Source organism: Paenibacillus sp. FSL K6-1096 (assembly GCF_037977055.1).
In the GTDB taxonomy this organism is placed as follows: Bacteria; Bacillota; Bacilli; order Paenibacillales; family Paenibacillaceae; genus Paenibacillus_AQ.
In genome coordinates, this window is the sequence record NZ_CP150274.1 from 5,477,785 (window position 1) to 5,593,127 (window position 115,343).

The 115,343-nt window shown below is 56.3% G+C and carries 87 protein-coding genes and 1 tRNA gene (2 of these 88 only partly in view); 70 read left to right on the plus strand and 18 right to left on the minus strand.

Annotation, left to right across the window (positions count from 1 at the left end; genetic code table 11):
• From MHI24_RS24310 to MHI24_RS24370, 13 genes are all read left to right on the plus strand, one after another.
• Nucleotides 1-612 carry the end of a hypothetical protein gene (locus MHI24_RS24310; protein ID WP_340022091.1) on the plus strand. 612 nt of this gene lie to the left of the window's left edge, so the window shows 612 of its 1,224 coding nt (coding positions 613-1,224); its start codon lies beyond the left edge, outside the window; the stop codon is at nt 610-612.
• Nucleotides 613-763: 151 nt separating this feature from the next.
• Complete coding sequence (locus MHI24_RS24315; protein ID WP_340022092.1) at nt 764-2,176, plus strand: extracellular solute-binding protein; 1,413 nt, start codon at nt 764-766, stop codon at nt 2,174-2,176.
• 68 nt (nt 2,177-2,244) lie between these two features.
• The gene (locus tag MHI24_RS24320; RefSeq protein ID WP_340022093.1) at nt 2,245-3,144 is read left to right on the plus strand and encodes a sugar ABC transporter permease; all 900 of its coding nucleotides are present in this window, start codon (nt 2,245-2,247) and stop codon (nt 3,142-3,144) included.
• A gap of 12 nt (nt 3,145-3,156) precedes the next feature.
• Nucleotides 3,157-4,056 (plus strand): carbohydrate ABC transporter permease, encoded by a 900-nt coding sequence (locus tag MHI24_RS24325; protein WP_340022094.1) that lies wholly within the window; start codon nt 3,157-3,159, stop codon nt 4,054-4,056.
• Nucleotides 4,057-4,147: 91 nt separating this feature from the next.
• Nucleotides 4,148-5,530: an FAD-dependent oxidoreductase gene (locus MHI24_RS24330; protein ID WP_340022096.1), complete on the plus strand. Its 1,383-nt coding sequence runs from the start codon at nt 4,148-4,150 to the stop codon at nt 5,528-5,530.
• On the plus strand, nt 5,527-6,627 hold the full coding sequence (locus tag MHI24_RS24335; protein ID WP_340022098.1) for an SGNH/GDSL hydrolase family protein: 1,101 nt from the start codon (nt 5,527-5,529) through the stop codon (nt 6,625-6,627). The genes MHI24_RS24330 and MHI24_RS24335 overlap by 4 nt, the downstream gene beginning before the upstream one ends.
• 631 nt (nt 6,628-7,258) lie before the next feature.
• Entirely contained in the window at nt 7,259-8,266 is a 1,008-nt protein-coding gene (locus MHI24_RS24340; RefSeq protein WP_340022099.1) for a glycoside hydrolase family 130 protein, read from the plus strand.
• 465 nt (nt 8,267-8,731) lie between these two features.
• Nucleotides 8,732-10,540 (plus strand): sensor histidine kinase, encoded by a 1,809-nt coding sequence (locus MHI24_RS24345; protein WP_340022100.1) that lies wholly within the window; start codon nt 8,732-8,734, stop codon nt 10,538-10,540.
• A gap of 3 nt (nt 10,541-10,543) precedes the next feature.
• Nucleotides 10,544-12,172: a response regulator gene (locus tag MHI24_RS24350; protein ID WP_340022101.1), complete on the plus strand. Its 1,629-nt coding sequence runs from the start codon at nt 10,544-10,546 to the stop codon at nt 12,170-12,172.
• Between the two features lie 173 nt (nt 12,173-12,345).
• Nucleotides 12,346-13,734, plus strand: a complete 1,389-nt coding sequence (locus tag MHI24_RS24355; protein WP_340022102.1) for a sugar ABC transporter substrate-binding protein — start codon at nt 12,346-12,348, stop codon at nt 13,732-13,734.
• Nucleotides 13,735-13,840: 106 nt separating this feature from the next.
• A complete protein-coding gene (locus MHI24_RS24360; protein ID WP_036725649.1) occupies nt 13,841-14,743 on the plus strand; it encodes a sugar ABC transporter permease in 903 nt (300 codons plus the stop codon).
• 14 nt (nt 14,744-14,757) lie between these two features.
• Nucleotides 14,758-15,594 (plus strand): carbohydrate ABC transporter permease, encoded by an 837-nt coding sequence (locus MHI24_RS24365; protein WP_340022103.1) that lies wholly within the window; start codon nt 14,758-14,760, stop codon nt 15,592-15,594.
• A gap of 70 nt (nt 15,595-15,664) precedes the next feature.
• Entirely contained in the window at nt 15,665-16,675 is a 1,011-nt protein-coding gene (locus MHI24_RS24370; RefSeq protein WP_340022104.1) for a glycoside hydrolase family 130 protein, read from the plus strand.
• A 544-nt stretch (nt 16,676-17,219) separates the two neighbouring features.
• Here MHI24_RS24370 and MHI24_RS24375 read toward each other — a convergent pair.
• From MHI24_RS24375 to MHI24_RS24385, 3 genes are all read right to left on the minus strand, one after another.
• A complete protein-coding gene (locus MHI24_RS24375; protein ID WP_340022106.1) occupies nt 17,220-18,419 on the minus strand; it encodes an ROK family protein in 1,200 nt (399 codons plus the stop codon).
• A 126-nt stretch (nt 18,420-18,545) separates the two neighbouring features.
• Nucleotides 18,546-19,358 (minus strand): ABC transporter permease subunit, encoded by an 813-nt coding sequence (locus tag MHI24_RS24380; RefSeq protein WP_340022108.1) that lies wholly within the window; start codon nt 19,356-19,358, stop codon nt 18,546-18,548.
• Complete coding sequence (locus MHI24_RS24385) at nt 19,355-20,242, minus strand: ABC transporter ATP-binding protein (protein ID WP_340022109.1); 888 nt, start codon at nt 20,240-20,242, stop codon at nt 19,355-19,357. The genes MHI24_RS24380 and MHI24_RS24385 overlap by 4 nt, the downstream gene beginning before the upstream one ends.
• Nucleotides 20,243-20,429: 187 nt before the next feature.
• On the opposite strand from MHI24_RS24385, the gene MHI24_RS24390 reads away from it, so the two are divergent.
• The gene (locus tag MHI24_RS24390; RefSeq protein ID WP_340022110.1) at nt 20,430-20,984 is read left to right on the plus strand and encodes a TetR/AcrR family transcriptional regulator; all 555 of its coding nucleotides are present in this window, start codon (nt 20,430-20,432) and stop codon (nt 20,982-20,984) included.
• Between the two features lie 55 nt (nt 20,985-21,039).
• Here MHI24_RS24390 and MHI24_RS24395 read toward each other — a convergent pair whose 3' ends face one another.
• On the minus strand, nt 21,040-21,495 hold the full coding sequence (locus tag MHI24_RS24395; RefSeq protein WP_238654112.1) for a CBS domain-containing protein: 456 nt from the start codon (nt 21,493-21,495) through the stop codon (nt 21,040-21,042).
• A 121-nt stretch (nt 21,496-21,616) separates the two neighbouring features.
• Between MHI24_RS24395 and MHI24_RS24400 the strand changes: the two genes are divergently transcribed.
• On the plus strand, nt 21,617-22,051 hold the full coding sequence (locus tag MHI24_RS24400; RefSeq protein WP_340022111.1) for a MarR family transcriptional regulator: 435 nt from the start codon (nt 21,617-21,619) through the stop codon (nt 22,049-22,051).
• A gap of 323 nt (nt 22,052-22,374) precedes the next feature.
• Here MHI24_RS24400 and MHI24_RS24405 read toward each other — a convergent pair whose 3' ends face one another.
• A complete protein-coding gene (locus tag MHI24_RS24405; protein WP_340022112.1) occupies nt 22,375-23,880 on the minus strand; it encodes an amidase in 1,506 nt (501 codons plus the stop codon).
• Between the two features lie 111 nt (nt 23,881-23,991).
• Complete coding sequence (locus tag MHI24_RS24410) at nt 23,992-24,573, minus strand: TIGR00730 family Rossman fold protein (RefSeq protein WP_340022113.1); 582 nt, start codon at nt 24,571-24,573, stop codon at nt 23,992-23,994.
• Between the two features lie 110 nt (nt 24,574-24,683).
• Here MHI24_RS24410 and MHI24_RS24415 point away from each other — a divergent pair, with 110 nt between their 5' ends.
• Nucleotides 24,684-25,349, plus strand: coding sequence for a YukJ family protein (locus tag MHI24_RS24415; protein ID WP_340022114.1), 666 nt, complete (start codon nt 24,684-24,686; stop codon nt 25,347-25,349).
• Nucleotides 25,350-25,771: 422 nt separating this feature from the next.
• Complete coding sequence (gene tyrS, locus MHI24_RS24420; RefSeq protein ID WP_340026772.1) at nt 25,772-27,031, plus strand: tyrosine--tRNA ligase; 1,260 nt, start codon at nt 25,772-25,774, stop codon at nt 27,029-27,031.
• A 319-nt stretch (nt 27,032-27,350) separates the two neighbouring features.
• Here the strand turns inward: tyrS and MHI24_RS24425 are convergent, their stop codons facing one another.
• On the minus strand, nt 27,351-27,839 hold the full coding sequence (locus tag MHI24_RS24425) for a YfbM family protein (RefSeq protein WP_340022115.1): 489 nt from the start codon (nt 27,837-27,839) through the stop codon (nt 27,351-27,353).
• 42 nt (nt 27,840-27,881) lie between these two features.
• Nucleotides 27,882-28,067, minus strand: a complete 186-nt coding sequence (locus MHI24_RS24430) for a hypothetical protein (RefSeq protein WP_340022116.1) — start codon at nt 28,065-28,067, stop codon at nt 27,882-27,884.
• A 225-nt stretch (nt 28,068-28,292) separates the two neighbouring features.
• Here MHI24_RS24430 and MHI24_RS24435 point away from each other — a divergent pair, with 225 nt between their 5' ends.
• Together MHI24_RS24435 and MHI24_RS24440 are read left to right on the plus strand one after the other, a co-directional pair.
• Nucleotides 28,293-29,324: an FIST N-terminal domain-containing protein gene (locus MHI24_RS24435; RefSeq protein WP_340022118.1), complete on the plus strand. Its 1,032-nt coding sequence runs from the start codon at nt 28,293-28,295 to the stop codon at nt 29,322-29,324.
• A 17-nt stretch (nt 29,325-29,341) separates the two neighbouring features.
• On the plus strand, nt 29,342-30,439 hold the full coding sequence (locus tag MHI24_RS24440; protein WP_340022119.1) for a methyl-accepting chemotaxis protein: 1,098 nt from the start codon (nt 29,342-29,344) through the stop codon (nt 30,437-30,439).
• Nucleotides 30,440-30,701: 262 nt separating this feature from the next.
• Here MHI24_RS24440 and MHI24_RS24445 read toward each other — a convergent pair whose 3' ends face one another.
• Nucleotides 30,702-32,690: a beta-galactosidase gene (locus MHI24_RS24445; RefSeq protein ID WP_340026773.1), complete on the minus strand. Its 1,989-nt coding sequence runs from the start codon at nt 32,688-32,690 to the stop codon at nt 30,702-30,704.
• 263 nt (nt 32,691-32,953) lie between these two features.
• Here MHI24_RS24445 and MHI24_RS24450 point away from each other — a divergent pair, with 263 nt between their 5' ends.
• The 10 genes from MHI24_RS24450 to MHI24_RS24495 all read left to right on the plus strand — a co-directional run bounded on the left by MHI24_RS24450 (nt 32,954) and on the right by MHI24_RS24495 (nt 47,117).
• A complete protein-coding gene (locus MHI24_RS24450; protein ID WP_340022122.1) occupies nt 32,954-33,925 on the plus strand; it encodes a sugar ABC transporter permease in 972 nt (323 codons plus the stop codon).
• Nucleotides 33,926-33,941: 16 nt separating this feature from the next.
• Nucleotides 33,942-34,826 carry a carbohydrate ABC transporter permease gene (locus tag MHI24_RS24455; protein WP_340022123.1) on the plus strand — a complete coding sequence of 295 codons (885 nt, stop codon included), beginning with the start codon at nt 33,942-33,944 and terminating at the stop codon, nt 34,824-34,826.
• A 43-nt stretch (nt 34,827-34,869) separates the two neighbouring features.
• Nucleotides 34,870-36,477, plus strand: a complete 1,608-nt coding sequence (locus tag MHI24_RS24460) for an extracellular solute-binding protein (RefSeq protein WP_340026774.1) — start codon at nt 34,870-34,872, stop codon at nt 36,475-36,477.
• 66 nt (nt 36,478-36,543) lie between these two features.
• Nucleotides 36,544-38,937, plus strand: coding sequence for an AraC family transcriptional regulator (locus MHI24_RS24465; protein WP_340026775.1), 2,394 nt, complete (start codon nt 36,544-36,546; stop codon nt 38,935-38,937).
• A gap of 58 nt (nt 38,938-38,995) precedes the next feature.
• The gene (locus MHI24_RS24470; protein WP_340026776.1) at nt 38,996-41,689 is read left to right on the plus strand and encodes a hypothetical protein; all 2,694 of its coding nucleotides are present in this window, start codon (nt 38,996-38,998) and stop codon (nt 41,687-41,689) included.
• A 326-nt stretch (nt 41,690-42,015) separates the two neighbouring features.
• Entirely contained in the window at nt 42,016-42,153 is a 138-nt protein-coding gene (locus MHI24_RS24475) for a hypothetical protein (protein WP_340022124.1), read from the plus strand.
• Nucleotides 42,134-42,829: a DUF1961 family protein gene (locus tag MHI24_RS24480; RefSeq protein ID WP_340022125.1), complete on the plus strand. Its 696-nt coding sequence runs from the start codon at nt 42,134-42,136 to the stop codon at nt 42,827-42,829. Before MHI24_RS24475 ends, MHI24_RS24480 begins: the two co-directional genes overlap by 20 nt.
• Entirely contained in the window at nt 42,813-43,568 is a 756-nt protein-coding gene (locus MHI24_RS24485; RefSeq protein WP_340022126.1) for a polysaccharide deacetylase family protein, read from the plus strand. The genes MHI24_RS24480 and MHI24_RS24485 overlap by 17 nt, the downstream gene beginning before the upstream one ends.
• A gap of 112 nt (nt 43,569-43,680) precedes the next feature.
• Entirely contained in the window at nt 43,681-44,877 is a 1,197-nt protein-coding gene (locus tag MHI24_RS24490; RefSeq protein WP_340026777.1) for an FG-GAP-like repeat-containing protein, read from the plus strand.
• Nucleotides 44,877-47,117 (plus strand): glycoside hydrolase family 88 protein, encoded by a 2,241-nt coding sequence (locus MHI24_RS24495; protein WP_340022127.1) that lies wholly within the window; start codon nt 44,877-44,879, stop codon nt 47,115-47,117. Before MHI24_RS24490 ends, MHI24_RS24495 begins: the two co-directional genes overlap by 1 nt.
• A 220-nt stretch (nt 47,118-47,337) precedes the next feature.
• On the opposite strand, the gene MHI24_RS24500 is transcribed toward MHI24_RS24495, so the two are convergent.
• On the minus strand, nt 47,338-47,517 hold the full coding sequence (locus tag MHI24_RS24500; protein ID WP_340022129.1) for a hypothetical protein: 180 nt from the start codon (nt 47,515-47,517) through the stop codon (nt 47,338-47,340).
• A gap of 202 nt (nt 47,518-47,719) precedes the next feature.
• On the opposite strand from MHI24_RS24500, the gene MHI24_RS24505 reads away from it, so the two are divergent.
• The 4 genes from MHI24_RS24505 (at nt 47,720) to MHI24_RS24520 (ending at nt 61,084) form a co-directional block, all read left to right on the plus strand.
• Nucleotides 47,720-49,105, plus strand: coding sequence for an MATE family efflux transporter (locus tag MHI24_RS24505; protein WP_340022130.1), 1,386 nt, complete (start codon nt 47,720-47,722; stop codon nt 49,103-49,105).
• 212 nt (nt 49,106-49,317) lie between these two features.
• Nucleotides 49,318-53,280: an endo-1,4-beta-xylanase gene (locus MHI24_RS24510; protein ID WP_340022131.1), complete on the plus strand. Its 3,963-nt coding sequence runs from the start codon at nt 49,318-49,320 to the stop codon at nt 53,278-53,280.
• A gap of 200 nt (nt 53,281-53,480) precedes the next feature.
• Nucleotides 53,481-54,359: a response regulator gene (locus MHI24_RS24515; protein WP_340022132.1), complete on the plus strand. Its 879-nt coding sequence runs from the start codon at nt 53,481-53,483 to the stop codon at nt 54,357-54,359.
• Nucleotides 54,360-54,520: 161 nt separating this feature from the next.
• Nucleotides 54,521-61,084, plus strand: coding sequence for an S-layer homology domain-containing protein (locus tag MHI24_RS24520; protein ID WP_340022133.1), 6,564 nt, complete (start codon nt 54,521-54,523; stop codon nt 61,082-61,084).
• 88 nt (nt 61,085-61,172) lie between these two features.
• Here MHI24_RS24520 and MHI24_RS24525 read toward each other — a convergent pair whose 3' ends face one another.
• Nucleotides 61,173-61,448, minus strand: coding sequence for a TetR-like C-terminal domain-containing protein (locus MHI24_RS24525; RefSeq protein WP_340022134.1), 276 nt, complete (start codon nt 61,446-61,448; stop codon nt 61,173-61,175).
• 17 nt (nt 61,449-61,465) lie between these two features.
• Between MHI24_RS24525 and MHI24_RS24530 the strand changes: the two genes are divergently transcribed.
• From MHI24_RS24530 to MHI24_RS24540, 3 genes are all read left to right on the plus strand, one after another.
• Nucleotides 61,466-61,765 carry a hypothetical protein gene (locus MHI24_RS24530; protein ID WP_340022135.1) on the plus strand — a complete coding sequence of 100 codons (300 nt, stop codon included), beginning with the start codon at nt 61,466-61,468 and terminating at the stop codon, nt 61,763-61,765.
• A 478-nt stretch (nt 61,766-62,243) separates the two neighbouring features.
• Nucleotides 62,244-62,798 carry an STM3941 family protein gene (locus MHI24_RS24535; protein WP_340022136.1) on the plus strand — a complete coding sequence of 185 codons (555 nt, stop codon included), beginning with the start codon at nt 62,244-62,246 and terminating at the stop codon, nt 62,796-62,798.
• 129 nt (nt 62,799-62,927) lie between these two features.
• Entirely contained in the window at nt 62,928-63,092 is a 165-nt protein-coding gene (locus tag MHI24_RS24540; protein WP_340022137.1) for a hypothetical protein, read from the plus strand.
• Between the two features lie 211 nt (nt 63,093-63,303).
• Here the strand turns inward: MHI24_RS24540 and MHI24_RS24545 are convergent.
• Nucleotides 63,304-63,380, minus strand: a tRNA-Pro gene (locus MHI24_RS24545).
• Between the two features lie 504 nt (nt 63,381-63,884).
• Between MHI24_RS24545 and alaS the strand changes: the two genes are divergently transcribed.
• The 9 genes from alaS to MHI24_RS24590 all read left to right on the plus strand — a co-directional run bounded on the left by alaS (nt 63,885) and on the right by MHI24_RS24590 (nt 74,380).
• Nucleotides 63,885-66,518 (plus strand): alanine--tRNA ligase, encoded by a 2,634-nt coding sequence (alaS, locus tag MHI24_RS24550; protein ID WP_340026778.1) that lies wholly within the window; start codon nt 63,885-63,887, stop codon nt 66,516-66,518.
• Between the two features lie 335 nt (nt 66,519-66,853).
• On the plus strand, nt 66,854-67,129 hold the full coding sequence (locus MHI24_RS24555; protein ID WP_036696603.1) for an IreB family regulatory phosphoprotein: 276 nt from the start codon (nt 66,854-66,856) through the stop codon (nt 67,127-67,129).
• Nucleotides 67,126-67,545, plus strand: a complete 420-nt coding sequence (gene ruvX / locus MHI24_RS24560; protein ID WP_238654161.1) for a Holliday junction resolvase RuvX — start codon at nt 67,126-67,128, stop codon at nt 67,543-67,545. The genes MHI24_RS24555 and ruvX overlap by 4 nt, the downstream gene beginning before the upstream one ends.
• 13 nt (nt 67,546-67,558) lie before the next feature.
• Nucleotides 67,559-67,867 carry a DUF1292 domain-containing protein gene (locus tag MHI24_RS24565; protein WP_340022139.1) on the plus strand — a complete coding sequence of 103 codons (309 nt, stop codon included), beginning with the start codon at nt 67,559-67,561 and terminating at the stop codon, nt 67,865-67,867.
• Nucleotides 67,860-68,168 carry a DUF1292 domain-containing protein gene (locus tag MHI24_RS24570; RefSeq protein ID WP_340022140.1) on the plus strand — a complete coding sequence of 103 codons (309 nt, stop codon included), beginning with the start codon at nt 67,860-67,862 and terminating at the stop codon, nt 68,166-68,168. The genes MHI24_RS24565 and MHI24_RS24570 overlap by 8 nt, the downstream gene beginning before the upstream one ends.
• Before the next feature lie 159 nt (nt 68,169-68,327).
• Nucleotides 68,328-69,374 (plus strand): endolytic transglycosylase MltG, encoded by a 1,047-nt coding sequence (gene mltG / locus MHI24_RS24575; RefSeq protein WP_340022142.1) that lies wholly within the window; start codon nt 68,328-68,330, stop codon nt 69,372-69,374.
• A gap of 48 nt (nt 69,375-69,422) precedes the next feature.
• Nucleotides 69,423-70,355, plus strand: coding sequence for a peptidase U32 family protein (locus tag MHI24_RS24580; protein ID WP_340022143.1), 933 nt, complete (start codon nt 69,423-69,425; stop codon nt 70,353-70,355).
• Nucleotides 70,356-70,602: 247 nt separating this feature from the next.
• Nucleotides 70,603-71,925 carry a U32 family peptidase gene (locus tag MHI24_RS24585; RefSeq protein ID WP_340022145.1) on the plus strand — a complete coding sequence of 441 codons (1,323 nt, stop codon included), beginning with the start codon at nt 70,603-70,605 and terminating at the stop codon, nt 71,923-71,925.
• Between the two features lie 358 nt (nt 71,926-72,283).
• The gene (locus MHI24_RS24590; protein WP_340022146.1) at nt 72,284-74,380 is read left to right on the plus strand and encodes a methyl-accepting chemotaxis protein; all 2,097 of its coding nucleotides are present in this window, start codon (nt 72,284-72,286) and stop codon (nt 74,378-74,380) included.
• Between the two features lie 424 nt (nt 74,381-74,804).
• Here the strand turns inward: MHI24_RS24590 and MHI24_RS24595 are convergent, their stop codons facing one another.
• Nucleotides 74,805-75,173, minus strand: a complete 369-nt coding sequence (locus MHI24_RS24595; RefSeq protein ID WP_340022148.1) for a hypothetical protein — start codon at nt 75,171-75,173, stop codon at nt 74,805-74,807.
• A gap of 188 nt (nt 75,174-75,361) precedes the next feature.
• Between MHI24_RS24595 and MHI24_RS24600 the strand changes: the two genes are divergently transcribed.
• The 3 genes from MHI24_RS24600 to MHI24_RS24610 are packed head-to-tail and all read left to right on the plus strand — an operon-like array spanning nt 75,362 to nt 79,676.
• Nucleotides 75,362-77,230: a sensor histidine kinase gene (locus MHI24_RS24600; RefSeq protein ID WP_340022149.1), complete on the plus strand. Its 1,869-nt coding sequence runs from the start codon at nt 75,362-75,364 to the stop codon at nt 77,228-77,230.
• A 41-nt stretch (nt 77,231-77,271) separates the two neighbouring features.
• Complete coding sequence (locus tag MHI24_RS24605; protein ID WP_340026779.1) at nt 77,272-78,567, plus strand: ABC transporter substrate-binding protein; 1,296 nt, start codon at nt 77,272-77,274, stop codon at nt 78,565-78,567.
• A gap of 47 nt (nt 78,568-78,614) precedes the next feature.
• Nucleotides 78,615-79,676 carry a LacI family DNA-binding transcriptional regulator gene (locus MHI24_RS24610; protein ID WP_340022151.1) on the plus strand — a complete coding sequence of 354 codons (1,062 nt, stop codon included), beginning with the start codon at nt 78,615-78,617 and terminating at the stop codon, nt 79,674-79,676.
• A 63-nt stretch (nt 79,677-79,739) separates the two neighbouring features.
• Here the strand turns inward: MHI24_RS24610 and MHI24_RS24615 are convergent, their stop codons facing one another.
• The gene (locus MHI24_RS24615) at nt 79,740-80,954 is read right to left on the minus strand and encodes an AGE family epimerase/isomerase (protein ID WP_340026780.1); all 1,215 of its coding nucleotides are present in this window, start codon (nt 80,952-80,954) and stop codon (nt 79,740-79,742) included.
• Nucleotides 80,955-81,224: 270 nt separating this feature from the next.
• Here MHI24_RS24615 and MHI24_RS24620 point away from each other — a divergent pair, with 270 nt between their 5' ends.
• From MHI24_RS24620 to MHI24_RS24645, 6 genes are all read left to right on the plus strand, one after another.
• The gene (locus tag MHI24_RS24620; RefSeq protein WP_340022152.1) at nt 81,225-81,989 is read left to right on the plus strand and encodes a response regulator; all 765 of its coding nucleotides are present in this window, start codon (nt 81,225-81,227) and stop codon (nt 81,987-81,989) included.
• A gap of 347 nt (nt 81,990-82,336) precedes the next feature.
• Nucleotides 82,337-83,713, plus strand: a complete 1,377-nt coding sequence (locus MHI24_RS24625) for an extracellular solute-binding protein (RefSeq protein WP_340022153.1) — start codon at nt 82,337-82,339, stop codon at nt 83,711-83,713.
• 31 nt (nt 83,714-83,744) lie between these two features.
• On the plus strand, nt 83,745-84,626 hold the full coding sequence (locus tag MHI24_RS24630; RefSeq protein ID WP_340022154.1) for a sugar ABC transporter permease: 882 nt from the start codon (nt 83,745-83,747) through the stop codon (nt 84,624-84,626).
• A 4-nt stretch (nt 84,627-84,630) separates the two neighbouring features.
• Nucleotides 84,631-85,464 (plus strand): carbohydrate ABC transporter permease, encoded by an 834-nt coding sequence (locus MHI24_RS24635; protein ID WP_340022156.1) that lies wholly within the window; start codon nt 84,631-84,633, stop codon nt 85,462-85,464.
• An 89-nt stretch (nt 85,465-85,553) separates the two neighbouring features.
• Complete coding sequence (locus tag MHI24_RS24640) at nt 85,554-87,623, plus strand: methyl-accepting chemotaxis protein (protein ID WP_340022157.1); 2,070 nt, start codon at nt 85,554-85,556, stop codon at nt 87,621-87,623.
• A gap of 108 nt (nt 87,624-87,731) precedes the next feature.
• Entirely contained in the window at nt 87,732-89,549 is a 1,818-nt protein-coding gene (locus MHI24_RS24645) for a penicillin-binding transpeptidase domain-containing protein (protein ID WP_340022158.1), read from the plus strand.
• Here MHI24_RS24645 and MHI24_RS24650 read toward each other — a convergent pair.
• Nucleotides 89,498-90,739 (minus strand): AI-2E family transporter, encoded by a 1,242-nt coding sequence (locus tag MHI24_RS24650; RefSeq protein WP_340022159.1) that lies wholly within the window; start codon nt 90,737-90,739, stop codon nt 89,498-89,500. The genes MHI24_RS24645 and MHI24_RS24650 overlap by 52 nt on opposite strands.
• Nucleotides 90,740-90,932: 193 nt before the next feature.
• Here MHI24_RS24650 and MHI24_RS24655 point away from each other — a divergent pair, with 193 nt between their 5' ends.
• The 8 genes from MHI24_RS24655 to MHI24_RS24690 all read left to right on the plus strand — a co-directional run bounded on the left by MHI24_RS24655 (nt 90,933) and on the right by MHI24_RS24690 (nt 102,769).
• Nucleotides 90,933-92,309, plus strand: coding sequence for a polysaccharide deacetylase family protein (locus tag MHI24_RS24655; protein ID WP_340022161.1), 1,377 nt, complete (start codon nt 90,933-90,935; stop codon nt 92,307-92,309).
• Nucleotides 92,310-92,495: 186 nt separating this feature from the next.
• Nucleotides 92,496-93,530: a glycosidase gene (locus MHI24_RS24660; protein ID WP_340022162.1), complete on the plus strand. Its 1,035-nt coding sequence runs from the start codon at nt 92,496-92,498 to the stop codon at nt 93,528-93,530.
• A 306-nt stretch (nt 93,531-93,836) separates the two neighbouring features.
• Nucleotides 93,837-95,156 (plus strand): extracellular solute-binding protein, encoded by a 1,320-nt coding sequence (locus tag MHI24_RS24665; RefSeq protein ID WP_340022163.1) that lies wholly within the window; start codon nt 93,837-93,839, stop codon nt 95,154-95,156.
• Between the two features lie 100 nt (nt 95,157-95,256).
• Complete coding sequence (locus MHI24_RS24670) at nt 95,257-96,132, plus strand: sugar ABC transporter permease (protein ID WP_340022164.1); 876 nt, start codon at nt 95,257-95,259, stop codon at nt 96,130-96,132.
• 30 nt (nt 96,133-96,162) lie between these two features.
• Nucleotides 96,163-96,993 carry a carbohydrate ABC transporter permease gene (locus MHI24_RS24675; protein ID WP_340022165.1) on the plus strand — a complete coding sequence of 277 codons (831 nt, stop codon included), beginning with the start codon at nt 96,163-96,165 and terminating at the stop codon, nt 96,991-96,993.
• A gap of 56 nt (nt 96,994-97,049) precedes the next feature.
• Nucleotides 97,050-98,858: a sensor histidine kinase gene (locus MHI24_RS24680; RefSeq protein ID WP_340022166.1), complete on the plus strand. Its 1,809-nt coding sequence runs from the start codon at nt 97,050-97,052 to the stop codon at nt 98,856-98,858.
• Complete coding sequence (locus tag MHI24_RS24685; protein WP_340022167.1) at nt 98,848-100,425, plus strand: response regulator; 1,578 nt, start codon at nt 98,848-98,850, stop codon at nt 100,423-100,425. Before MHI24_RS24680 ends, MHI24_RS24685 begins: the two co-directional genes overlap by 11 nt.
• Nucleotides 100,426-100,450: 25 nt before the next feature.
• Nucleotides 100,451-102,769, plus strand: a complete 2,319-nt coding sequence (locus MHI24_RS24690) for a glycoside hydrolase family 3 N-terminal domain-containing protein (protein ID WP_340022168.1) — start codon at nt 100,451-100,453, stop codon at nt 102,767-102,769.
• A 107-nt stretch (nt 102,770-102,876) separates the two neighbouring features.
• Here MHI24_RS24690 and ilvD read toward each other — a convergent pair whose 3' ends face one another.
• Together ilvD and MHI24_RS24700 are read right to left on the minus strand one after the other, a co-directional pair.
• A complete protein-coding gene (gene ilvD / locus MHI24_RS24695) occupies nt 102,877-104,562 on the minus strand; it encodes a dihydroxy-acid dehydratase (RefSeq protein ID WP_340022169.1) in 1,686 nt (561 codons plus the stop codon).
• 336 nt (nt 104,563-104,898) lie between these two features.
• Nucleotides 104,899-105,939, minus strand: coding sequence for a fucose 4-O-acetylase (locus MHI24_RS24700; protein ID WP_340022170.1), 1,041 nt, complete (start codon nt 105,937-105,939; stop codon nt 104,899-104,901).
• Nucleotides 105,940-106,186: 247 nt separating this feature from the next.
• Here MHI24_RS24700 and MHI24_RS24705 point away from each other — a divergent pair, with 247 nt between their 5' ends.
• From MHI24_RS24705 to mgrA, 4 genes are all read left to right on the plus strand, one after another.
• On the plus strand, nt 106,187-106,936 hold the full coding sequence (locus tag MHI24_RS24705; RefSeq protein WP_340022172.1) for an alpha/beta hydrolase: 750 nt from the start codon (nt 106,187-106,189) through the stop codon (nt 106,934-106,936).
• Nucleotides 106,937-106,978: 42 nt separating this feature from the next.
• Complete coding sequence (locus MHI24_RS24710; protein ID WP_340022173.1) at nt 106,979-107,749, plus strand: HAD family hydrolase; 771 nt, start codon at nt 106,979-106,981, stop codon at nt 107,747-107,749.
• 35 nt (nt 107,750-107,784) lie between these two features.
• Nucleotides 107,785-108,525, plus strand: a complete 741-nt coding sequence (locus MHI24_RS24715) for an NAD-dependent protein deacylase (RefSeq protein WP_340026781.1) — start codon at nt 107,785-107,787, stop codon at nt 108,523-108,525.
• Nucleotides 108,526-108,619: 94 nt separating this feature from the next.
• Nucleotides 108,620-109,624, plus strand: a complete 1,005-nt coding sequence (mgrA, locus tag MHI24_RS24720) for an L-glyceraldehyde 3-phosphate reductase (RefSeq protein WP_340022175.1) — start codon at nt 108,620-108,622, stop codon at nt 109,622-109,624.
• A 61-nt stretch (nt 109,625-109,685) separates the two neighbouring features.
• On the opposite strand, the gene MHI24_RS24725 is transcribed toward mgrA, so the two are convergent.
• Nucleotides 109,686-110,543, minus strand: coding sequence for an AraC family transcriptional regulator (locus tag MHI24_RS24725; RefSeq protein WP_340022176.1), 858 nt, complete (start codon nt 110,541-110,543; stop codon nt 109,686-109,688).
• A 223-nt stretch (nt 110,544-110,766) separates the two neighbouring features.
• Here MHI24_RS24725 and MHI24_RS24730 point away from each other — a divergent pair, with 223 nt between their 5' ends.
• The 4 genes from MHI24_RS24730 to MHI24_RS24745 all read left to right on the plus strand — a co-directional run.
• The gene (locus MHI24_RS24730) at nt 110,767-111,945 is read left to right on the plus strand and encodes a galactokinase (RefSeq protein WP_340022178.1); all 1,179 of its coding nucleotides are present in this window, start codon (nt 110,767-110,769) and stop codon (nt 111,943-111,945) included.
• A 1-nt stretch (nt 111,946) separates the two neighbouring features.
• A complete protein-coding gene (gene galE, locus MHI24_RS24735; protein WP_340022179.1) occupies nt 111,947-112,933 on the plus strand; it encodes a UDP-glucose 4-epimerase GalE in 987 nt (328 codons plus the stop codon).
• A gap of 79 nt (nt 112,934-113,012) precedes the next feature.
• The gene (locus MHI24_RS24740; RefSeq protein ID WP_340022180.1) at nt 113,013-114,593 is read left to right on the plus strand and encodes a UDP-glucose--hexose-1-phosphate uridylyltransferase; all 1,581 of its coding nucleotides are present in this window, start codon (nt 113,013-113,015) and stop codon (nt 114,591-114,593) included.
• Between the two features lie 368 nt (nt 114,594-114,961).
• Nucleotides 114,962-115,343: the 5' portion of an iron-containing alcohol dehydrogenase gene (locus tag MHI24_RS24745; protein WP_340022181.1), read on the plus strand. The gene runs 782 nt beyond the window's last position; 382 of the gene's 1,164 nt are visible here — the first part of the coding sequence; the start codon lies at nt 114,962-114,964; its stop codon lies beyond the right edge, outside the window.

Here is a 115,343-nt window from a genome sequence, read left to right on the forward strand (position 1 = left end):
GGCCCGCTCACCGAGGGGCATGTCAGCGATAACCGTGATGTGTTCCTGTTTCCTGAGCAGATGAGGATTGCAGGTAAACGGCAATATGTGATGCTGCACCGGCCGATGAATGTCCTTCCCTTTGCAGGCGGGGACCAGGCGGGCAAGCCATCCATTTATCTGGCGGCGGCGGAATCCATCGCGGATTTCGCTTCACCAGCAGCAGTCCACCGCTTGCTGGCCAGTCCGCTGTTCGATTGGGAGGAGAACCGTGTGGGGGCAAGCTGGCCGCCGGTCGCCCTGGGGAATCAGGAGTGGCTGGTGGCTTATCACGGGAAGAAGAATGTGCAGTTTGGCTATACGCAGTCCTTCATGATCCTTAAGGAGCAGGAGGATGATTTTCCGGTCATCATCCACCGCTGCTCTGACCGCCTGATGTACGCCGAGCGGGATTGGGAGATGCCGGAGGATTACCCTACACCCTGCCTGTTTACAACGGGAGGTATTGTCGTGGGGGAGGATCTGATCATGTCTTATGGCGCTGCGGATCAGAAGGCGGGGATCGCCTGGGTCCGTTTTGCCGAATTATTGGAGTACATCCGGAAGTTTGATGAGAACGGCATCCAGCGATAATGGGGGAGCCAAGCCGCTGCCGCTGCCGCCTGCCGCAAAGAATAGAATTCTGTCCCTCAAGAGTGAGTCTGCCGCACTCCTTTTGCCGGAGGGGTAGCCTATAATAGAGAACGAGCTCACAATACAAATGTCAATCAAAGGGGTAGAACGTATGCAGAAAAAATGGTTGGGCCTCAGCCTGAGCCTCATGCTGGCCGCCGGAATCGCCGGCTGCGGCGGGAACAATAACGGTAACGGTGCTACGGCGGAGGGAACACCCGGAGCGGCAACCGCAAGTCCCGCAGCTTCGGCCGCAGCTGAGACAGGCGAGCCGGTACAGCTTAAATACTGGACGGATGACCGTCATGACCAGGAATATATTAAGGAACTGGTCAACAAGTTCAATGAGACGAACGGCGAGAATATCCAGGTGGAATTGACGGTCATGTCCGAGAATTACGCGCAGAGCGTAGACATTGCCTTCACCAGCAACCAGGCACCGGATATCCTGCGTCTGAAGAGCGGCAACACCCCCGAATTTGTCAAAAAAGGCTATCTGGCTCCGATTGACAGTTACTTGACCGATGAATTCAAAACGAAATTCGGCAGTCTGCTGATCGATGGCGTCAACCGTTTTGACGGCAAGGTGTATTCTTTGGCCAATACCGGCCTCACCCTGCGTCTGATCTACAACAAGGATCTCTTTGACAAAGCAGGCATCGCGAATCCTCCGGCATCGCTGCAGGAAATGGTCGATGATGCCAAGAAAATTACTGAAGCCGGCAAATCGGAGGGCGTCTACGGCTTCGCACTGAACTTCAAAAGTCCGAAGTCGGCCTTTGACCGTTCGATCCGCGAGATTCTCTCCTTGAGCGGCTATCAGGGCCTTGGCTTTGACCTGAAGACAGGCCAGTTTGACTTCGCACCTTATTCCCAGGTTATCGAGTACTTCAAGCAGATGTACGAAGACGGAAGCTTTCTGCCGGGTGCCGAAACGCTGGATATCGACCCGCTCCGGGCCCAATTTGCCGCAGGCAAAATAGGCATGTATCTCAGCTTCTCGACAGAGCCGGGCGTGTACCAGGACCAGTTCCCGACAGAGATTAACTGGGCAGGTACGCTGGCCCCTACGCTGGACGGGCAGATTAAGGGAACCTCAGAGATCGTATCCGCAGGTACCTGGCTTGGGATCAGCGCGAAATCCGCGCATCAGGAGGCCGCCTGGAAATTCATGCAGTACATGTACGGCGATGATATTTTGAAGACATATCACGAGAAGGGCTTCGGAATTGCCGTAGTGCCGGGCATTGTGGAGCAGGCCAAGAACCCGGAGATTGGCGGTATGGAAGGCTTCCTGGTCGGCGAGCATGACTCGCTCTGGCCGGCTGTGCCGAACGTTACCCCGGAAGGTGCTACCTATGCGGATGCATTCTTCAAATATATGCTCTCGGGCGGGGATGCCAAGGCCATTGCTGCCGATCTGAATACAAGATACAATGACGCATTGTCCAAAGCGGTCGAGAAGGGCGAGGTTGCCGTTACGCCGGACCCGGCATTTGATCCAATGAAGCCGCAGGGAGAATAACGGGTGACAAAGGGGCTTGTACGGGATTCCCGGATCAGCCCCTTTGCTTTCCCTGAAGGAGACCAATCATGATCTATAAATGGAAAAGACTTGGGGAGAATTCCCTGTTCCTTGCACCGAGCATCATTCTGACGCTTGCCCTGGGCATCTATCCGCTCATCTGGATGCTGCGCTATATGTTCTACGATTATGCCGGTTACGGCGAGGCGCTGTTCGTCGGGCTGGACAATTTCAGCCGGCTGCTGAGGGATAGCCTGTTCTGGGAATCGGTCGGCAATACCTTCATCTATGCCGGAGGGAAGCTGCTGCTGACCCTGCCGCTGTCGCTGCTGCTGGCTGTTATTCTAAATGGCAGATTGCGCGGGTCCAATTTGCTCCGGGGCATTTATTTCATGCCGACGGTTATTAGTACCGCGGTGATCTCGGTTGTTTTTTATAACATCTTCAATTCCTATAACGGCATGGTTAACACAGTTCTGATGAAGCTGCATCTGGTCTCCCAGCCGGTCGACTGGCTCGGTCCGAAGCACGCGATGCTGACAGTCATTATTGTGGCGGTGTGGGGTGCAGTCGGGAACTATATGCTGCTCTTTCTCGCCGGGCTGCAGAGCATTCCGCAGGACCTGTACGAGAGCGCGTCCATCGACGGAGCGAACGCCGGAAGACGCTTCTGGAATATTACGCTTCCGATGCTGGCTCCGGTAGCCCAGATGGTCATTATGCTGGCGATTATCGCTTCCCTGAAGGGCTATGAGAGCATCATGGTCATCACCGAAGGCGGACCGATCGGCAAAACGGAAGTCATGTATCTCTATCTCTACAAGCTGCTATTCCCGGTATCCACCGGTTCACCGGTAACACAGCAGCTCGGTTACGGCAGCGCCGTGGGCTTCGCCACCGCTGTGATTGTCGGAGCGGTAACCGGCCTGTATTTCTTCTTCAGCCGCAAAATGAACAAGGTGTATTAGGAGGCTTATCCAATGAACGAATCTGTGATATCCAAGCAGCCCGCAGGGCGGCCGCAGACGGCTGGCCGGACGCCCGGTTCTGCCGGGAGAATCGTGACCCGGACCGTGATGTGGCTCTTCCTGCTGGCAACGGCGGTCCTGACCTTGTTTCCGCTGCTGATGACCCTGACCGGTTCCTTGAAGACCGGGGCAGAGATGATGACGGGCGGAACTCTTTTTCCTGCCAAGCTGCAATTCAATAATTATGCTGAAGCCTGGAAACAGGCCAATTTCGCCCGCTATACCTGGAACAGTGCTTTTATGAGCGTGATGGTGACGATAGGGACGCTGCTGGTAGCTTCCATGGCTGCTTATGTGGTGGACCGGCGTGATTTTCCGGGGAAAAGAATCTATGTCACGGTGCAGGCGTCCATGATGTTCATCTCCGTCGGGGCCATCGTCCTGCGCCCGCAGTTCGATCTGATGGTTGCACTGCATCTGAATACTACGCTGTGGGGGGTTATTCTGATTCTGGTCAGCGCCCATTCCAGCACCTTCTTCATGCTGCAGGGCTTCTTCAAGGCGATTCCCCGCGAGCTGGATGAGGCGGCGATGGTGGACGGCTCGGGCTTCATCCGCACCTTCTTCCGTATCATTCTGCCGCTGTTGACCCCGGGACTTGGGGTGGCCGGACTCTTCGCCTTCCGCCATGCCTGGAATGAATACATTCTGCCGCTGGTCTTCACGATGACCAATCCGAAGCTGCAGACGCTGACGGTCGGGCTGGCGAATCTCCGTTATGGCTCTTCGGCCGCGATGCAGATTCACCTGATGATGGCCGGGGCCTGCCTGTCCATCCTGCCGATGCTGCTGGCGTATATTCTGGCAAATAAAACCTTCATTCAGGTGACGGCAGGTTCGGTGAAGGGGTAATAAATCTTAAGATAAGCCTATGCTTCCGAAGCGAGTTTTGCGAGGTGGATTCAGGTGAAGCTACGCTATCAAAACTTTTAGGAGGATAACAATGAATTACGGACATATTACAGTACCGCAGGCAGAGGTGCCGGTCTCCTGCGAGGTGGATGTGCTGGTTATTGGCGGCGGGGCGGCAGGGATTGCCGCCGCGATCTCCGCAGCCGAAGGCGGGGCAAGCACCATGATCGTGGAGCAGCGGGGGTATCTGGGCGGAATGGGCACGGTGGCGCTGGTGCCAGCGTTCTGTCCCTATACGGACAAGGTCAAGCCGATTATCCGCGGCCTTGGGCTGAAGCTGATGGAGCGGATGAAGCAGGCCTGTGATCCGGAGTATCAGGAGGAATACCGCGAGCAGCTGGACTGGGTGCCGATTGATCCTGAAGTGCTGAAGCGCGTCTATGACAATGCAATTCTGGAGAGCGGTGTGACGCCGTTGTTCCACACCTTTGTCTATGATGTGGTGCGGTCGCCGGACGGCCAGACGATAGAGGGCGTAATGATTGTCAACAAATCCGGGCGGTCCTTCATCCGCTGCCGTTATATCATTGACTGCACTGGCGACGGCGATATTGCTGCCCTGTCGGGGGTGCCGTTCCAGAAGGGAGGCGATGAAGGCGAGCTTCAGCCGGGCAGCATGTGTTATCTGCTGGCGAATGTTGACCGGCCAAGCTTCAGCCGCTTCCTGGCGGAGACGGGAGATTCAGGTCAATTGCACCGGACGGTGGAGCAGGCGATTCTGGAAGGAGCGCTGCCGGAAGGCCGCAAATCGATCTCCGGTCTGGCCTGGGTGAGTGATCAGCTGGTCGGCGTTAACTTCGGCCATGTGTTCGGGGTGGACGGAACGAAGGCCGAGGACCTGACACGCGGAGCGATTGAAGGCCGCCGGACGGTGCTGCGGCAGCTTGAATTTTTCCGCAAGTATGTGCCCGGCTTCGAACAGGCGCATCTGGTGGCCAGCGGCGAGCAGCTTGGCATCCGGGAGACGCGGCGCATTAAGGGCGATTATACGCTGACTGTGGACGACTTCGTGGCCGCGCGTTCTTTCCCTGACGATATCGCCCGCAATGCTTACTATATTGACATTCATCTGGCGACCAGCAAAAGTGATATGACCTTCAATCATCTGCCGCCGGGCGTCTCCCACGGGGTGCCTTACCGGGTGATGCTGCCGGTGGGCATCCGCAATCTGTGGGTGGCGGGACGGTCCGTGTCCTCGGACCGGGCGGTGCAAGGCTCCCTGCGGGTCATGCCGAACTGCTTCTCGATGGGCCAGGCCTGCGGCACGGCAGCAACGCTTGCGCTCCGGGACGGCAAGGACTCCCGCAGCATCTCGGTTGCTGAGCTTCAGCAGCGCCTGCTGGAGCAGGATGTGTGGCTCGGGGAGAATTTCGTTCCCGGGGCAGCGGAGCAGGATGCGGGGCAGGCGCAGTGAGCGGCGCGGAGAATTTGAAGAGCGCTGAGAGTGGGGAGAGCGCGGAGATCGGGAAGAGTGTGGAGAGCGTGGAGAACATGGAGATCGGGAAAAACGTGAGGCCCCTTCCCTTGCAGGAGGAGTGGTTTCACGGGGCGGTCTCGCTGGAGCACCGGCAGGAGGGCATCAAGCCCTGGCGCATTCCCTTCCGGGACTATGACCTGTATCCGCCGGAGGGGATCGGCGGCAAGGCGGAGATCTGCTCCGGGATACGGCTGCGGCTGGCCACAGATTCTGGGACTCTCCTCCTCTCGTTTGAACCGCTTGCCGAGGACGCTTCGCTGGATTGCATTGCTGACGGACGGCTGGTCCAGACGCTGCGGCTTGCTGCGGGAGCTGGGGAGGCTCATTTCACCGGGCTTCCCCCTGGTGTGAAGGAGCTGGAAATCTATCTGCCGCAGAATACCGGCATGACGATCAGCGGACTTGCCATTGATGATGATGCTGTTGCCGAACCGCTGGCGGACCATCGTCCCCGCTGGGTGACGTATGGAAGCTCGATTACCCAGTGCGTGGCGGCTCGGGGCCCGTCGCGCACCTGGCCGGTAATCGCCGCCGGAGAGATTGGCTGTCACTTGACCAATCTCGGCTTCTCCGGCAACTGCCTGATGGAGCCGATGGCGGGCCGGCTTATCCGTGATCTGCCGGCTGACCTGATTACCTTGTGCGTCGGTGTGAACATCTATGGCGCAGTGTCCTCCAGCCCGCGGATGTTCAAGCCGCTGCTGATCGGTCTGCTGGAGACCATCCGGGAGAAGCATACAGAGACACCTCTGGTTGTCATCTCGCCTATTTACGGCACGGAGCGGGAGACAGAGGAGAATCCGCTCGGCTTCACCCTGCCTCTAATGCGCCGGGAGATCGTGGATACAGTGAAGCTGCTGCAGGCGCGGGGAGACCGTCATCTGCATTACCTGGATGGGCTGGAGTGGTTCGGTCCGGCGGACGGGGACCTGCTGACCGATGGCCTGCACCCCGGTCCCGAAGGCTATGAGCTGCTGGGCAGCCGCTTCAGCGGCAGACTGGCGGCAGCGCTTCAGGGCGGAATGCTGCATTAGTTGCGAAAAAGCGAATACAATGTGCCTGCACGAAGGTACCGGGCCGAATGTATGTGAAAAAGCGAATACAATGTGCCTGCACGAAGGTACCGGGCCGAATGTATGCGAAAAAGCGAATACAATGTGCCTGCACGAAGGTACCGGGCCGAATGTATGCGAAAAAGCGAATACAATGTGCTTGCGCGAAGGTGCCGGGCCGAATGTATGCGAAAAAGCGAATACAATGTGCTTGCGCGAAGGTGCAGGGCCGAATGTATGCGAAAAAGCGAATACAATGTGCCTGCGTGAAGATGTCGGGCCGAATGTATGTGAAAAAGCGAATACAATGTGCCTGCACGAAGGTATCGGGCCGAATGTATGTGAAAAACCGAATACAATGTGCCTACACGAAGGTAATCAGACCCAATGTATGCGAAAAAGCGAATACAATGTGCCTGCGCGAAGGTATCGGGCCGAATGTATGTGAAAAAGCGAATACAATGTGCCTGCACGAAGGTATCGGGCCCAAAGCTGAAAATAGAAGATTTCACCTGAACATTTTATAGATTAACCATGGAAGATGATGCATAATAGGGATGCAAAGGCACTGATTGCGCTTTCATCTATTAAACTACAGAGGGGATTCTGCACAATGAACGATCTGATTACAGGCACGCTGACTTCAAGTCCGGTGATGGTCCGGCATCCGCTTAACCCGATTCTGAAGCCTTCGGATGTACCCTATGGACCGGCCATGGTTTTCAACGCCGGGGTGACGAAATTCAAGGGCAGATATGTCATGGTGTTCCGCAACGATTACGGGGATGAGAGCAAGGGAATTGTGGCTCCCCATCATACGACCAATCTGGGGCTGGCCTTCAGCGATGACGGCGTAAGCTGGGAGGTACAGCCGGAGCCTTGCTGGTCCTGGCATGATGAAGAGGTGGTCAGAGTGTATGATCCGCGCCTGAGCGTGATCGGTGACCGCTGTTATATGTGCTTTGCTGTCGATACGCGTCACGGGCTGCGCGGCGGGATCGCTGTCACTGACGATTTCCGCTCGTTTGAGGTGCTTAGCCTGTCGCTGCCGGATAACCGTAACATGGTGTTGTTACCGGAGATGATCGGAGGCAAGTATGTAAGGCTGGAGCGTCCGCTTCCGGTGTACAGCCGGGGCGGCCGCGACCGCTTCGATATGTGGATGAGCGATTCCCCCGATCTGAAGTATTGGGGGAACCATAAGCTGCTGCTGGCTGTGGAGCAGGTGGCTTATGCCAATGACAAGGTGGGTCCCGGTGCGCCGCCGGTGAAGACGGATAAGGGCTGGCTGACCACCTTCCATGCGGTAGACCTTGACCCTGCCCGGGGCAAGAACGGCTGGGAAGATACCTGGAAGAAGCGTTATACCGCCGGAATTATGCTGCTGGACCTCGAAGATCCCAGCAAGATTATCGGCCGGGCGGAAGCTCCGCTGCTGGTGCCGGAGGCGGTGTATGAAACTTCAGGCGGCTTCCGCAACGATGTCATTTTCCCCGGCGGGATGATCCTGGAGGACTCGGGCGAGGTCAAGATCTATTACGGTGCAGCCGATACGGTGGAATGCCTGGCCACGGCTCATGTGGATGATCTGCTCCGGCTCTGTCTGGAGCCGAAGAGATAATTAGACCGGTTATATAGGCAGGGGGCCTTCCGTTATGCGGGGGGCTCCAGCCTTTTTTTGTTGAGAAAATTATAATGTATAGAAGAATGCTGCAAGAAGTGCAACAATACTGCCCCATAGAAGCGGTCCTATGCCGGAATCCTGCACAAACTGCAACAAATCCAGCGATAACTTGCTCTAACTATCGAAATTTGTGCAAAAAATGCAACATTGTACTTCGACCCCGTAACATTTATAGAAGAATCCTGCAAAAAGTGCAACAATGCTGCCTCAACCAAGCAGCAGGTGAGAGAAGTCGCCAGCATTCCTTACCCAGAGGATGATTTTATTATAAATAAGTGGAGAAATCCGCCAAAAAATAATCATGCCCTGTCTTGACGCCGGGCCGGAGCAGCCGTATGGTACAAGTGACAAGAACCGACAACCAAAGGGAGGTACAAGGTACATGCTTCAGAAGGAAAAGCTATGAATACATTCGCAGCCTATGGCCGGCAGCTCCGGCGGCAGATCGCCGACAGGTATTACCGGATATCCATCAAACAAAGGATTCTGTTCTCGTTCATCGTGCTGATCACGCTGTCCATCGGTGCAATGGGCACCTTCTCGTATTGGATTGCCGCACAGGAGATCGAGGATAATGCCTATGCCGGGAGCCGGGAGACCGTAAGCAAAACGGCCCAGCTGCTGGATTCCCGCCTGAATGATGTGGCGCTGTCCGTGCAGTCCCTGATGCTGAGCGATGCGTACCGCAAGATGATGCTCGATGTGTTCAGCCATGAGGTGTCGAATTACTATGTGCATCTGTCGGATCTGCAATATGTGCTCTCGCAGGCAACGTTCAATCAGCCGATCATTGAGAATGTGCTGATCGTTACCCCGATTGGCGATTTCTATTCCACCACGCAGATCCGGGCGCAGGACAACTCGTTCTATGGCTCGGAATTATATGATCTGAGCAAGGAGCAGCCCGGCGGCTACTGGGCCAAAGGACATTATGACCGGTTGTTCACAGGCAGCCAGCGGGTGGTCTCCTTCGTAGTCCGGGGGATTTATGAATACCCTTACACGCCGATCAGCAATGTATATATTGTGGTCAATATCAGGGAGAGCCGGGTCGATGAGCTGCTGAATACAGGCGGAGAACAAGCGGGGAGGAATTATTATCTGGTGAGCGGGGAAGGAGAGGCGGTGGTGGAGTCCCGCTGGCCGTTCCGGGGCAGGTTCCCCTGGAAGCCGGTGCTTGCCGAAGCAGGGAAAGCGGCCAATCCGCAGGATCACTACTACAGCTATGGCGGCAAGGAATATCTGGTGAATTATACAAAATCAGCGGTATCACCCGACTGGATCATCTCCGGCATGCAGTCGCGGGACCAGCTGCTGGGCAAGCTGCAGCGGGTGCAGCGCATCACCATCTATGTCATCGCTGTTTTCCTGCTGGCCACGTGGCTGATCTCCAATCAGCTGACCTCAGTGCTGCTGAAGCCCCTGTTCAAGCTGCGGCGGCTGATGCGCAGAGTCGAAGAGAACCAGCTCAGTGTGGTGTATGAGAGCCGTTATGAGGACGAGATTGCCCAGGTCGGCTTTCAGTTCAACCGGATGATGTCGGAGATTAAGACGCTGATCGCGGATGTGAAGACCAAGGAGGAGGGCAAGCGGCATGCGGAGATCCGTGCCCTTACGGCGCAGATGGAGCCGCACTTTCTGTACAATACGCTGAATACCATCTATTGCAAGTCGGTCATGGGCGAGAATGACGATGTGAACGAGATGATCCTGTCGTTGTCGCAGATGTTCCAAATCGGGCTCAGCGGCGGCAAGGATCTGATTACGCTTGCGGATGAGCTGTCCCATATGCGGCAGTATTTCGCCATTCAGCAGAAATGCTATGAAGGATTGTTTGAATACACGGTGACGGTAGAGGACGAGGCCCTGCTGTCTTGCCTGCTGCCGAAGATTGTTCTGCAGCCGGTGGTGGAGAACAGCATTCAGCATGGATTCAGCGACCGGACTATAGGAGGCAGGATAGATATCATGGTCAGCCGGGAGCAGGGGCTGCTGCATATTTGCATTACCGACAATGGACGGGGGCTTGATACTGCACGGGTTAAGGAGGGGATGGACAGGGCCCCGCAGTCGAAGAAAGGCTATGCCCTGTTCAACATCAGGCACCGGCTGGCGCTGTATTACGGAGACGAAGCCCGTATGGATGTAGACGGTGAGCCGGGTAAGGGATCACGGACGGATATGTGGATTCCCTCAGTGGAGGAGAGATGAAGGATGGACCAAAGGCTGGAGCCGGAAAGATTCAAATTATGTGTAATCGACGATATCAAAAGTGTGGTGGAGATGGTCTCGCGCAAGCCGCCGTGGCAGGAGCACGGTATTGAGGTCGCCGGTACGGCACTTGACGGTGAAGCGGGTCTGCAGATCATCCGCGGGACCCGGCCGGATATTGTGCTGACGGATATCCGGATGCCAAGAATGGACGGCCTGCAGATGACCCGGGCGATTCTGGAGGAGCTTCCGGACTGCAAGATTATAATCCTCAGCGCCTACTCGGAGTTCTCTTATGCCCAGGAAGCCATCCGGCTGGGGGCGCTCGATTTCGTGAAGAAGCCCTTTTCCCTGGAGGAGATTGTGAATGCAGTGCTGAAGGCCAGGGAGCTGTGCCGGGAGGAGCGTCAGGAGAGCGCCAGACTTGCTGTGATGGAGGCGAGAATCAGGGAAAGTATGCCTATCCTCCGCCAGGAATATCTCACCTTCCTGCTGCACCACCAGACGACAGAGGCGGATGCCCGTTCCCGCTGGGCCTATCTCGATATCCCGCTGGATCAGCATGATTTCTTCGTGTTTGTCGCCGAGATCGATCATTTCGCGGAGAAGCTGGGCGGCCAGCCTGTGCAGGAGGTCGAACTATTAAGGTTCAGTCTGCACAATATTCTCGAAGAGACGATTTCCGCCCGGACCCGTGGCGTTATTATCCGGGAGGCGACAGACCGGTATGTCTGCATCATGAACGGCTCGGACCCGGAGACTGCCGCGCTGATAACGGAGGCCTGCTGCACGAATGTAAGCCGCTTCTCGCGTCATACCCTTTCAATTGGCGTGGGACTGGGCACGGCGGCGATTCAGGGGCTGGGCACGGCGTATAGGCAGGCGCTTAGCGCGCTGGGGTATCATTTCTATACCGGGGGGGGCGGGGTATATCATTACAGCAATATCGAGAATAAACCTCTCTCGCTCCACAGCTATTCCGCCGCCGCCGAGCAGGAGCTGCTGTTCGCGCTGCGTTCCGGCAATGCCGCCAAAAGCCTGCAGGTGCTGGATCAGCTGTTCGCGGAGCTGCTGGACAGCGGGCTGTGGCCTGAGCCGCGTTATGTGGAAAGTGTCGGCTATGAGCTGAGCTCCAGGATCTGCCGGGTCCTGCTGGAGCAGTTCCCTTACGGGCAGGTGGAGCCGCTGGAGCTCCGAATTGCCGCCATGAAGAACCAGATGCATCCTTCCCTTCAAGATATCCGCGACCTGCTGTCCTGGCTGTGCCGGGAGGCCTGTGCGCTGGTTACGGAGGCCCGTTCTCTAGAGTCCACACGGATTATCCGCCAAGCCGTCGAATACATCCATAGTCATCTGGACACGGGGCTGTCGCTGGAGCAGATGGCGAAGCAGATTAACCTTAGCCAAGGGTATTTCTCCAATCTGTTCAAGAAGGTGCAGGGGATTTCGTTTCAGCAGTATGTGATGCATGAGAAGATGGAGAAGGCGAAGGCGATGCTGATCGGCGGCCGGCAGGTTCAGGAGATTGCCCAGGATCTCGGGTATGAGCACAGGCGCTATTTCAGCGAGGTGTTCAAGAAATATACCGGCATGACCCCGTCCGAGTTCAAATTGGATTATATTGGAAAATAATAGAAATCAGCAGGGGAGGGATTTCCGCAGGGCGGAGATTCCTCCTTTGTCTGTATAGAACTCCATCAGAAATCTGCCCTTAATGTGGGCTTACCCGCCTTATCTGAATCCGCCTATAGAACTATAATCAGGTTGTAAGCGAATACAGCAGGGTATATAAGGGGGCACTACCAATGATGAAGCGTACGCTAATGACATCTCTGAGCCTGGTCCTGGCACTCGGCTTGGCAGCCTGCGGCAATGGTAACAGCGGGGGCGGCAATGCAGCTGAAGGCAAGGGAGAAGGGGCGAAGGCCGGTTCGGGGGAAAAAACTAAAATCAGCTATTGGACAGGCGACCGCCACGATGCGGATTTTATAAAGGAGAAAGTAGCCGAGTTCAACGCATCCAATCCTGACGGGATTGAAGTGGAGCTGGTCGTCAAGGGCGATGACTTTGATACCGCACTCGATCTGTCCTTTCAGACCTCGGACGCGCCGGATGTGATCCGGGCGAAGGAGAATACGATCCAGACCTTCTACAAAAAAGGCTTTCTCGCTCCGATTGACGAGTTCCTGAGCGATGAGATGAAGACGAAATTCCCGGCCATGCCGGATCTGAATGAGTTCGACGGCAAGCGTTACAGTCTGCCGAACTATGGAACGACCATGCGTCTGGTGTACAACAAGGATCTGTTCGCCAAAGCGGGCATTGAGCATCCGCCGACTACCCTGCAGGAGCTGGTGGATACCGCCAAGAAACTGACCGAAGCCGGCAAAGCGGACGGCGCTTACGGCTTCGCCCTGAACTTCAAGAACCCCGGCAGTGCGTTCGCACGTTCGGCGCGGGTGGTTGCGGAGATGAGCGGCTATGGCGGCTTCGGGTATGATTTCAAGACGGCCCGCTATGACTTCAGCGGCTTCGAGCCGATCATCAATGCCTTTAAGCAGATCAGGGACGACGGCAGCATGCTGCCGGGCGTAGAATCGCTGGATATTGATCCGCTGCGGGCGCAGTTTGCGGAAGGCAAGATCGGAATGTACATGTCCTACTCCTCGGAGCCGGGCGTCTACAAGAATCAGTTCCCGGCCAAGATTGACTGGGCGGCCGCTCCGGTTCCTACCATCGACGGCAATGTGAAGGGGGCTTCCGGCTTCCTCGGGGGCCAATGGCTGGCGCTGAGCTCGAAATCAGAGCATAAAGAAGCCGCCTGGAAGTTCATGGAGTTCATGTACGGCGATCAGGTGCTGACGGATTATCAGGAAAAAGGCTTCGGCATCTCCATGGTTCCGGCCATCAGCGCAGCAGCCAAGACTCCGGATGTGAACGGCATTGAAGGCTTCCTGCCGAACAAGTATGACGGAGTGTGGCCGGTCTATCCGTCCGTAGCACCGGAAGGAATGAAATCGGATGACGCCTTCTTCAAATATATGCTGAACGGCGGCGACCTGAAGGCGGTTATCGCTGATCTGAACAAACGTTATAACGCTGCGCTGGACAGTGCGATTGCGAATGACGGCATAAAGGCTGAGCCGGATGCCGGCTTTGATCCCGCCGCTCTGGGCGGCAAGTTCGCCAAATAGACAGAAGGTCAGGAATAGAGATACAGGCCGGGATAACGGGGGATGAGGGAGCAGCTCCCTCATCCCTCTGCTCTGGCCGTAAAGGAAAGGAGCCGGAAGAAACCAGATGAACAAAACGAAACATGCCTTATTTTCATACAGCTTTATCTTTCCAAGTGCCTTGCTCACGTTGGTCCTCGGAATTTACCCGATTGCCTGGGCGTTCCGCTATATGTTCTATGATTACAAAGGGTTCGGAACGGCCCGGTTTACCGGTCTGGCCAATTTCAGCCGCATTCTGAAGGACACCCAGTTCTGGGATTCGGTGGTGAATACGTTTGTCTATGCCGGCGGCAAGCTGCTGATCACCATTCCGCTGGCCCTGCTGCTGGCCGCCATATTGAACCGGGGGCTGCGGGGCAGACAGCTGCTGCGGGGGATTTTCTTCATGCCTACCGTCATCAGTACCGCTGTAATGGCCGTAGTCTTTTTCACCATTTTCAACTCGTATAACGGAATTCTCAACCAGTTCCTGATCCGCTCGGGCCTCTCCGATTCAGGTGTGGACTGGCTGGGGCCGAAGTATGCCATGCTCACCGTCATCCTGGTTGCGGCCTGGGGGGCGGTCGGCAATTATATGCTGCTCTTCCTCGCCGGTCTGCAGAATATTCCTGAGGATGTGTATGAGGCCTCTTCCCTGGACGGGGCAGGCAAAATCCAGCAGTTCCGCTATGTCACCCTGCCGATGCTCGGGCCTGTCATGCAGATGGTTATTATGCTGGCGATCATCACAGCCCTGAAGGGCTACGAGAGCATCATGGTACTGACTGAAGGCGGTCCTGTAGGCAAGACGGAGGTCATGTTCCTGTATTTGTACAAATTATTTTTCCCTGTCGGCGGGGGCAGCGCGGCGGTTCAGGTGCAGGAGTTCGGTTACGGCAGTGCGGTCGCCTTTGTGTCTGCGGTCATTGTAGGGATGATATCACTCATTTATTTCTACGCATCCAGACGCATGAATCAGACCGATTGAGGAGAGAGGCTATTATGAGACTAAGAACCATACTGGGCAAAATCATCCTGTGGATTTTTTTGCTGGCTGTTGCTTTTATTACCGTGATTCCGGTCGTGATCACCATCCTGGGTTCCTTCAAGACCAATGCTGAGCTGACTGCGGGAGCAACCTTCCTGCCGGAGAGCTGGCACTTCTCGAACTATGCCGAAGCCTGGTCGCAGGCCAATTTCTCCAGGTATACCCTGAACAGCCTGATTGTCTCCCTGGCGACAGTGGCCGGCACGCTGCTGGTTTCATCCATGGCGGCTTATGTGGTGGACCGGATGGATTTTGCCGGCAAAAAATTGTATATCGGACTGCAGTCCTTCACCATGTTCGTGGCTGTAGGGGCGGTCGTGCTGCGTCCGCAGTTCGATCTGATGGTTAAGCTTCATCTGCACAACAGCCTGTGGGGCGTGATATTGATTCTGATCTCTGCCCATGCTTCGATCTTCTTCATTCTGTTCAGCTTCATGAAGGGGATTCCCCGCGAGCTGGACGAGGCGGCGCTAATCGACGGCTGCTCCCCGGGCCGGACCTTCTGGCGGATTATTCTGCCGCTGCTCGGACCCGGACTTGGCGTAGGTGCCCTGTTCACCTTCCGCGGCGCGTGGAATGAATATCTGCTGCCGCTTGTGTTCACGATGACAAAACCGGAGCTGCAGACACTGACCGTCGGGCTGGCGAACCTGAAATACGGGATTTCGGCCGCCTCCCAGACTCACTACATGATGGCAGGCGCCTGCTTATCCATTCTGCCGATTCTCGTCGCCTATCTGTTTGCCAACAAATCCTTCATGCAGATGACGGCCGGTTCCCTGAAGGGGTAGCTGTCCTGCCTTGTGCAGACTATATACAACATGAAACACGCAACATTCAACATTTTAGGAGGTACACCCCATGACACTACATATTCCGGCGGTTCTGCAATCCGCCCCGTGCATCCGGCGGTATCCGGGCAACCCGGTGCTGGATGCTGCGAAGGTTCCTTATCCCACTGCACTGGTATTCAATGCCGGTGTAACGAAATTTAACGGCAAATATGTGATGATCTTCCGCAATGATTACGGCTCACTAACCGATCAGACGCTTGAGCCACACCACACTACGGATCTCGGCATTGCCTACAGCGATGACGGGCTGAGCTGGACCGCCGGCCCGAAGCCGGTGTTCAAAATGTACGATGAGGAAATTATCCGCGCCTATGACCCGCGCCTGACCGTGCTCGGCGGCCGCTGTTATATGTGTTTTGCCGTGGATACGCGCCATGGCATCCGCGGCGGGATTGCCGTCACCGATGATCTGGAGCACTTCGAGGTACTCAGCCTGTCCACACCGGACCTGCGCAATATGGTGCTGTTTCCCGAGCTGATCGGCGGAAAGTATGTCCGGCTGGAGCGCCCCTTCACGGTGTACAGCCGCGGCGGCCGGGACCGCTTCGACGCCTGGATCTCCGAGTCGCCGGACCTCAAGCATTGGGGCAACTCCAGCCTGCTGCTTGCCGTCGAGCAGGTGCCGTTTGCCAATGACAAGGTCGGTCCGGCCGCGCCTCCCGTCCGGACGGACAAGGGCTGGCTGACCACCTTCCATGCAGTGGATGTGGATCCGTCCAGAGGCAAGCACGGCTGGGAGGACACCTGGAAGAAGCGTTATACCGCCGGAATTATGCTGCTGGATCTCGAAGATCCCCGCAAGGTGATCGGCATGAGCAGCCAGCCGCTGCTGGCGCCGGAGGCGGATTATGAGATTAGCGGGGGCTTCCGCAATCATGTGATTTTTCCCGGCGGGATGATTCTGGAGGATGACGGTGAGGTCAAGATCTATTACGGTGCAGCTGATACGGTGGAATGTCTGGCGACTGCGCATGTGGATGATTTGCTCCGGCTCTGTCTGGAGCCGGGGAGTAAATAAGGATGGAAGCTGGTTGAGGGCGGGGATGTGGAGCGATAGTGGTGGGATGGTGCGTTAAGTGCAACAATGTTAGCTTAAAGGGAACGCCCGTGTGGATATTGTGCATAAAGTGCAACAATACTAGCACGATAGCAGCGACCGTGGGCAGAATGTGCATAAAGTGCAACAATGCAGCTCAATAGAAGCAGCCAGCGCAGAAATCCTGCACAAATTGCAACAATACAGCTCCAACTAGCACCGGTTCGCCGAAATTCCTGCAAAAGTTGCAACAATAGCTCCACAGCCAGTAACCAATGTAAAGAAATCCTGCAAAATGTGCAACATTGCCGGAACCCAGCCAAACCCGCTAACTGAAAGCGGGAATTGGGGCGGGAATGAGGTGTAAAAGTACACTTGAATTGGCCGAAAGTTGGCATTCGGCGGGAATGAGGTGCAGAAGTGCACCTGAATAAGCCAAAAGTTGGCGTTGGGCGGGAATGAGATGCAGAAGTGCACCTTATCCCGGCCTAAAGCGGGCGCAGGGCGGGAATGCCGGTACGCTCCGTCAACTCGTCAACTGGTGCAGCACCAGCGCACATGCGCCTGTTGCGACTGCGCGCTCGCCCAGGCTGCTCCGGGTGAAGCGGACGTTATACTGTCCGCGGTAATAAGTCCGCTCCAGGGCGATCCGGGTAGCGGTCTCGTAGAAATCTGCGGCCAGGAACAGCGGGCCGCCCAGAATGACCTCCTCCGGGTGGAGGATGTTGATCAGATTCGCCAGCCCGATGCCGCAGGCCACCGCCATCTCATCGAATAACCGGACCATCACCGGATCGCGCCCCTCGAGCGCTTCCAGCAGATGGGCGAATTCCAAAGCCTCCGCTTGCTCTGCCAGAGCACGGAGGCTTGTGCTGCTGCCCAGCCGCCAGGCTTCGCGGGCCTGCCCCTCCAGCGTCTGCACCGACACGTAGCTCTCCCAGGCCCCGGCGTTGCCGCCGGGAATCTGCGGCGGCACTCCCGGGCGGTCAATGATCATCTGCCCGACCGCCCCTTCAGTATCGGTCATGCCATAGAGCAGCCGCCCGTCGTTCATGATCGCTGAGCGCAAGCCGATTCCGGCATGGAGATAGAGCAGATGATGCTGCATCCGGCTGCGGCTGGCCCAGTATTCGCCGAGGAGTGCCGTGTTGGCCCCGTTATCCAGGTACACCGGCAGCTGAAGCTGCTGCTCAAGCTGCTCCTTAATGCGTACCTGCGACCAGCCCGGCGCAGGGAACCGCGCCGGATTCAGAATGACTCCGGCGGTACGGTCTAGCGGACCAACAGCGCCGATGCCTAGTCCGGCTACCCGGCTGAAGCTGAGCGAGGCGGCTTCAAGCAGCCGCAGAGCCTGCTCCTCAAGAGAAGCCATCAGATACTCCGGGGTAAGTCCGGCATCCATGCTCCAGGTATATTCGCCAAGCAATTGCAGATGGAAGTCTGTCAGCACCAGCTTGGTACGGGTGCGGGAGATCTCCAGGCCCAGCAGATAGGCGTAGTCGGGATTCGTCTTATATAAAATGGGCCTGCGGCCCCCCGTGGAATCGCCGAAGCCAGCCTCCAGCAGCAGCCCCGGAGCCAGCAGCTCCTCCAGGATGCGGGTCAGAGTGCTGATCGTCAGACCGCTCTCCTCCAGAAGCGTCTGCTTGGAGACGGTGCCGTGTCTGCTCACGGTTGTATAGATGTCCCTGGCTTTGGGACTCGCGATGATTGGCTGAAGCTGCACAGACAGTCCTCTCCTTATCTATGTACTCAATCTGCTTTTACAATGACATAAATAGAAGAGGGCTGCAACTGGCGACAGAAGAGCATGAGCTTACAGGACTTACTGCGCCTACAGGGCATTATTCGTCTATAGCGGCAAATCACGCCGTCTGAAGAGCAGAATGCCCAGAAGGAAGCAAGCCAGTCCGGTCAGCAGCAGGATGAAGGAGACTTCTGTCCATGCTGCCGTTCCCTGGACAATCTCGCCGGGACGGTAGAAGCTGAAGAGGGTGAAGAAGCGCAGCGCCTGAAGCTTATCACTGATTTTGCCAAGGATATCAAGCGTGAACATCCCGAAAGTAATGGTCCCGGAGATTCCCAGCGCCTTCTTCTCGTCATTGCAGGCACAGGAGACCAGGAAGCAGAGACCACCAATGGCGAAGAAGAGCAGGAACGCGACAAGGTTGAGCTGGTTGAAGCGGGCCATTCCGAACTCATAGCCGCTGCCGAGGAACCAGGCTTTGCCTGCGAAGCCGGATAGTGTAGTCACAGCCATGATGATGAACAAGGAGGTAATCAGCACCATCGCCTGGGTGAAGGACACCTTGCTGCGTGTTGTCGGTGTTGCCAGCAGGTAAGCCATGGAGCCTCGGTCTACAAGTTTGGCTACGAGTTGGGTAGACATCTGCACACATACTATAGCCAGAATCAGGACAAGAATCAGCCCGTAGTATTCGCCCGAGATGAACCCCTCCGCACTGGAAAAGCCGTTATTCAGCCTGAACGCATTGCCTACGCCTTCGGGCATCGCCTGTACCAGATCGTTCAGCGCCTTCGTGTTGTCTGCCAGTCCGGGATAGAGCCAGATCATGAACAGAATGTAAAAAGCCGATCCCCCCGCGTAATTCATAATCCCCCGCAGGTTGACGCGCATCATTTCTTTATATAAGGCCAGATTCATTGCAGCTTCGCCTCCCGGTCATAATAGTTCATGAAGATATCCTCAAGATTCTGGGTAGAGATATCCATGCTGCGGACCGGATATTTCGCAAGCTCAGCATTGAGCTGATTGTAATTGCCCTGAACGGCAATTCTCACCCGGCTCCCTGTTATAGAATCTATGACCAGGCCGGAGTCGGCGAACCGCTGCGCATCTTCCGGTGTCTCGAATAGTACCTCAAACAGCTTACGCTGCATGGATTGCAGCTCATGTATGTTCTTCACGGCCACGATGCGGCCGTCCCTGATAATCGCTGCACGGTCGCAGGTCCGTTCAATCTCCTGAAAGCTATGCGAGGACATGAGGAAGGTGGTTCCGGCGGATTTCTCCTCCAGTACCAGTTCGATGAAGACCTTCTGCATCAGCGGGTCCAGACCGGAGGTGGGCTCATCAAGTATGATCACTTCGGGGCTGTGCATGAAGGCTGCGACAATGCCGACCTTCTGTTTCATGCCCTTGGACATTTTGCGGATCGGGGTGGCTGCATCGAACTGCAGGCGCCGGATCAGCTGTTCTCGCTTGGCAGTGTCCTTCACTCCCTGCATGGAGGCCATGAACTGCAGGAAGCCTGAGCCGGTCATGCCGTCGATAAAGCTGATCTCGCCCGGCAGATATCCGATGTGGCGTTGCACGTTCCCCTGACCCTTCCAGGTATCCAGACCGCCTATGGTTACTGAGCCGTGGTCCGGGCGCATGAAGCCCATAATATGCCGGATGGTTGTTGTTTTGCCGGCGCCATTGGGACCGAGGAAGCCGAATACTTCACCTTTATGCACAGTGAATGAGACATCGCGAATCCCCTTGCCGTTTGAAAATTGTTTCGTTAAGCCTTCTACTTGCAGCATGATGCCACCTCCGGCAGATAATAATGAAATATTATAGTATCCATATTTCATATGTTATAATAGTCCCGGGTTATGCCCAAGTCAATATAATTATGAAATATTATCACTAATATATTTCATTATTTTTTCTGGGGAGGAAGATATGAACGGCTTTGAGAAACGAAAGGCTCTGATCAGGAGCAAAATCATGAAAACAACCTTCTCCATGCTGGGCACCTGGGAGCCTAAGCGGCTGAAGATTGCGGATATTGCCCGGGAAGCCGGAGTGTCTCAGGTGACGATTTATAATTATTTCGGCAGTAAAGAGGCGCTGATCAGCGAGTCTTTCAAGGATTTTATCCAGCAGGGCATTCATGAGTTCCGGGAGGAAATGAGACAGCAGAAATCTCTGAAGGAACTGATTGCCTATTGTATCCATAAGGAGAAAGAGACCTATTCGCACCTGCCGCCGGCGGTGATCAAGGAGATTGTGGTCGATAATCAGGAGATGTATCAGTATATTCAGCAGCAGTACGAAGCTCATATTAGGCCGTTAATGGTGCAGATGGTGGAAGAAGGACAAGCACGCGGGGAGATTACCGGTAAAGTATCGGTGCGGGCGGTGCTGCTGGCTATTCAGATCTATATGAAAAGCACGGGAGAGATGCTGGACAGTCAGGCAGCGCATGAGGACAGTGAGGCGTTCGTGGAGGAGCTGATCCATATCTTCTTCTATGGCTTATGCGGCCGGGAGCCGCAATAGATACGGCGCCGGCAGCCGCCTGTTAAGACAGCTGCTTGCATAGCAGAACCGCAGGCTAGAGCATAGCCTTGAAGGAATGGCGGATCACATCGCCGCGGCTGATGATGCCGACCAGCACGTGGTTGCGTTCGACGGGGACTTTTTTGATCTGTTTTTTGCCGAGGATGGTGGCGATCCGTTCAATGTCTTCTTCCGCGTGCACCGTGATGACTTTCTTCTTCGCAATGGCCATGACGTTCAGGTTCAGCAGCTTCCGCGCCCGCTCCTCAAACAGATCATTGTCTCCAACGAACACATTAATCTGAAAAAAAGAATCCACAATCAGATCCTCATGCCTGCCAATATAGCGCATAATATCCCCGTCGCTGAGGTAGGCAACAATCTCGTTCCGGTCATTCACGACAGGCATTCCGCTGATCCGGTGAGCGATACACTTCTCGATAAAAGTCCGCACAGTGTCTTCCTGCTTGACCTTGTAGACCTGGCGGATCATAAATTCATGGGCCTTCATGGACGTTCCCCCTGGCATAAATCTCTTGCACAAAAATAAGTTGTATCATGAAAGTATATACTTGTATTATACAAGTGGAAAGAGTAAAGTCAATGAATAAAAGAGAAGAGGGGCAACCGGCATGGACAAACATTCAATCGAGACAATAGAGCTGGAAATGGCGGTTCTGTTTCGCCGTCTCACTTCGATTACCACGTTCAAAAAAATCGGCAATCTGGACCGTGCGGCCTACCTGCTGCTGCATCACATTGCATATCGTGAGGGAACTGCCGGGATTAAGGCAATCTCCGATGAGTTTCAGCTGGATATTTCTACGGTCAGCCGGCAGGCTGCCTCACTGGAGAGTAAGGGATTCATCACCCGGGTACCGGACCCTGTTGACGGGCGGGCTTATTCGCTGCAGATTACGGAGACGGGCCAAGCGAGTCTTGAGGAGAACCAGCAGGTCCGGCAGGAGATGATCTCTCAATTGCTCAGCGGCTGGTCGGAGGAAGAGGGGCATCTGTTCGGCGAGCTGCTGCGGAAGTTCAATGCAGCTTTTCTGGAAGAGGGCTGATAGGGTAGCCTAATGTATCAGAAAGTGCTTACGTAACTGAGGGGCCGGGAGGGGAAAAGAACCGGGCCAGGAGAGTTGTGAAGGTTACCCGGCCCGGAAGTGTTCTATTGTATTTTGTACAGTCAGATGAGCCGGAAAGGCTCCATTTCAGCCCGCGATTGAACTTCGTACATTAGATTTTTGTGATACAGCCTGAACCGGACGAATTTGCAGAATTCTATTGCAGCAAATACAGCAGAATGTGTTTTTAGAGGCTTTTACACAGATTCTGCTGTATAAAATACAACCACCTGCTTCATTCCCGCTCCAGGCTCGAACAAGCATCAGGCAAATCCCGGATTCCCCGTCATCCCCACCCACAGCGGGGACTGCTCCAGAGCGGCGGCGAGCTGCAGCAGCAGGTCCTCGCGCCCCTTGGCGGCCATGACCTGGACCCCGATCGGCATGCCCTCCGGCGTAAGATGCAGCGGAACGCTCATGGCCGGCTGGCCGGTCAGGTTGGCAAGCTGGGTGAACGGTGTGTACGTCAGGCTTGGCTCGAACATCTCGTAGATCATCCGCCGCTGCGCATCCTTCGGAAGTCCGCTCACCTGCATCAGCTCGCTAATTTCCTCCGCGTTCTGGGTCAGCTCCCCGACCTTCGGCGCGGAGTCGGCATTGGCCGGGGTAATGTACAGATCGAAGCGGTCCATCAGCGCGGCCATCTGGGCAGCAGCTACGTCCCATTCGTGCAGACTGTGCACGAATTCTGCCGCCGACACCTGCTTCCCGGCCTCGGCCAGCACCCAGGTGACAATATCCACTTCCTCTGCCCGTATCGTCCGGCCCATCGCGCTCTCCAGCGAGAGGAACATCGCGGACACCTCTCCGGCATTCATCGTATAGTAGTTATCCATCAGCCGCACCCCGTTGACCGGGCTTAGCTTCTCCTCTACCTCACAGCCTTCGGCCTCCAGCCACTTGACCGTCTTCAGCACGGCCTTCACCGCCTCGGCGGATACCGGTGTTCCCACCGGCGAAGCGGTGGTGAAGGCAATCCGCAGCTTCCGCCGGGCCGGCTTCCGCAGATCATCCAGGTAGACCCCCGGATACAGCGGGGTCTGAAAAGCCGCTTCCGGCTGCACCACCTGCAGCAGATCCAGCATTGCCGCGCTGTCCCGCACCGTCCGTGTCAGCGCGAAATCGATGGACGCCCCCTGCCACTGGCGTCCCACCCCCGGGCCGACCGGCGTGCGCCCGCGCGTCGGCTTCAGCCCGAACAGGCCGGTGAACGAGGCCGGTATGCGGATGGAGCCGCCGCCGTCACTGGCTCCGGCGGCGGGAACGATCCCGGCGGCCACTGCGGCCGCCGCCCCCCCGCTGGAGCCGCCGGGCGAATAAGCGGGATTCCACGGGTTGCGCGCCGGGCCGTGAAGCAGGGGCTCGGTGATATTTTTGAGGCCGAATTCAGGCGTGTTCGTGTGACCGAGCGGAATGAAGCCGCCGCGCCGGATGCGGGCTACATAATTGGAGTCCCGCTTGGCCATATTGTCCTTCATCAGCAGCGCGCCGGAGGTCAGCGGTTCGCCGCCGAGCGCCTGCGAGATATCCTTCAGCAGAAAGGGGACGCCGGCGAACGGGCGGGACGTATCCCCGGGATCAAGGGGCATCTCCGCAGCCTCCTTCAGCGCGGCCTCCCGGCGGGTGCGCACCACCGCATTCAGCAGCGGATTCACTTCATCCAGCCGGGCGAAGGCGGCTTCGACAAGCTCCCGGGGAGACACCTCCCGCGCCTTCACCAGGGCGGCCAGCCCCAGGGCATCATAACCCGAATAAGCAGAGAACGGCATAGAAATAACCTCTTTCCGGCAGGAACAGGCAGGCGAATTAGCGGTTAAGCTATTGCTGCAGTCTCGCGTATAATAATTAGTTAGTTGTGTTTACAGGATGGCAGAGGCTTTTCAAGTACGGTCTTCCGTCAAATATTGTTTGACCGGAGGAGGCGTGTAACCGGCCAGCTGGCGCAGAATGCCCTCCGGCGTGACATCGTTCAGCATGATGGAGTGATGCTTCTCCTGCAAGAATTTTTCCCGGACCATGTTATCAAAAAGCGCAATCAGCGGATCATAATAATGATTCACATTAAGCAGTCCGCAGGGCTTCTGATGCAGGCCGAGCTGCGCCCAGGTGAAGATCTCGAAATACTCCTCCATCGTGCCCGGCCCGCCCGGCAGGGCGATGAACCCGTCTGCCAGCTCAGACATCTTAAGCTTCCGTTCGTGCATAGAGTCAACCATAATCAGCTCCGTCAGTCGGGTATGCTCGATCTCCCGCTGCTTCAGGAAATGCGGCAGCACCCCGATCACCCGCCCTCCGGCCTGCATCACACTATCTGCCACCGCGCCCATCAGGCCGACCGTAGCCCCGCCGTAGATCAGCGTAAGATTGCGGGCAGCCAGTTTCTTGCCGAGCTGAATGGCGCATTCCTTGTACACGGGCGAAGCCCCTTCACTGGAGCCGCAGAATACAGCTATACTTTTCATAAAGATGCTGACACTCCTTTGCCAAAGTTTATGTAACTATATCCAAGATACCACACGAGGCCGTGAGGTTGAAACTTTCACTGCAACAGCTACAGAAGGAGATGATCAATATGCCGCTTAATCCATACGGAGTGTTGAAAGGAACCATCATCAAAGGTACACCTGCACCCCCCTCGGGGAACCGTACCGCGCATTATCAGGCAGTGGTCCGGGCTGCCGGTACATACTACACATTAGCGATCAACGTTCTGTCCAGAGAAAAGCCTTCGGAACTGCTATATCTGGTTGGTGATCAGTTCAGAGCGGAGCAGCTTACCCATCTGCAGAGTCTGGAGAACGGAGTCACTATCATTGACGAATCCAACCGGGAGGATATTGCCTTGGACTACATCCGCGGAGGATTGTTTGACCCTGCCAAGATGGTTGCCCTTCCCTACCACGCAGACGGTCCGGATAATGATCTGAATGAGAAGGTCGATACCTACCTTGGACGCGCCATCCGAGATAAGACAGCCACTATCTACGCATTCGGCGAAATGTTTCCGGGCGGTGTACACGACATTCATATGAATCAAGGTAACGTTGAAAAATACAGAGCAGACGACGGCATCTGGCAGGATGGCGGAATCGTGATTCATTTCGGGCGGGAGAACAAATGGCAGGGCCTGTTCCTCGCCTTCCAGTCACAATCCTGGTGTACCGACAACCGAGGGCATAAGTTACGTCCGGTCAGTGAATGCAATCACCTGACTCCGAACCTTGGCGAGACGCATTGACAACCATTTCTGAAGCGGCTATACTTTCTGTAATCTTATAGTTGGTATACGTTGAACGAGCCAGTAGCAGCCTTGTCCCTGTTCCCAGAGAGCCGGGGGTCGATGGAACCCGGTACACACAAGCGGACTGCGAATTACGCCTCGGGAGTATCTTGGGTAATGCCAAGCGGAGCTAAGCGAACGATAACTCGCCTGAGAGTGGTACGGACCTGCGTGCATATGGTCTGTGCAATTTGGGTGGTAACACGGTTAATACTAATCGTCCCTGTGTCTGAATAGACAAGGGGCGATTTTTTTGTTGCTGTGTAGCTGTGTTATCGGCTTGGCGCGTGCTCGGGCTTCTGTGGCTGATTGCGGTATAGCTGTTGTTTTTTTGACGGATACCAAGGGATATAGAACTAACACCAAAGGGGCTGTACATGTTGAACATTATCGATGAGCTATTGTGGCGCGAGGCCATCAACCAGCAGACGGATGCAGACGGGCTGCGTGAATTGACAGAGAGTAAATCGGTATCGCTGTATTGCGGCGTAGACCCTACGGGCAACAGTATGCATATCGGCCACCTGATTCCGTTCATGGTGCTGCGGCGCTTCCAGCTGGCCGGCCACCGTCCGGTCATTCTGATCGGGGGAGCGACGGGAACAATCGGCGATCCGAGCGGACGCCAGAGCGAGCGCTCTTTGCAGACGTTGGAGCAGGTGCAGGAGAATGTGGACGCGCTGACGGCGCAGATGAAGAAGCTGTTCCTCACTGACAACGACAACCAGGTCCGGCTGGTCAACAACTACGACTGGACGAAGGATATGAATGTCATTGAATTCCTGCGCGATTTCGGCAAAAACTTCAGCATCAACACGATGCTGGCCAAGGATGTAGTCGCCAGCCGTCTGGACAGCGGGATCTCGTTCACCGAGTTCTCGTACCAGATTCTGCAGTCCATTGACTACCTGCATCTGTACCAGCATGAGGATGTGCAGCTCCAGGTTGGCGGTTCGGACCAATGGGGCAACATCACCAGCGGCCTGGATCTGATCCGCAAGAAGGAAGGCAATGAGGCCAAAGCCTTCGGCCTGACCATCCCGCTGATGCTGAAGGCGGACGGCACGAAGTTCGGCAAAACCGCCGGCGGCGCCATCTGGCTCGATCCGAAGCAGACCACGCCTTACGAGTTCTACCAGTTCTGGGCGAACACCGATGACCGCGATGTGGTCAAATACCTGAAGTACTTCACCTTCCTGAGCAAAGAGGAGATAGAAGCGCTGGAGGAGAAGGTAGCGACCGAGCCGCATAAACGTGAGGCGCAAAAAGCACTGGCCGAGGAAATGACCCGCTTCGTGCACGGCGAAGAGCTGCTGGAGCAGGCCAAGCGCATCAGCGCGGCGCTGTTCAGCGGCGATATCCGTTCCCTGACTGCGGATGAGATCGAGGAAGGCTTTAAGGAAATGCCGACCTTCACAGCAGGCAAAGAGACGAAGAACATTGTAGACTGGCTGGTGGAACTCGGCATTGAGCCGTCCAAACGCCAGGCGCGTGAGGATATCACCAAAGGCGCAATCTCGATCAACGGCGAGCGCGTAAATGAGCTGGAGACAGAGATTACAGCCGGGGACGCCATCGGCGGCAAGTTCATCATCGTCCGCAAGGGCAAGAAGAACTACAGCCTGGTGAAGCTGGTTTAGGCGCAAGCTGACGGGGAAATTCCCGGAAGGGTTCGTACAATTCGCCGGATGTCGAGCCAGAACTAGAGTGGTATTAGACTGGAACGAGGCTGAGGGTGAACTGGAACGAGGTTGATGGTGGCTAGAGTGAAATGGATGAGTTAGAGTGAGCAGATGAGTGAGATTTGGCTAGTTGAGCTAGGGTGAGAATGGTGTTAACTAACTAATGTGATTGGGCTATCCCGCTGTCAGCAGTGACGGGGATAGCCTTTTTTGGTGGTCGCGGGATGTAGGCTGCCGGGTGGTAGGGCGGCTCCCTATCAGTCGGGCGAGCCAAGCTTCAAGCCAGATAGAATATAACGCCTTTGCCGGAAGCAGCAGCCGTGCTGTAGAATTGCCGGATGTCTGTGAAGAACTGGAGCAGGTAGGCGAAGAATTCGTCCGCGTCATCGTCAGACACCGAATCAGGGTCCAGCGGGTAGACCTCCTCCTCAGCCATGGTCTGGAAATCGTACCGCTGGCGCAACTCTGCCTCATCCAGCCCGGAGATCGCCGCAAGCGCTTCAGCCACTTGTTCGGCGCGCAGGGCGAAGGCTCCGTAGCTGCCGAACTCAAGGCCCTGATCCGAGTGCAGCGGAACCACATAACCCAGCGGGGCCGGCCCGTCCGATATATCTCCGCAGAGCAGGTAGTGAATCGCTTCCCAGGACCGGTCGATGTCCAGCCCGGGGTATGCGTTCACATCCAGGCTCTCCAACTTGATACTGCCTGCCGCAATCTGCTCAACAAGCTCATCCTCCGCTGCAAAATAATGTCCGCGTATCGCCATAGTGTCGCCATCCTTCCATTATTGTGTTGTGAGTTCAGCCGCTTAATCCTCCAGCAGCGCAAGCTGGTCTTCCAGTTCAGCAATCTGCGCCCGCAGGGCTGCTGCCCGGGGTTCATCCTGAGCCTCCACCGCCATTGCCAGTTCGTCCGAAGCCTGGCCGAGCTGATATTCCAGATACGTGTAATCCGATGCGGCGGCAGGGTGGCTGGAGCGCTGGGAATAAGTCATAATGAGGCTCATCCTTTCGGGGTTCTATGTTATATTCATAATACAGGCTTCACAGGAGCGGCTCAACCCCGCTTCAGAAAGGGGGCGGTGACACGCAGGCTGCGACATTGTTCACAGACAATGAGCCGGGTTCTGGTTTTACCATAGGAAGTATTGAAAATGATAGTTTATTTTTCAGTAACAGGAGGCGGGGCCAATCCCCGCAAAGGAAGGTTGATATACATAATGTTTGCTGTATCATTTAACACACTGGACGAAGCCGGACGCCATCTGCAAGAGCTGGACAGCAGCCGGGGACTGGTGCTGTTCGCTTCGGCGGCGGCTGTCCGGGAATTGTCTCAACATGCCCCCTCCAGGGCGGTCTTATGCTCCACCAAAGGCGAGTATACTCCGCAGGGCTACCGTAATGGAGTGATCACGGGGTTTGAATACGACGCAGGTCTGGCGGATATTGTGGAAATTCTCCATCCGCCCGTGCTCAGCACCGCCCGCATGGAGGCAGCTTACCGCAAGGTGCAAGACAATACGAATGCCTTCCTGCTGCTCCTGTGTGACGGCACAGGCGGAATGGAAGAGATGCTGCTGTCCTCGCTGTACTTCATCGCCCCGCAGTTCAAAGTCGCCGGGGGCAGTGCCGCAGATGATGCGGACGGTGAGACTTATATTTATATCGGGGACCGCCGGGTACGGAATGTGGGGATCTTTTACGATATGCCGGCCCGTACCGCCCTGATCAAGGAGAATATCTATATTCCCGCCGGGAAGACGCTGCTGGTGACTGAAGCGGATGTATCCGGCAGAACGGTCTATTCCTTCAACGGACGTCCGGCAGCCGGGGAGTATGCCCGCGTGCTTGGCGTGCCGGAGAAGGAGCTGGTCGCGCATTTCCTGAGCAGCCCGCTGGGCAGGAGATATGAGGATGATCTGATTATCGCCTCCCCGAAGGAGGTTCGCCCGGACGGCTCGGTTACTTTTTACAGCCAGGTCATGTCCAGTACGTACGTAGAGGTGCTGAATGCGGCCGATCCGCTCGCCGTGCTGGAGGAGACACTGGGCGGCAGCCCGTTCAAGCCCTCCTTCGTCCTCAATATTAATTGTACGCTGCGGGACGAGTTATTTAGGCGGGAAGGCCTATGGGCGGATTTCGACCAGGCTATGCTCGGCTTCTGCAGCAACACGACAGGCTTCATCAGCTACGGAGAGCAGTATTATACCAAGCACGCCAACCAGACGATGATTCTGCTGCTGGTTGAATAAGGGAGAGTTGAACAAGAATGCAGTGGTTAAGCAAACTGCGCACAGCCTGGGGGAGAACTCCCTCTGCCGCTGGCGTTGAGAGTCACAGCAGCAGCCAGAGTACGATGAGCGGAACCGAAGAACGGGCAGCGGAAAGAAGGATGACCGTGCCGGAGGGGACAGCCGCCAATCCGCCTGTATCTCAACCGTCCGCCCGCGATTCAGGCATCGTATCCTACGGCGAACATGCCTATGCTCTGGCCGAGCAGATCCGCCTTGAGACCGAAGCGGTCCTGAAGGAGGAGGCCCGGATGGTGGAGGAGTTCGAAGCTCTGCGGGCAGGCGGCGGGGAGCTGATCAGCCAGATCGGCGGGACGCAGCAGCTGTTGGAGCACCTGAAGGCCAACAGCGGGCAGACGGAGGAACTGATTAACGAGATGTATGGCAGCTTGTCCTATTCCTCCAACAAAATCGAATTCGCCAAGGAAGCCAATCTCCAGATCTCCGCAGAAATGCAGAAGGCCTCGGCGGTATTCACTGAATTCGTCACCTTGAATGAGGAGCTGCGGCAGCATTTCCATAGCATCGAACAGCTGGCGAAGATTATTACAGAGATTGCTGAGCAGACGAATCTGCTGTCGCTGAATGCAGCGATTGAGGCTGCGCGGGCCGGGGATCAGGGGCTGGGCTTCGCCGTGGTTGCCACAGAAATCCGCAAGCTTGCCGACAGCACCCGCAGCCATGTGAAGGAAATTATGGGGTCGCTCTCGGGCATGACCTCTGTAATGGAGCAGCTTCACAGTAAATCCGGGGACGGGACAGCAGCGATGAATGAGACCACCGCGAAGATCAGCGAATCCACGGTATATATGAATGAGATTGTAGAGGCGGAGGAGCAGGTCTTCGAGCATCTGGAGAAAATCCAGGAGTCCCAGGACAGCAGCATGGAGGATGTCGGGCAGATCAACAGCGACCTGCTGCGCATTCTGGAGAAATCGGGGCAGGATACGGAGCAGTTCCAGCTGCTGGTGCTCACCGTCCAGAAGAAGGCCGACCACTACCAGCGGCTGCTGAACCATCTGCATCAGATCGGCCTGCTGCGGGAGCTGGAGGAGACGGAGAAGACCGGCGCATAAGCTGATATGGTAAAATGAAAACCCCCGGCGGCGGGAGATACTGCCGGGGGTTTTGGTGTTGCGCCCGGCATGGGCACAGGTAACCAACTCGCGTATGATGCGGGAGGGAAAGAGTTGGATAAACTCCACCTGCTGACCGGCAAACGCCCTCTGCCAAAACCGCAATTGGATAAACAGCACATAAATGCACTCAATTCCCCCAAACTGGCCTAAACGGGTATGAATAGTTGTTGTCAGCCATCAGTAGGAGCATGCTCCGCTACTACATCGCAATCAGCCTGTATTCATAAGCGCCAATCGGCAGCGGACCGGCAGGCACAGGGGTGTCGGTCAGCACATCCTGCCCGCTGCGCGGCAGGGTGACGCTGCCGCCAAGCCCGTTCATGTTGACGAGCGTCCACAGCTCTCCGGCAGCGCCGCGTCTCGGGCAGAGAATGGTGCCCGGTGTGACATCGCTGCGCAGGGTGACTCCGGCGCGCGCGGCATAATGCTCAATCAGCGCGCACAGCTGCTTGTCGCCCTCACTGCCCGAGGGCAGGGAGCCGAGCATGACAATGGCTCCCCGGCCATAGGGCTGCTCGGTCAGGTAGGCCAGGCCCGGCGTCCGGCCCTCCGTAATGACGCCGGTCACGGAGGCTCCGCCCGGCAGCGGCTCGAACACCGCGCTCCACAGCGACAGCGGCGCGGAGCAGCCGAAGGCCTTCCCGATGCTGCCCGTCCCCTCCATCGGGTAAACGAATTTAGCGCAGACGCCGGCCAGGCGTTCCAGAACCCCCAGCGCAGCATCCGTATGCAGCGTATGCTCCGCCGTGCGCCCTCCGCTAAGCGGGCCAACGATCCAGATGCCGCCGGCTTCAGTGAAGGCGAGCGCCTTGTGCATGTATTCCGGCGATAGATAATGGATGAAAGGCGTGAACAGCAGCTTATAGCCGCTTAAATTGCCGCCTTCTGGCAGCAGGTCACGGTGAATGCCCAGCTCGAGAATCCGCCGGTAGAAGTCGCCGAACAAGGAACGGTAGTTCAGCTGCCGGTGCGGTTCCGTAGCCAGGAACGCCTTGGCCCGGTCCGAATAAGTAATCGCCACCTCGGCCTGCACCGGCCGGGTATTCAGCATGTGCGGCTCGATCTGCAGCCTGGCGGCGGAAGCTGCGCGCACATTGTCATACCCGAGCGCAGGCTGGCCCCAGGCACTGATGATTGAGCTGTGCGTCTGCTCGCTGCCCGTGCGCTGCTGCCGCCACAGCCAATAGCAGAAGGCGCCTGCCCCCAGCGCGTAGGCGGCTACAGCTTCGGCGGTGAGATAGCCGTCCGGGTGCGGCTCGCCGTAGCTGGTAAGCGAAGCGGCATAGGCCGGGCCGGTCTCCATCAGCCAGAAATCCCGCCCGGGCTTCAGCCCGCGCCACAGGTCACAGTTCAGCAGATAAGCGTGCCTGTTGACCTGAGAGGCATAGGTATCGAACGATGCGAAATCAAGCTCCCGGAACAGCTGCTCATTGTCCAGATGAAAAGGGACGTTGCTGTTGTGCGTGACCGGAGCCGCCGAATAGCGGCGGATGATCGCTGCCTGTTCCCCCGCGAACTCTGCGACCTTCTCCATCTGGAACAGCCGGTACTGGGTGACGAGTGATGAATTATGCAGAAAAGGCGTAGCTACCGGCTGCGGCACCTGGTCAAACCGCTGGTAGGTCTGGCTCCACACACCGGTTCCCCAGGCATCATTCAGCTCTCCGATGCTGCCGTAGCGGCGCTCCAGCCACTCATGCCACAGGGAGCGGCAGGACCCGCACATGCATTCCGCCACATGCGCCTTCAGCTCATTGTCGAGCTGCCAGGCGGCAAGGCCCGGGAGCTGCCCCAGCACCCGGGCCAGCTCTTCCGTGATCAGCGCCGCCCGCTGCCGGAAATAAGGGTTATTCGTGCAGACATGCTGCCTGGACCCGTGGCTCATCACCGCCCCATCCGCCCGGATATGCAGGCGTTCCGGGTGCCCGTGGGTCAGCCAGACCGGTGGAGTCGCGGTCGGCGTGCACATGACCGTATTGATGCCGTGCTCGTGCAGCTGCCGGATATGCTCAGCGAACGGCCGGACATCGATAACGTCCTCCTCCGGTTCCAGCAGCGACCAGATGAATTCGCCCATGCGGACCAGATTAATCCCGGTCTCCTGCATGAGCCGGAGATCCTGCCGCCGCTCAGCCTCCCCCCACAGCTCCGGGTACCATGCGGCACCGTAATATAGCTTTTGCTGCATCATTTTAACCTCCTGGACAAAGCCCCGCACAGGCTCTGTATTTTTTCTATTCCCCATATCCAAGCAATATAGCCGCCCCCTGCCTCCGCAGGCAATAGTAAAGTTTTGCCGGTTTTGGACTTTATTGCGGAAGCGGCGCTGAGGGCGTGCAAAGCACTGTCCAAAAAGTCCGATTGCCGGAAAAACACCCGCCAACCATAATAGAAAGCGCAACCAAAGCAGTGCAGTGCTAAGGCTGCTTATCCATACGGAGGTGAATGTACATGAAGCAAGGAGCGGCAATGGGGGCAGCAGAGATCAGCGCGGGTACAGGCTTCCGCCGCAGCAGGCGCGAGCAGCGCTTCAGACGTCTCAAGCGGGACAAATGGCTCTACATTCTGCTCAGCCCCGGACTCCTGTATTTCCTGCTGTTCAAATATGTGCCGATGTGGGGAGTGCTGCTCGCCTTCAAAGACTTTCAGCCGTTTCTCGGCTTCTGGAAGAGCAGCTGGGTCGGCTTCGAGCATTTCCGCACGTTTTTTCAGAATCCTGATTTCTTCATGCTGCTGCGCAATACACTGGTGCTGTCGCTGTATAATCTGGTGTTCTTTTTCCCGGCGCCGATTATCCTGGCCCTGCTGCTGAATGAGATCCGGCTATCTTTTTACAAAAGAACGATTCAGACGCTGATCTACGTGCCCCACTTCATCTCCATGGTCATCGTCGCCAGTATCTCCTATGTGTTCCTTACGACACAGGGCGGTGCGGTCAACGAATTCCTCTTCACGGTTACCGGGCGCAAAATCGATTTCCTCGCCAGTCCCGACTGGTTCCGCCCGATGATTATTCTGCAGACCATCTGGAAGGAATGCGGCTGGGGGACGATTATTTTCCTCGCTGCCCTGGCCGGAGTCGATGTGGAGCAATATGAAGCAGCCGTGGTGGACGGGGCCAGCCGCTGGCGCCAGACCTGGCATATTACATTGCCCGCGATCCGCAGCACGATTGTCATTCTGCTGATTCTGCGGATGGGCACAATTCTGGATAACGGCTTCGAGCAGATCTATCTGATGATGAATGCGCTGAACCGTGAGGTGGCCGAGGTCTTCGATACCTATGTGTATGCGCTGGGGATTACCCAGGGGGCGTTCAGCTACAGCACCGCCGTCGGCTTGTTCAAATCGGTCATCGGGGTCGTGCTGGTGCTCGGCACCAACTGGCTCGCCAAGAAGTCGGGCGAATCCGGATTATATTGAAAAGGAGGCCAAAAGTGTGGCTAAACGTTACCGCAGCGCCAGAGAGATCACCTTTGACGTTTTTAATTACGTGGTGCTGGGCATTATCGGGATTGCGGCCATCCTGCCGTTCCTGTTTGTCGTCGCCGGTTCCTTCGCCACCGAGGCGGAAATTACGAAGCGCGCTGTGTTTCTGGTTCCGACGACCATCTCGCTGGACGCGTACCGGTTTATTTTCTCCACGGATACCATTGTCCGCAGCATCGGGGTGTCGCTGTATGTGACGGTGATCGGGACGGCAGTCAATCTGTTCTTCACGGTCACCATGGCGTATCCGATGGCGAAGCGGTACCTGATGGGCCGCAATCTGATCCTCAATCTGGTCATCTTCACCATGCTGTTCGGGGGCGGAATGATTCCCACCTATCTGGTGATCCGCGAGCTGCATCTGCTCGATACGCTGAATGCCTTGATTCTTCCGGGGGCGATCAGCGCCTTCAACCTGATTATCGTCAAAAACTTCTTCCAGGAGCTTCCCGCCGAGATGGAGGAGGCGGCCCGTATCGACGGCTGCACGGAGCTGGGGCTGCTGTGGCGGATTGTGCTGCCGCTGTCGAAGCCGGTGCTGGCGACGTTCACGCTCTTTTATGCGGTCGGACACTGGAATAACTTCTTCTCGGCGCTGCTCTACATCAATGATCCGTCCAAGTGGCCGCTGCAGGTGATGCTGCGCCAGATCGTTATGCTGTCCCAGTCGGCAGCGGGGGATCTCAGCTCCATGGACCCGAATTTCGTGCAGCCGCCTGAGCAGTCCGTCAAAATGGCTGTCATCGTGGTCGGCACCCTGCCGATTATGTGCGTCTATCCGTTTCTGCAAAAGCATTTTGCCAAAGGGGTGATGCTGGGTTCAGTCAAAGGGTAACCGGTTAGTCAACATACAACAGATCAAGGGAGGCCAAGTGATGATGAAGATGATGCGGAGTGAAGGTTCATGGTCTGCGAGAAAAGGGTTGTTCATGCTGCTGGCTATGCTTATGATTCTAAGTGTATTGTCCGGCTGCGGCGGGAATGGCGAGAATGCGGGTGCGGGACAGAAGGAGCCTGCCGGGGACAGCGGGAAGGCGGACAGCACCGCCAAGGCCGAGCAGCCGCTTGCGCTGACACTGATGCTGCCGATTTTCAAAACCAATTATCCAAAGGACGGCAGTCCGGTCGCCGCCAAGCTGGAGGAGCTGACCAATACCAAAATCCATTTCGAATGGGTGCCGAATGCGTCCTATGCCGACAAATTCAACATTACGCTGGCTTCCGGCAAGCTGCCTGATATTATGTATGTAGGTGATGTGAAGGCGTCGAGCTTCGTCAATGCGGCCAGATCAGGCGCTTTTTGGGAGGTGGGTCCGTATCTGAAGGATTATCCGAATCTCAGCGGGGCGAAGGAGGTCATTCTGAATAACTCGGCCATCGACGGCAAGAATTACGGCATCTACAGAGGGCGGGCGCTGGGACGCAACGGCGTGGTCTTCCGCAAGGACTGGATGGAGAAGCTGGGGCTTGAGACCCCGCAGACCGTGGACGATTTCTATAATATGCTGCGGGCGTTCAAGGAGCAGGACCCCGACGGCAACGGCCAGGCGGATACGTACGGCATGGTGCTGGTCAAGTGGACCGGCCAGTGGGCCAGCGGCTTCGATACGATGAAGCTGTGGTTCGGAGCTCCGAACAAGTGGGGCGTGCAGGACGGGAAGCTGGTGCCGGAGCATGAATACCCCGAGTATTTGGAAGCGCTTAAATTTATGAAAAAGCTGTACGACGAGCAGCTGATCAACGCCGACTTCGCGGTGATGGACAGCTCCAAATGGAATGATCCCGTTGTCAACAACAAGGCCGGCGTCATCGTCGATGTGGTCGATAATGCGGCCCGACTGGATGACAAGATTCATGCCGCTCTGCAAAAGGAAGGCAAAGACGAGCCGGAACGCCACTATATGGATGTCATCGGCGGTGTGACCGGAGCGGACGGCGCGCTGCACACCCTACCGACCTCCGGCTTCTCCGGGATGCTGGCGATTCCGAAGTCCTCGGTCAAAACCGAGGAGGAGCTGAAGCGGGTGCTCGCCTTCCTGGGCCGGCTGAATGATGAGGATCTGCAGACGATGCTGAACTATGGAATTGAAGGTGTTCATTACAAGCTGGTGGATGGATATATTGAACGCTCCAGCGATACGGTTCTGCTGGAATCGGAAGTGGAAGGCCTGAACCAGATGCTGCCGTTCATCCCGGAGGACAAGGCGAAGCAGGTGAAGCAGACGCCGCTGCGGCTGAAGCAGACCGAGGTACAGAAGACGAATGAAGCGACGATTGTGACCAATCCGGCGGAAGCGCTGATCTCGGCGGTCTATACGCAGAAGGGCTCGCAGCTCGATAACGTGATCAACGATGCGCGCATCAAATTCATAGTCGGCCAGATGGATGAGGCCGGGTTGAAGGCTGCTTTTGAGGTATGGCGGAAGACTGGCGGGGATGAGCTGGTGAAGGAAATGAATGAATTGTACGCCTCAGGCGGCAAGTAAAGTCCGGCCCTGCTCCAGTCTCCGGCCGGCAGCAACTCTAAACTAAGGATTCGGCTGGTGAAACGAATGGAGAATGAAGCGGCAGGAGCACGGAACAGGTATACCGGAGGCCGGGCGGGACGCAAGGGCCGTTATTACCGCAATAATCTCATTATTGTGCTGATCGTCTCGTCCATTCCCGGGCTGATCATCGGGCTGCTGGTCTATTTTATGGCCGGGGGGAGTCTTGAGAAGGAGCTGCTGCGGATGCATAACCGGCAGATTGAGCAGCGGGCGGACAACATTAATGATCAATTATCCAATCTGGAGCAGATGCTGGCCCACTGGGCCTTCGATCCGAAGTTCGACTACGGATTAAGCCATATGGATTTCATCAAGAATCATGAACGGGCCTGGGATATTACCAAGACGCTGGTTGTGATGCAGGGCTCGAATTCCATGGTGCGGCAGGTCGAGCTGTATCTGGACGGCAATCAGCCGGTGCGCTTCGGTCCGGAATACGGGACGTTGTCTGCGGAGGAGGATGCGCTGTACGGGCAGCTGCTGAAGCAGGAGCGGAGCACGTACTGGACGCAGTGGAGCATTGATCCGGAGAAGCCGGAGCAGAAGGAGCTGACGCTGGTGCACCATATCCCCGGCGGCAGTCTGGAGCCCTTCGGGGCGCTGCTGCTGCGGATGGATACAGAGAAGGTGTCCGGCATGCTGCGGACCATGACCCCGTACAGCACGGGGGAGGTGTTCATGGAGCAGACCACCGGCGGGCTGTTCATCTCGGGCAGCGGGACGGATGCGCCCACGCCGCTGATTGCGGCGCTGCAGGCTGCTATCAAAGCCAGGGGCAGCCGGGCCAGCGGATCATTTCTGTACGACTGGAACGGGGTTACTTATGCGGTGACCTACGGTGATTTCTCGCGGATTGCCAGTGAATGGCGGTATGTGTCGGCTTCGCCGATCTCCAGCGTCACCGCTCCGGTGGTTCGGCTGTCCCGGATGATTATTTTGGTCAGCCTGTGCGCCTTGCTGCTGGCGGCGGTCCTGTCCTGGATTGCTTCCCGCCGAATCTATTCGCCGGTCCGCCGCCTGCTGCAGACGCTGCTCCCGGAGCATGCGGCCGCAGGCGGCCGGGTGGATGAGCTGACACTGATCGAGCGGCACTGGCAGAATCTGCACGGGCAGCAGCATGCCCTCCAGTACACGCTCTCGGAGCAGCTGCCGCATGTGCAGCAGAGCTTCCTGCATCAGTTGTTCCAGGGGTATCTGTATGCCTATTCCGAGCAGGATCTGCAGAGCCGGATGAAGCAGTATAAATGGGAAGTGGAGAACTGTACATTCGTAGTGCTGTATATCCAGCTGACCGGCATCTCCAGCCTGGAGGCCAAATTCCGCAGCGGTGACGAGAGTCTCGTATCGTTCGCGGCTGTAAATATTACCTTGGAGCTTGCCCGGGAGCATTTCGGGCGGGCGGAGACGGTCAATCTGCATGACCTGACCTCCGGCATGCTGCTGATGGAGCCGGGCAGCGGCCCCGACCCGGCCCGCGTGGCCGCCTTCGGTGAAGAGCTGGCGGCTACCCTGAGCCGGATGCTTAAGCTTCAGGCTACGGTGGCGTACAGTGCAAGGATCGGGAGCATCTCCGCGATTCCGCGGGCGTTCGAGGCGGCGAAGCAAGCGGCCAGCCACAGCAGGTACGGCGGCGGGAACCAGATCATCAGCCTGGAGCAGCTGGAGCGGGAGGGGCAGGGCGCCCCATTGCCGCAGTATTCCTTCGCGCTGGAGCGCGGGCTGATTCAGGCGTTGCGGACCGGCGAGGCGGAGGAGGCGGACCGGCTGCTGGAGGAATTCCTGGAGACGCTCTCCGCAGGCGGCGCGAAGGTGATCGACGTACAGCAGGGCATGCTGCATCTGCTCGGCGCGATCCTTCATGCGGTGATGGAGGCCGGGATAACCCAGAGCGAGCTGCTGCGCGGCAGGAATCTGTATGCCAGCCTCTCACAGATTCATGAGCCGGGCCTGATTCTCTCCTGGTTCCGCACGCAGGTGACCGCTCCCTTCCTGAAGGAGCTGTGTGAACGGTCTGACGCCGGTATAAGACGGACGATTGATCAGGCGATGCTGTACATTCAGCACCATTATATGGACAATATCTCGCTGGACAGCTGTGCGGATCATACAGGTACCAGCCCTTTTCTGCTCAGCAAGTCGTTCAAGCGGGTCACCGGGCAGAACTTCATTGATTATCTAACGGAATTACGGATTACCAAGGCGAAGGAGCTGCTGCGGGACACGGACCTGAAGATGAACGATGTCGCCTTGCAGGTCGGCTATCAGCAGAGCTATTTCAACCGGATTTTCAAAAAACAGGAGGACATCACGCCGACACGTTACCGTGAGCTAAGCCGGCAGGAGGGGGAGAAGGCGAACGGGACCCGGGTGCGGAGAGGGCAAGGGGAGAACGGCTGAGCCTGCTCTCTGCCCAAGTGATGTCACCATAATAAGGAGATGACCGAAAATGACCGCTATGTCCTCGGCCCCGCCGGTTCCATTACGGTGGCTGAACCCGCCTGCTGCGGCTGCGGGGGTGACCTGGGGTGTCCCCTGGTCTAAGGGCGATCTGAAGCGCGGCGAACTGGCTGCGCTATGTCTTAGCAGAGCAGACGATGGCTCCTGTCTGCCGCTGCAGAGCCGCCCGGCCGCGTATTGGCCGGACGGCAGCATCAAATGGTCCCTGCATTCTGCCGTATGCCCTGAAGGGAATCCGGCAGGATATACGCTGGAACGCTCTGCCGGGCAGAGTGTTGTGCCCGCAGCCTTCCGGGTATCCGTTGAAGAAACGGAGGAGGCTTATATTGTTGATACCGGCAGCATTGTATGCACCGTGGTCAAGCACGGCCCGGGCGTGATCTCGCGGATCATCCGCCGGGAGACGGCGGAATCCGGGGGAGCCGAGGGCGATCGCGGATATTACAGAGCTACGGGGGCTGGGTTAGGATCTGGTGCGGGTAAGCTGGTGTGCAGCGGAAGCGAGCTGGTCTGTCTCCGTGAGCAGCGGGACATCCTCAGCGGGGAGCTGACGCTGCGGCAGGAGCGGTTCACCGGAGTGACGCTGAAGGCCAGGCTGGAGGAGCGGGGACCGGTGCGTGCCGTGATCCGGCTGGACGGGCGGCACCGAAGCACAAGGGGAGCCAGGGAATGGCTTCCTTATACGTTGCGGCTCTATTTCTATGCCGGGCTTGCGTCCATCCGTCTGGTGCATACCTTTCATTATGACGGCAACCCGCAGCAGGATTTCATTAAGGGGCTGGGCCTGCTGTTCAAGGTGCCGCTCAGCGGTCCGCTGTATAACCGCCATGTCCGGCTGGCGGGCAGCGGGGGATTCTTCAGCGAATCCCCCAAGACGCTCCAGACCCGCAGAACCCGGGGCAAATATGCCGAGATGTTCGCCGGTCAGCTTGAGGGGCAGAGCCAGCAGTTCGATCCTGTTGAGGATGCATACTTCATGGGATTGCTTCAGGATTCTGCGGTATGGGATGATTTCCGGCTGGTACAGGATTCGTCCGAGCATTATGTTGTGCATAAGCGTACCGGACCGGAGTGCACCTGGATTAAAGGAGCGGAAGGCCGGAGGGCAGGAGGACTGGGCTATGTCGGCTGTGACGGCGGAGGACTGGCGGCCGGAGTGAAGGATTTCTGGCAAAAGCACCCGTCCGGGCTGGAGATCAGCGGTACCTCCGGCGCGGAAGCGGCGTTAACCGTCTGGTTCTGGACGCCGGAGGCTCCGGCGATGGACCTGCGCCACTACGATACGAAGACGCATGTCGAGTCTTCCTACGAAGGAGCGGAGGAGCTGCGGGCAACCCCTTACGGTATCGCCAATACGAATGAGCTGACCTTGTGGTGTACTGCGCGGACTCCGGATTCCGGGCAGCTTCGGGTGATGCAGCAGCAGGCGGATGAACCGCCGCTGCTGGTCTGCAAGCCGGAGTATTACCACCGCAGCCGGGCGTTTGGACTGTGGAGCCTGCCGGACCGGAGCACCCCGGTCAAGGCGTATCTTGAGGAGCGGCTGGACGGGATTATCGGCTTTTACCAGAAGGAGATTGAGCAGCGCAAGTGGTACGGCCTGTGGGATTACGGCGACTTCATGCACAGCTATGATCCGGTCCGCCATGTCTGGAATTATGATCTGGGCGGCTGTGCCTGGCAGAATGCCGAGCTGGTGCCGAATATGTGGCTGTGGGTGAGCTTCCTGCGGACCGGGCGCGCGGATATCTACCGGATGGCCGAGGCGATGACCCGGCATACCAGCGAGGTGGATGTGTATCATTTCGGGGAATATGCAGGCCTCGGCTCGCGGCATAATGTCGTGCATTGGGGCTGCGGCTGCAAGGAGGCACGGATTGCCATGGCCGGACTGCACCGCTATTACTATTATCTTACCGGGGATGAGCGGACGGGCGACATCATGGACAGTGTGAAGGATGCCGATTATTCCACGGTGAATCTGGACCCGATGCGGGCTTATTTTGCGAAGGATGAATTCAAGACCCATGTGCGGGTGGGACCGGACTGGGCTGCGTTCAGCTCCAATTGGATGACCCGCTGGGAACGTTATGAGGATACGGCCTACCGTGACAAAATCCTAACCGGCATCGGCTGCATCAAAGCAGCCAATCTGCGGCTGATCTCCGGTCCAACCTATGGTTATGATCCGGCCACGGGAATTCTCAGTCCGATGGGCGATGACAACTGGGGACGGCACCTGGCAATCTGCATGGGCGGGCCGCAGGTGTGGTTCGAGCTGGCGATGATGCTGGAGGACCCGGAGTGGGAAGACATGCTCGCTGAGTTCGGCGTCTTCTATAACTTGCCTGAGGAAGAGCAGCGGCTTAGATCCGGGGGAGCGATTACAGGCAAGCAGCGCTTCGAGCATCCGGTGCTGAGTGTGGCTATTGCCGCCTATGGCGCATGGGTCAAGGATGACCGGGCTACGGCGGAGCTTTGCTGGAGCATCTTGCTTGAGAATCCGTTCGGGAAGCTCCGGCTGGAGGAGGAACTGAAGCGGGTTATGTATACGGAAGCGCTCGATGAGATTGACTGGATGAATACGAATGAAGCCTCGCAGTGGTCGCTCAACACAATCATTGCACTGGAGCTGATTGCTGAGGCCCTGCCTGCACGGGAAGCAGGATCGGGTTTAACTCACCCTGATTAGGCTGCAAGGGGTAGCCTTAGTTGTAATTTGTACAACTAAATTGCCGGATGTGCGGCCGAATCTCCGCTTAGTTGTATTTCCTGCACTTAAAATGCCACTAGTTCTGGATTTTCGCCCATCCGGGCAAATTTAGTTGCACAGACTACAATTAGATGGGGAAGTCCACCTGTTTCACTGTTTTTAGTTGTACAGAAGACACTTATCCCTGTTGCTTCGCTACGAACGCAGCTTCATCCCTTACCCCATTTATGGAATGAAATCACTTGTTATATTCGGATGGTCTACTAGTAGCTTAGCTAATGTGAAAGATGGAGGAAGTGCTGGGAATGGTGCGTGAATTGCTGATAAGGCTGGTTCATGAACTGGTGCAGAAGCTGGGATTAGCGCTAGGGCCGCTGTCAGAGCTGACAATAATACCGGTGCTGGGAAAGGTGAGGTGGTTCAATGACTACGCTACAGGATAGAACCGGAATTCCTGAGGGCTGGCGGGAGATCTACCGCAATACGCTGGAGGGTCCCGCGCAGGTGGAAGGCTTCCGGATGGAAGGCGATGGTGCAGTTTCGTTTCCGCAGGGGCGGCTGCGGCTGGAGAGCACCCGGGGGGCTGAGGAAGGTCAGAAGGCGAACGTGGTTTACTGGTGTCCTGAGATTTTTCCGGCGGAGCTGGCTGTATCCTGGCGTTTCCGTCCGCTGCGGGAGCCGGGGCTGGCCATTCTGTTCTTCGCGGCTGCCGGTGCCGGGGGCAAGGATCTGTTCGACCCGTCCCTGCTGATCCGCACGGGCGAATATGACCAGTACCATCATGGGGAGATGGATGCCTATCATATCTCGTATTTTCGCCGGATGTGGGAGGTGGAGCGGGCTTTTCACACCTGTAATCTGCGCAAAAGCTACGGCTTCCACCTTGTCGCTCAAGGCGCTGATCCGCTCCCGGATACCGCCGATATGACGGAGGCCTACCGGATGCTGTTGGTGAAGCGGGGGGCTGCGGTGACCTTTAGCATCAATGAATTGCCGGTGCTGCACTGGGTGGATGACGGCTCGTCCTTCGGTCCGCTGCTCGGCGCAGGCAGACTTGGCTTCCGGCAAATGGCTCCGCTGATAGCGGAATATAGCGACCTGATTGTCTTTGCTCCATGAGGATGCTGGCTGGGCGGATGAACGGCTGGTCGGCCTGTTCAATCAATATGGAATCAAGGGCAACTTCCATCTGAATTCCGGGCTGCTTGGCGAAGGGGACCGCATCAGGGCGGATGAGGTTGCAGGACTCTACCACGGACATGAGGTCAGCGTGCATACGCGGAGTCATCCGACGCTGGCGCGCTGCCCGCAGGAGCTGGCCGTGGAGGAGATTATGGAGGACCGCAGGGTGCTGGAAGGGCTGGTCCGCCAGCCTGTGCGCGGGATGTCTTACCCTAACGGCTCCTATACGCAGGAGATCAAGGCGCTGCTGCCGCATCTGGGCATTGAATATGCCCGCACAGTGCAGTCTGCCGGCGGGTTCGCTCTCCCGGAGGACTGGCTGGAATGGCAGGCGACCTGTCATCATAACCGGGAGCTGCTGGCTCACGGGGAGGCTTTTGTGGGGCTTCATAAGCGGCAGTATCTGTACCTGATGGTTGTATGGGGACATAGCTACGAGTTCGACAATGACAACAACTGGGACCTGATGGAGTGCTTCTGCGCCATGGCGGGCGGACGCGGCGACATCTGGTATGCGACCAATCTGGAGCTGGTGCATTACATGAAGGCCTGCCGGGGGCTGCTGTTCTCGGCGGCAAGGGACTTTGTCTATAATCCGGGAGCGGCTGCTGTCTGGCTGGAGGTTGACGGTACGGTAGTCGAGGTGCCCGGGGGACAGACTGTCGATCTGGGCTGATACAGAACAGGAATAGAGTGAAGGAGGAAATACTGTGAATCATACGGATCATAGTCAAAAGCTGCACCGGCTGGCCGGGCTGGATATCTCCGCCGCCGGTCCAAGATGCAAAATGCTGCTCGGCGATCTGGACGGTGACGGCCGGGCTGAGCTGCTGCTGGTGCAGCCGGATAACCGCCAGGATGTCCGTTATATTCCGCATCAGGTGCAATGCCTGACGGCCTATAATCTGGACGGCCGTCTGCTGTGGCAGACGGGGAAGCCGGACCCGGGTGCGGGCAGCCAAGGCTCGGATTATCCGGCGCAGATTGCCGATATCGATGGGGACGGGGCGCTGGAGGTGCTGTGTGTGATGGAGGATCAGCTGCATATTCTGGAGGGGGCGACGGGCAAAGTCAAAGCGGTTCATCCGCTGCCGGCGAAGGAGGCTCATGACTGCATCATTATTGCCAACCTGTCAGGCGGGGACTATCCTTCCGACATCATTCTCAAAGACCGCTACCATCAGCTGTGGGCGCTGGACCGGGACCTCCGGCTGCTCTGGACCCGTCAGGGCAATGTAGGGCATTATCCCTGGGTGTACGATCTGGACGGTGACGGGCGCGACGAGGTGATGGCCGGATATGATCTGCTGAGCGCGGAGGGCAAGCTGCTATGGAGCTGCAAGGATCTGGAGGATCACGCGGATTGCCTGTGGGTGGGCGATGTCAACGGAGACGGACTGCCGGAGCTGGTCATCGGCGGCAGTGTGACGGTGATGTACGACCGCAACGGGCGTGAGCTGTGGCGGTACGAAGGCTCTGTCGAGTCGCAGCATCTGGCACTCGGGCGGTTCCGCCCCGACCTGCCTGGCCTGCAGATTGCGGGCCTTGACCGTCTGGTCCGCGAGGATGACGGCAAGGGTCTGCGGGGCAAGGACGCCATGTTCCTGCTGGACCAATCCGGCCGGGAGCTATGGAAGGAAGAGCGTACCACCGACGGCTGGCTGACCATTGTCGAAGCCGTCAGCCGGTTCTCGCCGGAGGCACCGGACTATATTCTGGCCTACCGCCGGGGAGAGTCTGTGCTTCCTGCCCTCTATGACGGCCATATGAATATCGTAGCCGAATTCGCCGAGCAGGGCTACGCCGTGCACGGGGATCTGCTGGGCAGCGGAACGGAGCAGGTCATTGTATACACAGATGAACTTGCCGCCGTCTACGCCGGTGAACCGCTCCCGCTGCAAGCCGTCCGCCCCGGACAGCCGCTGCCCCAGCCTAAACGGCTGTACAGCTCCACCCTGTACCCTGGCGGTGAGGTGGTGTTGTGATGGGGGGCGGTGAAGTTCCCTCCTACTTTCATCCGCGTCTTTCTATCGTCCGTACAGCCGGAGACCATACGGAAGCAATACTTGCCATCATTGCGAACCGCTATATTGGTGCGAATCCGCCGCAGCCTCCGGTCTACCGTGTGCATCTGGAGGATAGCTTCCCGCGTCTGGCGGATTGCCGGTACGAGATGAACCTGAAGCAGCGGCTGCCCGATTTGCAGGACGGGGAATTTGTCTATGCCTGGGGGAAGCTGTGGAGCGATGCAGACAGCGAAATCCCGCTCGCGCTCAGCTGCTTCGGCCCGGTGACGGTCTATGTGGGCGGCGTTGCCGTGTTCGCGTCCAATCTGAACGATGATGTGTTCCCGGACCGCAAGGCGTTCTTTCGTACCGGGCTGAAGGCAGGCTGGAATCACTTCCTGCTGGAATGCACCGCCGTAGGCACCGGCTGCGGCGGGATCTTCGGCACCGGGAGTGTGAAGGGTGCGCCGCTGCATTTCCTGGCCCCGACTGCGGAGCGGAGCGGCTGTGAGGGCTGGATCTACAGCGAACCGCAGCAGCGCAGGTGGGCGGTGCTGCCGGAGGCTGGGGAGGCCGCCGAAGCCAGGGAGGGCGGTGAAGCCGCAGAGGCCGCCGAAGCTGCGCTGGCGGCCCGCTGTACCTGGTATCCGGCGGCCGGATGGCCGGATACCCAGGCGCAGAGCGGGAACCTCGCGCGCACACTCGGCGCGGCGGTGCCCGGCGCGGCGGCGTTGGCCTGGAGCCGGCTGGCGGTGAGTGCGCCGGGCGGAGCTGACGTCCGGCTGATTCTCCGCAGCCGGGAGGTAGCGGCACTCAAGGTCTATGTGGATGGCAGGCTTGCCGCCATCCAGCCCGAAGAGAGTGCCGAGTGTGTGCTGCCGCTGAGCTTCGGCAGCCATGAGCTGCTGGTCGAGGCCGTGTGCGGCGGCCCCGGCTGGGGCTTCCGCCTGGAAGCGGCGGGGGCAGCTCTGGTGAGTCCCTATCCGGTGGAAGGGCAGACCGGACCGTGGCTATACCTGGGCCCGTTCCTGCAATCGGCGGCACCACTGCCTATGGATGCAGCTTCTATGGATATTCCCTTTGGGGAAGGGGCGGAGGAATGCTTTTGGCGGGTGGACCGCCCTGGCGGCGCAGTCAGGCCATATCTGGAGAGTACACTGTACGGACGCTGGAACTATCCGCTGGGTGTGACCCTCTATGGCCTGCTGCGTACCGGTCAGGCTCTGGGCGAGATCCACTATTCCGCTTATGCCAGGGGACATATTGAACAGTGTACCCGGCTTCATGCGTATGCGCTCTGGGACTGCAGCCGCTACGGTGCTCCGGGGATTAACCAGCAGCTGGCGCTTATGGATTCACTGGATGACTGCGGCTCCTTCGGTGCGGCGATGCTGGCCGCTCATGCCGGACAGCCATTGCAAGGAGCGCCCGAAGCAGCGGCGTACATCGCCCGGTATATTCATGAGACGCAGTCCCGCGATGCGGAGGGGGCGCTCTACCGTACACGGGGCACCACCGACTTCATGCAGGGCACGATGTGGTGCGATGATCTCTATATGAGCACTCCGTTCCTGAGCCGGTATTATCTGCTGACGGGAGATACCGCTTATCTGGATGATGCAATATCTCAATTCCGGTATTACCGTAACCGCCTGTTCCAGCCGGAGCTTGGCATTATGCATCATGTGTATGACTACAAATTCGGTAAACCTAATGGTGTAGCCTGGGGCCGAGGCAACGGCTGGGTACTGTTCTCGCTGACTGAGCTGCTGGAGGTACTGCCGGAGCAGCATCCGCAGCGGGAAGAGCTGCTGGATTATTACCGGCTGCTGTGCGAAGGATATCTACGGCTGCAGGACGCCGCAGGCTTATGGCATCAGGTTCTGACTGATCCTGAATCCTATGCGGAGGCATCCTGCTCGTCGATGTTTGTGTATGCTTTGGCCCGCGGCGTGCGCAGAGGTTGGCTGCCGGAGCCTTATCCATATGCCGATGCAGCACTGCGCGGCTGGACGGCGCTGGCCGAGTACTGCATCGACCATCAGGGGAACGTCTATGGCGTCTGCCGGGGATCGGGCTATTCGTTCAATCCGCTATATTACAAGGAACAGCTCACCTGGCAGCTCAACGATACCCACGGAATCGGCATTGTGCTGCTGGCCGGTATTGAAGCGCTTGAGCTTAGGCGGGAGCTGGAGGCGGGCAGTGAGCGGAAATGAAAGGGATAATTCCCTCTGAGCCGCCAGAACGAGGTGCATTAGTGCACCAGAATTCGTGAATAGTTGGCGAAACGAGCGAATGAGGTGCATTAGTGCACCTGAATTCCATACCATAGTGCCATAGCCGCGCCAAAACCCCGCAGGAGAGAACTCTCTTCCTGCGGGGTTTTGGCGATCGATGTGTGCCCTACGGGTATGTAGCATAAGCCAGGCTGTGCGGTTAATCCTTATCGATCAGCTCCAGCTTTTCGAGGATTTTGATGGTGGTGACGGCGGATAGCTGTACAGCTAATTGGATGCTGGCCTGGTTGTTCCCATTCTGCTCTAAGGCAGCCTGGTTCTCGGATAAGACTTCTTCCGTAACCTGCTGGATCAGACTTTTGACGATCTCGTTATTCATAAGCGGGCTCCTCCTTCCGATAGTAAATAGTCTCATCCTATATGTCGGCCGGACCTGGGATTTTACTTAGGAGCAAGAACTTCTAAACAGTGATATGGACGAATTTCACTCTTTGCACAGACTTTAAACCGATTCTGTAGTAAACTGGAAGGAATGTATAGTAAGCCTGCAATTATTCTACAGAAAAGAATGTGATCCGTGTATGCAGCTTCAAGCGCCTCAACCGGCCAGGAAATGGCTGGAGAAATATCTGTCCGGGCAAAGTATGGATTATCGGCAAATTATCGCTTTGTTTATCCCGATTCTGATTGACCAGGCCTTCATTATCGGGCTGAATCTGGTCAACACCGCCATGATCAGCTCGTCCGGGATGGCGGCGGTCAGTGCGGTGAATATGGTGGATTCACTGAATATTTTCCTCGTTAATGTGTTCGTGGCGATTGCGACCGGGGGGACGGTGGTGGTAGCGCAGTATAAGGGCAGCGGCAACGACCGGATGGTCTCCCAGGCCACGGCCGGCTCCGTTACCTCAGTGTCGCTGATGGCAGTGGGCATCGGGCTGCTGCTCATGGCCTTCCATACGCCAATTCTGAATCTGCTGTTCGGGACGGCCTCCGCCGATGTGCTGGATAATGCCCGGATCTATATGATCGGCAGCAGTATCTCCTATCTGGGGATTGCCGTAGTCCAGGCTGTCTGCGGTGCACTGCGCGGTGTGGGCCGGACGCGGGCCTCGCTGATGCTGTCGCTGATGATGAACCTGCTGTATGTCCTCTTGAATGTGGTCTTCATTAATCTGCTGAACATGGGCGTGCTGGGCATGACGCTTGCAGTCAATATCGCCCGGTACTCGGGATTGATCTTCGCCCTGGTGTACCTGTTCAAGATGGATACCGTGCTGCGCGTGCGCGTCAAGGACCTGTTCCATGTGCCGATCGAGATGCTGCGCAAAATTATGTTCATCGGCCTGCCGTTCGCGGCGGAGCAGATGTTCTTCAACGGGGGCAAGCTGCTGACCCAGATCTTCATTGTCAGCATGGGAACCTATGCGATTGCCACTAATGCGATTGCCGGGTCTCTGGCGATGGTCTTCCAGATTCCGGCCAGTGCCATGTCGCTGACCATTGTCACCGTAGTCGGCCAGTGTATCGGACGCGGGGATGTGGCCGATGCCCGGAAGTTCATCAAGTCGTTCCTCTGGCTCGGGTCCGCCTCCTATGTCCTGATCGCCCTGATCCTGATGCCGATGTTCTATCCGCTGGTGTCGATTTTCTCGCCGCCTAAGGAGATTATCGGTGATCTGTTCGTGGTGCTGCTGGTGAATGCGATTGCCCAGATTCCGCTGTGGGCGTTCAGCTTCATTCTGCCGTCCGCGCTGCGGGCAGCGGGAGATTCCCGCTTCACCTCAATCGCCTCCATGCTGACGATGTGGCTGTTCCGGGTTGTCTTCGGCTATATTCTCGGGATTGTGCTGGGCTACGGCGTGCTCGGCGTATGGCTGGCGATGAACTGTGAATGGGCGGTCCGCGGAGCGGTATTCCTCTGGCGCTTCCGGGGCACGAAGTGGTATGCACACAAGCTGATATAGAAGCTTCCGGCACGAAGACCCCTGATCCAGGGGTCTTCTTTGCTGTGCAGTAAGACAGAATCACCTATAAAAAGTTCGACACAACCTTTAGTTTCAGGTAAGACGCGTTTTTGCCGGTATGCTACGATTTGGGTGGTGAAGGGGGAGGCTTCCACATTAACTGTAAGCGCTTAACTCATTGAACCCAAAATTCATACAGAGGAGTGCAATGCATGAAGAGAATAATCAAGCAAGTCTCTCTGGTGCTGCTGGCGGCTATTCTGCTGCTTCCGGCAGGCGGGTATCTTCCGGCGGCCGGGGCAGCGGAGGCAAAGACCACGGTATATCACGAGACCTTCGCGAACGGCGCAGGCAAGGCCGTCCAGTCGGGCGGCGCCAAGCTGGAGGCGGTTACGGGCGTTGTTTTTGACGGAAATAGCGACGGGGCAGCACTGCACGTAAGCAACCGGAAGGATAGCTGGGATGCGGCAGATTTCAACCTCGCGGATATGGGGATGAAGAAGGGCAGCACCTATACCGTGACAGCGGTGGTCTATGTGGATGGCAGCGTAGCTGTGCCGGAAGGCGCCCAGGCAGTGATGCTGACACTGGACGGTTACGGCAATTACGCCGGTAGCGATTATCATGCGGGTCAAGCCGTGACCTTGACCAGGACCTTCACGGTGGACGCAGAGCAGAAGCTGCGCATCCAGTCAGATGATAAGGGTGCCACAGTACCCTTTTACATTGGCGACCTGCTGATTACGACAGAGGATACGACAGGAGGCGGGGAAGAGCCCGTGCGTGAACCGGCTTTGCCGTTCAGCACGGTAACCTTTGAAGACGGGACGGAAGGCGGCTTCACAGGGAGAGCCGGAACGGAGAAGCTGACCGTAACCAATGAAGCCAATCATACGGCGGACGGGTCCTATTCCCTGAAGGTGGAGGGCAGAACCACTAGCTGGCACGGTCCTTCCTTGCGTGTAGAGAAATATGTGGACAAGGGCAGCGAATATAAAGTCTCGGCCTGGGTGAAGCTGATTGAGCCGTCCAGTGCGCAGCTCCAGCTCTCGACACAGGTAGGCACGGACAGCAGTGCAAGCTATGTGGCGCTGTCCCCCAAGACGATCAGCACTGCTGACGGCTGGGTGCTATTCGAGGGCACCTACCGCTATAACAGCGTGGGCGGCGAATATCTGACTATTTATGTGGAGAGCTCCAATAATGCAACCGCTTCCTTTTATATCGATGATATCAGCTTTGAGCATACAGGCAGCGAACCGGTGGATATCCAGCGCGACCTGCTGCCGATCAAAACAGTCTACCAGAATGACTTCCTGATCGGCAACGCGCTCTCTGCGGAGGATCTGGAAGGCGTGCGGCTGGATCTGCTGAAGCTGCATCACAATGCTGCGACCGCAGGCAATGCCATGAAGCCGGATGCGCTGCAGCCGACCAAGGGCAACTTCACCTTCACTGCGGCAGACGCGATGGTGGACAAGGTGCGGGCTGAAGGGATGAAGATGCACGGGCATGTGCTGGTATGGCATCAGCAGTCACCTGCCTGGATGAACACAACCACGGATACGGCAGGCAACAGCGTTCCGCTGGGGCGTGACGAAGCGCTGGCTAACCTCCGCAGCCACATCCGGGGGGTCATGAAGCATTTCGGGGACCGGGTCATCTCCTGGGATGTTGTCAACGAGGCGATGAATGATAATCCGTCCAATCCGGACAACTGGCAAGCGGCGCTGCGCAAGGCTCCGTGGTATGAGGCGATCGGCCCGGACTATCTGGAGCAGGCCTTCCTGGCAGCCAGAGAGGTGCTGGATGAGCATCCCGAGTGGGATATCAAGCTGTATTACAATGATTACAATGATGATAACCAGAACAAGGCCCAGGCCATCTACAGCATGGTCAAGGAGCTGAATGACAAATATGCGCTGACCCATCCCGGGAAAATGCTGATAGACGGCATAGGAATGCAGGCGCATTACAATATCAATACGAACCCTGATAATGTGAAGCTGTCGCTGGAGAAGTTCATCTCGCTTGGTGTAGAAGTCAGCATTACCGAGCTGGATATTACGGCCGGCAGCGGAAATCAGCAGACGGAGAAGGAACGGATTGCCCAGGGTTATCTGTATGCGAAGCTGATGGATCTCTACAAGGCCCATGCCGACCATATCGCGCGGGTGACCTTCTGGGGCATGGATGACCGCACAAGCTGGAGAGCGGAGTCAAGCCCGCTGCTGTTCGACAGGGATCTGCAGGCGAAGCCGGCTTATTATGCGGTCATTGATCCGGTAAAATTCATGGCCGAGCATAAGCCGGATACGGCAGAGGCCAACGTGTCGGAGGCGGTCTACGGCACACCTGTGCTGGACGGGACAGCGGATGAACTCTGGGCCTCAGCGCCGGAGATGTCCGTGAACCGTTATCAGATGGCCTGGCAGGGCGCCAGCGGAAAGGCACGTGCCCTGTGGGATGACCAGAATCTGTATGTGCTGATCCAGGTGAATGACGCCCAATTGGACAAGAGTAACGCCAATGCCTGGGAGCAGGACTCTGTTGAGATTTTCGTGGATGAGAATTTCGGCCGGACAACCTTCTATGAGGAGGATGACGGACAATACCGGGTCAATTATGACAATGAAGCCTCCTTCAGTCCGGCAGCCATCGGTGCAGGCTTCGAGTCGGTCACCAAGGTTAACGGAACCAACTATACGATCGAAATGAAGATTCCGTTCAAAAAGATTACCCCGGCCGGCGGCGCCAAGATCGGCTTCGACGCACAGATCAACGACGCCAAGAGCGGTGCCCGGCAAAGCGTGGCCGCCTGGAATGATACCACCGGCAACGGCTATCAGGACACCTCTGTCTTCGGCGTGCTGACGCTTAAGGGCAAGGGCGGCGATGAGCCGTCAACAGAGCCGACGCCAACACCGACTCCGGAGCCAACGCCGGTACCTACGCCAACACCGGATTCCGGCGGCACCAGCTACAGCAGCAGCACACCTGCGCCTAAGCCTGCACAGATAGAGAGCAAGGAGGGTGTGGTTACGCTCAGACCAGAGGTGAAGACCGAAGGCACAGCCGCCAAAGCCACGGTAACGGGCGAGCAGTTGCAGCAAGCCCTGAAGCAGGCGGCTCCGGCGGCAGACGGACGCAAGCAGATCGTTGTTGAGCTGCCGAAGCAGACGGGCGTTGCCTCCTATGAGGTCCAACTGCCGCTTCAAGCCCTGAAGAGCCAGGAGAAGTATCTGCTTGTCCTCCGCAATGGGCTGGCTACGCTGTCCATTCCGGGTGAGCAGTTCGCCGGGATTACTGCAACGGCTGAATATGTCAGCATCCGGGCTGGAGCAGCCGAGGGGCTGAATGCCGCTGCCCTCCAGCAGACCGGCAGCCGTCCGGTGGTGGAGCTGAGCCTGCTCGCAGGCGGACAGAAGCTGTCCCTGACTGGTACCGGCAAGCTGACCGTTGCTATTCCTTATCAGCCTTCAGCGGAAGAGCTGGAGAACCAGGAATCCCTTCTGGTCCGTTCACTGAGCGGCAGCGGTGCGCTGTCTGCGGTGGTGAACAGCCGTTATGATACCGCGCAGGAGGCCCTGGTGTTCCAGACCTCTGAATTTGGCACATTTGCTGCGGCCTATGCGCCGCTGACGTCCACTGATCTGGGCAGCCTGTCCTGGGCCAAGCAAGCGGCCGCTGCCATGGCTGCGCGCGGCATCCTGCCGGCCGGAGACAGCTTCATGCCGGGAGCCGAGGTGAACCGGGCAGACTTCACCGCCTCTCTGGTGAAGGTGCTGGAGCTGAAGGCTGCTGCTGAAGCAGGTGCAGGCTTCAGCGATGTCCTGGGCAGCGCTGCCTACAGCACAGAGCTGGCCGCCGCGAAGCAGCTCGGCATCGTGACCGGCTACGCGGACAATACCTTCAAGCCGGCCGCCCCCATCTCCCGCCAGGAGATGATGGTGCTTGCGGCGCGCGCTTTGAAGGCGGCAGGAATTGAGGCGCAGGGCAATGTATCGGCAGAGGGCTACTCCGATGCCGGTCAGGTCTCCGCCTATGCCAGGGACAGCGTGTCCGCCCTGCTGAAGTACGGCGTGGTGAACGGAAAGAACGGCAAGCTTGCTCCGGGCGATACACTCTCGCGTGCGGAAGCAGCGGCGATTCTGTACCGGATCTGGAAGCTGTAGCCTGGCCCGAATATTGAAGTGAACAGCCGGACAGCGGTGTCCCCATAACGGGTGCACCGCTGTTTGACGTTATAAAAATAACAGTTTGCGGTGCCTGTTTTAGCCCTTTCGATTGATTGACGGATCAGGTGCGGGTGTGATAATTTGTGGATGAATTGTGAATGCACCGTGAAGGTATGGGAGCCGGGGGGAGCAAATAGATGCTGCGGGTGATACTGGTCGATGACGAGCCGTCCATTCTGGAGGATCTCGAAATCATGCTTGAGAATTGCAATGAAGTTGAAATCGTCGCCACTTACACAGACCCCGTCAAGGCGCTTGAAGGTATGGAGCAGCACAGGGCTGACGGCGCGTTTCTGGATATTGATCTGCCGGGCATGAACGGGATTGAGCTGGCGGAGCAATTAAGCGCACGGAACCCGGAGCTGCAGGTGGTGTTTGTAACTGCGTATAATCACTATGCTGCCCAGGCGTTCGAGGTGAACGCCATTGATTATCTGTTGAAGCCGATCCGTCCCGAGCGGCTGGAGCAGACGGTGAACAAGCTTTTGAAGCGGCTTGCGGCAAATCCCGCCCCCGCCCCTTCGAGCTGCCGGATTCGCTGCCTGGGATCATTCGAGATATCGGTCGACCATCAGGTGCTGAAATGGAACCGCAACCGGGCGCGCGAGCTGTTTGCTTATTTTTTGCAGCATGAAGGGAAGTGGATTTCCAAATACAAGCTGTGCGATGATCTGTGGCCGGATTCTTCGCCCGAGCGGGCCCAGACGTATCTCCAGGTGTGTCTGCATGCGCTCCGCAAAAATCTGAAGGATGCCGGGAAATCACGGATTCTTCTTGCGTACAGCAACGGCAAATACGCTCTGACCGTCAGTGATGTTGATTGGGATGTCAGACAGTTTGAAGAGGCGTACCAGCGGTTCAAAACGTCGAATTCCCCTGAGGCGGCGAAGCAGGCCCTGAGCTGTTACGGCGGCGAGTATCTGGAGAGCGAGGATTGGCTCTGGTCTGCTCTGCGGCGGGAGGCGTACATCTGCCAATATGAGGAGTTAATGCTGGCTGCCGAGGATATTTCATAATTATACCGTTTACGCATGATCCGTCTGCCGATAGGCAGGCTTTTTTTATTTTCAGGCTCGAATCGTGTCGGAATTTGTAATTGGTTTGTAATTAGGCCCGGATATAATGAACGCGGATATAGGCACGTCTAGAATACTTAAGATGAGGGGATGGATTTGGGATGAAATGGAGAAGGTTCAACCGTTCTCTTGCGTTGCTGCTGTCCGTTGTGATGGCCTTCAGCCTGCAAGTTGGGGGAGGCGGGATAGCGTTTGCAGGGGAAGCGACCAATGTCATTGAGAACACAACCACCGGTGTCCGGTACGCCGATGTGGAGACAGCACTGAGTGCTGCGGCAGACGGCCAGACCGTGGCCCTGATCTCAGATGTATCTCTTGGAAATGCGGTCACCTACAGCCGTCCGGGCGTTGGGGTAACGCTCGATCTGAACGGTTACCGGATGGTCCGCGAGGTATATGGCGGCGGTGAGACCGGCACAGACGGAGCGGTCTACGTCTCGGCCGGGGTATTGACAATCCGCGATACCTCAGCCGCTGCGGATGGATATATTGATTATATAAATAATGCAGGCTACAGCGGAAGCGGGCTTAACCTGGGAGCAGGCGGGACGGTGAAGCTGCTGTCCGGCGGTATTCTGGGGACCGGCCAGAGCGTGTTCGCCCATGATGCGGACAGCCGCTTCGAGATGAGCGGCGGTGTAGTGTACGGCAGCGGAGCCCATTCAGGCTCGGAGGCGATTGCAGCCGTATCCGGCGCTTATGTGACGATTTCCGGCGGTTATATCGGGACGAAGAACCCTGATGCGGCGATGATCTGGAGCGGAGCAGCCCTTGACCCGGCGTACTGGAGCATCACCGGAGGGTATTTCACCTCCAAATACTACAGCGATGGCGGACAGAAGGAGATTGCCAACTTCGTAACACAGGGTCAAGTGACTGAATTGGATGTTACCCAGACCTATGCTGCCATCTCAGGAGCTACGGAGTACAAATATCACCTGACGATGCCGCGTACGATCGCCTTTGACGGCAATGGCGGCGATAGCCCGGTGGCAACGCTGGTGACCAATCTGTCCGGTAAGCTGGACGCACTTCCTGGAGCTGCTGTCAAGAGCGGAGCCGAGTTCATCGGCTGGTTCACTGCGGCAGCCGGGGGAGAGCAGGTTACAGCGGACTACATTTTCAACCGGGATATGACTGTGTATGCACAGTACCGGGGACCGGGCATTGATTATAAGACAGAGCAATTAAGCGGCCTGACCCCTGGCGCAGGCTATAAGCTCACTGATGCATCAAGTGTAACCGGGGCCACTTATGTGACCGCTGATGCATCCGGTAAAATTGCCATTGAGGAAGCCTGGCTTAGCGGCACATGGTCACTGGAAGAAGGCACCGAAGAAGGAACGCCAGCCTGGTCGATCGGCCTTCCGCCCCGGCCCGCTGCACCAACCGGCGTTAACGCCGGGAGTGTGTCGGAAGCAGGTGCAGCTGACGGCAAGCTCACGGGCTTGAACGTGAATATGCAGTACCGGATCAAGGGGACCGGCCCGTGGATCACTGCAACCGGCCCGGCCGCTACCGGACTTGAGTCTGGCACCTATGAGGTGCGTACGGCGGCTACCACGACCTCCTTTGCTTCAGCGGCAATTGAGGTAACTGTAGGAGTTATGGTTCCCCCCGCTCTGACAGCGGTGGGTGATAACGAGAACAACCTGGTGAAGCTGAACTGGACCTCTTCTCTGGCAGGCCAGGAGTATTACATGGTGTATCAGAGAGACACCGGCGGGGACGGGCTGGACGAATTCCAATCCATTCCGCTGAAGAACGATATTAAGGTGCTGAATGTGTACCCGGATATGCCCGGCTCTGACGGCTTGCAGAACTGGATGAGCACATGGGGAAATCCGAGCGGTTATACGATGCAGGTGGACAAGGTGTCCATGAGCGACTTCAACGGCGATGATCCCGCGACCAACTACACCCATTACCTGGCGAAGGATGAGAGCGGGGCTTATGCCTATGATGTGCTGTACTTCGGCGCATGGGATGCCAATAACCGGCGCGACCTGTCTGAAGCGTCCCATGAGGCAGTAGAGGCCTTCATCCGCTACGGCGGCGGTGTACTGATGGGACATGACACGGCCAGCTTTTACCATGAGCATCTGATCGATCTGGCAACCAAATATCTTAACCTGGATGTGAAATTCCAGGAGGGGTATTACAATCCTGACATTCCGACAACCGGGGGAACGAAGGTGGTTGTACAACGCCGCGGCTTCCCGATGAACTACCCGTATGCGCTGGGAGATGTCGGGACGATTCTGAGTGTTCCGCAATCCCATAGCTATTTCCAGTTTGCCAAAGGCGATGTATGGTTCAAGTATGCTTTTCCGGATTGGGGAAGCACTCAGGAGATCAATACGTATAACGGCAAGCCCGGCACGAACAACTTCTATTTGACTACCTGGAACAATGCGGCTCTGATTCAGACCGGCCACAGCAATGGCAGTGCCACAGAAGATGAGCAGAAAATCCTGGCCAACACGCTGTTCTACCTGGCGCAGACCTCCACCTCGAACAGCTTCGACGACCGGATGTCACAGGATGTGGCAGCTCCCGATCCGGTTAGCGGTCAGGCCAGCCTCACTTATGACAGTGCCTCCGGCAGACCGGTGCTCACGTGGAATGAACCTAAGGATAATGGCAGCAGCTATGCTTACTATCTGAAGGCAACATCCTATGTAGACGGCAGCAGCCGTCAGTCGTCAGAGACCACTGCCACGGTAACAACAGGTGTACAAGGGTACGCTGTTACGGTTGACATTGACCCGGAGGGTAACGATCCCGGCAATACGGTGACTACTGCAACCTACAGCTACGCAATCCCGGGTACTCTCGACCGGGGAGTAACCTATTACGCGCACATTAAAACGATTGACCGTGCCGGCAATATCTCGCAGGTCTACACGCTTCCGTTCAATTCGGATGCTTCCGGCTTGACAGCGGTGTCCACCGATCCTGCGGGCAAGAGCAATGACGGCAAAACAAAATTGTCCGTTCTAGAGACCGTGATGCCGGGCAACCGGCTGGTGTACCTGAATGTCAAGGACGGCAGTGTGGAGATTCCTGCTGTCGGCGAGGAATTAAGCGGCTATGCCGACATTCCGTCCAATGGCCTAGTGGAAGCGGCCAACGGCGACAAGATTGCTGTTGCTGAAGTGGATGCAAGCGGCAAGGTCGTGCGGTTCGGCCAGACGGCCGCCAAGGTATTGCCTGCAGCAGCAGCGCTTCCGGTAGCCTCCGTTGATCCGGCGGGAATCGAGAACAACGGTAAGACCCAGATGGTCGCCGGTGCCGGCAGCGGCAACAAGCTGGTGTATGTGAATTTTGGCAAGGGTGAGATTACAGAGCCAAGCCAGGGCGAGTTGCTGACGGGCTATACGGATCTGCCTGACGGCGGTATCATTGCCGCTGAGTGGGGGGACAAAATCGGCATTGCCGAGGTAGATGCTGACGGCAAGGTCGTGCGCTATGGCGTGGCTGAGGCGAAGGTGTCTGCCGAAGCGGAGGCGAAGGGCCTCAGCGCAGCAGCTACTGACCCTTCAGGAAGCGGCACCGAAGGCAAGACCCGGGTAAGCGCCAGCGCCGCTAGCGGCAACAAGCTGGTGTATGTGAACTTCAAAGATCAGCAGGCCAGTATCCCGGATACCGGAAGCAGCCTGGAAGGGCTGGGATATGCCGGGCTGCCGTCCAGCGGTCTCGTAGACGCGGGCAACGGTGATCTGCTGGGAATCGCGGAGGTAGATCCGTCCGGCAAGGTGGTACGTTATGTCACTGTACCGGCTGAGGTAGCGCCGGAATCGGCGGCAAAGGGCCTGAGTGTAGGCGCGAAGCGTTGGGAGGGCAGCGGCGCCGAAGGCAAGACCCAGCTTACTGCGAACGTAGGTGCAGGAAATAAACTGGTGTATATGAACTTCGGCGAAGGCCCGGTTACAGCGCCGGCGGCAGGCCAGCCGGCAGGCAGCGGCTATGCAGAGGTGCAGGCGGGCGGCGTTGTGGAGGCCAAGAACGGCGATCTGCTGGGCGTTGCGGAAGTAGACGAGCAAGGCAATGTCGTGAGGTTCGGCACGACCCGCGCAGTTGTAGCGCCGGAAGCAGCGGCCAAAGGCCTGCCGGTGGTCGCGACCGATCCGGGCGGATCAGGAGCCGGAAACCAGACGAAGCTGGTCAGCAAGGCCGGAGAAGGGAACCGGCTGGTGTATGTGAACTTCGGCGAAGGTGCAGTGAACGTGCCTGGCGTGGGAGAGACGCTGTCCGGATACACGGAGGTTCCGGGAGACGGACGGGTTGAGGCAAAGGCCGGCGACCGGATCGGGATTGCCGAGATCGGACCGGACGGCAAAGTTGTGAAGTATGGCGTAACCGAAGCGGTGGTCGTGCCGGCGAATGCGGCGAAGCCGCTGACGGCGGTAAGCACTGACCCTACCGGAGCGGAAACGGACGGCCAGACGAAGGTGACACTGACCGGAGCCGCAGTGGGCAGCGGCAACAAGCTGGTCTACATGAATGCAGGCAAAGGAGCTGTCCGCGTGCCGGAGAACGGAGCGGTGCTCAGCGGCTACAGCGAACTGCCGGAGAACGGTCTCATTGATGCGCGGAACGGGGACAATCTGGCCATCGCCGAGGTGGATGCGAGCGGCAAGGTAGTTCGGTTCGCAGCCGTGAAGGCCGTTGTGGAAGCGGAGGATGCGGCCAAGGGACTTGACGTATCGGCCACCGATCCGGCGGGAGAAGGCACCGACGGACAGACCAAGCTGGCCAGCCAGACGGCAATCAGCCCGGGGAACAAGCGGGTCTATCTGAACTTCGGCAAGGATGGTGTCCAGCAGCCAAGCGTTGGCGACACCCTGAACGGCTATCTTCCTGTCCCTGAGGACGGAATGATTGCTGCAGATGACGGAGACTACATTGGGGTTGCAGAAATTGATGCCAGCGGCAAGGTGGTCAAGTATGGCGTAGCCACTGCCAAAGTTACCTCAGACTCTGCTGCTGACGGACTTACAGTAACCTCGGCAGATCCCGCGGGCACAGCCAATGACGGCAAAACGCTCGTCAGTGCCAAGGCGGAGGCAGGAAATACACTGCTGTACGTTAATTTCGGGCAAGGCCAGCTCCTTACCCCGGATAAGGGCGTGATTCTGACCGGTTACTCCGCGTTGCCGGAGAACGGCTTAATTGCGGCCAAGGAAGGCGACCGTATTGCTGTAGCCGAGGTGGATGCCTCCGGCAGAGTCGTGCGCTTTGGCTGGGTAACAGCGGTAGTGACGGATGAACCGGCTGAAGAGCCTCCGGTAGAGAATCCGCCAACCCCAACCCCGACGCCGGTACCGACCCCGACGGGAGCTCCAGCGCCGGGCGGAGCACCGGTTCCGGCGGCAACAGCAACACCGGCTGCTTCTGCCAAGCCAAATACCCGCGGGGTTGAAGTGCTGGTTAACGGCAAGGTGGAGTATGCGGGCATCGCAACCATTACCACCGAGAACCAGCAGGTGCTGACCACGATTGATGTGGACCAGGCCAAGCTGCAGGCCAAGCTGGACGCAGAGGGCCGGGGAGCGGTTGTGACAATTCCTTGGACCGCAGCATCGGATATTGTGGTTGCACAGCTGACAGGCCAAATGATCAAGAACATGGAGGACAAGGAAGCCCTGCTTGTGCTGGATACTCCTTCAGGAGCATACAAGATTCCAGCCGCGCAGATCCGCATGGCCACACTGGCCGCCCAGTTCGGCAGCCAGGTGAAGCTGGACGAGGTTACGCTGCAGGTGCATATTGCGCTTGGCGGCGCAGAGGCTGCCAAGGCCGGGGAAGCCCAGGCTGCCAAGCAGGGGGCTACCCTGATTGCGGCGCCGGTGACCTTCACTGTCAATGCGGTCTATGCAGGCAAGAGCATTGAAATTAAGGATTATAGCGTATACGTTGAACGGACGGTGGCTCTGCCGCAGGGCATCGATCCGAACAAGATAACGACAGGTGTCGTACTGGAGCCGGATGGCACCCTCCGGCACGTGCCTACCAAGGTGACTAAGGTAAACGATGTATATTATGCGCAGATTAACAGCTTGACTAACAGTGACTACGGTGTGGTCTGGCATCCGCTTGAGTTCACAGATGTCGCTGCCCACTGGTCCGAAGCTGCAGTCAACGACATGGGCTCACGCCTGGTCATTAACGGTGTAGGCGAAGGCACATTCCGTCCGAATGCAGACATTACGCGTGCAGAGTTCGCGGCGATTATGGTCCGCGGCCTGGGGCTCCGCCTGGAACAAGGAGCGGCTCCGTTCTCCGATGTGGACAGCTCCCAGTGGTACGCTTCTGCAGTGAACACTGCGTACCGGATGGGGCTGATCTCCGGGTATGAGGACAATACCTTCCGGCCGCAGGGCAAGATTACACGGCAGGAAGCCATGACCATGACCGCGCGGGCGATGAGCATCACCGGCCTTAAGGCCAAGGTGGCCGGCGCAGATGCTGCGAAGGTACTCCAGCCTTACAAGGATGCTTCGGCAGTAGCCGGGTGGGCCAAGGAAGCTGCGGCTTACTCTGTCGCCTCCCAGGTGATGAAGGGAAGAACAGCTTCATCGCTGAACCCGCAAGCGTTCATTACCAGAGCAGAGGTTGCGGCGGTGATCCAGCGCCTGCTGCAGCAGTCCGGTCTGATTTAGAGCAAGACAAGCATTAGGAGAAAGCATAACTAAGCTCAGGCTCTCAAGGTCGAACATCCTTGAGAACCTGGGCTTTTAGCGTTGGGAATTACCGCTTCAACACCAGCGGAAGGTATACCTCGTCCACAATACTGGCAATGGTCTCCTCCGACATCGGGGCGTTGTAGAGCATAATCTCATGGCGGGCCAGATCGGACGGCAGGGTGAGCATCCGGGGAGTAATGGCTTCAGGAGCCACCTCGCCCCGTTCAACGGCCCGCTGAAGAATGATCGTCATCGTCCGGTTCTGGCGCCCGCCGGGGAAGATCAGGGAGGCGAGCGGCAAGGCGCCCATGTCGGCTACCAGCCCGTAGAACGCATTCATCGTCACCTGGTGCGGTATTGATCCTGCGGGGGGCTGGTCTGGGGGCTGTGTTCCTGCCGGTGATGGCTTCCGCTTATACGGGCCTGACGCCCGGACAGATTCCCCATGCCAGCAGCACCACCCGGATTATGCAGCAGATCGGCGGGGCGTTTGGGGTGTCGGTCATCGCGGTTATTTTGCAGAATCAGCTCCAGTCCATGCTGCTGCACGACCCGGCCGCTATGACAGTTGCCTTCGACCATACGTTTATGTGGACGATTGCCTTCTCGGTCCTGGGACTGATTCCCGCAGCGTACCTGCCCAGAATACGAAGATAGCATGGCCTCGGCGTTAAAAGGCTGAGCATGAACATCTTGCTGATATTGGGCTGAACCTGCACCCGTTACCCATTGAACCGAATACCGCTAATATTCAGAGATAAGTGTATCCGGTGCAACTAAAAACTGTGAAAAGCAAGGCATTCCTCTCCTAACTGTATTCCATACAACTAAATATCCCGGAATGGGCGAAAAGACGGGTACAGAAGCATTTTAGTCGCACGAAATACAGCTAAACAGAGATTCGGTGGCACATCCGGCGACTTAGTTGTACAGTTTGCAATTAAGCCTATCCCTTGCACCTTAATCAGGCACGGCAACCCTCGGCAAGCGATGAGTTAAAAATGATTTTCACACGTTTAAAGCTAACACGTACCAGTTGCAGATGGCAGTATTGCGGGTAAGAACTATAATGAATTGAAACGGGGGAACGCCCGTGCCTGCGGCTTAACGGCAGGACATGAAGGAGGAAGACGAAATGGATTATCAGGCATATAACGATGGAGGGTACCAGCCGCTTGTAGTGAAGAGGTCCAAGGTGAAGCTTGTCCTGCTGTTTGCGGGATCGCTGCTTTTTATGCTCCTGGGTGTCTTGCTGCTAAAATGGTCCGGGGAGGTCACGGCCGATCCTGCGATCCTTCTGCGGACGCTGGGGATTGCCTGTACCGTGCTGTTCGGTCTGGCGGTAGTGGTCTATCTTATCATGCTCCTGCGCCGCTCGCCGCTGCTTGTGGTGGACGCCCAGGGCATTGATGACCAGTCTTCCGCAATTCCAGGCGGACGAATCCTGTGGGAGGACATTACGGATATCCGCCTGGTGCGCTTCTCCGGGCAAAAAAATATCTGCATCTTTCTCGCTGACCCCAAAGCCTATCTGGCCCGGCAACGCGGAGTGAAACGGTGGCTGATGGCCATCAACCTCCGCCTCGCCGGCACTCCTGTAAATATTACAGGCCAGTCCATGGGCATGTCCCTGGAGCGGGTATATGAAGAGATGGAGCTGCGCAGACGGCTGTGGTCGGGGCGGAGGTAGTCTGTATTGGTTTTATTCTGAAGTGGTATCCGTTCATCCGAATTCAGGATATAATATTGAACAAAGGAGTGGTGAGTATGTACTTGGACTGTGATTGTAATTAATGACACAGAGTATGAAGTATCCGAAATGTATCAGGACAACTCAGATACTCTTTCGGCTATGCAGATTGCTGAGCTTGATGCTGATCCCGAAATTGCAAAAATGATCCAGGAGTCCAAACAGGATATTATGCATGGTTCAATTATCTCTTCTAAGCAAATGATCGAGATGATAAGGAATGGACAACTTTGATGCAGGTAGTCTGGACTAAAAGTGCGGCCCAGAGCTTCTCCAAGATCGAAAGCATCCACTTCTCACCACAGGGATCGTTTACCGTTTCCTATCAGCCATCCGGGGATGGCTCTACATCCATAATTACTGCCTTTAAACATGGAAGATAGAATTAAGCATATTGAGACGCAAAAAATCGCAGCCCCAAAGCTGCGAATCACTTAAATGTGTATGGTCGAGACGACAGGATTCGAACCTGCGGCCTCTTACTCCCGAAGCAAGCGCTCTACCAAGCTGAGCTACGTCTCGACGTCTGAACAATTTGTATTATACGCCTGGTTGGAAACGCTGTAAACACCCTTTTTACTGAGCGATATGCCGCGCTTATCCGTCTGCTGCGGGCCCCGGGCCAGTCCTGATTGACAGAACCCCGGACGCTGGCTATACTTGAGGTGTTATTGATGCATATCGGACAATACGTGGATGAGAAGAAGTACGCCGGGGCATGGCTCCCTCAGAGAACAGGTTCCTTTGCGGATTCCCGCAACTGGCTGTGAGAACCTGGAAGACAGGCCGGCAGAAAGCTACTCTCGGAGTGCGGTAACAACCGCCGGGGGCCCCCGTTAACAGCCGCACAAGGCGATCGTCTGCCAGTTGCCCGTGAATAACGGGTCCGGGCGATAACCAGGGTGGTACCGCGATAATCATCGTCCCTGAATAACATTCAGGGGCGTTTTTTTGTTTTGATTTTTCGGGTAACCGTGATTTTCCGGCAAGTGTGCCATATTAACCAACAGACAGGAGCTGTACATGATGAAAGCAAGTGAAATCCGTTCCAAATGGCTGCAGTTTTTCGAGAGCAAGAATCACAAGATTGAACCAAGTGCCTCCCTCGTACCGCACAATGACCCTTCGCTGCTGTGGATTAACGCAGGCATGGCGCCGCTGAAGCCGTACTTCGACGGCCGGGAGGTTCCTGAGAATCCCCGCCTGACCAACTCGCAGAAGTGCATCCGCACCAATGATATCGAGAACGTGGGCAAGACGCGCCGCCACCATACCTTTTTCGAGATGCTGGGGAACTTCTCTATCGGCGACTACTTCAAGGAAGAAGCGATTACCTGGGCCTGGGAGTTCCTGACCGGCAAGGAGTGGATCGGGTTCGACCCGGACCGGATCTCTGTCACTGTCTACGCTGAGGATGAAGAAGCCTTCAAGCTGTGGAATGAGAAGGTCGGCCTGCCGGCTGAGCGCATCATCAAGCTGGGGGACGACAACTTCTGGGACATCGGCGAAGGCCCTTGCGGCCCTTGCTCGGAGATTTTCTATGACCGCGGGGAAGCCTACGGCAGTGATCTGAATGATCCCGAGATGTATCCCGGCGGTGAGAATGAGCGCTGGCTGGAGGTATGGAACCTCGTATTCTCGCAGTTCAACCATAATAAGGACGGCAGTTACACGCCGCTTCCGAACAAGAATATTGATACCGGTGCCGGTCTGGAGCGCTTCGCATCCATTCTGCAGGATGTGGACTCCAACTTCGATACCGATCTGTTCCAGCCGATTATCCAGAAGACTGCCGGGCTTGCCGGGGTAACCTACAAGGATAATGTGGAACAGGACATCGCGTTAAAAGTCATTGCCGACCATGTGCGCACAGTGACCTTTGCCGTTGGTGACGGCGTACTTCCTTCCAATGAAGGCCGCGGCTATATTATCCGCCGTCTGCTCCGCCGCGCCGTGCGCTACGGGAAGACGCTGGGGCTGGACCGTCCGTTCCTGCATGAGCTGACCGAGACGGTCGGCGAGATTATGGGCGTGTACTATCCGTCCGTGGTGGAGAACCGCGAATATATTGCCAAAATCATCCGTCTCGAAGAGGAACGCTTCCACGAGACGCTGTCCGATGGTCTGGCGATCCTCGGAGAGATCAGCGCCAAGGCCAAGGCTGACGGACTGAGCACCATTGCCGGTGCCGATGCGTTCAAGCTCTATGACACCTACGGCTTCCCGTTCGACCTGACCGAGGATTTCGCCTCCGAGCAGGGGCTGACGGTTGACCGTGAAGGCTTCGATGCCGCCATGCAGGAGCAGCGCGACCGGGCCAGAGCGGCCCGCCAGGACAGCGCCAGCATGAAGGTTCAAGGCGGTGCGCTGGCCGACCTGACGGTTAAAAGTGAATTTGTTGGATATAATGACACGGTAACCGAATCCAAGGTGCTGGCGATTGTAGTGGACGGCGCGCTTCAGGATACAGTAAGCGAAGGCGCCGAGTGCCAGGTGATTCTGGAAACCACTCCGTTCTATGCGGAGAGCGGCGGTCAAGTCAGCGATACCGGCGTACTGACCGGCGGATCGGTGACCGCCAAAGTGACCGGGCTGTTCAAAGCACCGCACGGCCAGCATGTTCACCTCGTTACGGTGGAAGCCGGCGATCTGAAGGTAGGCGATACCGTCCGCGCTGAAGTGAACCGGGCTGAGCGTGAGGATATTGTGAAGAACCACACTGCTACCCACCTGCTGCACAAAGCACTGAAGGAAGTGCTGGGCAGCCATGTGAATCAGGCAGGCTCTTTAGTAGAAGGTTCGCGTCTGCGGTTTGACTTCTCGCACTTTGGAGCGATTACGCCTGAGGAGCTTAGCGATATTGAGCAGCGTGTGAACGCCCAGATCTGGCGCAGCCTTCCTGTAGTGATCGAGAACAAGCCGATTGATGAAGCCAAGGCAATGGGGGCTATGGCGCTGTTCGGCGAGAAATACGGCAATATCGTGCGCGTGGTGCAGGTCGGCGACTACAGCCTTGAGCTGTGCGGCGGATGCCATGTTGCCAATACCTCGCAGATCGGAATCTTCAAGCTGCTCAGCGAGAGCGGCATCGGCTCCGGGGTACGCCGGATTGAAGCAGTAACCGGCCGCTACGCCTATCAGTTCACCGAGAGCCAGCTGGATCTGCTGAAGCAATCGGCTGCGCTGCTGAAATCCTCGCTCACCGATGTGCCGAAGCGGATCGAAGCCCTGCATGCCCAGGTGCGCGAGCTGGGCCGTGAGAACGAATCGCTGCAGTCCAAGCTCAGCGCAACCTTTGCCGCCGAGCTGACCGGCAGTGTCATCACGGTAGGCGGAGGCACACCGCTGCTGGCGGTCTCTGTTCAGGCTGGCAATATGGATGCGTTGCGCTCCACTGCGGATGAGCTGAAGTCTAAGCTTCCAGATACTGTACTGGTGCTCGGAGCTGTGATGGAAGATAAGGTTAACTTTGTAGTAGCTGTGCCGCAGGAGCTGGTCAAGAAGGGCTTCCACGCCGGCAAGCTGGTGAAAGAGATCGCCGCAGTCTGCGGCGGCGGCGGCGGCGGCCGGCCGGATATGGCCCAGGCCGGCGGCAAGGATGCCTCCAAGCTGGGCGAAGCCCTGAAGAAGGCGGAAGAGCTGGTAGCCGCACTGGCGTAACACCATTAACAAGTTCCCTTTGCAAGAAAATGTTGGGATCTATTAATATCTGGAACAAGGCGGTACTGGGGGGCAAGGACTCAGTACCGCTGCTTTATTCACAAAAAAGTTATTTTTGTGGGGTATTCATCATTGACCTCCGGCTTGCAATAGCTTAAAACCCAAAAAAACAGCTGGTTTTGTAGATGAAATGCCAAAAAAAGCGCTTTTACAGCAGGAGGATTTCCTCGCCGGGGCCTGAATATGTTATGATGAAGGCAGCAAGTGAGCTGTACAGCAGCAACTTTGCGAAGCCGCCCGCAGCGGGTGATTTTGCAGAAGGAAGGTGTCACCAGATGGACTCCATGGACAAAACGGTCAAATTCAATGTGAAGGGCGACGAAAAGGAAGCCTCTCCCCAGGAAATACTGCTCGCTGTGTACGATGCACTGGTGGAGAAAGAATATCATCCGATCAATCAGATCGTGGGATATCTTCTTTCCGGAGATCCGGCTTACATTCCGCGCCACAACAATGCGAGAAGTTTAGTCCGGAGGAAAGAGCGTGATGAGCTGATTGAAGAACTGGTCCGGTTCTATCTGGCTAATCACCGGGTGGACCAGCCGAAATGAGCAAGAAGCTGGGACTGGACTACGGCGACCGCAGAATCGGTGTCGCCACAAGCGATATTTTCGGATGGACAGCACAGGCTCTGGAGACGATTGAGCGGCGCGGGAACGGCAAGGAATTCGACCGTATCCGCGAGCTGGTCAAGGAGCACGAGATTGCTGAGATTGTCGTTGGGCTGCCTAAGAACATGAACGGCTCAGTAGGACCCCGTGGTGAAATATGCATCGAATTCGCCGAACAGCTACGGGAGCAATTAGATCTGCCCGTACACCTATGGGATGAGCGTCTGACGACGGTATCTGCCGAGCGGGTGCTGATTGACGGGGACGTCAGCCGGAAGAAACGCAAAGGGATTGTGGACAAAATGGCCGCAGCTCTGATTTTGCAAAATTTTTTGGATGCTAACAGTAAAAGGTGAGGGGTGTGCGGATATGACAAACGAACAGATCGGCCAAGAAGAAGAACCGGAAATTATCTATATTCCCGACGAGGAAGGTAATGAAGAGGAATTCGAGGTCATCATGAAGTTTGAAGTGGACGGATCGGATGCCAAGTATATGATGGTGGTTCCGCTCGATTCCGAGGATGAGGAGACGGATGAGGTATACGCTTTCCGTTACGAGGAAGACGGCGACGATTTGCAGCTCTTCATGATTGAGAATGATGAGGAATGGGCCATCGTGGAGGAGACCTTCAATACGCTGGTTGATGAGCTGGACGGAGGCCCGGAGAATGACTGAGTTTTCTGCTGCTGAGGCAGTATGGACCTCGAAGCTCAAAGAAGTATACGGAGATACAGTCGAACTGGAAGATGAGCAGGGCAAGTCTTCCGTTTACAATATTATTGCCGAGTTTGCTGTTGGTGACCGTGCTTATGCGGTTCTGGCCGGTTCGGGGAGATCAGCGGAGCAGGAGATTCTGCGCATCGTGGTTTCTCCGGACGGACTGCCGGAGCTGGAGAGCATTATGGATGATGATGAGTGGGAGGATGTTTCCGAGCTGTACGATGAGCTTACCCTTCCCGCTGAAGACAGCCAGTAGGTAGCAGCAGCTTCATGTAGAGCGGGTACGGAAGAGGGCGGATTTTTTCCGCGCTCTTTTTGCTTATTTGCTGCACGTAACATTCTAGGACTGAAAAAATAAGTTGAATTTTAGACAATACAATTTTATACTTTATAGTCGGAAAGTGAGGCGTAACATTTGAAAGCCGTGATCCGCACTGTGCTGATCCTCATTCTTGTCCTGGTGCTATTGGCCGGGGGAGGGGCATGGTACATTTGGAAGGGAATGCAGCCGGTAGAGCCCGCCGGGCCAGCCGTGACGGTTACCATAGAGAAGGGCATGGGCAGTGCGCAAATCGCCGACCTGCTGGAGCAGAAGGGAATTATTAAGAACAGCCTGTTCTTCAAAGGCTATCTGAAATGGGTTCAGGAGGGCTCCAGCTTCAAGGCGGGAACCTACAGCCTAAGTCCCGGCGACACCTATGATACGCTGATTAGCCGGATGAATGCGGGCGATGTTGTGAAGGAAGCGACGGTAGTATTCACCATCCCCGAAGGATATACTGCGGTGCAGGTGGCAGACAAGCTGGCTGCGGCCTGGAACCAGAAGCCTGAGGTGTTCCTGCAGCTGATCGATTCGGGCAAGGGGCTGGAGGCGGTAAGCCAGCTGGAAATCCCTGATAATCCGCAGCTGCGCCACCGGCTGGAGGGCTATTTGTTCCCCGAGACCTATGAGCTGGCAAAAGACAGTACGCCGCAGGAGGTCATCGAGGCTATGCTGGAGCAGCTGGTGAAGAAGCTGGATACCATTCCGGAATGGAAGGCAAAGCTGGCGAACCGCGGACTTACGCTTCACGAACTGCTGACGGTGGCTTCACTGGTGGAACGTGAGGTAGTCGTGGATAAGGAACGCCCGCTGGTGGCCGGCATTATCTATAACCGCCTGGACAAAGGCCAGAAATTAGAGATCGATGCTACCGTCCAGTATCTGCTGGACAAGCAGAAGGAACGGTTGTACGAGAAGGATCTGAAGGTAGACAGCCCTTATAATACGTATAAGCAGGCAGGCTTGCCGCCCGGGCCGATCAGCAGCCCCGGCCTTGCTTCTATTGAAGCGGCAATGACTCCCGAAATATCTGATTATTTCTTCTATGTCACCAAGAAAGATGGTTCTCAAGGCCATTTGTTTGCGAAGACCTACAAGGAACATTTAGCCAATATTCAGAAAAGCAAGCAAAATCAATAGCAACAGGCGTAGAATGGTATAGATGCGCTGGGCACAGGAGGTAACACAATGAATAATACACCGGAGCTGCTGGCAACAGCAGCTTCTCTGGAGGAAGCTGCAGCGCTGCTGGATGCGGGTGCCACGGCGCTACTGATCGGCGATGACCGCTTCGGAATGCGGCTGGCCGGACACTTCACGCTGGAGGATACCGCAGCCGTGGTGAAGCTCGCCCATGAGCGGGGCGGTAAGGTATACGCCAGCATTAACGGACTGATCGCCAATTCCATGCTGGAGGAGCTTCCGGCTTATGTGAAGGCGATCGGGGAGATTGGAGTGGACGGCGTTGAGTTCGGAGACCCGGCTGTCCTTGCGGCAGTGAAGGCGGAAGCGCCGGGGATGAAGCTGCACTGGAATGCAGAGATGACCTCAACCAACTACGCTACGGCGAATTATTGGGGCCGCAAGGGGGCTTCGCGGGTCGTCCTGGCCCGTGAGCTGAATATGGATGAAATGACTGAGATGGTGCCGCATCTGGAGGTTGAAGCCCAGGTACAGGTGCATGGCATGACCAATATCTATCATTCCAAGCGCAAGCTGGTTGCCAGCTATATGACCCATCAGGGCCGTCCGAGCGACGGCGGGAGCCTGGGCAAGGAGCGCGGGCTGTTCCTGATTGAGGCCGAGCGCCCGAATGAGAAGTTCCCGATCTATGAAGATGAGAACGGCACGCATATTATGAGCTCGGATGACATTTGCATACTAGAGGACCTGCATTTCTTATTGAAGGCCGGTGTACACAGCCTGAAGATTGAGGGACTGCTGAAGCCGGTAGCCTACAATGCCGCTGTCGTTAAGGCCTACCGTCATGCCATGGACGTATACGCCGCCGATCCGGCCGGATATGCCTTCGATGAGGCTTGGCTGGAGGAGATCCGGGCCTTGCAGGACCCGGAGCGCGAGCTGTCGTTCGGCTTTTTCTACAAAGAGCAGGTCTATTAATATATCAAAAGAAATGGTCTCAGCTCTTGCAAGGTTTATCCCGGCAACTAAGGGGCAGCAGCGGAGGGGAATTTGGAACTGTAGGAGCGCCAGCGTCCGCCTTTGTGTCCGGATGTTATCCGCTAAGTGGAATAATCAAACATCTGGAGACAACAGCGGCCGAAAGTCCAAATTCACCGCAGCAGCGTTTATACCCGATGTTAGTCTTTTATCTTGCACAAGATGAGACACAGAAAGGAGAACAGGAATGGGTACTATGACGAGGCCCCAATTCAAGGGCAAGCGTTACCGTCTGGACAAACCGGAGCTCCTGGCTCCGGCAGGGAATCTGGAGAAATTGAAATTCGCCGTGCATTATGGCGCGGATGCAGTATATATTGGAGGACAGAAATATGGTCTGCGCTCAGGCGCGGATAACTTCACCTTCGAGGAAATGCGCGAGGGCGTGGAGTTTGCGAAGAAATACGGAGCCAAAGTATTCGTGGCCACCAACATCTATGCGCACAATGAAGATATCGCCGGCATTGAAGAATACCTGCGCAACCTGTATGAGGTTGGCATTGCCGCCATTATTGTAGCCGATCCGGTAATTGTCGATACCGCGCTCCGCCTGGTGCCGGGTCTGGAGGTGCATCTCAGCACCCAGCAGTCCACGCTCAACTGGCAGGCCGTCTCCTACTGGAAGCAGGAGGGGCTGCCGCGCGTAGTTCTGGGCCGGGAGACCAGCCTGGAGGAGATCGCAGAGATCAAGCAGCATGTGGACATCGAGATTGAGAGCTTCATCCACGGGGCGATGTGTTCCTCTTATTCCGGCCGCTGTGTGCTGTCCAACCACTTCACGGACCGTGACTCCAACCGCGGGGGCTGCTGCCAGTCCTGCCGCTGGAAGTATGATCTGTTCGAGGATGCCCGTCCGGAAGGAACATGGGTATCGGAGGAGGAGCAGGCAGACGCGCCTCAGGCCTTGCAACCGGGAATCACCCAATTGCCGCTGCACCAGCCGGAGGATAACCCGTTCACAATGGGATCGAAGGACCTCTGTATGCTGGAGAGCATTCCTGACCTGATCGAAGCCGGAATTGACAGCTTCAAGATCGAAGGCCGGATGAAATCCATTCATTACGTGGCTACTGTGGTGAATGCTTACCGCAAGGCTATCGATGCATATATGGCTGACCCGGAAGGGTATGTACTGAAGCCGGAATGGCTGGAGGAGCTGCAAAAGGCGGCGAACCGCCCGCTGAACACAGGCTTTTTCTATGACACGCCGGACCATGAGGATCATATCTACGAGCCGGAAGAGAAGGCTGCTCCGTATGACTTCGCCGGTCTGGTGCTGGAGTATGATGCGGAGAGCGGCATGGCGCTGGTTCAGCAGCGCAATCACTTCAAGCCGGGGCAGGAAGTCGAATTCTTCGGCCCGGATAACACCTTCTTCAAGCAGACCGTAGGCGGGCTGTGGGATGAGGACGGCAATCCGCTGGATGCGGCCCGCCACCCGCTGCAGCGGGTGCGCATGAAGGTGGATCACCCGGTCGCTTATTTTGATATGATGCGCAAACGTAAATAATCCGCTTACAAACTATGGAATGTCCGTTTACAATAGGGCATTCCTTTTTATATGCCAAATGTCTTATGCATTTCGACAAAAATAATGAAATATTGAAGCAAAATATCTAAAAATGCTAAGAAATATGAGTCTTTGTGCCGATATAAGTCAGGTAACGCTTACATACGTCTTCTAATCTAAGGGATAGGCAGGTGATGTAATGGAGGCTCCCCAACCGGAAAGTAAGAGAGACAAACTGAAGGAGAGAAGGATTAAAGTGGCAAAAAACAACAAAAAGCCAAAGGCTGTCCAAAAGACCGAAGCAGGACGTACAGGCGAATCACAGAAAGCAAAGCAAACGGAAGAAAAGGCTGGTTTCATGAAGGTATTGAACGGCTCCTTACGTCAGGTGAAGAGAGTGAACCCGATGAAATCTGTCGGGGTGAAGCTGTTTCTGATCTTTTTATCATCCATTGTCGTTGTCGTGCTGTTCTTGGGTCTTCTGTCGTACAACAAAGCCAAGAATACGATCAAAGACAATGTATCTGAAGCCAACCGTCAGACAATTATTCAGACCTCGGAGAAGCTCGATATTACCTTGAAGCAGTATGAGAATCTTGCGCTCCAGCTCTATTTCGATACACAGATGCAGGCAACGCTGACAGAGCTGTCTACAGCAAAGAACAGCTATGACAGCTTCGTGGCCACAGATGCCATCAGCAAGAAGCTGTCCAGCCAGACCACAACCGATTCCAACATTGTTGCTATCTCGCTAGTTCCGCAGGACACGAAGATGGCGATCATCTCCAGCGGTAGCTCGGGCTTCAATGAGGATGATCTGAGAGACCAGGAATGGTTCAAGAAGGTGGTTGAGAACTCCTCTGCCTATGAACCATACTATACAGGAGAAGCCAAATCTGCCCAGAACTACTGGTTCCCGACCTCCGTTGCCGGCAGCGGCGGGAAGAATATTGCCATGGTGAGAACGCTCAAGAACCTGGGCTCCAATGCGACCTATGTCGTCTTACTGGAGCTTAAGAGCAGCCTTCTGGAGGAGGCGTTCAAGAGTGTGCAGCTTGGGGATGGCTCGCGGATTCAACTGGTAGCTCCGGATGGAACCGTAGTTGCTTCTTCACAGCCGGAAGAGGACGGCAAAGTCTCCGAGCTGACCTTCATTCAGGAGAGCAAGCAGAACAATAACAGCAAGGAAGCCAAGGATGAGAACGGCAAGGATATCCTTGCCGTATACAATCCGATGCAGAAGGCAGACTGGAAGCTTGCCGGGGCAGTGCCAACCGGCGAGCTGGTTGAAGCGGCGACCCCGATTCTTTTCACGACCTTCTTGGCTGCCGGAGCTGCAGCAGTCCTGGCCATTCTGGTCGGCTTCTGGATGGTGCAGCTGATTGCCAAGCCGCTGGCGCGCCTGAAGGATCTGATGCTGAAGGGCTCCGAAGGCGATCTGAGCGTCCGCACCGAGTTCGTCTCGAAGGATGAAATCGGCCAGCTGTCGGCTTCGTTCAACCTTATGATGGAACGGATTACCGATCTGGTCGCCCAGACGACCGATACGGCCCGTGAAGTGCTGGAGACCGCCGGCGAGCTTGGCGAGGCTTCCCGCAAGACGGCCATCTCGGCCAAGGAGATCGCTGCGGCTACAGAAGAGATTGCCGGAGGGGCCGGAAGCCTGGCCCAGGAGGCAGAGCGCGGCAATGAGCTGACCGATCTGATCGGTACGCAGATGCAGAGCGTGATTGCGGCGAATGCCGAGATGGATCAGGCCGCCCGCGGTGTCGGTGAAGCCAGCGGACAGGGAGCATCTCAGCTGGAAGAGCTGCTGGAGCAGACCGGACGCACCGGCGAGATGACCTCTGCCCTCGTAGAGAGAGTCAATAACCTCAAGGAAACGGTATATTCCGTTATTAAGGTGCTGGATGTGATGAAGAATATCACCCAGCAGACGAATATTCTGTCGCTGAATGCTACGATTGAAGCGGCAAGAGCGGGCGAAGCCGGCCGCGGCTTCATGGTTGTAGCCGGGGAAGTGCGCGAGCTTGCAGACCAGTCCAAGCAGTCCATTGCCCTGGTGGCCGGAATTACGGACAAAATTATCGCTGAGATGGATGAGACTGTGGTGGTGCTCTCAGAGGTCGCTCCACTGTTCAAGCAGCAGATGGCATCTGTGAAGGATACCAGCGATATCTTCGTATCCGTGAAGGGCCAGATGGAAGACTTCATCACCAGCCTGGAGTCCGTTACCGGTGCGATCGACAGCCTGAACCATTCGCAGGTTGTGCTGTCTGAGGCCATGGGGAATGTCAGTGCCGTAGCGCAGCAGTCCTCAGCCACCTCCGAAGAGGTAGCTTCGCTGAGCAGTGAGCAGCAGAATGTCAGCGATCATCTGGTATCACTGTCCGGCAAGCTGGAGAGTGCTTCCACCCAGCTGGAGAACAAATTGTCGCTGTTTACGATCAAATAAGACTCAGAGCCGTTCTGATTCAGGGGCGTCACGCAAGCCGGTAATTGGCTGCGTGGCGCCCTTTTTTAGTTGTTGTTTAGGAATGCTGCGCCGAGGGATGGTCCGCTTACTTCACAGTTAGTAACATCTATAAAGAAATCCTGCATAAATTGCAACAAATCCAGCGCTGACTTGCTCTAAAGGCCGGAATTTGTGCAAATTATGCAACAATGTAGCTTAGCCAGTACCATTTTTTTAAAGAATCCTGCAAAAATTGCAACATTACTGCTCCTTACAAGCGGCCAGAGAGAGAAGGCACCAGCATCTTTCACCCGTAGAGTGATTTTATCCATTAGTTGGTCTGTCTCAGCGGTTTACTATGCGTCTTAAGCGCCGTACCACGATGATGAAAGTATGAGTGCCTCTGTTTATACTTTGTTTTGCTTCAATTGCTTTGATACATATCGTTTTTAGCCATATCCAATGCTACTAAGATTTTGATCTGAAACGTTTTACTAAGTCCCTTCATCCAATGTTCAATTGGATACACATCGACTACCGGAGTGACTGTGTCATCATAACGGTCCAGTTCAATTTTAATAACTGAATGAGTATCCACAAGGAAGCTAATTATATCCTCACCCTGATCGGGTATCCAAGATAACACGTGTGCTGTTCTCATAGCCGGAAATGTTTTTCTAATAATGTTTAAGAACCTGCGCTTGGACATATCATTGAACAAATGAAATTTCGAGGCTTTTAATTCTTCTCTATATGCTTGTTCAGTTAAAGTCCCTTTAAGTTTCATACCCATCCTACTTTCCAGAGAAGCCGAACCATTAGCGAATACGGCTATTTTTTATATTACCTTTTTAATTCAAGGAAGCTACCAAACTATCCTTCCTTGTACATCCTTAAGCGAATGCGTATAATGATTTTGTTAGGGTTTTGTTATCTTGTTTGCTGGATTAGTTAGGGAATCTGAACCAGGGAGAAGGCAGAGTGAAAGTAACCCGCAGCTCCAACGGGTGGTCATATATCGCCGACATGTCCATGGAACGGAAGCTGTTCCTGGTCTTTCTGGTGATTATTACGCTCCCGCTGTCTTTTATCAGTGTGATCAGCTTCAGGAGCTATTCCGCATCCATCCAGGCGAACACGGTTGCCTATTCGGAGAAGCTGATTGATCAGATGATGGATTCCATCGATGATTACATAGAAGATATGAAACGGATTTCTTCCATGCCCGCCTACGTGAATGATATCAAGCAGAATCTGATCCGCTCGAACCGTTATTATGAGCAGAAGCAGATGATGAAGGGCGATGCCGGTACGGCTCCGGTTGCTCCCGGCGACCTGGACCTCCTGCTGTCCATTCAGCGGGGCATTGAAGAGAATATTTCGTTTATTAACAACATCAAGCGGGGGACCAATTCTGTCTATATTTTTGATAACTACGGGAATGGTTATTATTCAGCCAAGGATGGAGGCGTCCGGCTGGATCTGATGCAGAGCTACAGGTTCTGGAGCGGGCAGACCAAAGACTCCGGCGGAGAAGCAACCCTCCTGGGAACACAGGCATATACGAGCAATTTGCAGAGTACGCGTTATGCTTTTACCGTGGTGCGCAACATTCTGGACGGGTTATGGAAGCCGGTCGGACTGATCGCGGTGGAGGCCAACTTCAGTAATCTGGAGACCCAGGTGGCGGAGCTGGATAAGGTTACCCGCGGGAAGTCTGTGATTGTGGATCAGTCCGGCAAAGTGATCTATGACAGTGACCAGAAGCTGCTGACGAAGGATATCTCCCGTTCCTCCTTGTTCCAGTCTGCTGTGGGGAGCTCCGGCAGCTTTTATGATACGGTATCCGGAAAGGACCGGCTGAATATCTATTCCAGCTCATCCAAAACAAACTGGAAGGTCATTATCTCCATTCCGGTGGACGAATTAACCCATGGGGTGAAGCTGACCCGTAACGCCACGATAGGCGCCACTCTGGTCATCATTGTGCTGGCCCTGATCATCTCCCTTATTCTGTCGTTTGCCCTGACCAAGCCGCTGACCCGGATGATCCAGCTTATGAAGCAGGTGCAGGGCGGTGATCTGGATGTGACCTTCCGCGTGAAACGCCGTGATGAGATCGGTCTCCTGGGGCATCAATTCAACCGTATGCTGGCCCGCATCCGTCAATTGATTCAGGATATTTACCGGATGGAGGAGCAGAAGAAGGAGGCGGAGCTGCAGGCGCTTCAGAGCCAGATCAATCCGCATTTTATCTATAACACGCTCGAATCCATCCGGATGACGGCGGAGATTAACGATGATACGGACGCGGCTGACATGATCTCCATTCTGGGAAAGCTTCTCCGCTACAGCACCAGTGATCTGTCGGGCTGGACTACAATGAAGCAGGAGCTGCTCTATGTACGTAACTATGTGGAGCTGCTGGGCTGCCGGTATCCCGGGAGATTCGAGCTGACGATTGATGTCCCTGAGGAGCTTGACAGCTATTCCATGATTAAGCTGGTGTTTCAGCCGATCATAGAGAATGCCGCTTATCACGGGCTGGACGATACCAAGCCGCTCATGCATTTGAGCATCACCTGTGAACGAACCGGGCAGAAGCTGCTGTTCCATATCCGGGATGACGGCTGCGGCATGGAGCAGATCACGCTGGATAAGCTCAATCATAGGCTGAGATACGAAGCCCCGCCGAAGGCAAGCATCAATGGCGGTATTGGCATGATCAACGTGCACCAGCGGATACAGCTTCATTATGGACCGGCCTATGGGATTGAGGTGTTCAGCAAGCCGGGCGAGGGTACGGATGTTATTTTATCGCTGCCGCTGCGGGGGACGGTGCAACGTTAATTCAAGGAAAGTTCCACTGAGGGGGAATAGGCTTGAAAAGGATGATTGTATACTTTCGGGTGTATACTTTTCTGCTGCTGATTCTGCTGGTAACCGGCTGTAACAGCTTGGGCGGCAAGGGGCAGGCACCAGCCTTAACGTCTTCTGCCGGAGATGATGAGTCTTCCAGGCTGTCCGGTACCATCGTGATGCTGACGAACCGGATCGACCTGATAGAGAACGGGACCTTTAAGCGCTACGCGGATGAATTCAGGAAGCGGTATCCTGAGGCTAAGGTGGAATTCGAGGGATTGTCCAGCTATGCCACGGATATTCTGGTCCGCTTGTCCACCAAAGATACAGGGGATGTTCTGCTGCTTCCGGTCAATCTGCCTGCGAAGGAGCTGGAGCTGTTCTTTGAGCCTCTGAGTGAGGAGCTGGCGGCAGGGGAGAGATTCACAACCTTCGCCACCTATGACGGCAAGCGGTACGGGCTGTCTACGGGCACCACTACGAGCGGCATCGTGTATAACAAGAAGGCTTTTGCACAAGCGGGGATTGAACGGGTGCCTCAGACGCTGGATGAATTCTACGCTGCCTGTGCCAAGCTGAAGCAGGCGGACATCATCCCGCTGTATATGAACTACGGGGCCGTCTGGCCGCTGCGGGAGTGGGGGAATAATCTGGTTAATTATATGACGGGCAACCCCGATTATCTGAACGATATGGTGCATGAGGACAGTCCCTGGGAGACCGGGAATGAATGGGGGCAGGCGCTGGGCATTGCCAGAACGCTGCTGGCTAAGGGCTATGTCGAGGAGCAGCTTTTCTCGAACAACTGGGAGATCTCCAAGACCAAGCTGGCCAAAGGCGAGGCAGGGATGTATCTGCAGGGGAACTGGACGATCCGGCAGATCATGGATGCAGGCGCTTCCCCGGAGGATATAGGCTTCTTTCCTTTTCCATATAACAATGATCCGGCCCATTATGCTGCGCTTAACCCCGATTGGTTCATGGGTGTCAGCAGGTTCAGCAGCCATAAGGAGCTGGCGATGGCTTGGCTGAAATTTTTCATTACAGAAACCACGTATGCAAAAGACTGGGGGTTCCTGCCAGCGGATGATTCGGACGGGCCCGCCTTAGAGCAGTACAGCGAGTTCCTCTCCTACGATCCGAAGCTGATTGAGGCTACGGTGCAGTCCGATGCCTTCATTGACATGGCGAACCGGGCGAAGCTCAGCTTCTGGTCGGGCGATTATATTCAGGATTTGTTAGCCGCGCCGGATCTGCAGAAGGCCTTTGACCAGTTGAATTCGAAATGGAAGGAAGCGCGCATAAGCCAGCAGGCGTCTCCGTAACCGCGGGCTCTGCGCAGCAAGCAAGTTCACATTCTGGAGGTATTGTTGTGGCCAAAAAAGTAACGATGCAAAAAATAGCCGACCACCTGGGCGTATCCAAGTTCGTGGTCTCCAAAGCGCTCTCCGGCAAGGAGGGGGTCAATGAGACCACCCGGGAGCGGGTGATTGAGGCCGCCTCCCAGCTGGGGTATTTCACTCAAAAAAACGCCTATGGGCAAAATCCGCTGCGCCGGGCACTGACCGGAGAGCATGACCGCAACAAGCAATCCGTGCTGGTGCTGATGCCCAATATCCGCTCCCAGACCCAGGATTCCCTGTATTGGGGCAAAATTGTTGACGGCATTGCGCTGGCTCTCGATCAGGAAGGGCTGGGGATGGTCATCATCTCCGAGCACCGGGCGGATCATTTCGTCAATGTCCTTAATCCCGACGGTCTGCTTGGCCTGATTGGAGTCGGGCAGATCTCTACCGCGCAGCTGCTGGAGGTACGCCGGATCGGGCTGCCGATGGTCATGATTGACCATGAGGATGCACTAATTCCAAGTGATACGGTGTTTGCGAACAACATCGATTCGCTGGCCCGGCTGGTCAATCATCTGATTGGCACCGGTCATACATCCTTTCGTTTCGTCGGCAATATCCGTTACTCCCGCAGCTTCCGGGACCGCTGGATCGGCTTCCGCAGTGCGCTGGAGGAGAACGGGCTGAAGGCGCCGGTGATCGGCGATGAATTGCTGATGGAGGGGATGGTTGACGAAGTGCTGCGCGAACAATTCAGACTCTGGGCTGCCGAGGGGAAGGAATCGGGTACCCTGCCGACTGCACTCGTATGTGCGAACGACCTCATAGCCCTTACGGTCAGCGAAGTGCTGCGGGAAGCCGGGCTTAACATCCCTGGGGATGTATCAGTGACCGGCTTTGACAATATCGAGGATTCCCTGCGGGGAGTCACTCCGCTCACCACCGTTCATGTGCCTAAGGAGGCTATGGGCCGGGCTGCGGTCCAGAAGCTGTTAAGCCGGATTCAGAATCCCGCTGCGCCGCTGGAGAAAATTCTGATCGCGGCAGATATCGTTCACCGGGACTCTGTGGGGAAACCCCGGGCTTGAAGCAGAAGGCCTGCGGGAGTCCGCAGGCCTTCTGCTTCATAGGCTATTACAACTGTTATTCGGTCAATGTAATGGCTCGCCAAGCCGTCTGATCATCTCGAAGCAGGCCCGGCTGTTGTGGTAAGGACATTTCCAGGCGCTGACCTTGGGTGCTGAGGACAGCGGCTGCAGGGATGTATCCACGCCCCAATGCCATTCGCCCAGCTTATGATCAATGATATAGTTGTCGATGAAGCGCCATGAGTTCTCGGCAGCCTGCAGGAAACGCAAATCTCCGGTTAACTGATATGCATTGTAGAATCCGACCATGGCTTCCGCCTGCGGCCACCAGTCTCTGGTCTCATGGGCTTTGTCAATGAAGCCGCTGCGATCAGCCTCATTCCAGATTCCGCCGTCCGGCTCTACTCCCTCTGCCAGCGCGGCTTCGGCCATAGAAAGCGCCGCCTTGCGCACACGCCCAAGCAATGCTTTGTCCCCAAGCAGTTCCGCAGCTTCATAGAGCAGCCAGCTTCCCTCTATATCGTGGCCGAAGGAAATAAGCTCGGACTTCACCTGCCACTCTTCATCCATGAACAGGTGGAAGTGCCTGCCGTCTGCATCCAGGATATGGTCCAGCATCGTTCCGATCAGCTCAGCCAGCTTGCTCCGAAGAAGCTCTGACTTCCATACCCGGTACAAGCCGGTGTACCCTTCCAGCACATGCAGATGCGTGTTCATGGATTTTTTCTCATTCATATCCTTCGCACTGAGACTTAAGGCATCGGTCATCTCCCACTCCCGTGACAAGGCTTCAATATACCCTTGGTGCACAGGATCGTAGCCGTACCTCTCAATCAGGTGGAAGAGATCAACAGCATGCTGAAGCGGGTCCTCCCGTCCGGTGGCATGATGAAATTCCGCCAAGGCGTACACGGTAAAAGCAAGTCCATAGATTTGTTTCTTCGGCTGGGCAGCAGCGCCATGTTCATCCACCATCCAGAAGAATCCGCCGAACTTCTGATCTGTGAAATGCCGGATAAGATAGTCATAGGCACGTTCAGCGGCGGCCAGATATTCCGGGGCATTGTACACTCTGTAAGCACTTGCAAAAGTCCAGAGAATCCTTGCGTTCAGGACAAGGCTTTTGTCAGCACCGGGGATCACCTTCAGCTGGCTATCCATTTCACCGATAAAGCCGCCATACGTCTCATCCAGCGTGTGCTTCATCCAGAAGTCCAGAATATTCGTCTTCAGCTCTGCTTCCAGTTTGTCCCGCCATTTCTCCAATGAATGATTCATCACGATCTGTTCACTCCTTAATGTTCTGACTGGAATGTTCTACTGGCAGTGGAGTTTATACTCTTCTTTTTGTTATAGTTATGTTAGTGAATAATAATAACGAAGTATAATTATGTTATAACCCTTTTCAGGCAGCAATTCAAGCGGGAAATCAATAAAGTAAATTGAAGACTATAAAAGTGCATACGGACACATTTTCTACTGTACCTGTTAAGTCTATAATTGAGTTGAGAGCGCTATCATAGCGGATAAGATGATGGGGGCGATAGGGTGGTAATCCGGATCATGATTGCGGATGATGAGGAAGTGATCCGCCGCGGGCTTGAGAAGATTGCTTCCAGAATGGATTTGGAGGTCAAGGTGATTGGTTCATACGGCAACGGGCACGAAGCCTGGAATCATCTGCAGAAGCTAAGCCTGAATGAGCTTGATCTTCTGGTTACAGATATCAAGATGCCAAGAATGGATGGATTCAAGCTGATCGAAGCGGCGAGAGCACATCTTAAGACGTTGCCTATAGCAGTACTGAGCGGCTTCAGCGAATTCGATTACGCCCGCAAGGCCATGCGCTTCGGGGTGCTCGATTATCTGCTGAAGCCCATTGATAAGGCGCAATTATATGATTTGCTCCAGAGTGTAGGCGAGAATAAGCAGACCGCTGCGGCGGCTGTACAGGGTCAAGTACCGCCGCAGCCGTCCGAAGGCGGGGAGCATTATGTGGTCGAGCAGATGAAGAGCATTCTGGAGCAGGAATACGGGCTTAACTTCGAGCTGGAGCGTCTGGCCGAGCTCGTAGGAATGAATGCGAGCTATATCAGCCGCTTGTTCAAGCATAAGACAGGGCAGACCATTACCGACTACCTGATCGGCATCCGGATTACGGAGGCCAAGAAGATGCTGCTCGATCATCCCGATCTGAAGAATTATGAAATCGCTGACAGAGTCGGCTACAGTGATCCGGTCTATTTCAATAAGCTGTTCAAAAGGATGTGCGGCATGACTCCCAAGGAGTATAAAGGCCGGTACAGATCCTGACAGGCGTGACTTTAACGATACTACATATGGGCACTACCTGTTCACTTCCTCAAGGAGTGATGGGGTAGTGTTTTTCTTTGTGGTGTAATCGAAAAACCGAACACATTGTTCGTGCATAAGCGCCAGCATCTGTCGCCCGCAAGGCGGTTTTTCCTTAAATGCTATATTTTGAATAACAAAAATAACAAATACAAGACCAGAAAAAGCAATTCAAACCATCGTTTTAGGTATTTTAGCAGACTATAATTGTTTTGTAAGCGATAACAATGGGTTATGTAAGCGCTATTGTTATTGTGTTTGTTAGTATTACATCCGCTTCTAATATGAAGAGAGGGGTCAGAAAGACTATGAACAAAACCAAAGCAGTTACCGGATTGGCAGCGCTGGCACTGATGGCCGGGCTATTCTCCGGCTGTACATCGGGCAATAACAATGCCACAAATGCGGCAGCAACCAATGCAGGCGGCAGCACAGATACCGCGACGGAGGCAACGGCAGCTCCAGAGGGAGATGCGGCTAAGGACATCAAGGGTGATATCACGGTGATCACACAGCGGACGGATATCGTGGATACCGTATTCAAAGAATACGCCGCCAAGTTCAATGAGAAATATCCGAATATCAAGGTGAATTTCGAGGCCTTATCCAACTATGAGGACCAGATCAAAATCCGCATGAGCACCAATGATTACGGGGATGTTCTGCTGCTGCCGACCAGCATTGCGATCAAGGATCTGCCGGACTTTTTCGAGCCGCTGGGTAAAAAGTCTGAGCTTGAGCAGCAGTATACGGGCCTTGAAGAGCGGACAGTAGACGGAATCTCGTACGGCATTCCGATTACGGTTAATTTCTCCGGCGTGATCTACAACAAGAAGGTCTTCCAGGATGCGGGAGTGACCGAGGTTCCAAGAACCTTCGACCAGTTCTCCGCCGCACTGAAGAGCATCAAGGAGAAGACGGATGCTGTTCCGCTCTATACGAACTACGCCTCAGGCTGGGCGTTGACGCAGTGGGAAGCGGATCTGGCGACCGTTGCCGGGGACCGTGAATATGTCAACATCGGGCAGGTGGCTTCTGACGATAACTTCGTGCCGGGCCAGCCGCACTATGAGCTGTACAAAGTGATGTACGATGCCGCCAAAGACGGCCTGATCGAAGAGGACCCGACAACCACAGACTGGGAATCCTCCAAGGCGGACCTGGCAAGCGGCAAAATCGGTACAATGATGCTCGGCTCCTGGGCCATCGGGCAGATTAAAGGGCTGGCCGCGAACCCGGACGATGTAGGCTTCATGCCGTTCCCGACCAATGCCGATAAGATCCTGGTTCCGCTGTCTGACGACTATAACCTGGGCATTAGCATTCACAGCAAGCATAAAGAAGCCGCCAGAGCATGGGTGGACTGGTTCATCAATGAGTCCGGTTATCCGACGGTGGAAGGCGGAGGGATGAGCCCGGTCAAAGGAGCAGAGCTGCCGGAGATCCTCAAGCAATTTGAAGGCACGGACATTACCTTTGACACGCTTGCTCCTGCCAAAGCCGGTGAAGAAGGCTGGGTGGATGCCATTGACAAAGAGGCTGAAATCGGCCTGTGGCAGCCTGACTTCAAGAAGGTTATCATCGAAGCGGCAATTGGCAACCGCAAACAATCCTATGACGACATCATGAAAGAGCTTAATGATAAATGGAAAGCGGCCAGAGCCAAAATTGTTAGTGCCAAGTAGCATGGGCGCCTGAAGTTCAGGAGGTGGGGGAGTGCCCAAATTGTCTAATCTGAGCTATAAAAATCAACGGATTCTGATCATCTTTTTATTCTCGCTAATACCTGTAGCTCTGCTGGTAACGTTCTCTTATCTGCCGGTATTCAAAATGTTCCAGTACAGCTTCACAAGCTGGGACGGTCTCAGCAAAAAGATGGAGTACATCGGCTTCGACAACTATAAGACGATCTTCACCAAGCCGGAGTACTTCGCCGTGTTTAAGGTCAGCCTGTATTATTTTTTCGCTACCTTTGTGCAGATGGGGCTGGCGCTTTATTTTGCCACGATCCTCAGCTTCAATGTCCGGATGAAGAACTGGTTCAAAGGAATTCTGTTCTTTCCGACCCTGCTGAACGGGGTGGCCATCGGGTTCATCTTTCTGTTCTTTTTCAAGCCGGAAGGCACGCTGAATACGATTCTTGATCTGCTCGGACTCGGGGCGTTACAGCAGAAATGGCTGCTGAATCCGCAGCTTATCAACGTTTCTCTGGCCTTTGCCTCGGTATGGCGTTATATGGGCATGAACTTTATTATCTTCCTTGGCGCAATCTCCTCGATCGGCAGCGAGATCTATGAGGCCTCGGACATCGACGGCGCGAACCGCTGGCATCAGTTCCGGCATATTATCCTGCCCAGCATCAAGCGCATCCTGCAGCTTAATCTGATTCTTGCGGTCAGCGGGGCAATCGGTGTGTTCGAAATCCCGTATGTCATGACCGGCGGCTCGAACGGCAGCGGCACTTTTGTCATCCAGACGGTCGATGTGGCCTTCAAATACAGCAAGCTGGGGCTGGCTTCGGCAATGGCTGTGGTGCTGCTCGGAATCGTTGTTCTGGTTACCATCCTGCAGCGCATTCTGATCAAGGAGGAGACATAGATCGATGCATACCTTGAAATACAATCTGGCCGCGTTCTTCAAATATCTCTCCCTGGTGCTGGGTGCGCTGATGGCGCTAATTCCGATTGTCGTCGTCTTTTTCGCCTCCTTGAAGACCAATGCCGAATACGCCTCAACTGGTCCGCTGACCCTGCCGGAGAACTGGATGAATTTTGCCAACTATTCTAAGGCCTTCGTGGACGGAAACATGCTGCTGGGCTTCATGAACACGATCATTATCGTCCTTATTTCCATCGCGGGCGCTACGTTTACCGGTTCGATGATGGCTTATATTCTGGCCCGGTTCAAATTCAGAGGCAGTAAGCTGCTTATGGGCGCTTTTCTGCTGGCAACACTGATTCCCGGAGTCACAACGCAAGTTGCAACCTTTCAGATCATCAACGCCCTGGATTTGTTCAACACCCGCTGGGCGCCGATCCTGATGTATCTGGGGACCGATATTATCGCTGTCTATATCTTCATGCAGTTCCTGGACTCGATCTCTGAATCGCTGGACGAATCGGCCATGCTGGACGGGGCCTCCTACTGGACGATCTACTGGAGAATTATTCTTCCGTTGCTGAGTCCGGCCATTGTGACGGTGATTATTGTGAAGGGCGTTAATATCTACAACGATTTCTACACCCCTTTTCTGTATATGCCCAAAAGCAGCCTGCAGGTCGTGTCCACCGCACTCTTCAAATTCAAAGGACCCTACGGCTCCCAGTGGGAGGTCATCTGCGCCGCGATTATGATCGCCATCATTCCGACGCTGATCGCGTTTGTGGCGCTGCAGAAATACATTTATAACGGCTTTGCCCAAGGGTCGGTCAAATAACACGTAGAACAAAATCACAGCCACACAAGATCTATTGTTATATCATAAATAGAGTTATGAATATATTCATAGAATCTGGCGGTGATTTTTTGAGCAAGTCAACAGTTGGAAGTAAACGTTTTCTTTCTCGGCTGCGTCCCTCCAAGTCGCTGGGGATGCGGCTCTTTCTTGTGTTTTTCGTTGCGACTATGGGCATTGTGCTGTCTCTGGGCTACACCTCATACTCCGTTGCTAAACAAACCATTGAGAATAATGCCTTGTCTGCCAATCAGCAGACGGTTGAACAGACCGCCGAGAAGCTGGATGTAGTTCTGCAGCGCTTCGAAGATAATCTCAGCCAGCTGATCTATAACAAGGACATTCAGCAGGCCCTCGCTGCGGGAGGTCCCGCCGCTGAAGGCTCCAAGGAGCGCCTGGAGCTGTCTAGTGTGATTACTGCTGAGCTGAGCCATTGGCTCTCGGCTGTGCCCAGTGTGCAGGCGGTCTATCTGATTCCGCTGAATGAAGCCTTGCCTGTTGCCGCTGCCGGCGCATCCGACCAGGAATTTCTGACGGGGGTGCGCAAGGCTGAATGGTACAAGCAGCTGGAGAAGGAACCGCAGAGGCTGTGGATCACCGAGGCGCTGGGGCAGGGCGAAGCATCCGGGGTGGTCCGTTTTGCGAAATCGGCCGTTGCTGAAGCCGGAGGTTCAGGTTATCTGGCCGTCTGCGATATCAAGACGACAGAGCTTGACAGCCATCTTGGCATGGTTGATCTGGGCCAGAATTCTTATGTCCAGCTGCTGACTGCTGCGGATGAGCTGATCGCCTCCTCCCGGCATGATGAGGCCGATACTTATCTGCGGCTTGGCGGAACCTTATTCAAGGGGCTCAGCAAGCAGTCCGGCTCGCTGCCGACCAAGGACGAGAAGGGCAACTCGATTCTGGCTGTATACGGCACGCTGCAGAGCTCAGGCTGGAGGCTGCTCGGCGTAGTTCCTTCCGCCAATCTGATCAAGGATGCGGGCCGGATTCTGAATACTACATACATTGCGGTGGCTGCCGCTGCTGCCGTGGCTGTGCTGATCGGCTTCTGGATGGTCCGGATGGTCTCGCGTCCGCTGTCCTGCCTGCGGGATCTGATGGTCAAGGGTGCGGCGGGGGATTTGCGTGTACGCACACAGGCCGTCTCACGGGATGAGATCGGCCAGCTGTCCGGCTCCTTCAATACGATGATGGAGCAGATTACAGAGCTGGTCGTACACACCAACGAGACGGCACGCGAGGTGCTGGAGACGGCGGATGCGCTGAGTCACGCCTCACATGAGACGGCGGTGGCTGCGAAGGATATCGCTGCTGCGACCGAAGAGATTGCCGGAGGCGCAGGCAGCCTGTCGCTGGAGGCAGACCGCGGCAATGAGATGACCTCGCTCATCACGGAGCGGATGGATGCCGTTACGGCTGCGGCCCATGAGATCGGCGGAACCGCCCATCATGTCGAGCAGGCAAGCAGTGAAGGGGTAGTCAAGCTGCAGGAGCTGCTGGGCCGGACACAGGAGACGGGCGAGCGGACCAGCAATCTGGTGATTAAGGTGAATGAACTGAAGGAATCGGCCGCGTCTGTCGTCCAAGTGCTGGAGGTCATGCAGGGCATTGCGCAGCAGACCAACATTCTGGCCTTGAACGCTTCTATTGAAGCGGCCCGGGCAGGTGAGGCCGGCAAAGGCTTCACTGTTGTGGCCGATGAGATCCGCGGGCTGGCAGAGCAGTCCAAGCGTTCAATTGCTGTCGTGGCCGGGATTACGGACAGTATCCGCAAGGACATTCATGAGACCGTAGACGCATTGTCCGAGGTGGCTCCGCTGTTTGGAGAACAGATCGCGTACGTTCAGAACGCCAGCGACATTTTCACGAATGTCCAGGAGCAGATGCATCATCTGATTACCCGGCTGGATTCGGTGTCTGTCTCGATTGACGGACTGGACCATTCGCAGAAGGTGCTGTCGGAGACGATCGGCAATGTCAGCTCCTTCGCCGAAGAATCCTCTGCCGCCTCCGAAGAGGTAGCCTCCCTTACGGGCGAACAGGAGAATGTCAGCGAATATCTGGTCAATCTCTCCGCCAAGCTGGCAAGCGCATCGGCAAAGCTCGGGGAGCGTTTATCCAAATTCAGCGTGTGAGCCTAACTTCTTAGACCGCTTTCCTATATGGAGGGCGGTTATTTTGTTATTTCAGCTGGGGTATACTAGTAGCCATGGTTTTCAGCCCACCGGATGGAGGAATAGTACTTGCACAAGCTGATTCATAAACGTATCTTTTGGGGATGGCTGATTCTGTGTATCCTGCTGGCCGGTCTGATTATCAGGCTGGCCTGGGTTCAACTGCTGCTGAAGGATCAGCGGGTTGGCGGAACCCGGTATACAATGACCCAGATGGCGGAAATCCAGAGTGAACGGGAAACGGTGCTGGACAGCGGAAGAGGACGGCTCTACGATAAGCACGGAAAAGCGCTGGCCGGCGAGACGGTCTGGACGGCTGCCCTGTTCCCGCAGGAGGAGCAGCCTGCCCAACATCATGGTGCCAGTGAGCCTAACGACGACCGGCAGCTCCACCGGCTGGCAGAGATTCTCGGCGTCAGCTTCAGCGAGCTGAAGGCCAGACGCACCGGTCTGAAGGAGCCGCTGCTCTGGCCCTCCAGCCAGGGGCCGGGACCATTAGCCCTGACATTGCCGCAGGCCAGGGAGGTGGAAGGGCTGAAGCTTGACGGCGTGCGGGCGCTGCCGTTCGCGCGCCGGTATGACGGCCTCACCACAGGCCGGCAATGGCTCGGGTATCTCTCCGAGGCGTCAGGCGAAGCGCTCCGGCAATCGCCTACTGGCCTGAGAGTTCCGAGAGTAGGCACCGGCGGGCTGGAGAAGACGCTGGAGCCGCTGCTCCAGGGCGTAGGGCACACCGAGGCGGTGGCGCAGGTCGATGCGCGCGGGAAACGGGTTCCGGGCAGCCCGATTACCATCAAGGCGCCGGGTAATCCGTATTATCCGTTGTCTTTATATACCACCATTGATCTTAAGCTTCAGGAGGGCATTGAACAGCTGGCGAGAGATGCGGGGGTGAAGGAAGGGGCGATTGTCGTCCTGGACAGCGAGACCGGAGATATCGCGGCGATGGTCTCCCTGCCCTTCTATAATCCGCAGCAGATCTCTCCGCAGGGCGGGGAATGGAACAACCGTGCACTGCAGGCGGCGGCCCCCGGCTCCATCTTCAAGATCGTGACGGCTGCTGCGGCGCTCGAAGCGGGCCTGACGGAACCGGCGGAGCCATTCTTCTGCAGCGGGGACTACGGCAAATACGGGCTGACCTGCCTGCACGGCAAAGGACACGGCGCCCTTACGATGGCGCAAGGGTTCGCCGTGTCCTGTAATACCGTATTCGCCACCCTGGCCGAGCGGCTGAGCGGGATGCAGCTTCAATCGGCTGCGCTGGCCCTGGGCCTGGGCCGGGATATCGGCTGGCAGGCCGAGAACACATTGGGCCTGCCGCTGCTCCGCCCGCTCTCCGGTGAGCAGGCGGGCACGATCTTCACCACCCTGCTGCCCGATGACGGCGGGGCCAGGGTCCAGACTGCCATCGGGCAGCGCGATGTGCGGATCACCCCGCTGCAGGCGGCGAATCTGGTCGTTACGCTGCTGCACGGCGGTGAGGTTCGGGCGCCGCGAATCCTCCAGCGGGTTGCTTTTGCCAACGGGCAGACGCTGAAGGAGCTTCCGGCACATCTGGCGCCGATGCCGGGAGGCAGAATCTCCAAGGCCACCGCGCATGTGCTGCTGGATATGATGCGCAGCGTGGTGACAGAGGGAACCGGCCGAAGCCTGAAGCATTCCCCCTGGCCGCTTGCGGGCAAATCAGGTACAGCCCAGACGCTGGTCCGGGGCGCGGCCCGCAACAACCAATGGTTCATCGGCTACGGTCCGGTAGACCATCCGCGCTATGCGGTATCCGTTGCCGTTGAGAATGTCGCTCCGGGCAGTTCGCATCTGGCCACCCGGCTGTTCGGTCAGGTATTTGGATTATTGTCAGAGCCCGAGCCCGGTTCCACCGGAGTCTGAGTACCCTGTCTGGCTGGCGACGGCTCCGCAGGAACCTCTGCCGCCGGATCACCGCTCACCGGACCGCCCGCAGTAGAAGCCTGGGAGGCGGCGAAGGGAGACACGACGAATTCCTCCTCCGGCAGGTGAATCCATTGCTGGAGATAGCCCTGCTGAATCAGCTCCTTCAGGAGAATGAGCAGAATCGGCGACAGGATAAGTCCGGCGATCCCGAACAGGGACGAGGAGAGAATGACGAACGAGAGCATCAGGAAGGCGGAGGAGACGCCGATCGAGTTCCCGGTGATTTTGGGCTCAAGCAGCTGTCTTACCACCATCACCACCGCCAGCAGCACAATCAGGCCGATGGCCAGCGGCGTGTTGCCGACAATGAACAGGTAGATGATCCAGGGGATCAGCACCGCCGGTACGCCGAGCAGCGGCAGCACATCAACCAGTGCGCAGACCAGTGCGATGGTGATCACATTGCCTGTGCGCAGAATTAGCAAGCCTACCAGTATAATGACGAAGGTGATGCTGATCAGGATCAGCTGGGCTTTCAGATAAGAACCGATGGCCTTGAATACATTGCCCTGAAGGAACGCATAAGCGTTCTTGAACGTTCTCGGCAGCTTCTCATGGGCTATTCTTCGCCAGTCCTTGATCTCCATGCTCAGGAAGAAGGCCAGAATGATCGCAATCCCGAAGTTGGCCATGAAGGAGGAGAAAGAACCAAGCACTCCGACCATATACTTGAAGAAGGCAACCATCCACTTCGAGAGAATATTGGTGGCATCCGTGAAGTAGCCGTTCAGCTTATCCGTCACATCAGCCGGGAGCGCATCAATCTTATGCTGAAGATAATTGGTCGTATCGGTGAAATGCTGCTGAATGATGTATGTATAGTGAGGCAGATTGTGCTGAAGGCGGATCACCTGGGTCGTAATGAGCAGGCCTGCACCGAACAGCACGCCCAGCAGGATCACCAGGAACAACACCACCGAGATTGCGGAGGCAAAAGGCTTGGCCATCCCCTTGCGGTTCAGGAAGCGGGCCAGCGGCTCTATCAGCAGAAAGACAAAAAAGGACAGAAATACCGGTGCGGCCAGCTGGTACAGCTTGCTGAAGGCAAGCATCACGAGGTATACCGTAAGAATGACCAGCCCGATGTCGAAAAAGGTGCGCCAATATTTTTTGTACAGTGGCAGCATAGATATAAACGACCCCTTTTTATAGTTGATTTGTAGTCCGACCTTCAACTCATTGTACACGATTTTAATAAAAACCGTCTATTTCTTTGGCACCTGTGTTAAAATAGGGGGTGATGTTTTTGGCCGTATCACATCTAGATGTTTGCAGACGTAGGTCGAGCCAAAGTCAACTCAGGAAAAGCGGTGAATATACATGCAGACTTTGCTGCTCTGGCTATTTTACATTTCTACCTTTTATGCTTTTATTCCCGGCATGATCAGCCGCTTGTTTGGCTATCGTGTCTTCCGCAAAGGAATCGGCCGTACGGATTATTGCCTGACCTTCGATGACGGGCCTGATCCGCATTATACACCATTACTGCTCGATCTGCTGAAGCGCTACGGGGTGAAGGCCACCTTCTTCGTTGTCGGCTCCCATGCGGAGCAGCACCCCGGGATTATCAAGCGCATGCATGAGGAAGGGCATCTGATCGGGATTCATAATTATGTCCATAAGACGAACTGGCTGATGCGTCCGGCCACGGTAAGGAAGCAGATTGACCAGACCAGCGACATCATCTTCGCGATTACCGGCGAGCGCAGTACGTATTACCGCCCGCCTTGGGGAATTGTGAACCTGTTTGATTTCTCCAAGCGCCGGCAGGTGCAGATTGTGCTGTGGTCGGCGATGTTCGGCGACTGGAAAGAGAAGCTCGGGGTTGAGCGGCTGACTGAGAAGCTGCTTGCCAAGCTGGGACCTGGCGAAGTTATGCTGCTTCATGACTGCGGCACCACGCTCGGCGCTGATCCGAATGCGCCGGAGCATATGCTGATTGCGCTGGAGCGGATGCTGGAGGAGGCCGAGCAGCGCGGCCTGAAGAGCGTGCGGATTGATGAGATGATCCGGGCGGTGCGCAGCTCCCCTGTCACCGGCCTGTCGTTCGGCAAGCGGCTGCTCGTCGGACTATGGCTGGGCTGGGAGAAGCTCTTTCAGCTGCTGTTCCAGATCAAGACGGTTACGCCGCAAGAGCCGTTCCTGCATTACCGCGTACGCAAGTATCAGGGCAGAACGGTCCTGATGGATAACGGTGAGTCCCTCATCAAAGGCGACAAGGTGATCGAGCTGCATTTCGATAACAGACAGCTGTTCGAGCTAGGGGTGAATTCCCGTTCCATCGCCCAGCTGGCAATCCGCCTGATCCGCCGGATGGAGAAGGATCTGCCGCTGCTGGCCGAGCGGATTGCCGGTGATGTGGAGCTGGCTGAGGCCAAGGCGCTCTACGGCGTCAGCATGATTAACCGCGGGCCGGAGAAATTCGGCTTCATGGTGCTGGATCTGCCGGGCGGGCTGTTCGCCAGCAGCACCAAGTTCTACCTCAGAATCCTGATGGGAGTGCTTCATCCGTCAGGCGGGGCGAGACTCAAGGTGCGCAGTGACCAGCTGGTGCCCAAGATGATGCTGTTGCCGGTATCGCAGCTGCTGGACCAGATGAACTGCCGGCATCCGCAGAAGCCGGTGCCGCAGGAGCGGATGCGGGAAGAGGATTTGGCGCTTAACGCTGAACTGCCTGGAGCAACGGCCGTTCATTGATTATAAGAATGTAAAAGTCAGCAGAGATTCTCCGATAGCCGGAGGATCTCTGCTTTTTTGTGTTTGTGACATCAGCTGATATTTTGCAGATATAATCGCAATTCTATGGGATATTTCTTACGGCGGGGCCGGGCTATGATGGGGATAATCCATTCAAGCACAGGCTAATCTGAGGAGGAGAAGCAATTGAGAATCAACAGACATCCGGAGAATCCGATTGTGGTGCCCGGCAAGTATGACTGGCGTCTGGCTACGGTATTTAATCCGGCAGTGATTAAGGATAACGGGAAATTCTATATGATTGAACGGACGGCAGGCTCCCTGACGCCGTGTAAAAATTACCTGGGTCTGCTGGAAAGCGAAGACGGTGTGCATTTCACCCATGTGAAGGACGAGCCGGTGGTTACCCCGGATATGCTCGGCTTTCCGTACGGCAGTGTACAGGACCCGAGAATTGTGAAAATAGGGGATGTGTTCTACATGAGCTTCGCACTCCGTCCCTGTGCCATGAATTATTATCCGACAGGAACCGGTATTCCGGAGCGTTCGATTCCTAAATATCCCGACGGCTGGGGAGAAGAGGAAGGCCACTGGCTGACCCGCTCCATTCTGATGTCCTCCCGCAATCTGACGGACTGGGAGTATGTCAGCACTACAACTCCCATCGAGATCAACGACCGCAACAATATGCTGTTCCCGGAGAAAATAGGCGGCAAATACGCGCTGCTCCGCAGACCCGAGGAATACATCGGTGAGGCTTACGGAACGGAGCAGGCGGCAATCTGGATCTCTTATTCAGAGGATCTGAAGAACTGGGAGGCCCCGAGTCTGCTGGCCAAAGCAGAGAACAGCTGGGAGAACAAAAAGATCGGTGCCTCCACTCCGCCCATTCGTACGGAGCAGGGCTGGCTGCTGCTGTACCACGGTGTAGATGATGATACCGTATACCGCCTTGGCGCAATGCTGCTCGATCTGGAGGACCCGTCCAAGGTGCTCGCCAGAACGAAGGAATTCATCATGGAGCCTGAGACGTACTATGAGAAGTTCGGCTATCAGATTCCCAATGTTATTTTCCCCACCGGCTGTGTGCTGGATGACGGCATCCTGCACATCTACTATGGCGTAACCGATACGGCGATTGCGCTGGCAACTGTTCCGCTCTCCGACATGCTGGAGCATCTGCTGGGACAGGGCGGTATTGTAAATGAACTGCAATTGTGAAGCACTAACCGCTTGAACATGTTCAGGCGGTTAACATAACTATTCTGTTGGAAGCGTTTACCCGGAGAGACATCCAGGAAAATACGATTTATATAACATGAAATGTAATGTAAATTGACTTGTTTTCAGCTATTTTCTATGAATTTTACAAACAAGCTGTAGAATAACGGATATAATCTAACATTTGTAGGATATAGACGGCAGCCGATAGCTTTTATAATTAACGTAACCACTCAGCCAACTACCCAACAGGGAATCTGAGGTGCGGGAATAGCTGATACTATAATAGTAGAAAGAGGGTCGAATATGGTGACAATGAAACAGACCAAAAAAGCAGCGTTACTTGGCTTAACCGGCGCGCTGGCTTTGTTCACAGCAGCATGCGGCAACGGCAACACCGGCAATGCAGGGAATACTGGAGCGGGCGGAAATGGCGAAGAGACCATCACCCTGAATATGATGCATCCCTGGACATCGCCCAATGTAGATAACGAAGTGTACAAGGCACGGATCGCCAAATTTGAAGCGGAGCACCCGAACATTGTCATCAAGCAGGACGGAGTGCCTTCCGCACAATACAAAACCAAGCTGCGCACCCTGGCCGCCGCCAACAATCTGGCAGACATCAATGTGGTATGGCCCGGAGCGGATCTGGAGCCGCTGGTCGAAGGAAGTCTGGTGGAGCCGATCGATGGTCTGATGGATAACTGGAAATCGATTTTGCCGGAGAGCGCATTGGCCGGGTTCAATATCGGCGGCAAGCAGTATGCGGTACCGACCAAGCAGACCTTCGTAGACATTATTTATTACAACAAAGATATGTTCGCGCAAGTAGGTTATACAGAATTCCCTGATACGTACGATAAGCTCATCGATGCAGTGACCAAGCTGAAAGCGGCGGGAATTACCCCAATCTCGCTGGGCAATAAGGAGCAATGGCCGCTGCAGTCCTCCTATCTGTCCATTATCGGGGACCGCTTTACCGGCAGTGACTTCCTCACCAAGGTGATCAATAAGGAAGCGAAGTTTACCGACCCGGATTTCGTCAAAGCGATTGCCGTCATTGATGAGCTGACCAAGCTGGGGGCCTTCAATACCGACGCCAACAATATGGATTCGGTGCAAGGGCAGGATTATTTCATTCAGGGAAAAGCAGCTATGCACATCTCTTCCTCCACCGTTGATGCGAGAATCCGGATTAACAATGACGAAGGCGACAAGTTCGGCATTGCCCTGTTCCCGAGCGTGGAGGGCGGCAAAGGAGATCCGGTAAAGAGTGCGGGTGTGGTGCAGTACGGCATCGCCATCAAGAGCGGGCTGAATGAGAAGACCAAAGCGGCTGCTGAGGAATTCATGAAGTATTTTGTCAACGAGGACCTGTACAAGGAGCTGATCCGCAACGGAGTGGTCGTTCCGGCCACGGTTGAAATTCCCGAGGATGCCAGCCCGTATCTGAAGGAGATGCTTGAGCTGACCGGCAAAGGCACAGCCCCTGTATTCGACAGTATCATTCCGACACAAGTGGTTGACGTTGTACAGAATGGGATCCAGGCGCTGACCGTAGGCCGTGGCACACCTGAGAAGGTCGCGGCGGATGCGCAGGAAGCTATAGACCAAATGAACTAAGACCCATACGGAGAAACGGAGACCGCTGTTAGCATCACTTAGCGCCCCCGTTTCTCCGTTTCATAAGCAGATTAGGATTCAACTGGAAGGGGGATGCCCTGTGCATACGCTTAAGCAAAATAAACTGGCGATCTTTATCGGATTATTTCCGGCGCTGGTCATCTATCTGGGAATTGCGATCATACCGATCGGCATTTCGCTCTACTACTCGGTGATGGACTGGAACGGGATCGGCAAGATGACTTTTATCGGCCTGGACAACTATTCCCGCATTCTTACGGATGATACGTTCTGGCTGTCTGTACAGAATAACGTTGTTATTATGCTGACGGGGCTGGTCGGCCAGCTTCCGCTGGGATTGATCATGGCTATGCTGCTGAACAAGGGGCTGAAGGGCTCAGGCTTTTTCCGTACCGTAGGGTTCATGCCTGTGGTTATCTCGTCCGTCATGGTTTCCTTAATTTGGGGCATGATCTATAACACGGAATACGGGATGCTGAACAGCATGCTGGCCTTCTTCGGACTGGAGAGCTGGCAGCAGAACTGGCTGGGGGATATGAAGTGGTCGATGCTGTCCATCAGTGTGGCCTACATTTGGCAGAACTGCGGTCTGTATATGGTTATTTTCCTGGCCGCCCTGCAGAATATCCCGGATGAGGTCAATGAGGCGGCCGAGCTGGATGGAGCAACCGGCTTCCGGCGCACCCTGCATATCACGATTCCGATGCTCCGCAGCACCATCATGGTAGCGGTAGTCTACAGCATCAGCAACTCTTTCCGTGTATTTGATCTGATTCAGGTACTGACCGGCGGCGGGCCGGCGCATCAGACGGAGGTCATGACGCTCTATATGTACAATAGCGCATTTATGAATTTGCGTTACGGCTACGGCAGTGCGGTATCGATTCTGATTCTGCTGTTCAGTCTGATCGTGATCACTATCGTCAACCGGCTGGGCCGGGAGAAGGATGCCTGATGAAGTTGTACAGAGAGGAGGAGAGCACCTGTGAATAAAAAAACACCGTTATTCAAAATCATGGCCTACACTTTTTTGAGTCTGTTCGCTATTATGAATATAATTCCGATCTTCTGGATGATCGTCAATTCGTTTAAGGAAGAGCAGGAATATGCAGCCAATCCGTTCTCTTTCCCGGCCACACTGCATTTCTCCAACTACACTAAGGCTTGGGAAATTGCCAATATGAATATTTATTTCCTGAACAGTCTGCTGATTACGTTCGTGTCGCTGGTGGTGACCGTGCTGCTGGGCTCGCTTGCCGCCTATTTCCTGGCCCGGTTCACCTTCAAGCTCCGCGGCTTCACGTATGCGCTGTTTCTGCTCGGCATGCTGGTGCCGATTCATGCTACACTGATTCCGATCTTTTTGATTATGCAAAAAATGAGTCTGATCGATACGTACTTATCGCTAATTCTGCCTTATACGGCATTTCACCTGTCGCTGACGGTGTTTATTCTGGAGGGCTTTATGCGGGGCTTTCCCAAGGATCTGGAAGAGTCGGGGATTATGGATGGAGCGGGTGTATTCCGCATTTTCTGGTCGATTATTCTGCCGATCACGCGCCCGGCTATGGCTACCGTCGTGATTCTGAACTTTATTTACAACTGGAATGAATATTTATTCGCGCTCGTGCTGATCACCTCCAATTCGCTCAAGACGCTGCCGCTGGGGCTGGCGAATTTTGTCGGCGTGGAGACGGCGAGCTATACGCTGCAGATGTCGGCGCTGACCATTGCACTTGTTCCCATACTGATCTTTTATCTGCTGCTGCAGAAGCAGCTGGTAACCGGCATGACCGCCGGAGCGGTTAAGGGCTAAACCGGGGTCTTGCAGCAACAGAAAGCAGCGGGCAGTTAGGATAAAGGAGTCTGAGGATGAAGACACGCTGGATAAGGTCCGGTAATTTCGGCTTAAAACGCAAGGCTATGGTGATCTTTCTGCTACTTGTCATTCTGCCGACCATCGGGGTCGGGGTCATTGTTCAATATAAATACAATAAGGTGCTCCGCGAGCAGTTCATCAATTCAACCCGCCGCAACCTTGACAATGTGACCAGCCAGCTTGGCGAGCAGACTAAAATGGTGGAGGATATCGCCGATTATTTCATTCTGAGTCCCGACATGCGGAACTTTCTCCGCAGCTATCCGCCGCTTGAAGTTGAACAAAGGGCTGTATATAAGCGTAATATCGAGGATTTCCTGACGTTTCAATTAATGTCGCGAAGCTATATCCGCTCCATTGAAATCTCCGGCTACAACGGTAACACCATTGAGATGGGGGAGCCGTTCAGCGGGGATGAAGGGAAGTGGGAGCATGAGGCGGTGGCCCGCAAAGGCGGGATTCTCTGGACCGAGGGCTACCCGCTCTACAGCTCCTGGAATGGGCAGGTGAGGGTGCTCTCCATGATCCGCATCCTGAATTCCTTCAGTGAAATTACGAAGCCGCTCGGCAGGCTGACCATCCGGCTGGATGAGGCGAGTATCGCTGCCCAGCTTGAAAAAGGTGTGCTGGGGGCCGGTTACGGCAGCGTGTTCGTGATGGGCGGAGCCGGTGATCTGATCCTGGAATCCGTCAACCGTCTGCCGGACAGCTATGTTCCGGGCCGGGAGCTGATGCAGACGCTAACGGCGTCCAGCAGCAAGCTTGCCACCGCAGTAATCGGGGGTAAGCGTTACCTGAGTATGTACAATCAAATTGAAAATTCCGACTGGAAAGTGGTCGTTATCATCTCTGAAGAGAAGATGGCTGAGGAATTCCGCAGCGTCAAGATCGTGATGTCGGTTATCCTGACTGCCATCCTGGTGCTGGCACTCGCTGCGCTTGTCGGATTCCACTATACCATTATCCGGCCGATTCTGCGGCTGAAGATCGAGACAGGGCGTGTCGCCGGCGGTGACTTCAGCGCCAGGGTGCCTGTTAACTCCCAGGATGAAATCGCCGAGCTGGGCAGCAAGTTCAACGAGATGGTTGTAACCATACAGCAGCTTATAGATCATAAATACAAGCTGGAGCTTCGGGAACGGGAGTCGGAGCTGAAGCTGATGCAGAATCAGATGGACCCTCATTTTCTGTACAACACCCTGGATATGATCCGCTGGACAGCCCGTCTGGAGCAGGCGGAGCAATCCAGCCAGCTGATCGAAATGCTGTCCAGATTCTTCCGCGCCAGCGTCAATAACGGCAGCTATCAGACGACGGTGGGCAAGGAAATGGATTTCGTCCAGGCTTATTTGTATTTACAACAGTATAGACTAGGTGACAAGCTGTCTTATTCACTGCATCTGGAGCCTGGTATTGAAGAGGCGGTTACGCTGAAGGCCACCATCCAGCCGCTGGTGGAGAACGCGGTTAAGCATGGCTTAGACCGGAGCAAGCCACTCTATAGGATTGAAGTGAAGGCATATACCTCCGGAGATGAAATCCGGATTGATGTGACCGACAACGGAACAGGCATGTCCCAAGACCGGCTGCGGGAAATAGAAGCCGGCCTCCACCACAGGCCTTCCATGCGGGTAAGCGGCCACGAAGGGGCGCTGCGCAATATTCATGAACGGCTGTCCATTTTCTTCGGACAGGATTACGGGCTGCGGATTATCAATACTTCGGGTGAGGGCACGGGCATCCGTGTCACGCTCCCGCTGCGGCAGTCCACAAGCGAGGGGGCAGAAGATCATGAGCAATAACGGACGAATAGACACCAAGGTGCTTAAAATGCTGATTGTCGATGATGAGCCGGTCATTTGCAAGGGACTTCGCTTAACCGTCGATTGGGCTGCGCTGGGGATAGAGGTCATTGGAGAAGCCTATGACGGTGAGGAAGCGCTGCAGATGATGGGGCAGCATGAAGTGAATTTTGTACTGTCGGACATCAGGATGGCCGGTATGGACGGTCTGCAGCTTGCCGAGCAGGTAGGGCAGCGTTATCCGGAAGCCCGCATGATCATCATCAGCGGCTATGAGGATTTCGATTATGCGCGCCAGGCGATCCGGCTCGGGGTCAACGATTATTTGCTGAAGCCGGTTAATATAGACGAGCTTACCGGCGTAGTGGCGAAGCTGGCAGAGGATATCCGGCAGCAGAAGCAGGAGGGCGGCAAGGATGAATTGAAGCTCTGGCTGACCAACATGGCCCGGCACGGAATGGCCTACCGCAAGGCAGCCCCTTCTTCGCTGCAGGGAGCGGAGTTTAGAATTCTCGCATCGCAGCTCGGCTGCTTTCATGAGCGTTATGGCGGGCTTGGGCAGGAGGCGTATGAACAGCTTCAGGAACGGTGGATAAGCAGCCTTCACGGGCGGCTCGCGCTTCCCGGCCTGAAGCTTGTCTCTATCTTCGATCATGAGAACCTGCTGATTACGCTGGCCGTATCGGAGCGGAGGCTGGAGCCGCCGGAATGGCGTGAATGGCTGGACGGCTTCGTTCCCGGGCTGATCCCGGGGGCGGAGCTGCATGGCGGGGTATCCCGGGCTTATACCGATGCCGCAGAGACGGCAGAGCGCTGTGCGGAAGCCGCAGAGCTGCTGCGCTATGCGGTGCTGGGGAACTCTGCGGTGCTGGAGGAAGACGTTATCCGGCAATGGAGCGGTACAAGGGAGCCTGCAGTGCTGGACATTGCCGGCATGGTACAGAGTCTGGTGGCCGCTCTGTTCAAACAGGATGCCCAGGAGACCGGGGAGCTGGTTTCGGAGATGCTGAATTTTTTCAAGCGTGAATCGTATTTGCTGCATGAGATCGTGACCGTGTACGAGGAGCTGTTCGCCCTGCTTCGGCAGAGGCTGCGCAAGAGCGGAATCACCGGTATGGATTATGGCCGGCAGTCACCGGATCTCTATCTATATAACTCTTACGATGCTCTGCAGGCGCTGATCCTTAAAGACATGGCCGACTTGCTTGAGCTGATCGAGCAGAACGGGACCGACCGCTCCTACTGGATTGTCGAGAAGGCCAAGCGTTACATTGAAGCCCAATACCTTACGGACCTTAAGGCATCCGAGGTTGCGGCCTGGCTGAAGATTACGCCCAGCTATTTCAGCTATATTTTCAAGCAGAGTACAGGCAAAGGCTTCACGGAATATATGAACGGGCTGCGGATCGAGCAGGCTAAGGCACTGCTGGCAGAGACACATGACAAGGTATTTGAAATTGCCGACAAGGTGGGCTACAAGGAATACAAATATTTCGTGACCGTATTCAAGTCGTATACAGGCATGACTCCCAAGGAATACCGGGGGCTGCGGGCAGGCAAGGATTAATTAAGCAAGCGGGAGGAACTGAGCGATGGAAATATATAAGCAAGCTTCCTATAGTGTGGAGGAGCGGGTTCAAGATCTGTTGTCCCGCATGACGCTGCGGGAGAAGACGGGGCAGCTCAACCAGCGGATGTACGGCTGGGATGCTTATGCCTGGGAGAACGGGGAGCTTGTGCTCACCGGGGCCTTCCGTCAGGAGGTAGCGGCCGGCGGGGGGATGGGGGCGCTGTATGGCTTATTCCGCAGTGATCCCTGGTCCGGCGTGGATTACAGCAATGGTATTACGGCTGCGGACAGCGCCGCTGCCGCGAACAAGATTCAGCGCTATGTGCTGGAGCATACCCGGCTGGGGATTCCTGTGCTGCTTAGCGAGGAATGCCCGCATGGACATCAGGCGCTGGACGGAACCCTGCTGCCGGTGAATCTGGCAGCCGGTGCAACCTGGAACCCGCAGCTGATGGAGCAGGCCTACAGCCGGGTAGCGCTGGAGCTCCGCAGCCGGGGGGCCCATCTCGGACTGCTGTCCGCCCTTGATATTCTGCATGATCCGCGCTGGGGGCGTTCCGAGGAATGCTACAGCGAGGACCCGTTCCTGGCGGCTGCTCTTACGGCAGCGGCTGTGCGCGGAATGCAGGGCATAACGCCGGAGGAGCTGGAGTCACCGGACAAGGTGGCTGTGATTCTTAAGCATCTGTGTGCTCAGGGAGCAGCGCAGGGCGGGAGGAATGCGGGACCGGCCGCGATCGGTGAGCGTGAGCTGCGTGAGATCCATCTCCCGGCAGCACAGGCAGGCGCAGCGGCGGGAGCTGCCGGATTCATGGCCGCGTACAATGAAATCGACGGCATTCCCTGCCATGCGAATGAGGCGCTGCTGAGCGGTATTCTGCGCGGGGAATGGGATTTCGGCGGGATTGTGATGGCTGACGGTCAGGCTGTTGACCGTCTGGTTGCGCTAACCGGCAGTTATGAAGGCGCAGCAGCGCTGGCCTTGTCGGCCGGTGTAGACCTGAGTCTGTGGGACAAGGCCTTCAGCACGCTGGAAGAGGCGGTGGCCCGGGGGCTTGTCCGTGAGGCTGATATTGACCGCGCCGCCTCCCGGGTATTGACGCTGAAATTTCGGCTCGGCTTGTTTGAGCGTCCATATGCCGATGAGCAGCAGGCGGTTTCGGTGGTGGGCCATGCGGATACCCGCCGGCTGAACCTGCAGGTGGCGCGGGAATCGGTTGTCCTGCTGAAGAATGAAGATGCCCTGCTTCCGCTTGCCGGCAAGCTCCGGCGGATTGCGGTGATCGGACCGAACGCGGACCGGCTGTATAATCAGCTCGGTGATTATACCAGCATCCAGCGTGAAGGAAGCGGCACAACGGTGTTGCAGGGCATCCGGCAATGTGCTCCGGCCGGGATTGAGGTCGTACATGCTCTGGGCTGCGGCATCCGCGATGCTTCCGCAGCCGGCCTGAGCGAGGCGGTGGAGCTGGCGCGCGGCGCGGATGTTGCAGTGCTGGTGCTGGGAGGCAGCAGCGCGCGGCAGTTCGGCGGCGACTTCGACGCCAACGGTGCGGCGATTATCAGCGAAGGCAGCCCGTCCGAAATGGACTGCGGCGAGGGTGTGGATCTGGCCGACCTGCGGCTAGGAGGTATCCAGCAGCAGCTCGCGGAAGCCGTGGCCGCCACCGGCACACCGGTGGTCGCAATCGTTATCCAAGGCCGTCCCCACGCCTTGGACCAGCTGGAGCCGTTAGCCGGCGCGCTGCTCTGTGCGGCCTATCCCGGCTCGGAAGGCGGGCAGGCCATCGCTGAGATTCTGTTCGGCCAGGTGAATCCGAGCGGCAAGCTGCCGGTGTCCCTGCCGCGTTCCTCCGGGCAGCTGCCGGTCTATTACAACCAGAAGGACCCCGGCCGTCCCCGGGTATATGTGGACATGCCGTCCGCTCCGCTGTATTCCTTCGGACACGGGCTCAGCTACACAAGTTTTGATTACGGAAGCGTCTCGTTGTCCGCTGCATCGATCTCAGCTGCAGAACTGGAGGCAGGCAGCCGGGTATCCGTCAGCATCACAGTGAAGAATACCGGCGGTGTCGCAGGCCTGGAGACTGTCCAGCTGTACATCCGTGCCCGTGAGTCGGGGATCACCCGCCGGATTGCGGAGCTGAAGGGCTTCAGCAAAATCCAGCTCCAGCCGGGCGAAGAGAAAACAGTAACCTTCTCTCTTGGCGTGGAGGAGTTGGGCGTATGGAATATAGCCATGAAGTTCGCTGCCGTTCCCTGCCGGGTTAGTGTAATGGCAGGAGGAAGTCTTGCCGGCACCCGGTCAGCGGAGCTTGTCGTTACAGGAAGCGGGTCGTAATGCTTTCTTCATAAATTCCCTGGATTTAAAAAAAGATGCCCCGCAGACTGCAGTCTGCGGGGCATCTTTTTTGTGCTTTTTCAAGTATACAGAATCGCGGCTAACGATTAGATCTTCAGCACGCCGCCGTTGCTTGCGTTGGTAACCAGCTTGGAGTAGCGGGCCAGATAGCCGGTCTTCACCTTCGGCTCGAAGCCCTTCCAGCCCTGGCGGCGGACCGCCAGCACTTCCTCGTCAACCAGCAGCTCAATCTTGCGGTTATTGAGGTCCAGCTCGATGATGTCGCCATTCTCCACGAAGGCGATCGGACCGCCCTCAGCCGCTTCCGGCGAGATGTGGCCGATGCTGATGCCGCGGGATGCGCCGGAGAACCGGCCGTCCGTGATCAGGCCGACCTTCGCGCCCAGTCCCATGCCGACGATCTGCGAGGTTGGTGCCAGCATCTCAGGCATCCCTGGTCCGCCCTTCGGTCCTTCATAGCGGATGACAACGACATGGCCTTCCTTGACCTTGCCGTTCGCGATGCCTTCCAGTGCCTCCTCCTGGGAGTCGAAGCAGATGGCCGGTCCTTTGTGATAGCCGCCGACAGAAGCGTCAACCGCGCCCACCTTGATGATGGAGCCTTCCGGAGCCAGGTTGCCGTAGAGCACGGACAATCCGCCGACTTCGGAATAAGGGTTGTCCAGGGTATGGATAACAGAGGTATCCTTGATCTCATGTCCACGTACATTCTCAGCCAGCGTCTTGCCGGTAACGGTCATGCAGTCGCCGAAGATTGCCCCCGGCTTCTTCAGCAGCTCGTTCAGTACGGCACTTACGCCGCCTGCCCGGTCCACATCTTCGATGAAGATATCGGAGGCCGGAGCCAGCTTAGCGAGATAAGGAACCCGGTTAGCGACTTCATTGATGCGTTCCAGCGGATACTCTACCTGGGCCTCTTGAGCCAGGGCCAGTGTATGCAGAACCGTATTGGTTGATCCGCCCATCGCCATGTCCAGCGCGAACGCGTTGTCCAGCGATTCCTGGGTTACGATATCACGCGGCTTCAGGTCCATCTTGATCAGCTCCATCAGCTGGGTGGCCGATTTGCGGACGAACTCTTTGCGTTCTTCAGCAACCGCCAGGATTGTGCCGTTGCCCGGCAGCGCAAGGCCCATAGCTTCAGCCAGACAGTTCATAGAGTTCGCGGTGAACATCCCGGAGCATGATCCGCAGGTAGGACAGCCGTATTGTTCAAGTTCAAGCAGCTCAGCATCGTTGATCTTGCCGACCTGATGCGCGCCGACGCCTTCGAAGACAGAGGTCAGGGAGAGCTTCTTGCCCTTGCTGTCCACGCCCGCCTTCATCGGTCCGCCGCTGACGAAGATGGTCGGGATGTTCACGCGCAGGGCGCCCATCATCATGCCCGGGGTGATTTTGTCACAGTTGGGGATGCAGACCATGCCGTCGAACCAGTGCGCCGAGACTACGGTCTCCAGGGAGTCGGCAATGATCTCACGGCTCGGCAGCGAATAACGCATTCCGATATGGCCCATGGCGATCCCGTCGTCTACGCCGATCGTATTGAACTCGAACGGAACCCCGCCGGCTTCGCGGATCGCTTCCTTAACGATTTTGCCGAATTCCTGCAGATGCACATGACCCGGTACAATATCAATGTAGGAATTGCAGACCGCGATGAACGGCTTGCCGAAATCCTCTTCCTTCACGCCGGCAGCACGCAGCAGGCTGCGGTGCGGGGCGCGGTCGAAGCCCTTTTTGATCATGTCTGAACGCATTTTCTTGTTTGCCATGATGACATTTCCCCTTAAAAGTATTGGTGTAGCAATTATATTGCCGCATTAACGCATTGCAATCCCGGAATTCGCGAATCTGCGGTTTATAGAATGTTCACGGTCCAGCTTCTGCAAGAAACAGAAGTGGGGCAGAGCCGTTCTATAAGAATAAGGGCAATAGGATACGAACGTTAATAGAGAGTCTATCACAAAAAGCCTGTTTTTTCTACCGGACAATGTGAAGTTTGTCGCAGGAAGAATCAAGGAAAAGCCTAAGCCTGAATGCACAAAAGCCCATCCCGGCGGGACAGGCAGCTGTTCAGGAATCGGCTTATGGGCGAGGAAGACTGAACATTAGAGTGAGCGTCTCAGCGCGGCGCGCCGCAGGGAGATCATCCAGCCGACCGGCGGCTCTACCAGCGGATGCAGCACACGCCTGACCACAGGCAGGGCCAGCAGTACCGTGCAGCCTGTTGCGGCGAATATCAGCATGGCTGCGCCGGCGGGGCCGGTGATGTAGACGTACAGGCCGGATGCCGCTGCCGCGCGGACAACCAGTCCGTGCAGCAGGAAGACGTACAAGGTGCGGCGGCCCAGATCGGTCATGCGGCATAATCCCCAGGGGACCAGGCTCAGAAAGGCAAGCGAAGAGACAAATTGCAGAGCATACACGCCAAGACGGAACACGCCTGCATACCATTCATGGATGCCAAGCTGCATATAGGTCATGCTGCCGTATAACCAGCCGACAGGAAGCGCGCGGCCCAGCAGCCCGGTGGCGGTGAACAGCAGCAGGGAGGCACCGGCGGCAACGATCCGGAAATACCGCTGATACAGCCTCATGAAGGCGCTGAAGGAGAAGTGATATCCGGCTACAAAAAAGGGCAGGTACACAAAGGTGCGGCTCAGGCTGAACCAGCAGCCGTCAAGCTGCAGATAGCCCACCGCCACACCGGCGGCAATAGCGAAGGCGAACTGGGCGCTGCGGCTCCAGCGGCTCATGCCCAGCATCAGCAGACGCCAGCAGGCATGGCTGGCGAGAAACCATAACAGCAGATAAGGGGCGAAGAAGGAGTGATGAATGTTGCTGGCCTGGAAGAAGGCGATGTCGAGTACAGAGTACAGGCTCTGGAAGATGAGGTATTGCAGTCCGGTCTGCAGCAGCACCTTGCGGCCTGCCGCTCCGCTTAAGCTGCTGCGGGCGAAGTAACCGGTTACCAGAACGAACAGCGGCATATGGAAGCTGAAGATCCACCGGTACAGGGTGTCCAGCCCGCTCATGGCGGAAATCAGGGGCTCGACCGCATTGGCCACAAAGACAGTTACGATTAACATAAAGCGCAGGTTGAGGAAGAAAGTCTCTCCTTGCTGGTCAAGCGGGCGTTCCCGGGTCATGACGTTACCTCCGTATATAGGATATGCGACAGGCTGCGTTATTGGGATTTCGTTTGCAGGATAGCAGGATAGTGGATATTTTAATTTTAAAATACATGATTTCCAAAAGATAAATTGTGAACTTCATCACTTATCTCAGCTTGGTAAGCGCTATCACCGCGGAGAGTTGTGGCGAACTCTTGAAGGTTGTTTGATTTCTGCGATTACTTTATAATTTTCCTATGCAGTAATCCGGGAGTGAACCCTATTGAGAAAGAGCCTTACCAGACGCCGTGTGCTTATAGCAAGTGTAGTGATTTTGTTGGTGGCAGTTGTGCTTGTATGGAGGTATCTGACCCCGTACAAGCCGGAGGAGCGTGCCGAGACGGCGCTGGTCACTGCCGGAAGCGTCTCCGTGGAGCAGAATGATAACTGGATCTCGTTCGAGCCTTCCACAGCGCATGGCACAGCCGTGATTATGTATCCCGGCGCACTGGTGAAGCCTGAAGCCTATGCTCCGCTGGCCAGAGCCATTGCGCAGGCCGGGCATCCGTTCTATATTGCCAGAATGCCGCTTAATCTGGCGGTGATTAAGGGGGATGCCGCAGAGGAGATTCTCCGCGTCCACCCGAAGCAGTCCTTCGTCCTTGGCGGCCACTCGCTCGGCGGCGTCATGGCTTCGCGTTTCGCTGCGGAGCATGCCGGCCAGCTGGAGGGCGTTTTTTTTCTGGCCTCCTATCCGGATGAGAAGGGGAGCCTGAAGGATACCACCCTGTCTGTGTTGTCTGTGCTTGGCACGGAGGACAAGGTAGTTGACCGGGACAGCTATAATAAGGGCCGGGCCTATATCCCAAGCAATACCGTATACGTGTCCATTGAAGGCGGCAACCATGCCCAGTTCGGCAGCTACGGCCCCCAGAAAGGGGACGGAACCCCTACGATTACAGAGGAGGAGCAGCAGGAGCGCACCGTGCGGGCACTGCTCGATTGGATGGGCAATCTGCGCCAGAGCAAATGATTATATAGAATGTGGTAATGCTTTATGCAGAGGAGGGTTGGCATGCCTGTATTGCATATTCATGAGCACGCTGTACCGTGCAGCGGCATCCTGTTCGACAAGGACGGCACGCTGCTTGACCTGCTCGCCACCTGGGGCAGCTGGGCTGACCTGGTGCTGGAGGGGCTTGGCAGCCAGCTGGCGCTGATCAAGGGCCAGCCGGTCCGGACGGGCGATCTGGCCGGGGTGCTGGGAACGACCCATGATGCGGCCGGGCGTATTACCGGCTATGATCCTGCCGGGCCGCTCTCGATGGCAACCGCCGAGGAATCAACCGGGGTCCTTGCCTGGCAGCTGTATTCAGCCGGTGTTCCCTGGAACGAAGCGGTGACGCGGGTCCATGCCATCTCCAAGGAAGCTATGAATGAGCTGCGCCGCCGGCGTACAGCAGTACCCATGCCGGGGCTGCGGCCGTTCCTTGGGCAGTGCGCGGCCGCCTCCTTGAAGCTGGGCGTTGTGACCTCCGACAACCAGTCCACCACCCGGGAGCACCTGGAGTGGCTTGGCATTGCCGGGTACTTCAGCACCGTCGTTACCCGCGACCGGGTGAAGCACGGCAAGCCTGCTCCCGAGATGGCAGAGACCGCCTGCCGTGAGCTGGGCCTCCGGCCGGAGGAGACGGTTATTATCGGCGACAGCAATGCCGATATGCAGCTGGGCAGAGGCGCAGGCTTGCGCCTTGCCGTAGGCATCTCCCCCGGCGGGGCGGACAGCCACCTGCTGGATGCGGATCTGGTGGTGTCCGGCTTCGGGGAGCTGAGGATAAGCATTTGATTACATTATGTACAGAGAGGAAACGTGTGGAGACTATGGATCAATTGCAGCAACTGGCTTCATGGATCAAGGACAGCGGAAATATTGTGTTTTTCGGCGGCGCGGGAACATCAACCGAGAGCGGCATACCGGACTTCCGTTCCGCAGCCGGCTTATACCAGACGCAGCATAACTCTCCGTATCCGCCAGAGGTGATGCTCAGCCTCAGCTTCTTCATGTCCTCGCCGGACATTTTTTTTGATTTCTACCGCAGCAAAATGATTCATCCCGAAGCGCAGCCGAACGGTGCCCACCGGCTGCTGGCCCGGCTGGAGGACGAAGGCAAGCTCAAGGCGGTGATTACGCAAAATATCGACGGCCTGCATCAGATCGCGGGCAGCCGCCGGGTGCTGGAGCTGCACGGCTCCATCCACCGCAATCACTGCATGGGCTGCCGGCGGTATTTCGGCCTGGAGGAGTGGCTGGAGATGACAGCGGCTGTGCCGCGCTGCCCGGACTGCGGCGGCATCATCAAGCCGGATGTGGTGCTCTATGAAGAGGCGCTGGACCATGAGGTGCTCGTGGAGTCAGTGGAGGCTATTGCCGCAGCGGATCTGCTGATCATCGGCGGCACCTCGCTGACCGTACAGCCTGCGGCCAGTCTGGTCACGTATTTCAGAGGGCGTCACACCGTCCTGCTCAACAATGATCCAACCCCTTATGATCACCAGGCCGATCTGATTATAACGGAGCGGATCGGGGATGTCATGGGGAGGCTGCAGGGACTTCTGGCATAGCCGCCGGCTTTTCCCGGGGAAGACGATTATAAATTCCGCCAGGCGTTTATTATAGGGTATTGCAGCACAGAGGAAACGAGAGGCAGGGATAGACATGGTATATACAGCTAGTGATGAACGGTATGAAGGAATGCGTTACAACCGCACCGGCCGCTCCGGCCTGAAGCTTCCGGCGGTCTCACTGGGCCTGTGGCATAATTTCGGCGGCATCGATGCCTATGAGAACGGCCGTGCAATGATTACCCGCGCTTTTGATCTGGGCGTAACCCACTTCGACCTGGCGAATAATTACGGGCCGCCGGCCGGATCGGCAGAAGAGCTGTTCGGCAAGGTGCTGGCCCGTGACCTGCAGCCTTACCGCGATGAGCTGGTGATCTCCACCAAGGCAGGCTACCGGATGTGGCCCGGCCCTTACGGAGACTGGGGCTCACGCAAATATATGCTGTCCAGCCTGGATCAGAGCCTGAAGCGGCTGGGGCTGGACTATGTCGATATTTTCTATTCACACCGCCCTGACCCGGAGACCCCTATGGAAGAGACGATGGGCGCGCTGGACCATGCCGTCCGTTCCGGGAAGGCCCTCTACATCGGCCTGTCCAATTATACGGCGGAACAGACACGGCAGGCGCTCGCCATTCTGAAGGAGCTGGGCACACCGCTGCTGATCCATCAGCCGCGCTATTCCATGCTGGACCGCTGGATTGAAGGCGGGCTGCAGGATGTGCTGGCGGAGCACGGCGTAGGCACGATCGCCTTCACCCCGCTGGCCCAGGGCCTGCTGACCAATAAATATCTGAACGGTGTCCCTGCGGATTCCCGGGCCGCCGGGCCTTCCTCCTCACTGGACGAGACCCGGATTACCCCGGATGTGCAGCGCAAGATTCATGCGCTGAACCAGCTGGCAGTGGCGCGCGGCCAGAGTCTGGCCCAGCTTGCACTGGTCTGGACGCTGCGCGGGGGCAAGGTCACCTCCGCCCTGATCGGCGCGAGCCGGGCCAGCCAGATTGAGGAGAATATTGCCGCGCTCTCCCAGAGTGAGCTATCGCAGGAGGAGCTGGAACGGATTGAGAAGATTCTGAAGACAGACAGTGAAGCCTGAGCTTAGTCATATGTGGAATGCAACAGCCCGCTTCCGGTACCGGAGACGGGCTGTTGGTCCATCATTTATCACCCGGACTCAATGTGGCCTGGCGGTAGGCGCTGGGAGACTGGCCGCAGAAGCGTTTGAACTGCCGGGAGAAGTACAGGGCATCGGTTAGCCCGACGGACGCGGCCACCTGCTCCACCGACAGCTCCGGGCGCTCGCGCAGCAGCCGGCGCGACTTCTCAATCCGCAGCTTCAGCAGGTAGGTCACTGGAGACAGTCCGGTCTCCTGCTTGAAGATGCGGGACAGATAAGCGCGGTTATACCCGAGGCTGCCGCACATTTGTTCAATGGAGACCGGATGGGCATACTGTGAAGACATATAGTTGATCATCTGCTTCACCGTGCGCTTGACCTGCGATTCTGCGCCCTCCAGGCGGGATGAGGAGACCAGCAGCTCCGCAGCTTCACCCGCTATAAGGTAGAGATAGCCCAGAGCGGTCAGCGAGGCGCTCTCTGTGTGGTTATAGAAGGCGGTCATCATCCCGGCAAGGGCGCCGGGAATGACACTGCCGCCCGAGGTGGACAGCACCGGGGCCAGCGGGGTGAAGCCCGCCTGCCGGGCCAGCGCTCCGGCCGCTTCTCCGGTGAACGCCGCCCAGCGGTACCGCCAGGGCTTGTGCTGGTCTGAAATGTAGCTCACCAGCTGCCCGGGGTGGATCAGGAAGCAGTCGCCTGCTCCCAGCTCATAGGTGCGCTGCTCGGTACGGAAGGCCCCGGAGCCGGATTCAATATAATGAAGCAGATAATATTCGTAGATTTTGGGGCCGGCCTGATGCAGCGGCAGGGTCTGGCTCTCTCCGGCAAACAGGACATGCAGCGGCTGCCGGCCGAAGTATACAGGATTTGATCCTACGGAATAGGTATGTTGCATATGCCATCCGCCTTTCTGGAATGGAACGCTGCCATAGCCTTGCAGCCGGGGCAGTGTGAAGTAACGGGTATATTCACTATAGGAATAAAAGTCACATTTGTCCATACATTGCACACATGATTGCATTATCAGGGCAAGTCTGATTTTATTATAATGTAACCATGAAGGACGCAAGTTAAAGGCAAGGCCCAAGCACAAGCAGCGAAAGGATGGAGTGGCAATAATGAGCATACAGGAGCTTAACAGCAAATTTATCGAGAAGTACGGGGAGAGCGGGGAACAGGCCCGTGTCTTCTACGCCCCGGGGCGTGTGAATCTGATCGGAGAGCATCTGGATTACAACGGCGGGTACGTGTTCCCGGCCGCACTGGACTTCGGAACGACACTGATTGTCCGCCCGCGTACAGACGGCAAGGTGCAGTTCGCATCAACCAATCTTCCTTATGAAGCTTCTATTGACTACAGCGAGATCGGCAAGTCCAAGACCGGCGAGTGGGTGGATTATCCGGTCGGCGTGATGGTCGAGCTGGCCAAGAAGGGAACTCCGGTGTCCGGCGGCTATGACCTGCTGTTCCACGGGGAGATTCCTAACGGCTCAGGCTTGTCCTCGTCGGCCTCGATTGAGGTCGTGACCGGCTTCGCCTTCCTGACGCTGCTTGGCGGGGATACGGACACCGTAGAGATCGCCCTCTTGTCCCAGCGTGCGGAGAACCAGTACGTCGGCGTGAACTCCGGGATCATGGACCAGTTCGCCGTAGCCAACGGCAAGCGCGACCACGCGATCCTGCTGATGTGCGATACGCTGGAGTACAGCCTGGTGCCGTTCGTGACCGGCAGCTACAAGCTGGTGATCGGCAACACGAACAAGAAGCGCGGGCTGGTTGATTCCAAGTACAATGAACGCCGCAGCCAATGTGACGAAGCGCTGGCCATTCTGAAGCAGCAGGTTCCATCCCTGTCCTATCTGGCGGAGATGAAGCCGGAGCAATTCGAGCAGCTTCAGGCGTCCATCCCGGATGAGACGGTCCGCCGCCGCGCCCGCCATGTAGTGGAAGAGAACCAGCGTGTGCTCGACTCGGTAGAAGTTCTGAAGGAGAATGACCTGAAGCAATTCGGCCTGTACATGAACGATTCCCATGTCTCCCTCCGCGACCTCTATGAAGTCAGCTGTGAGGAGCTGGACGTGATGGTGGAAGAGGCACAGCGCATTCCGGGAACCCTCGGCTCACGGATGACAGGCGCCGGATTCGGCGGATGTACAGTATCCCTGGTGCATGAGGATGATGTGGAGCGGTTCATTAAGGAAGTGGGCGAAGCCTACAAGAGCAGAACCGGCCTGACGGCTGAATTCTATGTATGCGGCATTGGCAACGGCGTTGAAGAACTGAAAGGAGTGATCTAAGATGGCGATTCTGGTGACAGGCGGAGCCGGGTACATCGGTTCCCATACGGTAGCGGAGCTGCTGGACCGCGGAGAAGAGGTAGTGGTGCTGGACAATCTGGTGACCGGACACCGCGAGGCACTGCTGGGCGGCAAGCTGTATGAGGGAGACCTGCGCGACAAGGCGCTGCTGAAGAAGCTGTTCGCGGAGAACAGCATTGATGCGGTCATCCACTTCGCGGCCAGCTCGCTGGTAGGCGAGAGCATGAAGGACCCGGTCAAATATTACGACAACAATGTCTACGGCACACAATGTCTGCTGGAAGCAATGCAACAGGCAGGCGTGGACAAAATCGTCTTCTCCTCCACCGCAGCCACCTACGGTGAACCGGAGAAGGTGCCGATTGAGGAGACGGACCGCACCGAGCCTGCGAATGTCTACGGGGAGACCAAGCTGACCATGGAGCGCATGATGGCCTGGTTCGACAAGGTGCTTGGCATTAAATATGTAGCCCTGCGCTACTTCAATGCGGCAGGCGCACATGCCAGCGGCAAGATCGGCGAAGATCACCGTCCAGAGAGCCATCTCGTTCCGCTGGTGCTGCAGGCGGCACTGAAGCAGCGGGAGAACATCGCTGTCTTCGGCGATGACTACCCGACGGAAGACGGCACCTGCATCCGCGATTACATTCATGTCAGCGACTTGGCGGATGCGCATGTCCGCGCTGTAAACTATCTGCGCAGCGGCAGCGCCAGCAATGTTTTCAACCTCGGCAACGGCCACGGCTTCTCGGTGAAGCAGGTCATCGAGACGGCGAAGAAGGTCACGGGCCTGGAGATTCCGGTCGTAATTCAGGAACGCCGTGCCGGAGACCCTGCGGTGCTGGTAGCCTCCTCTGCGAAGGCCCGCCAGGTGCTGGGCTGGGACCCGCAGCATGACGATCTGGAGGGCATTATCCAGAGCGCCTGGAACTGGCACTCCGCCAATCCGCAAGGATACGGGGAGTAAGCTGAAGGTGTGAATGTGCCGATTGAGGCATCAGACAGAATGCAAGGCGCCGCAGAAGGCCCCCATAAGGAGAATTGAAATGCAGAATGATAACATGACGGCTGCCGCTGAATCGGCGCTCTATGCGATTGAACAGCTGGTGCTGTTCGCTGAGCACTCGGGGCTGATTCAGTCCGCAGATGTGGACTACAGCCGCAATGAGCTGCTGGACCAGTTCGGCTTCAGCGAGCCGTATGCCGGTGAATTCACAGAAGCTCCGCTCAGCAGTCCGCAGGCCCCGCTGGACCAGCTCATTGATTACGGCTTCGGCATCGGGCTGATCCCGGAGAATACGGATACGTACCGCGATCTGCTCGATGCCAAGATTATGGGCCTCCTGATGGCCCGTCCGTCCGAGGTGAACGCCGAATTCGCCGCGCTCCGGGCGGAGCAGGGGATTCAGGCGGCTACCGACCGGTTCTATAAGCTGAGTATTGATTCGAACTATATCCGTATGGACCGTGTAGCCAAGAATGTGTATTGGCTTCAGGAGTCGCCGTACGGTGAGATTGAGATGACGATCAATCTCTCCAAGCCGGAGAAGAGTCCGAAGGAGATCGCCATGGCCCGGCTGCTCCCGCCGCCGGTCTATCCGAAGTGCCAGCTCTGCCGCGAGAATGTCGGCTATGCCGGACGGGTCAATCACCCGCCGCGCCAGAATCTGCGTATCATTCCGCTGGCAATGAACGGCGAGAAGTGGTTCTTCCAGTACTCGCCTTACGTGTACTATAACGAGCACTGCATCGTGTTCCACCACGATCATGTGCCGATGAAGCTGACGAAGGACACGCTGAAGCGTCTGCTCAGCTTCGTGGAGGTCTTCCCGCACTATTTCATCGGCTCTAACGCTGATCTGCCGATTGTCGGCGGCTCCATCCTGACCCATGACCACTTCCAGGGCGGGCGGCATACGTTCCCGATCCAGAAGGCGCCGGCAGAGGATACCTTCACTCACGCTTCGTATCCCGGCGTCCGCCTGAGCACCGTGAAATGGCCGATGTCCGTCCTGCGGATGCACTCGGCTGATCCGGCCGTGCTGCTGGAGGCAGGCAACCACATCTACGAGTCCTGGAAAGCGTACAGCGATCCGGCCGCCGATGTGCTGGCCTTCAGTGAAGAGGACGGCGAGTCTGTGCCGCACAACACGGTTACGCCGATCGTCCGCCGGGCGGAAGACGGCGGCTATGAGATGGATCTGGTGCTGCGCAACAACCGGACCAGCGAAGAGCATCCCGAAGGGATCTTCCACCCGCACCGGGAGATGCACCATATCAAGAAGGAGAACATCGGCCTGATTGAGGTAATGGGTCTGGCGATCCTGCCGGGACGGCTCAAGGAGGAGCTGGATGCCATCGCCGGCGTGCTGGCAGGCGATACGGAGCTGCTTGCAGCGGTTCAGAGCGGAGCTGCGGAGCATCCGCTGGCGCATCATGCCGCCTGGATCAGTGAGCTGGCCGCACACTTCGGCACTTCTCTGGAGCGCGGGGAGGCGGTGAAGACCGTGCAGAACGAGGTGGGCATCAAGTTCACCCATATCCTTGAGCATGCAGGTGTCTACAAGCGTACGCCTGAAGGGCAGGCGGCCTTCCGCCGGTTCCTGAACAGCAGCGGGTTTAACTGAGGCTGTATAGCTGCATATTGATTTTGAATGTCCCTGCCGGATTCGGCAGGGACATTTTTTATCGAGGGGAACGATATGCGCCTCTATTGTGAGCTAATTACTGAAGTCTGCGGGTGAAATGGACTGAGAAGACGTTATATCCCCCAAAAACGATTACATGAGGATGGATCGGACTGGGAAGCGCTTATCTTGTTGATTTGAGCGTAAAATGACTGATATCAGGACGCTTAACGGAATCTCAGTCCCACTTACGGGTAGCGGAGTATGTTGTCTCAAGTCCGGCTCCATTGCTCCATTTGAATGCGGCAATCAGGAGGATTATAATAGACAAGTGCTTCACATTCACATACTCATGGAGGTTTACACATATGCGTAAGTTTGAATTTTATAATCCGACCAAGCTGATTTTCGGGCAGGGAACGCTACAGGCGCTCCGCACTGAAGTGCCGAAATACGGCAAGAACGTCCTGCTGATGTACGGCGGCGGCAGCATTAAGCGCAGCGGCCTGTACGACAATGTTATCACTGAGCTGGCTGCCGCCGGAGCAGCGGTTACCGAGCTGGCAGGAGTGGAGCCGAATCCGCGTCTGTCTACGGTGCATAAGGGTGTGGCCCTGTGCCGTGAGCACAACATTGATCTGATTCTTGCTGTCGGCGGCGGCAGCGTCCTGGACTGTGCCAAGGCGGTGGCGGTCGGTGCGAAGTACGACGGGGATATGTGGGACTTCGTGGAACGCAAGGCGGCTCCGC

Coding starts and splice junctions, on each gene's coding strand:
- MHI24_RS24690 (WP_340022168.1), top strand. CDS start 100,451: ATGGAAATATATAAGCAAGCTTCCTATAGTGTGGAGGAGCGGGTTCAA.
- MHI24_RS24555 (WP_036696603.1), top strand. CDS start 66,854: ATGGACTCCATGGACAAAACGGTCAAATTCAATGTGAAGGGCGACGAA.
- mgrA (WP_340022175.1), top strand. CDS start 108,620: ATGGTATATACAGCTAGTGATGAACGGTATGAAGGAATGCGTTACAAC.
- MHI24_RS24570 (WP_340022140.1), top strand. CDS start 67,860: ATGACTGAGTTTTCTGCTGCTGAGGCAGTATGGACCTCGAAGCTCAAA.
- MHI24_RS24635 (WP_340022156.1), top strand. CDS start 84,631: ATGCATACCTTGAAATACAATCTGGCCGCGTTCTTCAAATATCTCTCC.
- MHI24_RS24585 (WP_340022145.1), top strand. CDS start 70,603: ATGGGTACTATGACGAGGCCCCAATTCAAGGGCAAGCGTTACCGTCTG.
- MHI24_RS24715 (WP_340026781.1), top strand. CDS start 107,785: ATGGATCAATTGCAGCAACTGGCTTCATGGATCAAGGACAGCGGAAAT.
- MHI24_RS24470 (WP_340026776.1), top strand. CDS start 38,996: ATGTCCTCGGCCCCGCCGGTTCCATTACGGTGGCTGAACCCGCCTGCT.
- MHI24_RS24535 (WP_340022136.1), top strand. CDS start 62,244: ATGGATTATCAGGCATATAACGATGGAGGGTACCAGCCGCTTGTAGTG.
- MHI24_RS24380 (WP_340022108.1), bottom strand. CDS start 19,358: ATGAATCTGGCCTTATATAAAGAAATGATGCGCGTCAACCTGCGGGGG.
- MHI24_RS24330 (WP_340022096.1), top strand. CDS start 4,148: ATGAATTACGGACATATTACAGTACCGCAGGCAGAGGTGCCGGTCTCC.
- MHI24_RS24740 (WP_340022180.1), top strand. CDS start 113,013: ATGCAGAATGATAACATGACGGCTGCCGCTGAATCGGCGCTCTATGCG.
- MHI24_RS24605 (WP_340026779.1), top strand. CDS start 77,272: ATGATTGTATACTTTCGGGTGTATACTTTTCTGCTGCTGATTCTGCTG.
- MHI24_RS24595 (WP_340022148.1), bottom strand. CDS start 75,173: ATGGGTATGAAACTTAAAGGGACTTTAACTGAACAAGCATATAGAGAA.
- MHI24_RS24325 (WP_340022094.1), top strand. CDS start 3,157: ATGAACGAATCTGTGATATCCAAGCAGCCCGCAGGGCGGCCGCAGACG.
- MHI24_RS24415 (WP_340022114.1), top strand. CDS start 24,684: ATGCCGCTTAATCCATACGGAGTGTTGAAAGGAACCATCATCAAAGGT.
- MHI24_RS24730 (WP_340022178.1), top strand. CDS start 110,767: ATGAGCATACAGGAGCTTAACAGCAAATTTATCGAGAAGTACGGGGAG.
- MHI24_RS24700 (WP_340022170.1), bottom strand. CDS start 105,939: ATGACCCGGGAACGCCCGCTTGACCAGCAAGGAGAGACTTTCTTCCTC.
- alaS (WP_340026778.1), top strand. CDS start 63,885: ATGAAAGCAAGTGAAATCCGTTCCAAATGGCTGCAGTTTTTCGAGAGC.
- MHI24_RS24405 (WP_340022112.1), bottom strand. CDS start 23,880: ATGCCGTTCTCTGCTTATTCGGGTTATGATGCCCTGGGGCTGGCCGCC.
- ruvX (WP_238654161.1), top strand. CDS start 67,126: ATGAGCAAGAAGCTGGGACTGGACTACGGCGACCGCAGAATCGGTGTC.
- MHI24_RS24505 (WP_340022130.1), top strand. CDS start 47,720: ATGCAGCTTCAAGCGCCTCAACCGGCCAGGAAATGGCTGGAGAAATAT.
- MHI24_RS24365 (WP_340022103.1), top strand. CDS start 14,758: ATGAGACTAAGAACCATACTGGGCAAAATCATCCTGTGGATTTTTTTG.
- MHI24_RS24540 (WP_340022137.1), top strand. CDS start 62,928: ATGTATCAGGACAACTCAGATACTCTTTCGGCTATGCAGATTGCTGAG.
- MHI24_RS24685 (WP_340022167.1), top strand. CDS start 98,848: ATGAGCAATAACGGACGAATAGACACCAAGGTGCTTAAAATGCTGATT.
- MHI24_RS24340 (WP_340022099.1), top strand. CDS start 7,259: ATGAACGATCTGATTACAGGCACGCTGACTTCAAGTCCGGTGATGGTC.
- MHI24_RS24355 (WP_340022102.1), top strand. CDS start 12,346: ATGATGAAGCGTACGCTAATGACATCTCTGAGCCTGGTCCTGGCACTC.
- MHI24_RS24445 (WP_340026773.1), bottom strand. CDS start 32,690: ATGCAGCAAAAGCTATATTACGGTGCCGCATGGTACCCGGAGCTGTGG.
- MHI24_RS24710 (WP_340022173.1), top strand. CDS start 106,979: ATGCCTGTATTGCATATTCATGAGCACGCTGTACCGTGCAGCGGCATC.
- MHI24_RS24385 (WP_340022109.1), bottom strand. CDS start 20,242: ATGCTGCAAGTAGAAGGCTTAACGAAACAATTTTCAAACGGCAAGGGG.
- ilvD (WP_340022169.1), bottom strand. CDS start 104,562: ATGGCAAACAAGAAAATGCGTTCAGACATGATCAAAAAGGGCTTCGAC.
- MHI24_RS24490 (WP_340026777.1), top strand. CDS start 43,681: ATGCTGCTCGGCGATCTGGACGGTGACGGCCGGGCTGAGCTGCTGCTG.
- MHI24_RS24345 (WP_340022100.1), top strand. CDS start 8,732: ATGAATACATTCGCAGCCTATGGCCGGCAGCTCCGGCGGCAGATCGCC.
- MHI24_RS24450 (WP_340022122.1), top strand. CDS start 32,954: ATGAAGCAAGGAGCGGCAATGGGGGCAGCAGAGATCAGCGCGGGTACA.
- MHI24_RS24725 (WP_340022176.1), bottom strand. CDS start 110,543: ATGCAACATACCTATTCCGTAGGATCAAATCCTGTATACTTCGGCCGG.
- MHI24_RS24395 (WP_238654112.1), bottom strand. CDS start 21,495: ATGAAGGCCCATGAATTTATGATCCGCCAGGTCTACAAGGTCAAGCAG.
- MHI24_RS24580 (WP_340022143.1), top strand. CDS start 69,423: ATGAATAATACACCGGAGCTGCTGGCAACAGCAGCTTCTCTGGAGGAA.
- MHI24_RS24525 (WP_340022134.1), bottom strand. CDS start 61,448: ATGAATGCGTTCTACGGGCTGGTAGCCGACATGGGCGCCTTGCCGCTC.
- MHI24_RS24425 (WP_340022115.1), bottom strand. CDS start 27,839: ATGGCGATACGCGGACATTATTTTGCAGCGGAGGATGAGCTTGTTGAG.
- MHI24_RS24435 (WP_340022118.1), top strand. CDS start 28,293: ATGTTTGCTGTATCATTTAACACACTGGACGAAGCCGGACGCCATCTG.
- MHI24_RS24410 (WP_340022113.1), bottom strand. CDS start 24,573: ATGAAAAGTATAGCTGTATTCTGCGGCTCCAGTGAAGGGGCTTCGCCC.
- MHI24_RS24390 (WP_340022110.1), top strand. CDS start 20,430: ATGAAAACAACCTTCTCCATGCTGGGCACCTGGGAGCCTAAGCGGCTG.
- MHI24_RS24515 (WP_340022132.1), top strand. CDS start 53,481: ATGCTGCGGGTGATACTGGTCGATGACGAGCCGTCCATTCTGGAGGAT.
- MHI24_RS24665 (WP_340022163.1), top strand. CDS start 93,837: ATGGTGACAATGAAACAGACCAAAAAAGCAGCGTTACTTGGCTTAACC.
- MHI24_RS24350 (WP_340022101.1), top strand. CDS start 10,544: ATGGACCAAAGGCTGGAGCCGGAAAGATTCAAATTATGTGTAATCGAC.
- MHI24_RS24315 (WP_340022092.1), top strand. CDS start 764: ATGCAGAAAAAATGGTTGGGCCTCAGCCTGAGCCTCATGCTGGCCGCC.
- MHI24_RS24495 (WP_340022127.1), top strand. CDS start 44,877: ATGGGGGGCGGTGAAGTTCCCTCCTACTTTCATCCGCGTCTTTCTATC.
- MHI24_RS24510 (WP_340022131.1), top strand. CDS start 49,318: ATGAAGAGAATAATCAAGCAAGTCTCTCTGGTGCTGCTGGCGGCTATT.
- MHI24_RS24480 (WP_340022125.1), top strand. CDS start 42,134: ATGACTACGCTACAGGATAGAACCGGAATTCCTGAGGGCTGGCGGGAG.
- MHI24_RS24360 (WP_036725649.1), top strand. CDS start 13,841: ATGAACAAAACGAAACATGCCTTATTTTCATACAGCTTTATCTTTCCA.
- MHI24_RS24320 (WP_340022093.1), top strand. CDS start 2,245: ATGATCTATAAATGGAAAAGACTTGGGGAGAATTCCCTGTTCCTTGCA.
- MHI24_RS24520 (WP_340022133.1), top strand. CDS start 54,521: ATGAAATGGAGAAGGTTCAACCGTTCTCTTGCGTTGCTGCTGTCCGTT.
- MHI24_RS24590 (WP_340022146.1), top strand. CDS start 72,284: ATGAAGGTATTGAACGGCTCCTTACGTCAGGTGAAGAGAGTGAACCCG.
- MHI24_RS24650 (WP_340022159.1), bottom strand. CDS start 90,739: ATGCTGCCACTGTACAAAAAATATTGGCGCACCTTTTTCGACATCGGG.
- MHI24_RS24460 (WP_340026774.1), top strand. CDS start 34,870: ATGAAGATGATGCGGAGTGAAGGTTCATGGTCTGCGAGAAAAGGGTTG.
- MHI24_RS24615 (WP_340026780.1), bottom strand. CDS start 80,954: ATGAATCATTCATTGGAGAAATGGCGGGACAAACTGGAAGCAGAGCTG.
- MHI24_RS24565 (WP_340022139.1), top strand. CDS start 67,559: ATGACAAACGAACAGATCGGCCAAGAAGAAGAACCGGAAATTATCTAT.
- MHI24_RS24430 (WP_340022116.1), bottom strand. CDS start 28,067: ATGACTTATTCCCAGCGCTCCAGCCACCCTGCCGCCGCATCGGATTAC.
- MHI24_RS24475 (WP_340022124.1), top strand. CDS start 42,016: ATGGTGCGTGAATTGCTGATAAGGCTGGTTCATGAACTGGTGCAGAAG.
- MHI24_RS24500 (WP_340022129.1), bottom strand. CDS start 47,517: ATGAATAACGAGATCGTCAAAAGTCTGATCCAGCAGGTTACGGAAGAA.
- MHI24_RS24370 (WP_340022104.1), top strand. CDS start 15,665: ATGACACTACATATTCCGGCGGTTCTGCAATCCGCCCCGTGCATCCGG.
- MHI24_RS24440 (WP_340022119.1), top strand. CDS start 29,342: ATGCAGTGGTTAAGCAAACTGCGCACAGCCTGGGGGAGAACTCCCTCT.
- MHI24_RS24465 (WP_340026775.1), top strand. CDS start 36,544: ATGGAGAATGAAGCGGCAGGAGCACGGAACAGGTATACCGGAGGCCGG.
- MHI24_RS24400 (WP_340022111.1), top strand. CDS start 21,617: ATGGACAAACATTCAATCGAGACAATAGAGCTGGAAATGGCGGTTCTG.
- galE (WP_340022179.1), top strand. CDS start 111,947: ATGGCGATTCTGGTGACAGGCGGAGCCGGGTACATCGGTTCCCATACG.
- MHI24_RS24655 (WP_340022161.1), top strand. CDS start 90,933: ATGCAGACTTTGCTGCTCTGGCTATTTTACATTTCTACCTTTTATGCT.
- MHI24_RS24625 (WP_340022153.1), top strand. CDS start 82,337: ATGAACAAAACCAAAGCAGTTACCGGATTGGCAGCGCTGGCACTGATG.
- MHI24_RS24680 (WP_340022166.1), top strand. CDS start 97,050: ATGAAGACACGCTGGATAAGGTCCGGTAATTTCGGCTTAAAACGCAAG.